The following is a 115343-nucleotide window of genomic DNA, read 5'->3' on the forward strand; positions in this document are numbered from 1 at the left end:
TTCTGATTCTGCTGTTTTTTTGTGCTGAATTTGACCGGAATGACAGGAAAAACGGTTTTCTCTATGAAAATTAATATTTCCCTACAAAAAGACGTTTGGAGCTTTATTAAAACAAGGTAATAATGTGCAGTTAAATTCCCCTGTTAGCTGTTGATTGATTTTTATGTCGCATATTTCTGTATTACTTCACGAAACTGTTGATGCACTGCTGGCAGAGCGCAATACAGGAATTTATGTCGATGGCACATTTGGCAGGGGTGGTCATACCCGACTTTTGCTTTCAAAACTGGATGAAAATTCCCGTGTTTATGCCTTTGATAAAGATCCGCAGGCACTGGAAGTGGCGTATCAGCTGGAAAAAGAAGATCCACGGTTTAAAATAATTCATGCCAGTTTTGCAGATTTAAAAGCAGAAATTAATGGACTTGGTCTGGATAAGGTGGACGGCATTATGGCTGACCTGGGGGTGTCTTCACCCCAGCTGGATCAGGCAGAGCGTGGCTTCAGCTTTATGAAAGATGGTCCTCTGGATATGCGGATGGACAATTCACAGGGACAGACAGCAGCAGAGTGGCTGGTCGATGTGGATGAAGAACATCTGGCAAATGTCATATTTCAGTACGGGGAAGAGCGCTACAGTCGACGTATTGCCAGAGCCATCAAACAGGCAGGATATATTGAAACCACAGCGCAGCTGGCGGAAATTGTCAAAGTGGCGCACCCAAAGTGGGAAAAAAATAAACATGCTGCAACCCGTACATTTCAGGCGATCCGTATTGAAATCAATAAGGAACTGGATGATGTGCATTCATTTTTACCCCAGGCAACAGATTTGTTAAAATCTGGTGGCAGACTGGCAGTGATCAGCTTCCATTCGCTTGAAGACCGAATTATTAAACAGTTTATACAGAAAGAATCCACGCTTGCGGAAGATAATGGCTGGGGTTTACCTCAGAAAGTTGAAGACACCCGCAGACTGAAAAAAATTGACCGAATCCGTGCCAGTGAAGCGGAAGTTAAGGAAAATCCACGTTCCCGCAGTGCATGGTTGCGAGTGGCGGAGCGTCTGACTGCAAAAGGCGAATAATGAAAACAGAAGCAGTTGAAAACAAAACAGAAAATTTGCGGTTAAAAAAAATAATCGTTTATTTTATTTTACTTGCTCTGGTTTTTTCCAGTGCAATGATGGTGGTTTTTCAGGTGTTTGAATATCGGCATGATTATCGACAGCTCAGTGGTTTTATGCGTGACCGCGATGATCTGAATGCGGAGTGGGGACGTTTGCTGATTGAGCAGCAGACTTTTGGTGCAACAGCGCAGATTGGTACACGGGCAGTGACTCAGCTGCGGATGTATTCGCCACCTGCTGCGCAGACGGTAGTGATTTCTTTACCTGCAACAACACAAGATAAAAAATAAGGCTGGCTGTAGATGGTAGATCCACGTAAAAAGCAAACACGTAAAAAGCAGCCCATTACTGAAAAAGCATCATTCAATGTAGATATGTGGCGCTTTTATCTGATGTGGGGAACGGTCCTGCTGTGCTTTGTTGCACTGGTCGGGCGGGCTTTCTATGTTCAGGTGGTGAACAAGGATTTTCTGCAGAATAAAGCCAATGCCAATATTTTACGCACCGAAAAAGTAAAAGCCATGCGTGGGGTGATTTATGACCGCCATGGTGTTCCTCTTGCCATCAGTACACCTGTCATGAAAGTGGTGATGGATCCGCGGGATTATTTTGACAATAAAAAGCTGTTTGAAGAAACCACAGCAGAACTGAAAAAAGACCCGAACAACCGTAAGTTGAAACGTCAGTTACCTGATAAAAACCTGAATCTGGATCAGCTGGCAGATGCTGTCGGTATGGACAGGGAGGAGCTGAAGAAAAAGCTTTATGAGCGTCCACGTTCGCGTTATCTGGTGCTGAAAAAAGAAGTACCGCCACAGCAGGCCGAACTGATTGCTAAACGTGAATTTCAGGGTGTTTATACTGAAAAAAATTATAAGCGTTATTATCCTCAACCTCAGCCAAACGCACAGATTATCGGTCTGACCAACAGCGAAGGCTCAGGAATTGAAGGGCTGGAAATGCAGCTGAACGGTCGTCTTGCAGGTGAGGACGGTGAGCAGCAGGTGATCCGTGATAAGCGCGGAAACCGTGTCCGTGATCCAGAGGTGATCAAGGAAATGGAGCCTGGGGAAAATATTACCCTGAGTATTGATTCACGTCTGCAGTATATTATGTACCGTGAACTGACAGCGGCAGGTGTTGCGAATAATGCCCGTTCAGCAACAGCCATTACTGTTGATGTAAAAACCGGTGAAATTCTGGCAATGACCAGCTGGCCTTCTTATAACCCAAATGATAAAGAAGGCTTAAAAAATAAAGATGCCATGCGTAACCGTGGTGCGGTGGATTCATTTGAACCCGGTTCCACCATGAAGCCACTGACCATAGCAATGGCACTGGAAAGTGGGAAATATACCGCAAATACTGTGGTGAACACGTCTCCAGGTTCCATGCGTGTAGGGAATCATACCATCCGTGATACGCATAATTATGGTGCTCTGACACTGGGCGGCATTATTCAGAAATCCTCCAACGTCGGTGTTGCAAAAATTGCACTGTCTCTGCCTTATGCAACATTGCCGACATTTTATCAGCGTGTAGGTTTTGGTCAGCGTTCTGCGGTGAAATTCCCTGGTGAAAGTGGTGGTTTGATTCTTCCAAAAAATAAGTGGAATGTTTCAGAGGTTGCCACCATGGCTTATGGATATGGCTTAAATGCAACCGTACTTCAGATGGCGGATGCTTATGCCATGCTTGCCAATCATGGTGTGAAAGTACCTTTAAGCCTGTATAAACTGGAAGATAAGCCAAAAGGTGAACAGATTGTTGCCCCTGAAATTGCAGACCAGGTTCTGTTGATGATGGAAACGGCGACATTACCTGGTGGAACAGCCACCCGGGCAACCATTCCAGGTTATCGGGTCGGTGGTAAAACAGGTACAGCACATAAACTGCGTGCAGACCGTAAAGGTTATTCGCAGAATGAATACCGGGCATTGTTTGCAGGTGTCGCACCGGTCAGTGACCCGCGTCTTGCCATGATTGTGGTCGTGGAAAATCCGAAAGGAACCTATTATGGTGGTACCGTTTCAGCACCGGTTTTTGCACGTGTGATGCAGGAATCATTGCGTCTGATGAACGTACCGTTGGATAAGCCCCTCGACAGCCCTAAAACTCAGTAAACAGGTGATGAATGTCAATTACATTTCAGGATATTTACTCTACAGATCAGCATGCTGAGTGGATGGAAAAACCATTTCAGGGGTTTAATCTGGACAGCCGTTCTGTTCAGCCTGGGCAGATTTTTATTGCGCTGACCAGTTATTCCCAGCCTGAAAAAACATTACAGTTTGCACAGGCAGCATTGGATAAAGGTGCGCTGGCAGTGGTCAGTGAAAATAAACTGGGACTGGATCATGAATTTATCTGCTCAGATGTCCGCCATCTGATGGGGCAATGGCAAAAACAATATTTACAGGCTACAGATCCAGTCAAAGCTGCACGAATACTGGCTGTAACAGGAACCAATGGTAAAACCACGATTTCCCGTCTGGTTGCAGAACTGCTGATGTTGCAGGGTCGCAAATGTGCAGTGATGGGAACCACAGGGAACGGGATTCTACCGAACCTTGAGGCTTCTTCGCACACGACACTTGATGCATTGCATTTACAGAATTTACTGCATGATTTTGCTCAGAATGGTGCCGAATTTGTTTCACTTGAAGCAAGTTCACATGGTCTTGAACAGGGGCGTCTGAATGGTTGTGATATTGAAATTGCAGCTTACAGTAACCTTAGCCGTGATCATCTGGATTATCACGGGACACTTGAGGCGTATGCCGAAGCCAAGTCCCGACTGTTCAGCTTTTCATCCCTGAAAACGGCTGTCATCAATATAGATGATGAGCATGCAATGGTCATGCTGGATGCAGCCAGCAGTAATCAGGCACATCCTGAAATACTGACCTATTCCACTTCAAAAAGTGCCGATTATCAGGTTTTTGGTATTCAGTACAGCCTGGAGGGTGCCACTTTTCATCTGAAAACAGCCAAAGGTGAATTTACGGTAAACAGCCCGCTGCTGGGACATTTCAATATTGAAAATCTGGTTGCCAGTCTGATTGTGGCAGAGCAGGCAGGGTTTGATCTGGCGCAGCTGATTGCAGTGGTACCTAAGCTGAAAGGAGCACCTGGTCGTATGCAGGTGATCCGTGATGCAAGCCGTTTATTTGTTGTGGACTATGCACATACTCCGGATGCATTGACCCAGGTGCTTAAAACCCTGAAACGCCATGTTGAAAATCAGCTGTGGGCTGTATTTGGCTGTGGTGGTGACCGTGACCGTGGTAAGCGTCCACTGATGACCAAAGCGGCACTTGAGCAGGCAAATCCGGTCATGATTACTTCAGATAATCCACGGACAGAAGATCCTGCACAGATTTTTGCTGACATGAAACGTGATATAGATTTCAGTCAGCACGATGTACATGAAATCCATGACCGCCGTGAAGCAATTAAATATGCCGTTAAACATGCGCAATCGGGTGATATTGTGGTGATTGCCGGTAAAGGTCATGAAAATTATCAGGAAATTGATGGTGTACGCCATTGGTTTGATGATGTGGTTGAAGTGCAGTCAGCGATAGATGCACAACACCATAAACCCGATTCAGCGTATCCAGCGCAACAGGAAAAATAGATGCACACTTCCACCACCAGTACTGTGCCTCTGGAACCGTGGACAGCAGATGAACTTGCTGAAGCGACTCAGGGTTACTGGTACTCAGATCAGGCACCGCAGGGTGAAATTAAACGTATTCTGAGTGACTCACGTCATGCAGAGCAGGGCGATGCCTTTCTTGCATTAAAAGGTGAACGCTTTGATGCACATGATTTTATTGCACAGGTTGCAGAAAAAGGCTGTCAGATTGCGATTGTCAGCCATCCTGTAGATGTGGATATCTGTCAGCTTGTCGTGAGTGACACCCGTCTTGCACTGGGGCATCTTGGGGCATACCGACGTGCACGTCATGCACAGCTGAAAGTGATTGCACTGACCGGCAGCAGTGGGAAAACCACGACCAAGGAAATGCTGGGCAGTATCCTGTCCCGTCTTGCTCCGACCCTGATCACCCGGGGAAATCTGAACAATGACCTCGGTGTCCCGATGATGCTGCTGGAGCTGCGTGCTGAACATCAGTATGCAGTGATGGAACTGGGTGCAAGCCATCAGGGTGAGATTGACTATACTTCAAATCTGGTTCAGCCTCATGTTGCCGGTATTCTGAATATTGGTACAGCGCATATGGGCGAGTTCGGTGGGCGTGATGGTATCTGCCGTGCTAAATCCGAAATTTACAGTCACATCAGTCCATCAGGAACATCGATTATTCCTGCGAAGGATGATTTTACGGATCAGATCCGTACTGCTGTACAGACTGAAAAAAGTCTGAGTTTTGGTGAGGGCGGTGATGTTTTTGCTACAGATATTGTACTGCATGCGCAGTCATCTTCATTCATGATCAACACAGCCCAGGGTTCCCGGTCAGTGAATCTACCGTTTGCAGGTCTGCACAATGTACACAATGCAGAAGCTGCGACAGCATTTGCGCTGGCAATCGGTATTGGTCTGGATGACATTGTGACTGGACTGGAAACAGCTCAGGGTGCCAAAGGTCGCCTGAATTTTATCCACAAAGCGAATTATCTGTTCATTGATGACACGTATAATGCCAATCCGACCTCTATGCGTGCAGCTGCAGAAGTTTTAGCGCAGCAGGATGGTATTAAAGTACTGGTGATGGGCGATATTGGTGAACTGGGTGACAGTGCTGCACAACAGCATTATTTACTGGGTCGTGATCTTGTGTCAGTTCAGGGGATTAATTTTGTGGTTGCTGTCGGTGAATTTGCACCTGCAGCACAGGAAGGTGCCCGCAGTACTCAGTACGGGAAAAAAATGCAGGCATTTCTGAATCAGGCACAGGCTTTGCCGTTATTAACAAGTCTGGTGGAAACCCACCAGCCGCAGTCTATGAGTTTCCTGTTTAAAGGTTCTCGTTATACCCATATGGAAACATTGATGACCGAATTGATGGAGAAACTCTAAATGTTGTATTGGTTATTTCAGCATCTGGCTGGCTATGAAAATGCCTTTCAGGTGGTTCGGTATCTATCATTGCGCGCCTTGCTGAGTGTCTTGACAGCCCTGGCAATTGGCTGGGCTTTAGGTCCTGTGATGATCCGTAAATTACAGGCTCTGAAATACGGTCAGGCAGTCAGTTCTTTTGCACCTGAAAACCATGCCAAAAAAATGGGTACGCCAACTATGGGCGGTATTCTGATCCTGTTATCCATCGGGATCAGTACGCTGCTGTGGGCAGATCTGAGCAACCCTTACGTCTGGATTGTGCTGGGTGTGATGGTTATTTTTGGTGCTGTGGGATGGGCAGATGACTGGATTAAAGTCCGTTATAAAGATAATGCGGGTCTGCCAGCCAGGAAGAAATTTTTCTGGACTTCAGTGGGTTCACTGGGTGCGGGTATTGCGCTGTATGTCATTGCTACACAGCAGGACAATCCGGTACATACTGCCAATATGCTGGATCTGCTGATTCCGTTTTTCAAAAACCTCAGTATTCCATTGTCTTCCATTCCACTGGGTATCGGTTTCATTATTTTCACTTATCTGGTGATTAATGGGGGCTCCAATGCAGTCAACCTGACGGATGGTCTGGATGGTCTGGCAATCATGCCGATCGTACTGGTTGCCGCAGGTCTGGGGGTATTTGCCTACCTTGCGGGTGATATCCGTTTTGCCAGTTATCTGCATATTCCTTATGTGAAATACACCTCTGAACTGGTGATTATCTGTGCGGCCATGATTGGTGCCGGTCTGGCATTCTTATGGTACAACGCACATCCGGCTCAGGTATTCATGGGGGATGTCGGTGCGCTGTCACTGGGTGCGATGCTGGGTACAATTGCTGTTATGGTTCGTCAGGAAATTGTTTTTGCCATCATGGGCGGTGTGTTCGTGGTTGAGGCGATTTCGGTATTCCTGCAGATCGGTTCATTGCGTATGCGTAATAAGCGTGTGTTCCTGATGGCGCCATTGCATCATCATTATGAGAAAAAAGGCTGGCGTGAAACTCAGGTTGTGATCCGTTTCTGGATTATTACAATTATGCTGGTAGTTTTGGGTCTGATGACTTTAAAATTACGCTAAGAAAGCATGATACGAAAAGTCGGCAGCTGCCGGCTTTTTTTATGGCTGATGAGATAACCGCAATGGTCTGGAGAAAGTGATGAATTTGTTGATGTGTCCTGTGTGTCGTGAAGCACTGAGCTTGACGGAAAAAACGTGGCGCTGCTCCAGTAATCACAGCTATGACGTGGCAAAACAGGGTTATGTTAATCTGCATGTGGTACAGCATAAGCACAGTAAAAATCCAGGAGATACTCCAGAGTCCGTTCAGGCACGCCGCACATTCCTTTCAGGTGGTTTTTATGCACCCTTACAACAGGTGGTAGTTGAGAAAATCAAAAATCTGCGTATTGAAAATCTGCTTGATATAGGCTGTGGTGAAGGCTATTACACCAGTGCCATGCAGGCAGAAGTGCTGCAGTGTGTAGGGGTGGATATTGCGAAAAATGCAGTGCAGGTTGCAGCAAGGATGAATAAGGACATCACCTGGGTGGTGGGGACGGGTGCAACCTTACCGGTAATGGATCACAGTATTGATTTATGCACCAGTTTATTCAGCCCGATTCCCAAAGAGGAAATCTGCCGTGTATTAAAGCCCGAAGCTTATCTGATGGTGGTCACACCCGCTCCAAAGCATCTGTATGCCATGCGTGAAGCATTGTTTGATGAGGTGAATGCACATGACCCTCACAAATTTGCAGAACAGCTACAGGATGCGTTTGAGTTGATTGATCAGTCTGTGATTGAGTCGGAATTTACACTGGATCAGGCGCAGCTGAAAAATCTGATAGCCATGACACCTTATGCATACAAAGCAAAACTGGAAAAACGCCAGGCACTGGAGCAGCAACAGAGCACCAGCCTGAAAGCCAGTTTTCAGATGTATGTTTTTAAGAAAAAATAAAACAGATTGAAATCTGAAATGCATAAAAAAACCCTCTGATTAAGAGGGTTTTTTTTATGCTCAGTAGAACTGAGAGCTGAGTTTATTCAACTTCATTAATCAGGTTTTCCAGCGCATCTGGACGATGTTCCTGAGGTTTTCTGGCTGGTGCAGGCTGCATTGCCGGTGGTGCTTTTTCATCTGGAATCAGCGTTTCTTCACCTGGTAAGTCATCGAAATCACGCTCCGGTACACGGGTCGGTGCAACAGGAGCCGGTCGGTATAATGGTCTTGCCAGAGGCGGTGAAGAGCGGTCTTCTTCTCTTTGCGCAATTTCAGTCGGATTAGTTGCTGTTGTGCGGTTAACCGGTGCTTTTGCATTTTTGTCCAGGTGAACCCATGCCGCCGGTGTTCCTTTTAGCGCATTGCCCATAAAGTTGGTCCAGATCGGTAGAGCAGCGACACCACCGTATTCACGACGACCAAGCGTAGTCGGTTTGTCAAAACCTACCCATGCAATTGTCACCAGTTTGCCATTGAAGCCTGCAAACCAGGCATCTTTTGCATCATTGGTGGTTCCTGTTTTACCGCCAATATCACCACGACCAATTTTTAAAGCCGCACGTCCAGTACCATGCTGAATCACATCCCGTAAAATGTTCGCCATGTCATATGCAGAGCTGGATTTTAAAATACGCTGTGCCTGACGGTACTGACCACGTTCTTCGGAAGCATTTTCGGCTTCAATTTTATCTTTGTTCAGATTGGTGACTTCAATAACTTCATCATCAGGCGTGATTGCATCATCGGCACCGGACGCTGCATTTTCGTCACTGGCAATATCATCCTCAGGAGCATCAGGCTCATTAATACAGGGAATGCATGCATATTCAGGATTGACCTGATAAATGACTTTGCCATAAGCATCTTCAATCCGGTCAATAAAGTGTGGCTGAATACGGTAACCGCCATTTGCAAATGTTGCATAACCGGTTGCCATCTGAACAGGCAATACCTGTGGCGTTCCGAGTGCGATGGTGTAGTTGCGTGGAATCTGATCTTCCTGAAGCCCGAAATCCATAAACAGCTGGCGGGTACGTTCAATACCGACACTTTGCAGCAGACGGACAGAAACCGTATTTCGGGACAGATAAAGCGCCCGACGTAATGGAATCATCCCGAGATAACGACCATCGGAGTTTCTTGGTGACCATTTCCCAATGGTAATGGGATTGTCATTGACCATGGTATAAGGCGTCATGCCGCGTTCAAGTGCGAGGGCATAGACAAAGGGTTTAATGGTGGAGCCGGGTTGCCGCCAACCCTGTAATGCGCGGTTGAAGCGGGACTGATAAAAGTTGTATCCACCAACAATAGCCTCAATGGCACCGTTGTTTGGGTTTAATGCAATCAGCTGACCCTGCACTTTAGGTGCCTGAACCAAAGCCCAGGAGGTTTTGTTTTCATTTGGCCGAAGACGGATAATATCTTTAACTTTTACGATCTGTGATGCACGGCTGGGCGCACCACCGACACTGTTGGCATTGCGGTAAGGTCTCGCCCATGACATACCAGACCAGGGAACAGTCACAGTACTGCCATCCTGCATCAGTGCTTCAAACGAACTGGTGTTGACTTTGGTGACTTGTGCCGGATAGGTGTTTGCAAAAGCAACAAACTCTTTCAGTGGTTTATCATGAGCTTCTGCACCGCGCCAGCCATGACGACGATCATAGTCTTCAAGACCTTTCCGTACAGCTTCCTCTGCATAAGCCTGACGCTGGCTGTTAATGGTTGAATAAACCTTGTAGCCTGAATCGACTGCCTGCTCACCAAATTTTTCCACGAGTTCAGCACGGATCATTTCCCCAACATAGGGAAATTTATTGCTGATTCCCCGCTCTGGCATATCCAGGCTGATCGGTTCAGCAATCGACTTCTGGTACTGTCCCTGATTCAGGTAGCCCAGTTGCAGCATACGTCCCAGAATCCAGTTGCGGCGTTCAAGAGCCCGCTCAGGATTGGCGACAGGGTTGTATTTTGAAGGTGCTTTGGGTAAGCCTGCAATCATTGCCATCTGGGCAACTGTCAGCTCATCCAGGCTTTTGTTGTAGTAAATTTTGGCAGCCGCAGCAATTCCGTATGCATTCTTCCCCAGAAAGATTTTATTGACATACAGCGTCAGAATTTCTTCTTTACTCAGATTCTGTTCAATTTTACGTGCCAGGAAAATCTCAGTCAGTTTGCGCTTCAGGGTTCTTTCAGGGGAGAGATAATAGTTTTTTGCCACCTGCATGGTGATGGTCGAGCCACCGGTCTGTACACCAGAACCTGTAACACTTTCCGAAACTGCACGTCCCAGACCTTTAAAACTGATTCCGCTGTGTTCAAAAAATGATGAATCTTCAGCTGCAAGAAAGGCATGAATAAAAGAACTGGGAATCTGTTTGTATTCAACAGGTACTGAAAGCTTGCCACCATACTCGGCAATCAGCTCATTATCAGCGCTGTAAACCTGTAAGGGCTTCAGTAATGGCGCCTTTTTCAGAGTGTTCATTTCTGGCAGGGATGGCGCAATATAGAGATACATGCCATAGAAACCCATAGGAACTGCGACCAGAATTATAATTATGATCAAAAAAAATGGATGAACACGACCTGAACAAGATAGCTTTTTCATAACAAGTAAGTTTTAATAGGAGCTAATGGCAAACTAATTGGTGGTCAGTATAGCCTTTACACATACGGATTGTTAGATGAGTAATTGTATCCGTATAAAATTATAGATCACAGCCGATTAGTGGGTTAATTTTTTTGGGGATAAAAAAATAATAGGAATAGTATTGTGCTCAGGTTATATCGTAAGCCAAATAAGGGGTTAATGGGAGTAGATATCAGTTCTACTTCTGTTAAGTTACTGGAACTATCTGTAAAGAATGGTAGGTATTGGGTAGAGAGCTATGCACTTGTCCCATTACCGGAAGGCAGTGTTGTTGAAAAAAATATCCTTAACCCAGAAGCGGTTGGGGATGCGCTTGAACGTGCATTGAATCTGGCAAACTCGCAGTCCACATCTGCTGCAATGGCTATTCCAACCTCAATGGTGATTACCAAAACGATTGAGATGGATGCTGATATGACAGAAGATGAACGTGAAGTTCAGATTCGGATGGACGCAGAACAATACATTCCTTTCCCACTTGATGAAGTCAGTCTGGATTTTGAAGTTTTACCTGATCGTCTGGCAAATCCTTCACGTGTCAATGTTTTACTGGTCGCAACACCGATTGAAAATATTGAAGCACGTTCAGAAGCGCTGGAACTGGGTGGATTAACTCCAAAAATTGCAGATGTTGAAAGTTTTGCAATGGAGAATGCTTTTCAGGTGTTCTCTGAAACCTTGCCTATGGGGGCAAATACAGTCGGTATCCTGGATATCGGTCATACCATGACCACTTTGTCTGTATTGCAGAATAACAAAATCATATATACCCGTGAGCAGGTGTTTGGGGGCAAACAGCTGACTCAGGAAATTCAGAACCGTTACGGTCTGTCTTTTGAGGAAGCGGGGCGTGCTAAAAAGAGCCGGACTTTACCGGATGACTACGATGCTGAAGTGCTGGAGCCTTATCTTGAGGCTGTGGTTCAGCAGGCGGCACGTTCATTACAGTTTTTCTTTTCATCTTCTCAGTTTAATGAAATTGACCATATTCTGCTTGCAGGGGGTAATGCCAATATTCCGGGCCTTGCCAAACTGCTTCAGCAGAAACTGGGCTACCGTGTCACGATTGCCAATCCATTCCTTCAGATGGGCTTCTCACCGCAGATTGATATTAAAAAAATTGAGAATGATGCTTCCTCACTCATGGTGGCATGTGGTCTGGCATTGAGGAGTTTTGATTAATGGCAAGAATTAACCTGCTCCCTTGGCGTGATGCGTTAAGGGAAAAACGAAAAAAAGAATTTATAGCAATCTGTATTGGGGCTGCTTTAATTGGGGTGCTTGCTGTTGTACTGGCATGGTTCTTCTATGATCAGAAACTTCAGGATCAGGAACAGGCGAATCAGCTGGTGATCAGTACCAATCAGAATCTTGATGTTCAGCTCAAATCACTTGAGGGACTCCAGGATCAGCGTAATGCGATTGTGGAACGGATGAAGCTGATTCAGGGGCTGCAAGGGCAGAGACCGGTTACAGTGCGTCTTGTGGATGAGCTTGTACGTGTTACACCTGCATCTATGTACATTACAAAGTTTGATCGGCTGGGAGATAAATTCACAATTGAAGGTAAGGCGGAAAGCCCAAATACAGTGGCTGAATTCCTGAGAAATCTGGAAGCATCTCCGTGGTACCGCAACGCATTTATGAATTCATTCCTGGCAAAAGATGAAGATAAGAATAAAACCCAGACTTCAGTTGTGCCTCGTGTTGAAGAAAGCTATGGAACTTTTGTGGTTACAGCGGATCTCGACGAAATTGCAGCACCGGTAACATCAGAAAAAACTGCTGATACAGCAGCGGTATCTGCGGCTACAACAACGACTGGTTCAACAGCGGGGGCAGCACAATGAGTCGCGATGAATTTGATGAGTTAAATCAGGATGCTGCTGTTGCTCCGAAAAAGAAAATGACGCTGGATAAGTTTGTTCAGCAGTTCAATACGCTTGATCCGAATAATTATGGCAGCTGGCCTTTATCTGTAAAAATCACCTGCTGGATTTTTATCGCACTGATTATTTGTGCAATAGGCTATTTTGTGGTGATCAAACCGAAACTTGATGCAATCTCCAGTGCCAATGCACAGGAACAGAATCTGCTGAATGAGTTCCGTGAAAAAGACTCCAAACTGCGTAATTTACAGCAGTATCAGTTGCAGTTGCAGCAGATGGAAGCAAGTTTTAACCAACAGCTTGAACAGCTGCCAAAGGAAACTGAAATTCCTGGACTGGTTGAAGATATTAACGTGACGGGTGTGAATTCAGGACTGAAGTTTAAAAATATCCGTCTTGAAGGTGAAGTGAAGCAGGAATTCTTTATTGAACAGCCGATATCCATTGAAGCAACGGGTGATTATCATGCCTTTGGTTCATTTGTCAGTGGTATTGCTGCACTTCCACGTATTGTGACTTTACATGATTTTACAATTACAGCATCTGAGAACAAAGAGAAGAAATCTGATGTTCCTCAGGTCAGTTATACGGCAAAAGCAAAAACTTACCGTTATATCGGTAATACAGATAATCAGGCGGCTGGTACTGCTCCAGCGGATGCAGCGGCTGCTGGAGGAGCGAAATAATGAAAACAAAAATTTCTCTCGCTTTAGTTGCAGGTCTGTTGCTGGCAGGATGTGATTCGCGTATTGATGCAGTGAATCAGCAGATGGCGGATATCCGTAATCAGCCACCGATTCCAATCGAAGCTGCACCTGTGTTTGAACCTGCGCCAACATTTAACTATTCGGCACATCAGCTGAAAAGTCCATTTATGCCAAGTTCACTGGCTGCTGAGCTGAAAATCATGGCGGGGAAACGGGTTTATCCAAACCTGAACAGACAGCCTCAGCCACTTGAAAGCTATGCACTTGAAGCACTGAATATGAAAGGCAGTATGCGCAGTCAGACGGGTGACGTGCTTGCTCTGATTCAGACGCCTGATGGTGAGGTTGAGCGTGTGCAGCGTGGCAGTTATATGGGGATGAATCATGGTCGTGTGGTGAATATCACGCCTACGCAGATTGACCTTTTGGAAATTATTCCGGATGGGCGTGAGGGCTATGTGGAACGGCCGAGAAGCCTGGTGTTAATAGGACCAGCGCCTTAATTTAAAGGAATAAAAATGAATAACAGTTTTAAAGATTTTATTTTTGGGGATGGCAATACAATGAACAATTTGTTCCGTCAGTTTTCAATGGGTGCAGTGGCAATGGCTGTTATGCAGGCTGCCAGCGCTCAGGTCAGTATTACGAATATCGTACCTATGCAGATACCGGGGCAGGGAACAGAAGTTCGCGTGATGTTCAATGGATTGCCTCCGCAGCCTCAGGCTTATCAGCTTGAGAATCCATCCAGATTAATCCTGGATTTTGATAAAGCTCAGCAGAATCTGAAACAGAACTCAGTTGCTGTAGCAACCAGTGAAGCAAGCTCTGTCGATGTGACTTCAGATGCACAGCGTTCCAGGCTGACGGTTAACCTTGCAGATGCTGGTGCTTTCACCACACGTGTTGAAGGTAATACGTTCATCCTGAAAATTAACTCTGCGGGTGTGGCAGGAACAGCTCAGCCTGTTGCTCAGAAATCTGCACAGGGGATTTCCAATATTGGATTTAACAGAGGCTCTGATGGTGAAGGCCTGGTGGTGATTGATCTGCAGGGAAGCAATACACCTGTCGATGTTCAGCAGCAGGGCAGTAAGATCGTGGTCAGAACACTGGGAAATAAAGTCCCATCACATCTGACGCGCCGTCTGAATGTTAATGATTTTGCGACTCCTGTTTCAACCATTGACGCGCAGAATGATGGCAGTAATGGTGTGATTACGATTCAGTCATCTGGCAGCTACGAATACATGGCTTACCAGGCTGAAAATAAACTGACAATCAGTCTAAAGCGACCAGTGGATAAAAACCCACTGAAACCACGTGCTGCTAATACTTATACAGGTAAGAAGATTTCCCTGGACTTCCAGGATATCGAAGTTCGTCGTGTACTCCAGTTACTGGCAGATTTTACCGGTATTAATATGGTTGCAGCAGATACGGTTCAGGGAAATATTACTTTGCGTCTGAAGGATGTTCCCTGGGATCAGGCACTTGATATTATTCTGAAAACCAAAAATCTTGATAAACGCCGTAATGGTAATGTGATCTGGATTGCTCCGGTTTCAGAGCTGATCAAGGCTGAAGAAGAAGAAGCCAAAGCAATGGCGCAGAGTGTGAAACTGGCGCCACTGCAGACTGAATATATTCAGCTGAACTATGCGAAAGCAACAGATATCGAAAAACTGATTACACAGGGTAAAAACTCTTCAAACAATAGAGGTTCAGGGTCAGGAACGGATGCTGACAGTGTAGGTAGTTTACTGAGTCCACGTGGAACGATTTCGGTTGATCCAAGAACCAACACGATTATTGTCAATGACACCGCTCAGAAGATTGATCAAATCCGAAAAATGATCGATCTGCTTGATGTTTCTGTAAAACAGGTGATGGTTGAAGCACGTATCGTCCGTGCAACAACTGACTTTACCAAAGAAATGGGTGTGAAGTGGGGCATTCTGTCTCAAGGGATTACGAATAATAATAACCTGTTGGTTGGTGGTAGTGATACGACCCTATGGAACCTTCGTGAACCTGAAGAAGATGATGTAACCGGTGGTTATAAGTACACAATTGAACGTCCACAGAACCTGAACGTTGACCTGGGGGTGACGACTTCTGGAGCAAGTAAAATTGCTTTTGGTCTGATCAGTCTGTCTGATTTCATGCTAGATCTTGAATTGTCTGCATTACAGGCAGATGGCTATGGTGAAGTAATTTCAACACCGAAAGTTTTAACTGCGGATAAGCAGGCTGCCAAAGTGATGTCCGGTACGCAGATTCCTTATCAGTCAGCTGAAGGTGGTGGTGTAAATGCTGTGTCCAAGACAGAGTTTGTTGATGCAACACTGAGTCTGGATGTGACGCCGAGTATCACACCTGATGGTAAGATTCAGATGATGCTGGATATCACAAATGACTCAGTGGGCACTGCAACTCCAACGGGTCAGTTCACCATCAATAAAAACCAGATCAACACGAATGTGCTGGTGGATAATGGTGAGACGGTTGTACTGGGTGGGATATTTGAACAGGTCTCAACCAATACTCAGATCAAGGTACCTTTCCTGGGCGATCTGCCATATATTGGTCGACTGTTCCGTAAAGACTCCAAGTCTGACAAAAAGAGCGAGTTGCTGATTTTTGTTACACCACGAATAGTTAATGACAGTGTTTCGAGAAATCATTAATATATTTTAAATTTAGCAGAATAATAGGTGACTCCTTGCCAGGCAATGAGTTTGAAACCCTGCCAAATATATATTTGGTAGGGCCAATGGGTGCGGGGAAGACGACAGTAGGGCGACATCTTGCAGAGTTGCTTGGTCGGGAGTTTCTGGACAGTGATCATGAAATTGAGCGCAGGACAGGAGCATCCATTCCCTGGATTTTTGAAAAAGAAGGTGAACCGGGTTTCCGCAGTCGTGAAACCTCAGTCATTGATGAACTGACAACACGTAAACAGCTGGTACTTGCGACTGGCGGTGGTGTTGTCACTCAGTCTCCCAATCGGGAGTTTCTTAAACAGCGCGGTATTGTTGTTTATCTGTATACTCCTGTCGAAATTCAGCTTCAGCGTACTTATCGCGATAAAAACCGTCCCTTACTTCAGGTGGAAAATCCAGAGAAAAAACTCAGAGAGTTGCTCAGGATCAGAGATCCGTTGTATCGTGAAGTTGCACATCATATTATTGAAACCAACCAGGGGGCAGCCCGGGATCTTGCACAAAAGATTCTTCAGGTCGTTGTTTCAAAAAATACATAATCATAGGCAGACGGGCTTAATTTCCATGCAAACTTTATATGTTGAACTCGGCGATCGCCGTTATCCTATTTTTATTGGCAGTAAACTGAACGCTCAGGAGCTGCTTGAACCCTATATTCATGGTCATCAGGTCATGGTGGTGACCAATACAACTGTTGCTCCGCTGTATCTGGATCATTATGTTGCCGCGCTTGAAGCATCAGGAAAAACAGTTCATACCTGTATTCTGTCTGATGGTGAGAAATATAAGGATATTCAGCATCTGAATCTTATTTTTGATGCTTTACTTGAGGCAGGGTTTAACCGGGATTGTACGGTTCTGGCTTTGGGTGGTGGTGTGATTGGAGATATGGCGGGTTTTGCATCTGCAAGTTTTCAGCGCGGAGTCTATTTTGTGCAGGTTCCAACTACACTCCTGTCGCAGGTGGATTCAAGTGTGGGTGGGAAAACGGGTATTAATCATCCTTTAGGCAAAAACATGATTGGTGCTTTTCAGCAGCCACAGGTTGTACTTGCCGATATGTCTCAGTTAAGTACCTTGCCTCCAAGAGAGTTGTCTGCGGGTCTGGCTGAAGTAATTAAATATGCATTGCTGGGTGATGTAGAGTTTCTTGACTGGCTTGAACAGCATATGGGCGCGCTTGTTGCAGGCGATGAAACAGTGCTTGCAACTGCAGTTTATAAGTCCTGTGCGCATAAAGCACGGATTGTGGCAAGTGATGAAAAAGAACAGGGTGACCGTGCTCTGCTGAATCTGGGTCATACTTTTGGACATGCAATTGAATCATACCTTGGGTATGGTGAGTGGTTGCATGGTGAGGCTGTCGCGACGGGAATGGTTATGGCTGCTGATTTATCTTTCCGTATGGGGTGGATTTCAGAATCTGATCTGGAGCGTACAAAAAAAATCATTTTACGTGCCAATTTGCCGATCGTTTGTCCTAAAATTCCACTGGAAGAGTTTCTGGCTTATATGGCACATGATAAAAAAGTGCTGAATGGGCAGTTGAGACTTGTATTAATGAAAAAGCTGGGACAGGCTGTAATTACCCGTGACTTTGATGTTGAGTTGATGAAACAGGTAATTGTGGCGAATCAGCACTGATAGGTAACACATGACAGCAATCCGTACACAATGGCAAAAAATACAGGGCTACATCTGGTTGCTGCTGGGCGTTCTGTGTCTGTTTTTTGCGCTTATTTTCTGGGCTGTGACGGATAAGCAGGAACTGGCTGAAGTAGGTAACGTACCTGAGTCTGAGCTGGAGTTACAGATTCAGCCTGAAAAAGTTGCAGCAACGACCCATCTTGGTGCATTAATGGATGAGGTGAGACCACTGGAGCTAACCAACCGGGTTGTTGCCTCAGGTGATCATAATTTTGAATTTCGTGGTACCCGTTTTATAGATGAAAATAAAAAAGCTTCAACGGTTGAGCTGTTCAGAGTGACTGAAGAAGATATCATCAAAAGCTTTTTAAAAAAATTACCTCAGCGTAAAGACTACTATTACATACGTTTGAGTGGTGAAAACCAGGCAGAGCAATATGTGCTGCTGTATGGTCTGTTTAAAAACAGTGATGAGGCAAAAACGGCATTTGCTCGGCAGAATCTGGTTTTACCGCCATCCATTAAGCCTGTTGTGAGAACAATAGGACAGTATGCTGGACTTGTAAATGATCTGGGTGCTGATGAGATGGGATTGAACAGTAAGCTTTATGAAGTTCGTTTACGTCCTGCAGCACTGCCATTAATTGATGAAAGTTTACTTGCATTACCTAAGCCACAGCCTGCAGCACCTGCAACGCCAGGTGCATTGAGCACAACAACGACAACGGTTACCAGGCGTGATGCAGATGGTAATGTGGTGGATGTGCAGAAAAGTCACAGTAATACTGAAAGTAAGCCTGTCACACCTCAGTCTCCAGTTTCTGCACCAGAATAGGTTCAGCGGATTCAATCGGACTAAAATAGAGCAAAACAATATTTAAACAGATTTTTTTGCCCAAATGTGGTGCAATTATTTTAATGAAAAAGCCTGCTTTTTGTTGTACTGAAGTCGAATTACACAGTAATCAGAAGATTTAACAAACATAAATATAATTTGGCATATTTATTGCTTTATTGGTGCATGAGTTGAGTCAATATCCCTGTTTTGGCGCGAAATGATTCAATGAGTGTGTGGGATTTTTCAGGTCAGCTGCTTTAAAAGAGTGCGGATTTACTGCAGACATTTTGCAGATATTTCATGCATCGGGAATAAAATCGGATTATCTTAATCATAAGAGAGTGATTTGTCCTGTACTGAACAGAGCTTCGCTGAATTGAACGACACAAGTAATAAAATTGTTAATTTGCCCAATGGGCCTATGTAAAAAGAAGGGTACGCTATGCACATGCCATCGCCTAATACTGTAGCTCCCGCTCAAGGTTTATACCAACCGGATGAGTTTAAAGATAACTGTGGTTTCGGTTTGATCGCCCATATGCAGGGTGATGCAAGCCATGACCTGGTCAAGACCGCAATTCATAGCTTAAGTTGCATGACGCACCGTGGTGGTATTGCTGCTGATGGTAAGACGGGCGATGGCTGTGGTCTGTTACTGGCTATGCCGAAAAACTTCTTTCGTGAAGAAGCTAAAAAAATCAGTGACATTACACTGAGTGAAATTTTTGCAGTCGGGACCATTTTCCTGAACCTGGATCCAGCACTTGCTGCACATGCTAAACAGATTTTAAGTAAAGAAATTGAGGAAGAAGGTTGCCGTGTTATTGGCTGGCGTGTGGTTCCAACCAATAATGATGCACTGGGTTCAATTGCAATGCAGTCTTTGCCTGCATTTGAACAGATCTTTGTCAACTGCCCAATGGGTGTGACAGAGGTTGAGTTCAACCGTAAATTATTTATGGCACGTCGTCGTGCAGAGCAGCAACTGACTGCTGACCCTTATTTTTATGTTACAACGCTATGTTCGACTGTCATCACCTATAAAGGTCTGATGATGCCTGAATACATCACCGATTTTTATACAGATCTTGCCGATGAGCGTCTGGCATCTCATATTGTGGTGTTCCATCAGCGTTTCTCAACCAATACATTGCCACGCTGGCCACTGGCGCAGCCATTCCGTTACCTGGCACATAATGGTGAAATCAACACCATTACAGCAAACCGTAACTGGGCTGTGGCACGTACGCCTAAATTTGAAAACCCATTACTGCCTGGTCTGACTGAGCTGAATCCTATTGTAAACCGTACAGGTTCGGATTCTTCAAGCATGGACAACATGCTTGAAATCCTGGTAGGCGGTGGTATGGATCTGTTCCGTGCACTGCGTATGCTTGTACCACCTGCATGGCAGAACGTTGAAACTCTGGATGCTGATTTACGTGCATTCTATGAGTTCAACTCCAAACATATGGAAGCATGGGATGGTCCTGCTGGACTCGTGATTCAGGATGGTCGTCATGCGATCTGTATGCTGGATCGTAACGGTTTACGTCCTGCACGCTGGGTAATTACCAAAAATGGTTACATCACACTCGCATCAGAAATTGGTGTATGGGGTTATGAGCCTGAAGATGTGATTTCAAAAGGACGTGTTGGTCCGGGTCAGATTCTGGTGGTGGATACCTTTACAGGCAAAATGCTCGATACGAAAGATGTCAGTAATCACCTGAAAAAAATGCGTCCTTACCGCGAATGGTTACGTGAAAACTCCGTTCGTGTACAGGGCAGCCCAGAACTCGAAGAATATTTATGTGATCAGGGCTTAAAAGGTGATGACCTGAAAGCGGCACAGAAAATGTTCATGGTGACGTTTGAAGAGCGTGATCAGTTGCTTCGTCCAATTGCCGAAAGTGGTCAGGAAGCGGTTGGTTCAATGGGTGATGATACGCCAATGGCCGTTCTGTCACGTCAGGTTCGCCATGTGACGGATTATTTCCGTCAACAGTTTGCTCAGGTGACGAATCCACCAATTGATCCATTACGTGAATCCATCGTGATGTCACTGGAAACCTGCCTGGGTCGTGAGCAGAATGTCTTTGAACAGGGACCTGAACATGCAGACCGTCTGATTGTGTCCAGTCCTGTACTGTCAAATTCGAAAATGCATCAGATCCGCACCAGTGGTCGTAAAGGCTATGAAATTGCAGATATTGATCTGAACTATCCTGAAACAGAAGGTCTTGAAGCAGCAATTACCCGTATCTGTGAAGATGCAGCTCAGGCGATCCGTGACGGTAAAACATTGCTTGTAATTTCTGACCGTAAAATCCGTCAGGGTTATTTACCTGCCAACGCAGCGATGGTCACAGGTGCAATTCACCATTATCTGATCAGTGTTGGGCTGCGCACAGATGCAAACATCATTGTCGAAACGGCACTTGCACGTGATCCGCATCAGTTTGCGGTGATCTTAGGCTTTGGTGCGACAGCGATTTATCCATACCTTGCTTATGATGTGATCAATGATCTGATTGCTAAAGGTGAGCTGTTAGGCGACCCAATTCATGCACAGGCCAATTTCCGTAAAGGGATTGATAAAGGCTTGCTGAAAGTTCTTTCGAAAATGGGTATTTCCACGGTTGCTTCATACCGTGGCGGTCAGCTATTTGAAGCTGTGGGTTTGTCCGATGAAGTGGTTGCAAAATGCTTTACAGGTGTGCCAAGCCGTATTAAAGGTGCGACTTTTGAAGACCTTGAAAATGATCAGAAAAAACTGGCAGAAACGGCGTGGAAATCCCGTAAGCCAATTGATCAGGGTGGCTTGCTGAAGTTTGTATTCGATAAGGAATACCATGCATTTAACCCGGATGTGATCAATGCGCTGCACAAATCGGTACGTTCAGGCAATTATGCAGACTTTAAAGAATATGCAGAGCTTGTAAATACCCGTCCGATTGCAACGATCCGTGATTTATTGAAACTGAAAACTGAAAATCCAATTCCTTTGGAAGCAGTAGAATCAGTTGAAGAAATTCTGCCGCGTTTTGACTCTGCGGGTATGTCGTTGGGTGCATTGTCACCTGAAGCGCATGAAGCGATTGCGATTGCGATGAACACCATTGGTGGTCGTTCAAACTCAGGTGAGGGCGGTGAAGACCCTGCACGTTATGGCACGATCCGTAACTCAAAAATCAAACAGATTGCATCGGGTCGTTTCGGTGTAACTCCAGCCTACTTAACCTCTGCGGAAGTGTTGCAGATTAAAGTGGCGCAGGGTGCGAAACCAGGTGAAGGTGGTCAGTTACCGGGTGGTAAAGTGAATGGCTTAATTGCACGTTTACGTTATTCAGTACCGGGTGTAACGCTGATTTCTCCGCCACCGCATCATGACATTTATTCAATCGAAGATTTATCACAATTGATCTTTGACTTAAAACAGGTCAATCCTCAAGCGATGGTCTCTGTGAAACTGGTCTCTGAGCCTGGTGTAGGTACGATTGCTGCAGGTGTTGCGAAAGCGTATGCCGACTTCATTACTATTTCTGGTTATGACGGTGGTACAGCGGCTTCGCCATTATCATCAATTCACCATGCCGGTTCTCCATGGGAATTAGGTCTTTCTGAAGCGCATCAGGCACTTCGTGTAAATGATCTTCGTGGTAAAGTTCGCGTACAAACCGATGGTGGTTTAAAAACAGGTTTAGATGTTGTTAAAGCTGCGATTCTGGGTGCTGAAAGCTTTGGTTTTGGTTCAACACCAATGATTGCTTTAGGTTGTAAATACCTGCGTATCTGCCACCTGAATAACTGTGCAACCGGTGTTGCAACTCAGCAGGATCATTTACGTCAGGAGCACTATATCGGTGAACCTGAAATGCTGATCAACTTCTTCCACTTCATTGCAGAAGAGACCCGCGAGTGGCTTGCTGCTTTAGGTGTTGCATCTTTAAAAGACCTGATTGGCCGTACAGATTTACTGGAAATGTTACCGGGTGAAACTGACAAACATGCGCATCTGGATCTGAGTGCATTACTTGAGTCGCATCCATCAGCAGAAGGCAAAGCGCAGTACTGTCAGGTTCAGGGCAATGCGCCATTTGACAAAGGCTTGCTTGCAGAAAAAATGATTGCTGAAATGTTGCCAGCGATTGAAGCAGGAACAGGCGGTGAATATCACTTTACTGTGGGTAACTGTGACCGTTCAATCGGTGCCCGTATCTCAGGTGAAATTGCAAAACGTTATGGCAACCTGAGCATGGAAGCACATCCTGTTAAGCTGAATCTGACAGGTACTGCAGGTCAGTCTCTGGGTGTGTGGAATGCTGGTGGTCTGCATATCAGACTTGAAGGTGATGCCAACGACTATGTCGGTAAAGGCATGGCAGGTGGTCGTGTGTCGATCTTCCCTCCAAAAGGTTCACCATTCCAGACTCAGGAAACAGCAATTATTGGTAATACCTGTCTCTATGGTGCAACTGGCGGTAAATTATTTGCAGCTGGTACAGCAGGCGAGCGTTTTGCAGTACGTAACTCAGGTGCATTTGCTGTCATCGAGGGTGCAGGTGACCATTGCTGTGAATATATGACTGGCGGTATTGTGACGGTACTGGGTAAAGTAGGGCATAACTTCGGTGCAGGTATGACTGGTGGTTTTGCTTATGTGCTTGATCTGGATAATGACTTTGTAGATCATTACAACCATGAACTGATCGAGTTGAACCGTATTTCAACTGAATCCATGGAAGAACATAAAGAGTTCCTTGGTCGTATCCTGGATGAACACATCAAGGAAACTGGCAGTGCCTGGGCGTATAAGATCCGTAATGAGTTTGATTTCTATGGCCGTAAATTCTGGCTGGTGAAACCAAAAGCGGCAAACTTACAGACGCTTCTGAAAACCACTCAAGCTGACCCACAATAATTCCACGACTGCAGATAGATAGGCAGGCACAGCTGAAAAGAGACAGACTGTGCCTACCCACGGAGTAGAGACATGGCAGAGCGCCTAAACAATGACTTTCAATTTCTGGACGTAGCCCGTCAGGATCCAGAAAAAAAAGATCTCAATGTCCGCAAAGCAGAGTTTGTGGAAATTTATAAACCTTTTACAGCAGAAGTTGCGGCAAATCAGACGCATCGCTGTTTAGGCTGTGGTAACCCATATTGTGAATGGAAATGTCCAGTACATAACTACATTCCTAACTGGCTGAAACTGATTGCGGAAGGTCGTATTTTTCAGGCAGCAGAACTGTGTCATCAGACCAACACCCTGCCGGAAGTCTGTGGACGTGTCTGTCCACAGGACCGTCTGTGTGAAGGTGCATGTACTTTAAATGATGGTTTTGGTGCAGTAACCATTGGTAATGCCGAAAAATATATCAATGACACGGCTTTTGCACTGGGCTGGCGTCCGGATATGTCTTCTGTAAAGTGGACAGATAAAAAAGTTGCGATCATTGGGGCTGGACCTGCCGGTCTGGGCTGTGCAGATATTCTGGTGCGTAGTGGTGTTAAACCGGTTGTCTTTGATAAACGCCCTGAAATTGGCGGCTTACTGACTTTTGGTATTCCAGAATTTAAAATGGAAAAAGACGTGATGAAACGCCGCCGTGAAATTTTCACAGGTATGGGCGTGGAGTTCCGTTTAAATACGGAAATCGGTACAGATATCACGATTGATCAGTTGCTTGCAGATTACGATGCAGTCTTTATGGGTATGGGAACATACACGTATATGAAAGGCGGTTTTGCAGGTGAAGACCTGGATGGTGTGGTTGATGCACTGGATTTCCTGATTGCCAATGTCAACCGTACACAAGGCTGGGAAAAAGATCCTTCAGAATACATCAGTGTTGAAGGCAAAAAAGTGATTGTGCTGGGTGGTGGTGATACCGCAATGGACTGTAACCGTACATCCATCCGTCAGGGTGCTGAGTCAGTCACCTGTGCTTACCGCCGTGATGAAGAAAACATGCCGGGATCACGCCGTGAAGTAAAAAATGCGCGTGAAGAAGGTGTTGAATTCCAGTTTAACCGTCAACCGATTGAAATCGTTGGTGAGAACGGTAAAGTGACCGGTGTTAAATTTGTGACGACTCAGTTAGGTCAGCCTGACAGCCGTGGCCGTCGCAGTCCTGAACCCGTTCCTGGTTCAGAGGAAATACTGGCGGCAGATACCGTATTGCTGGCATTCGGTTTCCGTACCAGTCCTGCTGACTGGTTCACTTCTGCAAACATCAGTCTGGATGGCTCAGGTCGAGTGCTTGCAGCGGAAAAGCAAGAATATAAATTTCAGACATCCAACCCGAAAATTTTTGCGGGTGGCGATATGGTGCGTGGCTCTGACCTGGTTGTAACAGCAATCTGGGAAGGTCGTCAGGCAGCAGAAGGTATTCTGGATTACCTTGATGTGTAAGATGGAACGATCACATTAAAAAATACAGAGACCCATTAACAACGCCTGCATTTATGCAGGCGTTGTTTTCTGTCGGAATCCTGCAGGTTTTAGTGACATTTCATTACAGTGAAGTTTTGTGCTGAACTTTTTATATCATTTTGATAAATAAATATTTTAATAAGTTTTTGCTGTTTGTTTTCCTGATGGGTGAATGGCTTTTTTGACAGAATGAGCACTTTGGTCATTTCGTGACGGATCATGCAATATACAAATGTGCATTATCTGCCAGTATAAATCATTATTTCCCGATCTTGTCTGGATTCTGAAATGACAACTACTCAAGCGACAACAGAAAAATCATATTTAAAGCGTCCGAAAGCGATTGGCATTACTGTACGTAAACCACAGTTCAATCCTAAAGCCATCCGTCGTCATTTTTTTGCAAATTCTCCGGTCATGTCTCACCTGTTGACGGCATTGTCCTCCACATTTCCCATTGGTGAGCAGTTCTTTGTCCATAGTGTGCGGAACGTCCGTGAAAAGGTCACTGATGAAAAACTTCAGGCTGAAATAGCTGCATTTATTGGTCAGGAAGCCATGCATTCCAAAGCACATGCAGAATTTAATGATGCATGGCGTCGTGATGACTATAACCTGGACAGTTTCCAGGCATGGCTTGGTCGCCGTGATGCATTTATTAAAAATGCTCACCCAAAACTGCAGCTGGCCGTTACCTGTGCTTTTGAGCATTTCACGGCTTTACTGGGCGGTTATATTTTACGTCATCCTGAAGTGCTCAGTACCCTGGATGATGATGCAATCAAGCTTTGGGTCTGGCATGCTATTGAAGAAATTGAACACCGTGCCGTTGCCTTTGATGTGTACCAGGCTGTTTATAAGGATGACAAAGTCCGTAGGAATGTCATGAAAAGTGTGACCACGGGTTTTGCAAGCCTGACTTTCTATTCGGCTTCCCGTCTGTTTATGCAGGACTGGCGTAAAAGTGTGCCTAAAGTGACGCAGAATGCTTTTGGTGTATATATGATTGCAAAAATGCTGATTTCACTGATCCCTGAATATCTGTCTTATTTCAAAGCAGATTTTCATCCGTCAGAAATTGATTACACAGATCTTGTGAATCACTGGAAAGCCAGACTTGCAGATGAATATGACATGGATGGATTTAAACCTGAACTGAAAGCCGTACTGTACAGCTGACAGGTTTTCTGATTCCTTTTATTCCTGTCTGGAAAAGATGGAGCAGTTCCTTTGATGATAATGAAACCGGGATATTCCCGGTTTTTTTATTGTTTATACGGAGTTAAACAAAATAAACACAACAGGGTATAAAATTCACTACAATGGAAATATTTATACAAATACAAAGAAATACCTGAGGATAAAAGCGATGAATTATATCAAAAAAGGCATGCTTGCTATGGCTCTGGCTTCAACTCTGACTGTATCAGGCTGTGGCTATAACACTTTACAGGTTAAGGATGAAGCGGTAACAGCTGCCTGGTCTGAGGTGGAAAACCAGTATCAGCGCCGTGCTGATCTTGTGCCAAATCTGGTCAATGTTGTGAAAGGTTATGCAAAACATGAAGAGCAGGTGCTGACTGAAGTGACTCAGGCACGCTCCAATGTTGCGGGCTTAAAAGTCGATAAAGAAGTCCTGGAAAACCCAGAGCTGTTTAAAAAATATCAGGAAGCACAGGCACAGATGACAGGTGCGCTGTCACGTTTAATCGCAGTGTCAGAAAATTATCCGGACCTGAAAGCCAATGAACAGTTCCGTGATCTGCAGGTTCAGCTTGAAGGTACAGAAAACCGCATTTCAGTTGCACGTAACCGATATATCACAACGGTTCAGGATTTTAATGCCTATTCACGTCAGTTCCCACAGGTCATGACTGCCAAGGTGATTGGTATGAAGACTAAACCAAATTTCAGTGCAGAACAGGGTACTCAGAATGCACCGAAAGTTTCATTTGAATAACTCATTGAATTGAGGTGTGCTGATGCCTGAGTCTTTCTGGAAGCAATCATCATTCAACCGGGTATTTCAGCTGATTCTGTTCAGCCTGGTGCTCTGTTGCAGTACGGTCAGCTGGAGTGAGGTTGCAACAGCAACAGATGAAAGTGCTGATACGGTGGTGGCTGCTAAAATATTGAAGCAGCAACAGGCAAACAGTCAGAAAGCACCCGTAGATGCAACAGCTGTAGAAGTACAGCAGCCACAGATTCAGAACGACATGGCAGATGGTGAGTCCATACGCAGCCTGCCGACACTGAATGAACCTGTGGTGGATCAGACAGGAATATTAAGTCCGGCTGAAAAACAGCAGATCAGTCAGCGCATATTACAGCTGCATCAGCAGGGCAAGGCACAGATCGGTGTCATTATTGTCCCAACCACGGGGCAGGAAGATATCTTTGACTTTGCCATGCGCAGTGCAGAAAAATGGAAGTTGGGTTCTGCAAAACAGGACAATGGTTTATTGATGGCAATAGCCATCAATGACCGGCGGATTCAGATTCTGACCGGTTATGGGCTTGAAGGTGTACTGCCGGATATTATCACCAGCCGGATTATCAGAAATCAGATCACACCTTATTTTAAACAGGCTCAGTATGCGCAGGGGATAGATGCAGGACTGGCAGAAATTGAAAAAATTCTGAATATGGATACTGAAACGGCTCAGAAAGCTGCGCAGGAACTCAAAGAGCGTCAGGAGCAGGCACTGCATGAACAGCAAGCCAAAGATCGGACTTTCAGTACAGCATTGTTCATTCTGGTTGCAGGTGTTTTTGCGTCCTATCTGGTAGGTAACCGCCTCAGTGCATCGACTGCTGCGGTTGCAGGTGTAGTTGCAGGACTGGTCAATGGTGCAGGACTGGTCACCAGTCTGTTACTAGGCGTGGGAATTTTCTTTTTATTGATTACTGCACTGGCTCAAACCATCTTTCAGCTGTTTTTGTCTTCTTCAGGTCGCGGTGGAAGTGGTGGTGGAGGATTTGGCGGTGGAGGAGGCTACAGTGGTGGCGGTGGTGGTTTTGGCGGAGGAGGTGCATCAGGCTCATGGTAACTAAAACAGAAACGACAGAAATCGTCACAGAACCAAAACTGCATGAAGTGTCACAGCCCAGTTTTAAGCGCTGGCTGAAACATTTCCTTTTTATGCCTGCAACAAAACGTTATTTTTCCAAAGCAGATCAGCAGGCTATCGCACAGGCGGTAAAGCAGGCAGAGCAGGGGCATATTGGTGAAATTCAGGTTGTGATAGAAGGACATATTCCCGCCAGTCAGGCCTACCATCAGAATACTTTACATCGGGCGAGACAGCTGTTTGCAGAATTGGGTGTTTGGGATACAGAACTGAACAGTGGTGTTCTGATTTATCTGAACCTCTGTGAGAAAAAAGTGGAGATTGTCATTGACCGTGGTATTAAAAATGCAACAGAACAGACTGTCTGGAATGAAATCTGCTTGGAGATCGCAAAAGAATTAAGCAGTGGGCAATATCGTCTGGCAATGGTGAATGGGGTCATAAAAACTGGGGAAATACTGGATTTATTTTACGCAAATAAATATACAGACAGTAAAAATGAACTGGGAAACAGCCCAATTTTGTTAGGTTGAAGAATATATTAACTAATAAAATATGTCAGTTAATTACATAAGATAATAATCGATAGCTTTGTTGGTCACAGATTTAAAAATTAAGATTTTCTATATTTACTCACATTTAAGTTACGACTTGATATGTGGTCGACTTAATTCAGTAAATCTATTGAGGGTGTGCTAAACGCATATGAATTTCCTTTACCTGACTGAAAAAGTTCCTTGCTGTTAATTTTTCTCATAATAATTTGATGCAATACATCCTGGTTTTATTAAACTTTGGTGATGATAATCAGGTCATTTTTTCCAGATGACTCTACTTAAGCACTTGATTATTTTTTTAATAGTTTATTCTTTTTAAAGACTCTGCTTGCTTGTTTTTTCAATGCTGGAAATTATTTTATGGAGGAATCACCACGTATGCCTGTTGATCAGAAATTACTTATCGGCAGTATTGGGTATAAAGCTCCATTTGGATAAACAGAACTAATCTGTTCATCTGACGGAATTTGAGCAAGTCAGTTTCAAGGAATCAAAGGGTCACTGGTATTGAAATGTCTATGGATAGTTGGAGACAAAATATTCTGAGAGAATACGTCTATGATAAAATCTGAATATCTCCTTGAAATAAAAGGATGAGCTGTTCCTTTACTTCATGAATCTGAGAAAATACTCATCAACCTGGTGGTATTCAAAGCAATTTCACCTAAATCAGGTTGTATACTTGAAACACTTTATGACAGGTATCAGAAGTATCTCGATCAACAGTACACTGTCAGAGTACAGGTGTTCGTCTGATGTTAATATATTGCAATACAAGGTGTATAGCATGGAAAGAACAAAGGCTGCATAGTACGGTTGACTATGTTTCAGCTTGTCAGTATTAAGCAATATCCTATAATAGGATCAATGTTTTAGATTCGGTTACATCATTTAAATAAACTCTCTCTGATAGAATCGGTACCGTTCAAAATGAGATGGGTAGAGGATCAGCTGAAGTTTTTGGGGTGGGTATTCATAAAACTATTGAATAGTATTTAAAATAAGACTGCTGGACTGGCAGACACAATTTGATGGTCTGGAAAGATGACATGGAACGGTACTTCAGTGGTGATCAACTTAATAAAATAATTCAGTGCTTTTGCATTGATATTGCTGCTTTTTAAAACAGTAATTTTACCAGATCTATTTAAGGGGGAAGTCAGTCTGTGCAGTTGAAGTGGATGAAGGTCATTGGGGGTAAAACGAAAACATGGCTGTCATAGTGAACTTAAAAGAGGTAGAGGCATACTTAAATAATCTGTCTTTAGTATGTTTGAGTGAAAGGGTAGGGGCTATACTGAAATTGTATCTGACTGTAAAAAGCAGATGTTACAAGCTCTGATGTTGGGGAAGATGTCATTGTAAGGTGTGATAATGGTTTGGCTGATGTGGGCTATTCAAAGCATCTTCAGGTAAATTAGGGTGCGAAAGATTTAAGAATGGTGAATGTCATATTAATAACATAGAATCTTCTGGAACTTTATTAAAAGAAGCTCGGCAAAATTTAATGGGGTAATTTACTGCTTTGATTTATACATCAAAGAATCTGTATGGTCTTGGAAAATATAATCTGATGAGCTTGCCAAAGAATTATGGAAACTTATCTATAAAGTTAATTTTTCCTGGTTTAGAGATTTTATAATCTGGATCAGTGTTCGTTGAGTGAAAAATGGCAGTTACCAGGATGAAAGATCAGGTAGAAATTTATAAGATTAAACACAAAAGAGGAAGTTACTTTTCAACAAAGGTTAACGTTAATCAATATATTCAGTGAATTGCAAATCAACTCAGTAAAAATAGTTATGTTCAGTATTTAGTGGAATTAGTAGGAAATAAAAATGGGTCTAATACAATGGGTTGATTTAAAGGTACTTGGTGATGACCGTGGCTCACTCATTGCTTTAGAAGCTAAAAAAACAGTCCCCTTTGATATTAAGCGTGTATATTACATTTTTGATACACAACAAGGTGTAGGACGTGGTTTCCATGCCCATCACAACCTGAAGCAGATTGCAGTTTGTGTTATTGGTAAGTGTCGCATGATTCTGGATGATGGTAAAACCCGTGAAGAAGCCTGGCTGGACTCTCCGACGAAAGGCTTACTTATTGGAGATTTAGTCTGGCGGGAAATGCACGACTTCAGTGACAACTGTGTACTATTGGTATTAGCCAGCGAATATTACGATGAAACTGACTATATTCGTGATTATAATGAGTTTTTACAGGTATCCGGATGATTGTTATTGCTGGTAAAAATGATATAGCTGTTCATGGACTTATTTTAGCAATTGAGTTCTATGGTGCTGAGAATGTTGCTGTAATAATAAATAAAAATGACACCGGAATTGATGGTTGGCAGAGATCATTGTTGAAAGCTGCAGTGGAAGCGAAGGTTAAAGTCTTATCACTTGATGAGGTTTACTCAAAACAAATAAAGCTTTTCCTTTCGCTTGAATTTGACCAGATAATTAAACCTGAAAAATTAAAAATTGAAAATATTTTTAATATACATTTTTCAAAATTACCGAAGTATAAAGGAATGTATACTTCGGTATGGCCAATATTATATGGTGATAATGAGACGGCTGTCACCTTGCATAAAATAGATAGTGGCATTGATACTGGTGATATAATAGCTCAGGAAGTTTTTACACTAAGCGAAAAAGATAGAAGTCAGGATTGCTACAGGAAATATATTAAAAACTCAAAAAAATTATTGGATGATAATTTTGAAAAAATAGTCAATTCTACTTTTGAGAGCAGAGAGCAACCTTCTGATGAATCAACTTATTTTTCTTCAAAAACAATAAATTTCCATGAATTAAACATAGAGTTTAATAAAACAGCTTGGCAAGTAAAGCGTCAAGTATATGCTTTTAGTTTTAGACCATACCAACTTCTATGTTTGGATAATAAGAAAATTTCAGAGGTTGTTATTACGAAAGATAAGTCAAAGTTAAAACCAGGCACTATAATTGACAAGAGTGAAAATTATACTTTGATTTCAACTATAGATTACGATATTGAACTGCATTTTGATGACCTTAATGGTTTTTTAAAAAAAATACCAACCATATCTCTAGTGGATTTTAAAAAAAATTTGACTCAGATACTGGGAATAAATGATAGGAATGAAAAAGGTTGGTCACCAATAATAGTAGCGGCGTATCATGGCAGAAAAGATATAATTGATTTCTTAATAGAAAATGGCGCTGACATAAATGATAGAAGTTATCGAGGTACAACTGTTTTAATGTATGCTAAGGATTACTCAATAGTTAATGATGATTCTACTATTTTTCGCTATCTTATGAGTTTAGGTGCCGATGCAAATTTAAAAGATTGGTCAGGAAAAAAGATTTTAGATTATATAACTAACAAACAAGCTAAGTTTTTAGGGCTTCTATGAACAACGTCCCTTTCCTCGACCTTAAGGGTATTAATGCTCAGTACCGTGATGAGTTGATCGCTGCTTGTACTAAGGTGGTTGATTCTGGTTGGTATATTATGGGTAATGAACTTGCGCAATTTGAACAGGAGTTCGCTAACTACTGTGGTACCAGATACTCAGTTGGTGTGGCTAACGGCTTGGATGCACTGATTCTAACACTACGCGCATGGAAAGAACTGGGTAAATTAAAAGACGGCGACGAAGTGATAGTACCTTCCAATACCTACATTGCCAGTATTTTAGCCATTAGTGCCAATAACTTAGTACCTGTATTGGTTGAGCCAGACTTAGCCAGTTATAATCTGTGCCCCGTAAAAGCAGCCGCAGCGATAACCCTGAAAACGCGTGCAATTTTACCTGTGCATTTATATGGTCAGTTGGCCGATATGCCTGCTATTATGGATATCGCTCAGCGTTACAATTTATTAGTGCTAGAAGATTCTGCCCAGGCACATGGTGCCAGCATTGACGGCAAAAAAGCTGGTAATTGGGGTGACGCATCAGGCTTTAGCTTCTACCCTGGTAAAAACCTTGGGGCATTAGGTGATGCAGGTGCTGTCACCACCAACGATGACGAACTCGCTGAAACTTTACGTGCCCTACGCAATTATGGCTCACTTGAAAAATACAAAAATTTATTTCAGGGCATGAATAGCCGTTTAGATGAAATCCAGGCTGCTATGCTTAGCGTCAAGCTCAAACATCTCGATACTGAAATAGCCCACCGCCGTAAAGTTGCTGCCACATACCTCGCAGGTATTAATAATACCGCTATTATCTTACCCACCCCCCACGATGAGGCACATGTTTGGCATGTGTTTGTAATCCGTTGCGAACAGCGCGAAGCATTGCAAAAACATTTGCTTGATTCTGGCATACAAACCTTAATCCACTACCCAATTCCACCACATCAGCAGCAGGCATATAGAGAATGGAATATGGACAGCTATCCACTTGCTGAGCTGATTCACCAGCAAGTGATAAGCTTGCCGATTGGGCCGACGATAACAGATGAACAGGTTATTGCAGTGATTAAAGCCTGCAACAGCTACAAGGGCTAAATAGTGACACTGATCAAGACCAGTCTGTTAAACGCAATTGCTGTAGTGATTAAAATGCTCACTATGCTCGGCCTGAATAAGATACTCGCGATTTATGTCGGACCAGCAGGCTATGTTGCTATTGGTAATTTTCAAAATGCCGTACAAATGATTAGTACTTTTGCTGGTGGAGCAATCAATACTGGTGTAGTGAAGTACACCGCAGAATATTACAATGAAGAGGAAAAGCAACGGCAAGTGTGGCGTACTGCAGGGATGACTGCTGTGTTAGGCTCGCTCGTTATTGGTATTGGAGTATCAGTTTTTAGTAAACAGATAGCGTCGTGGTTTTTACAAGATGAAAGCTACAGCATGGTATTTGTCTGGTTTTCCATTACATTGGTTTTTTATATATTTAACATACTGTTGTTGGCTATATTAAATGGCAAAAAAGAAATTCATCATTACATCATTGCCAATATTGTAGGCAGTTTGTTTTCTTCAGTGGTAACTGGTTTCCTGGCTATTCAATTTGGCTTGATTGGAGCGCTAACGGCATTAGCTATTTTTCCTTCATTCGCTTTTGTTGTCACTTTATATTTTTGCTACAAAACAGAATGGTTTAAATTTAGCTACCTCTTTGGTGGGTTGAATAAAGAAGTAGTGTTAAACCTAAGTAAATATACAGCAATGGCACTCACCAGTGCTGCATGTATACCAGTCAGCCATATCTTAATTAGAAATCATCTGGGTGAAATATTGGGATGGGAAGCTGCAGGTTACTGGGAAGCCATGTGGCGGTTAAGTAGTGCATATTTGATGGTGGTCACTACGACATTAAGTCTGTATTACTTACCAAGGCTTTCTGAACTAAAAGAGTCAGCCGAAATAAAAAAGGAAATACTTCAAGGTTACAAAATAATATTGCCTATAGCGGCTGCTTGCGGTTTGGTACTTTACCTACTGCGAGATTTTATTATTGGGATTTTGTTTACACCAGACTTTATTCCGATGCGTGAATTATTTGCCTGGCAAATGTTTGGAGACACATTAAAAATTGGTAGTTGGATACTCGCTTATTTAATGCTTGGAAAAGCAATGATGAAGTTGTTTATAATATCCGAAATTATTTTTGCTGCTGGGTTTTATGGTTGGACGTATTTATTAACAGGCATTTACGGCCTCGAAGGAGTTGCTATTGCACACGCAGTTAATTATGCGGTTTATTGGATGATAATGGGTGCTTTTGTTGGTAGAGCTATTTTACGGCATTAACGAATCTATTGTGATAAAAATGTTTAGCTGTTTGGTATTGTTCAAGTATTCAAGAAAAATACGGTACCAGTCTGATTTTTCGATGATTTTGACATGAGGATGTTTGTTAAAATTACCGAAAAGTATGTTTCTTTATCAAATATATTTTTGGAGTGCTATAGTGAAATTTTTAGAAGAAACAAATCCTTTAGTTAGTATAGTTATTCCTTGTTATAACCACGCTTTGTTTGTAAAAGAAACCATTCAAAGCGTGATTGATCAGGATTATGAGAATATAGAACTAATTATTATTGATGATGGGTCAAAAGATAACTCTGTTGATGTCATTAAAGAAATGATCCCCATCTGTGAGGAGCGCTTTGTAAGGTTTGAATTTAGACATAGGCCAAATACGGGATTGGCAGTAACGCTAAATGAATGTTTAAAGTGGGCAAATGGTAAATTTTTTTCACCTGTAGCTTCAGATGATATTTTATTGAGTCATAAAATAAGTACTCTTTTAAGTGCCTGGAATAATGATAAAAGTTTAGGTGTGATTTTTGGTGATGCTGAGTTTGTCGGGAGAAATTCTGAAAAAATAGAGCTCGATATTTACTCACCTTTTCCATCTTTCAATATAAAGACAAACAGTTTCTTATTATACTATACGGCTTTTAATTTTGATTATAAAGATAAAGAAAAATTTGGAAATTATGAGAGTATTCTTTCTGGTAACTATCTTCCTGCCATGTCTTGTATTATCCTGAAATCATTATTAGTTGATGAAGGTGGATGGAATCCTGAGTGTGTAATTGAAGATTGGCAGATGTGGTTGGAGCTCTCAAAAAAGACACAATTTTTTTTAGTCGATTGTATAGTTTCAAAATATAGGCTACATGGCAATAACTCTGCAGATTATATGAGAGAAAAACTCATTTTAAATACATATTCGCTGCTGAAGAAGCAGGAAAAGTATGCACTTTCTAATAATTTTAAACAGCTTTATTATAAAAATATTGCTGGATGTATTAATGGATTGAGATCAGTATCTTTTAGTCTGTTCGTGAAGGAATTAATTTTTAATCTTAAAAGTCTGACCTTTTTTAAATATTATTTTTTAATGACTGTTGCTAAATTTTTAGAAAATTTATTGAATAAAAAGTAAATATTTTTAGAGAAAAATAGAAATATTAATTACAGGTGATTCTGAATTTATATGTTCTGTTTTATGGTGATTGTTTGTTTAAATAGTTGAATTAAAATTCTTCAGAATCCTATCCAACCAGTTTTAGGCACAACCTGGGTGTTAGGTCTACCTAATTCAGCAAATTTATTTACACGTGCTTGAACCACATTTAAATTGTTTTGAAAGTTCCTGGCACTGAGCTTATCGTAGAGTAATTTGATGCAGTACATTTTTGTTTTACCAAACTTTTTAGGTGATAACTCGGCTATATTTTTATATATTTCAGCTTGAATACTTTATTGTATTGATTAGTATATTATGTTTAATTAAACTTATTCAGCTATCTTTCCATATTAAAACATTCTTTTTGGACGGAAAAATCACATAGGTATTTTTATCCATGATCAGTTGATAATACCGCTGTATATCATATATTCCATTTCTATACACTGAATCTGTACACTCATTTTGGGATCAGGCTAATTAATTTACATGAAACAAGTAAATCACTGACATTATTTTTCGTCAGCTGAACCAAATATATTTGTAAAATTTGAGCATTGATAGCAATATGTAATTTACGTCATAAATAACCATATTTTGACTAATGTTTTTTATGTTTCCGTTCGCCATTGCTTAAAATTTTTAGTTAAAGAGCTAACAGGTTTTGAACAAAACCCGTAACTATAACAAAGAGAGTTGAAATAGAAATTTCATGATGAGACAGGATTGATTTACTGTATTGGAGTGGATTTCATCCTTTTGCTTTTTAGTAGCTATGCTATTGAGAAAAAGGATTAAACTGGATAAAGAGATTTTCTTGATTCACAAAGTTTGGTCGTAAGAAGGTTAAGTATTTGTACGGTAGCTTTTTAGGTACAGGCTTATTTATTTGAGCATTATATTGTATAATAATTAATTTTCAGCCTGTTGATTTAATTAAAGAGGGGTGTTGCATTTATTAACGGATGGATAAATTTTTAAAAATTAAACAGATAATGAGCCATTAAGTTTTAAGGTGAACAATCTTGTTTTATAGAAAGTTTTAATCAAATTTTTAGTGAGTATTAATTGACTATAGCTTAGCTATGCCAAACTTTGTTCAGGCTAATCAATTTACTTTTACATAAATTGATTATCCGCGCTTTATATTATTAAATTGAACCTTAATGTATAAGCTGAAAGGATACGACTCATACAGGATCAAGAATGGAATATGGTTGTAGATACACATAAAATCTTGAGATCTTTAGGGAATAGCTAAATCTATAGTAATATTTTGAAAATAAATAATTTTTATGCCTGAAGATTTTGCCCAAGGTATTGTATAATCCAATATACAATACCTGTTTTATATACAAAGAAATAAGCGTTATATGCTTGAATGTTAAAGGAAATTATATTGAATAACCTGTAATAAAGTTGGATATGATTATTAAACATGAAGGTGCTTAAGCAAGTAATTTTCTTGATCAATAATTTTTGATAGTATTATGAAATTGTACGTTACTTAAGTCTATCAGCTTTAAATTTGGAAACGCCTAACTTAAATAGACTGTGTTTTATGTTAGATATGATCAGCATGCTTTTTAAATATCATCTAATTTTCTAAGTGTTTTTATGAATAAAATTCTGGCAATTATTGTAACTTATAATCCTTCAATAGATAAATTAAAAGTTCTAGTGAGTGAACTCATCTCACAAAATACTGATGTTGTTATTGTAGATAATAAATCAGAAAACAGTGTTGAATTAGAAAGTCTAATGCCAACATACATCTCATTATTGGATCAAAATTATGGTATTGCATATGCGCAAAATATTGGTATAAAGCAAGCATTTAATTGTAATTATGAATATGTTGTATTTTTTGATCAAGATTCAAGTATTCCACGGGATATGATTTATAAGATGTTTGAGTTGTATCAAAAAATATCTAAAAATTATAAAATTGGATGTTTAGGACCGGCTTATATAGATATTAAGACTGGAATAACTGCTCCAGCAATTCAATTAAGTTTTTTAAAGACGAAAAAAATATTTTTAAATAAAAATAAAGAATTTACAAAGTCAGATTATATTATTTCATCGGGCACGCTTGTTACTACTGAAAATATAAAAGAAATAGGAGTTATGGATGAAAAACTTTTTATAGATTTTGTTGATATAGAATGGGGTATGAGAGCCAAAAAAAAAGGATATACTTGTTTTATCGCTAATGAAATTGTGATGAAGCATTGTATTGGCGAACACTCTATAAAAATTCCTATATTAAATAAATACTTTAATGTTCATTCATTGTTTAGGCGCTATTTTATATTAAGAAATGGTATATATTTAATACTTTATTCAGATCTCCCAATTAATTGGAAGATACTGCAAATTATAAGAACCTTTCAATATTTTTTAATATTCTCTATTTTTATCACTCCTAGAATTAGTAATATAAAGATTTTTTATATTGCAACAAAGGATGCAATATTTAAAAAAATGTATAAAGGCAGTATCTAATATGAATATTATTGCATCTATTGTAATTTACAGACATAGCTATGCCGATTTAAAGCCAACACTGGATAGTCTTTTTCTATCACCATTTATTAGTAAGATTATTTTAGTTGATAATGCTTTAAGTGATTGGGCGGAAAACTTCAAACATGAAAAAATTATCTATTTAAAAACAAATGGGAACTATGGTTTTGGATATGGACATAATTATGCAATTAAAAAATATTCAAAAAATAGTGACTATTTTCTAATTTGTAATCCAGATATATGGTTTGAGCAAAAAGAATTTGAAAATTTTATAAATTTTGTGAAAGATAGAGATGAAAGTTTATTTATTCCTAAGGTCATTTACCCAGATGGTGAAAACCAATATGGAGCAAGACTATTACCATCCCCTGTTAATTTATTTGCGAGACGTTTTACTTCAAAATTTGCAGATAAATTAGATCAAGAATATTTATTGAAAAACTTTGATTTGAATAAAGAAATTTTCGCACCATCCATTTCCGGTTGTTTTATGTTGTTCAGATCATCTACTTTAATAAAATTGGGAGGTTTTGATGAGCGTTTCTTTTTATATATGGAAGATATAGATCTTTCTAGAAGATGTGCTGAAAAATATGGTGCTGTTTACTATCCATTGGCACAAATTATTCATAAACATAATCAAGAATCATATAGAAGCTCTTCCTTACTTAAAATACATTTGAAAAGTGCATTTCTTTACTTTAATAAATGGGGATGGTTTTATGACTCAGATCGTAAAAAACTAAATAATCGTTGTTTAAATCAATATTCACATAAGTCAACTTAAGTGCAATTTTATATAAATACTTGTATTTTTGTAGTATTTATGTATGATAAATTTATTGGTATCTGCATTCAATAAAATGATTTACAATTATTTCTCTGTTGTTAAAAATATATTGACTCACCCAAAGTTCCTTTTTTTATTGGGGGCTTTAATTGTTCTTTTATTGCCCGCATTTGAACATTGGGGTTTATATTTTTATGATGTTAATGACCCTGCTCGCATAAATACAGTTATTGCAAATGGAGTAGCTTATTTTTTTATATACTTGATTCTTAATCAATTTCAGAGATTCGCAGGAACCAGTATATTGAGTTTTATAATTCCAAGTGTATCTATTGTTTATTTTTTAATTTTATCCTTTTTTATTTTATCGCGTTTTAATTATGCACGACATGTAATATTAACTGGATTTTCTATTAATATTTTTTACTTTATTATTCAATATTTTTTAATTCAGAAAAACCATCCAACAACTTATGCTTTGGTGCCTTTTGGAAAGATTTCAGAAATTACAAAAAGTTATAATATTAAAAAAATTAATTTTATTCAACTGGACTCCCCCTCTATAGAAAATCTAAAAGTTAAAGGAATAGTTGCAGACTTACACTATAGAAAATTAGAACCAAAATGGACTCAATTTCTAGCAGAATGCACATTGAAAATGATACCTGTATTTCATGTTCAATATATTCAGGAGTCATTGACGGGGTATGTTCAAATAGAACATTTATCAGAAAATCAATTTGGGAGTTTATTACCTTCACCTTTTTATATGATTATTAAGCGCCTGATTGATCTTTGTATTGTTTTAATTACATTACCCGTGACTGTTCTGTTAATGGGAGTTATTTCCATTTTTATAAAAATGGAAAGTAATGGAAATATCTTATTTAAACAGGAACGTAAAGGACAGGGAAATAGCACTTTTACTATTTACAAATTTAGAAGTATGTATGCGCAACCCTCTACGGGTAATAAAGAAATTACTAAAGTTGGAAAAATAATACGAAAATTTAGATTAGATGAGCTACCGCAGATTTTTAATATTATAAAAGGTGATATGAGCTTAATAGGTCCTCGCCCTCTTGAACCCAATGATTTCGTTGAGAAATTTAAAGACGAGATTCCTTTTTATATTTACAGGCATATTGTTAAACCTGGGATGACAGGTTGGGCACAAGTTATGCAAGGACATACAAGTCATGAAAATGATACAATCATAAAGATTCAATATGATTTTTATTATATTAAAAACTTTTCTTTCTGGTTGGATATCTTAATTTTGTTCAAAACGATTAGAGTTGTTTTAACAGGTTTTGGTGCTAAATAAAGCCTTCAGAATGAAATTCTGAAGGCTTTATTATTATTTAGATTTATTCCATATCATGAAATTATTGTAAATATTTTCAAATTTTTCTGCATTTTTCTCAGCATTATCTTTTAAGTTTTTTTCTATTATTGAACATTTTTTCCTGTAATCTATAATACAGCTCTTTTTGTAGAGTTCTAAAGATTTATTATCTTCATCATTTAAAGCATAGTAAACAGCTTGTTTTTCTAAAAAAACCATAGCTGGTATTTTAGTTATTACCCTGTTTCCCAGTGATATTTTTTGAGATAATAAATGATTATCTAAGGTTAAGGAATAATAAAGTAATTGTTCTTTATATTCTTTATAACCAAAAACATCCTCTAGTTTATTTACTTGCTGGGTTGTCAATTGATCCGAAAAAGTTAGCTCTGTATAGCGATTATATTCTAAATATGTTTTATAGTAATATACTGATGTTAAGCTAATGATTATACAGATGCTGCCAAGAAATGAATTGTAATATGCTTTTATTTTCAACGAACTTGGATCTATCATACTTAGAGCAATAGCAAAAATAAGGCTAAATCGTAAATACCATAATGGAAATTCACTCATTGAATACACAAGTGTTATGACTACAAGTACAACAGGAAAGGCCTGAATAGCATTCATTTTAAAATTTAAATTTTTATAAAGAATCCAGCTTAAAGGAATTAATACAAGTAATCCTAATAAACCTAATTCCGCAGCAATTTGTGTAATAAAAACATGTGAATGATGGGCCAGTATAAACCAGTCATCCTGTAAAGCATAATCAAAAGCTCCTTTTAGGGAGTTTCCCCACCCATAACCTGAAATTGGATGACTTGAAAATAAATTATAAGCTAAGTTTTGCTCAAAAATTCGCTCATTGTTCGAAGCTTGACCTGCGGCACCCATTGCTCGAACAATAGCATTCTCACTTGTTCCAGCGACAAATTGATTAAATAGGTAAAGTCCTGCACCATACCCAATTGACAAGATTATAGAATTAACACCCCATTGTATTGCTCTTAATTTCTTTGGCATATTAAGAATTAAAGCATATAAAAAAGGAATACCCAACATTATCAATAAACCACCTCGACTTGCAGTGAGTGCTATACCAATGGCAAAACAAAATAAAATAATAAAATTTATTTTTTTATACCAGGGTAAAATTTCATTTAAATATAATGAAGCTACCATTGCTAAACAGAGTACAAAAGCAGTTTGATTTGGCTGAACTATATTTCCTAACGGGGTATTGCTCCCTAAATAAGCAACAAAAGGTAGGTTTATAGAAAACAATTGTAACAATAGAGTTAATACAGTACATAATCCACCAGTTAATAAAATGAACGCAATACTGTTACATAGGAACTCTCGCCCTTGTTTTTCATTTACAAGAATTTGTTTTATTATGATTGTAGTTAATGCCAAAATTAAACAATAAATAACAGGAAAAATAAGAGCATCAGGATATGTTATTGAGTTTAGGAATGGTTGAATTAAAATCAATGAGGCAAGAAACATCCAAGTCAAACTACTTATTGATAATTCAATTGCTTTATTTTTGTAAATAAAAAACCCAAGTCCTAAAGTAAAAGTTAGAATTATACTCATTTGTAAACCAATGGCTAAATCTAAAAAACTTGGTTTTAAGTGAAAAATACTAAAAATCCCAATAAAATAAGAAAGACCAATTCCTAAAATAACCCCATATTTTTTAAACATAAATTCCTCAACTCTCAAAATTAATAAAAATACTGCTTTATTATTCCCATGGGCGTAAATTTACGATATTTACAATACTTCCTTCTTTTTTATTCAAAAGTATGACCATATCTAGTTTATTTGCTTTAAGGGGTAAATATGCTGTTGCTTCAGGATATTGCTTTAATATTTTTTCTACCAGTTTTACATCATTAAACTTTTTTAAATTATCCAGATCCTTAGACTGTTGTTGTATTTCCTGTTTTACATGACTTAAAGTAACATATCGTTCAGGACGTTGAGCTAAAGAAACGCCTCCTAATGCATCCATAAATAAATCATCTTCTCTTTGCTTCATATTTTGACTGGGTATAGCTGCAACATATTGTGGTCCAGTCCATGAAATATTTTGAAATTTTTCATTAATATGTTCTGTATTTTCAATAAATTGATCATTCACTCTAATCAATTCAAATTTATTTTGATTAAATACAATCCATGCCGGACGACCTTGTGTAATACTATGAAGTCCATAAACCAGTGCAGAAATTTGAATAATAATAATAATGCTTAAATCCATTTTAAAAGCATTTATATCCTTTTTATAAATTAATAATGTCATTAAAGGACCGACTATTAAGTCGATTAAAATTAACATGATAAAAAGATGGGTAACTCCTGCTGCTTGAGCAAGAGGTGAGGGGTACCATATAAAGAAGATAATACCTGTAACAATAAGTGCAATTATAATGGAGATCAACAAATGACATAAAAAAAATTTAAGGCGTTGATTCATTAAAAACATCCCGTATACTCAAATAAGGTTTTCATTTTAATACAATAAAAAGCTTTGTTGTATAAAGCTATCCCATAAAGCCATCTTTTTGGATATCCTTTCAGAAGGAATTTCTCCTGGATTGTTGGAGATAAAATATTCTGAAAGAATGTATCTATGACAAAATTAGAATAATTACCTGGAATCATGAGTGAGTAGTTTATTTGCATCAGAAATCTGAACCACTCTGCCAATCCAGGTGGAAACCATAGTAATTTCGCCTAAATTAGGTTGTACACCTGAAACACTTCGTAGTTGGTGTTAGAAATATCTCAATCAACAGAACTCTATCAAAGTACAGCAGCTTACTGATTATAACGTATTCAATATATTTGATGTAAAAACAAAGTAACTGTAAGGTGCAAATAAGATACTGGTAAAGCAACAGTTTTTTCACCTGGATGAGGCTTAACATCCCACATCAGTCATGATGTTTTATTGATGATTCCAGGATTCATTATGCTATTGACGCAATCTGTAAAATATTCCGTATAGTGTCATCCCCCCCATTATCCTTAATTGGATCTTTAGCAGAGCTGAGGATAATACTACTATTCCTTTAAATAATAGAGTTTAAAAATATAAATCGAATAATCTTGATATGTTTTGATCCTATGACTCAATGGCACGTATAACGTCAGGACAAGCTTGAACGAAACAAGGCTTGTTTTGATAAGTCGATTCAGTATTGTCTGATGATTAATCCTTTTTCATCTTTCTTTGCTTATATTTAGAGGCTTTGTTCATGGTGTCATTATAGATTGAATGGCACTGAATTATTCGACCCTATGTTGAAGACTGAAGTATATTGATATTACACATATTTATAAAATAACGGTAAAAAAACAAATATTTATAATGTAGTCGTGCCTGGCATTTTTAGGTAAAGAGAAGTTGAAACGTAAAAAATCAACCTGAATATCTTACAAATGTCGTCAACTTCATATTGGTATAGATACAGACGACTAATTTGTGTGAGTATTGTTCTGCTCTCGCTAAACAATATCAGTCAGTCCAGGGATTTAGGAGGTTTGCTTACTCAAATCCTGTCCGATGATTAGATTAATTCTGTTTATTCAAATGGAGCTTATGATACCAAATACAGCAAATAAGTAATTTTGATCGATAGGTATATGTGATGATTCCGCTTGTAAAGAATGTCAAGCCTTAAAATATAGACAAGTGGGCGCTTTAGAAAGAAATGAACTGTTAAATATGGTCAAGCGTTTAGATAGAGCTATTTGTAAAAAATGGTCTGATTATTATCGCCTGAATTGGGTAAAACCAGGATGTATTGTATCAAATTATTAGAAGAAAAATTAAAAGCAAAAAGGTTTTCAGTCAGGTAGATGAGACTCATACAGGTGTAGCAGTCTTCAATAGATTTACAGAATTTGACTGATCACATACCTAGGTTATAACTTAAAATTAAGTAGATAGAGAATCTTAATTCTAAATTGTTGTACAGCAAAGCTTTGTTAAATTACTGTCAATTTTTGACATATAGTGAAATTATTGTTATGAATTTGGCGGTTTGTTAAGCCTTTAAATACATAAGTTGTTAATTTATATATGTTATTTAAAGATGGAATAGTTTTTGCTTTAGATAAATCATATTTAAGTTTAAGTCAAAAAAATTATGAAATATACTCAATCCGGTTTTACGCTCATTGAATTGATGATAGTTATTGCCATTATCGGGATACTTGCTGCTGTGGCTATTCCTGCATATCAGGATTATATTGCAAAAAGTCGAGCTTCTGTTGCTCTACATGAAATTTCTGCTGGAAAATCGTCCTATGAACTTTATGTCAATCATCAATATTCAACGATTCTCACACCTGCTGATATTAATTTAAGCAGCAGCACACCTACCTGTACTATCAGCGCAACAAATCCGGATAATACAGGCGTTGCTTTAAAAGCAATCCGTTGTCATTTAAAGAATACCACGGGTTTTTCTGCAAATGCTGAAATCTATATTAACCGATCTGCAGATGGAATATATAGTTGTGGTACCACAGGTTTTCCAGAAAAATATAAACCAAATGGCTGTTCTTAAAAGCATAAATATTCACTTTTAAAGTGCCGCTTTCGTCAGGGCATGTCCTTATCTGAGTCATTGGTTTAAAATCCTCCTTTAAGCTGTTTTTATTTCAACTTTTTCCAATGACACATGCTCTTCTCACTAGGTGATATCTAAGAGAAAATTCAAAATACTATGTAATTAACAGTTGTTATTGCTCAAAAAAGCAGAAATATCATAAAGTCATTTTGGGAACTGCTACAGGCATAACATCCCTCATTAACTTCACCCCTGGTGAGCTGCTTGGAATAGCTTGAATTGCGAAGCAGGTAGAGGTTTATGGGTTGTTTTTTGATTACGTGATATTTCAGATCAGAAAAAGGTATTTATTGATGGAAGCTGTATACGCGTGCATCGGCATGCAAGTTGAGCTTGAAATGTTCTTGAAAGGGTAAATTGACAGTCATGTGATGGATGAGCAAAAAATCATCCTGTAATTGATGTGAATGAGTTACTAATTGATTTTTAAATCTCCCAAAGGGGAAGTCTATGACCGTCAGGTTGTAAAATAACTGATTGACACTGTAAATGAGGCAACTTATTTGATTACTGATAAGAAGGATGATACTGAGCACATCAGAATATGGGGTGGGAATAAAATATGATCCCGATTATTATGATGAGATCAGACAGTAGGAGATTGAATAAGGAGTCTGACAAATATCTGTATAAATTAAGATATTAAGTTGCAAATACCTTTGCAGGATTGAAATATGTTCAAGCGATTGTAGCTCGATTTGATTAACTTACACGCAATAATCAGTTTATGATCTACGTAGCCTGTATGTTTATTTGGTGTAAAGCTTAAATGAGAGCATGTCTTGAGTACGATGGAATGTATCGAAATAAAAAAGTGGAGAACGAATCTCCACTTTTTAAACACTTAACTTAATATTAAGAACAAGAACCTGGTTTAAATTTAGCGTCTAAGCCATTACCAGTTGCACAAGTCCACGCACCTTCACCACTACGATTTAAAGTAATGGTTTTTCCATTAATCTTAGTTGCATTACCATTTTGTAATTCACAAACAATTGTACCTACACCTGTAGTTGAAGCAAAAGTTGTACTAACTTCACAATAACGAGTTACAGAAGGCACACCAATATAACCTGCAGCAGAAGCATCGGTAGAAGGATCTTTACCTTCATTTACTGCAACTTCGAATTGAGTTTTAGCAGGGTTAATTTCCGCCAGACCAGAAGTCGCTTGTGATTTAGCAATATAGTCCTGGTAAGCAGGAATCGCAATAGCTGCCAAAATACCAATAATTGCTACCACAATCATGAGCTCAATTAAGGTAAAACCTTTTTGCATAGTGTTCATAACATTCTCCACAAATGTTTTGTTAATTTAATTATAAGCTTTGTAAGCTAATTTATATTTTGCATAAAGTATGCCAGCTACATAATATCCATTTATTCATTGCTAAATCAATAGATTGAGTTGTTATAAAGTCTAATATAGAAAAAAATTAATACCTAAATATGTAACTAGTTGACAAAAAATGTCAGTTTTAATGAAAATTATTGTTGTGATTATGTTTTTGATGTGTTCAGTGACATTAAATAAAAAATTAATGTGGCTTAGTTGAACGTATTTAGCATAAATGGAATGATTGTTTTTTATACAAATAAAAGGTGCCAGTTACAAAAAAATGATCACATCGCATTCAGTATATAAATTGCAACGACATTCAGCGCAAATTTTTCTATCATAGCTGCAATATTTTTGCATTTTCCCCAATATGAAATTCCTTTTATTGCTCCTCGCCAGTGTCTGTATATCACTGGCATGGCTGCTCCCTGTGCACTACCGGCCATGGGTGACTTATACCGGAGAGCTATATGCTTTCCTGGCGGTGTTTGCTTTGGCTGCCATTTATCTTAAAGACAGGATCAGTATTCCTGGAATCACTACTCCTTTGCTGCTGATTTCAGTGATACCACTGATTCAGTGGGGAGTGGGGCAGATCTTCTTTTTTGATAAGGCTTTGCTCAGCTTCCTGTTTGTCTTTGCTTTCTGGTTCTGTATTGTTCTGGGTTATAACCTGACTCTGAGTAAAACAGACAGGGAGCAGATATTTGCAGGATTGTGTAGCGTATTTATTTTCTGTGGAACACTGACGGGGCTGATTGCAATCAGCCAATGGCTGACAATTGATGCTTATATCCCAGGTATGGTTGACATGAAAAATGCAGCCCGCCCTTATGCAAATTTTGCTCAGCCAAACAACATGGCCAGTTTTCTGATTATGTCGCTGCTGGCGGGGCTGTATCTGTATGAAAAGAAAAAGCTGAAAAACTGGATGATTGTAGTCTGCACACTGATTATGCTGTTTGCTGTGGCTTTAAGTCAGTCCAGGACTTCATGGGTTGCCTGTATCTGTGTGCTTATTTACGCTGCATGGCAGCAGTACAAAGGCTATATTACTTTAAAGTGGTATTACAGCCTGAGCTGGCTGGCGCTGTTTATTGTATTTACTCTAAGTATTCCTGTACTGACTCAGGCAGTTGTACAGTTCTCTGATGTAAATATTGCACAGACCAAAGGTGTGGTGGCACGTGCTACGGCAGATATGTCCCGGTTGGCAATATGGGATCAGATGCTGCATGCCATTCAGAATAAACCCTGGTCTGGCTACGGATGGCATCAGACCAGTGTAGCCTACATGCAGATCAGTGACTCATTTCCAGGGCCGGTGTGGATACGCAGTGCACATAATATTGTGATTGATCTGCTGCTGTGGAATGGTCTGCTGCTGGGTGTACCAATACTGCTGTATTTTATCTGGTGGGGTGTTCAGCTCAGTAGACAGGTCAATTCAGTGGAATCCGTGATTGGCTTGCTGATGATCGGTGCACTGATGGTGCATGGTCTGCTTGAATTTCCGCTGATGTATGCTTACTTCCTGCTGCCGATGGGTTTTATTCTCGGTATTGTGCAGTCGCAGAATACTCAGTGCAGCCAGTTTTCTCTGTCTCCACGGTTTATGCAGATAACATTTGTTATCGGGTTGATTTTACTTGCCTTGATTTACAGAGATTATAAAACACTGGTACCGAAGCTGAATCAGTCCATCCGTTATGATGGGCAGCCTGCAAAACAGACCAACCAGGACGAGATTTATATACTCCAGGAATTTGACCGGCGCATTGACTGGATCAGGATGAACCCATATACCCAGGTTTCCCGTGAACAGCTGGATGAACTGAAAGGGATGGTGGAAAACTATCCAACGAAATATGACGTCATTAAATATGCAAAACTGCTGGCTTATAATGGTTATCCAGAAGAAGCAAAGCATCAGTTATGGTTATTAAAGCAGATGAAAAAAGTAGATGTAAAATATGAACAGTTGCTGCCGGCATCTTCTGTGAAACAGGCAGATTGATTTTTTGTAAATCTCAAACTGAGTCATAATAAAAAAGCCAGTTTCAGCTGGCTTTTTTATTGAAAGAATTACAACTGGCTTTGAATATAGTTCTCAGTGCCAACACTTTGAACCAGGTCGAGTTGGGTGGTCAGCCAGTCCCAGTATTCTTCTTCTTTTTCCAGAATTTCCTGAGCCAGGTCACGTGTCACGTAATCCATCTGCTCTTCAGCAAGTGCAACAGCTTTCTGGATTGCTTCAATGTTTTCTTTAACTTTGCGGACATCGCAGTTCAGTACTTCAACGGTATGCTGTCCGATATAAAGTTTGCCCAGATGCTGCAGGTTTGGCAGTCCTTCCAGGAACAGAATCCGTTCAATAATTTTATCAGCATGTTTCATCTGGCGGATGGATTCTTTGTATTCTGCTGAACCCAGCTGTTCAATTCCCCAGTCATTAAACATACGTGAATGCAGGAAATACTGATTAATTGCAGTTAAATTATGGTACAGCACCTGGTTTAACTGATTGATTACGTCACGGTTGCCTTTCATTGCATAGCTCCATCAACAATCTATGCCTTAAGGGAGTTAAGGCAATCCATCTGTTTATCTTAATGCGTACAGGGTTGATTGGCGAGTAATTTATGGAACAGCAAATGAAAATCGCAATCAAAAACAGTTGAATAGTCCAAAGATATTCAGAGCGTTGAAGTCTGCTGCAATAAAAACCCGCTCAGAGTCATAAGCGGGGGAGGAGAAATGGTCTTTCGACCATTGAGTTTATAATTATGATTATTCGGGTGTTGCAAAAAATCAGGCAGCAATTGAAATACGGGCAGCAATTTCTGACAGTTCATCGCTGATAATACTGCGTGCTTCAGGGGCACAACGACCACAGCATGTTCCCAGGTCAAGCAGATCGCGGATTTCACGGTAGCTTTCAGCACCGTTTGCAACTGCGTCTTTAATGTCCTGATCTGTAATACCACGGCACAAACAAACGTACATGCGATACAACCAAAGTATGAATGGGATAAGTGATATTATTGATAATTATTATCATTTGTCAACAGGATTCATTTAAAAGATCACTTGTGCTGATTGGTATTTTGAATAAAAAAATACCACCTGATCGGTGGTATTGTATGATCTGGATTTATGTTATTGATTAATAATAACAATGCCATCCATTTCAACCAGTGCGCCTTTAGGTAGGCTTGCAACGCCCAGTGCTGCACGTGCAGGATAGGGCTGTGCAAAATATTCGCCCATAATCTGATTGACCAGCTGAAAATGAGACAGATCGGTCAGGAAAATATTCAGTTTTGCAATATCAGCCAGAGAACCACCTGCTGCTTCACATACGGCTTTTAAATTATCAAAAACACGTCGGATCTGCGCTTCAATCCCCTCTACCAGTTCCATGCTGTATGGGTCAAGTCCAATCTGACCTGAAAGGTACAGAGTGTTGCTAACCAGAATGGCTTGTGAATATGTACCAATAGCTGCTGGTGCATTTTCAGTATGGATTACCTGACGGGACATCGCTTTCTCCTTTTTTCGTCTGCATACATCATAGTCGAAGCTATGGGCATGCAGAAGTACTATCGTTTTAAGTGATCAACTCGCTTTTGAGGTCTCTGAAATATTCAGTGGCAGGGCAAGGCGGGTAATTCTTGGGAAGCCGTAATGCATTCGCAGGTCACGGATAATACGGGCAATCTGTTTACGGTTGTTGACCACCACGTTGACATAGGTTTTGCCTTCATGGTTGCGGACCATTTCCACACCGGTTTTTGCTTTACGGCACTGGTAGATCAGGTCAGAAATCTGTTCGTCATTCATTTCCATATCAATGCTGAGGTATGCCGTGAAGCTGACATCATCCACATCTTCGGATGTCCATTGCAGAGGCATGATGTTTTCAGGGTGCAGATGCTGTTCGTGCAGCAGATTGTGACAGCGTGCGCGGTGTACAATCAGACCTCTGCGTGACAGATGTCCCTGAATCGGGTCACCCAGTACAGGGTTACAGCAGTGTGCATATTTGACATCCACACCTTCAGTACCCTGAATCAGTCGATCAGAGACATGTTCTTCCTGGGTCTGATCCTGAGAATACAGGTGATTGGCAACCAGCTGAGGGAGTAAATCACCGACAGCAATCTGTTCAAACAGCTGATCACGTGATTCGACATGGCGCCATTGCAGCAGATCGGTCCAGTCATCATCACTCAGGTCTTTAATGGAGCGGTTGAACAGCTTAAGTGCGCGGCTCAGTGCCTGCTGTCCAATCAGACGCTGTTCTTCAATGTCCTGATCACGCAGAATATTCTGAAGAGCACGACGGGCTTTCTGCGTGTTGACGAAACTCAGCCAGTCTGGATTTGGTGTTGCCAGAACGTCGGTAATGATTTCCACCACCTGACCACTCAGCAGTGGGGTGGACAATGGTTTGGTTTCACCATTGATTTTGGCACCTACAGCATGGTTACCTAAGAATAGGCTTGCAGAATATGCAAAATCGACGGCTGTTGCTCCCTGTGGGAGTTCGTGCAGATGCCCGTGAGGGGTATACACCCAGATTTTTTCCTGATGCAGATAGTCCAGCAGATCACTGAATGTGGTTTTGGCACACTGGTCATCAATCAGGATATTCAGATTCTGCATGGATGCCTGAATGGCAGAGCGACAGGCCTGCGGTGCATTTTCACCAAGTACGACGCCAAAACGGGCAGCCTTACGCATCAGTTCGGTCTGTATGGTCAGTGAAAGTGTGGTTTTTTCACCTTTCAGGCGCATCATGAGGGACTGGTTGCCACCAGGCAGTGGTTTACGGATGTGGTCTTCATAATGCAGAACCTGAAAATGCTCAGCGAGTATTTCAGCGAGGCGGTCACAGTCAGCAATGCTCTGTAAAATAATTTCAAAGGCGTGACTGTGCGTCAGTTCCTGTAAATCAATGTCATTTTTGACGAAGTGTCTTAAAAGCTCAATATTGTTGTTTTTCTTTTTGATACGACCCGCAATCTGGTTCTGCTGAAGCAGGGCAGTGAGGTTGTTTTCCCATTTGGTCTGGTATTCACAGCGTTTGGGTTTGGTCTGAAGCAGGGCTTCCTGAACATTGTTGAACATATCCAGGTCCAGATTCTGGTAGCACAGATGCTCCAGGTTATCTGCCATTTCATTCATACCGACCAGTCGTGCCATAGGCACAAAAACATCAAAGGTTTCCTGTGCAATCCGGGCACGCTTGTCAGGACGTAATGCCCCCAGGGTGGTCATATTATGATAGCGGTCAGCCAGTTTAATAATAATGACACGTGGATCCTGTAAGGTCGCCTGTAAAATTTTTCTGAACGATGCAGCTTTGTTATATTCTTTATCACTTGAATGGCTGAGTTTGGTTACGCCATCCACCAGTTCTGCGACTGTTTTACCAAATTTTTCAGTGATGTCATCTTTGCTGAAATCTGTGTCTTCAATGACATCATGAAGCAGTGCTGCCATTAGGGTTTCAGGATCAAGCCGCATATGAGCAAGAATACTGCTGACCGCAATTGGATGTAAAATATAGGGTTCGCCACTTTTACGGGTAATGCCGTCATGGGCTAGATCAGCATAATCGCAGGCCGCAAGAACGCGCTCGATATCGCTTTGATCCATGTAAGCGTCGATAATGATTTTGAGCTGTTGCTTGGCTTGGCTGACCTCTGAGCCTGGCATAAAACACCTTTTACACAATTACTGTTAACAGAAGATGGTTGGCTGCCTTTCCTCAGAAAAGCAGATTGCCCGACCTGTCAGACTGTTCATTTCAGAAAATGAAAGCTGTCAGACCAGCAATAAATATGAATATCTACTGTTATAACGGTTATTGAGAAAATATTAAAGTTCAGAACATAAAAAAGCCTGGTAAAAACCAGGCTTTTTTTCAGGTTACTTTCTTACTGGAAAGAAAAACCATCAAGATTCAGATTATTTGCTGATAAAGCAAGATCAAGACTTGAAGTCTGATAGTCCTGTTCACGCTGTTTCAGGATATCTTTGGAAACATGACCTGCTGCAATTTCACGTAATGCTACAACTGTAGGTTTGTCATTGTCCCACTCAACAGTTGGCTCAATACCCTGACGTGCAAGCTGACGCGCACGTTTGCTTGCAACCAGTACAAGCTCAAAGCGGTTGTCTACATGGTCTAAACAATCTTCAACGGTTACGCGTGCCATAAAGTTCTCGTTCGAATGGTAATTTTTAAAACAGACTGCGCAGTATAAAATGCTTTGTCTTCAGACTCAAGTTTTAATCACTTTTGAGCAACGGGTGTAATCAGCTTTCTGATCAGGTCTTCATGACGTTCAGCCTGCTGCGGCATGGTCAGTCGGTTGGCAGTAATCAGTGACTCAAGATCATGCAGTGCTTTGTTGAAGTCATCATTAATAATGACATAGTCAAAATTGGTATACTGCTGCATGTCTTCAACGGCACAGCTTAAACGGTGTTCAATCACTTCAACAGTGTCTGTACCACGGTTGGACAGACGCTGGCGCAGGTCAAACTGGCTTGGTGGAAGAATAAAAATCTGGATGGATTCAGGAAAAAGTTTGCGGACCTGCTGTGCGCCCTGCCAGTCAATTTCAAGCAGTACATCATGACCTTTTGCAAGCTGTTCTTTTACGGTTGCCTGTGCAGTACCGTAATAGTTTCCAAAAACTTCCGCATGTTCAATAAAACCACCCTGTTCAACCAGGGCGAGAAAATCTTCTTTTTTACTGAAATGGTAGTGGACACCGTCCAGTTCACCAGGACGTTGACCTCGGGTAGTGTGGGAAACTGAAACGTGCAGATTGTTGACACGTTCAAGCAGCGCTTTTACGAGGGATGTTTTGCCTGTTCCTGATGCAGCAGAAACGACAAACAAGAGACCCGACATGATATTTTTCCTGATATGATAAAATATCTTCTCTATTTTAGAGCAGACAGGATTCAAACAAAATAGCAAACGTCATTTTGTTTGAAAAAATTCTGGTTTTATCCTTGAATTTAAGTGAACACTGAGGATCCTATGGAAATTGTATTGGCCAATCCACGTGGTTTTTGTGCAGGTGTAGACCGTGCAATTGCGATCGTCAACCGAGCGCTTGAATGTTTTCATCCGCCTATTTATGTCCGGCATGAAGTGGTTCACAACAAATTTGTTGTGGATGATCTGCGTCAGCGCGGTGCTGTTTTTGTGGATGAGCTGGATGAAGTACCGGATGACAATATTGTGATTTTCAGTGCACACGGTGTTTCAAAAGCGGTGCAGCAGGAAGCTGAACACCGTGGTCTGAAAGTGTTTGATGCAACCTGTCCACTGGTGACCAAGGTGCATATAGAAGTGACCAAATATGCCCGAGAGGGAACGGAAGCCATTCTGATCGGTCATGAAGGGCACCCTGAGGTAGAGGGTACGATGGGGCAGTATGACAAAAAAAAGGGTGGTCATATTTACCTGGTGGAAGATGAAGAAGACGTTGCATCCCTTGCGGTCATCAATCCTGAAAAAGTTGCATTTGTGACTCAGACGACACTGTCCATTGATGATACGGCTAAAGTGATTGATGCTTTAAGATTACGCTTCCCTAAAATTCAGGGTCCCCGCAAAGACGACATCTGCTACGCAACCCAGAACCGTCAGGATGCAGTCCGTGATCTGGCTGAGCAGTGTGATGTTGTACTGGTGGTGGGTTCGCCAAATTCATCCAACTCGAACCGTTTACGTGAACTGGCAGAACGCATGGGGAAACATGCTTACCTGGTGGATAATGCAGATCAGCTGGAACAGTCCTGGTTTAATCAGGATTCTAAAATCGGAGTGACGGCAGGGGCATCTGCACCTGAAATTCTGATTAAACAGGTGATTCAGCGTTTGCAGGACTGGGGTGCAACTGCGCCACAGGAACTGAATGGTCGTGAAGAAAATATTACTTTCAGCTTACCCAAAGAACTGCGGATTCCTGTTGTCACACAGGCATAAAACTGAGCAGTCGCACTAAAAAGCATATTGCATCACATTTGTGGTTGATTTAGCGGATGATTCCTCCTGGATTTCATCCGTTTTTTTATACCGATCATCTGTGATTGTGTTTAAATTACATCCAAAAGTATTAATCTTTAATAAACAATATGATGAACTGCTGCACAGAATGTGATTGTGCGAGTGGATTCAGTCACTGGTATGGGGTTGTAACTGTTTAAGGGGGCAGTACAGAGCTGATTATTCAGACAGTGAAGCAAATAAAAATGGCAGTCAGTGATGGCTGAATAAAAATTACAGAAACATAAAAGATCAGATCAGCAGGTGCTGAGCGGGTCAGAACATCAAATCAGAAAAATGAAAGAAATAATAATATTAACAGGGCTGTTCTGGTGCGGAACAGAAGGTGGCAGTGTATGAAGCAATCAGTCAATCAACAGGGTGCGGGCATGATGGAAGTGCTTGTGGCATTGCTGCTGCTTTCCATAGGTGTGCTCGGTTTTATTGCACTTCAGTATCGTGCTGTCGATGCCGGTGGCGAAGCTCTGGTCAGGACTCAGGCAATGGGTCTCGCTAAAGAACTTGGTGAGCGGATTCGGGCAAATCAGTTTGCATTAGCGTCCTATGCATCGGGGTTAAATGCTTCTGCTGCAACAGTGACTAAATGCCTGGGAACCCAGAAATGCAGCACCACAGATATGGCAGCTTATGATGTCAGTGATATTCAGTCAAAAGCAGAGCAGCTTGGGCTTCAGATCAAAATGCCAAAATGTGACACTGCTGCGGGCAAGGATCGCTACTGCATTTATGTGGCATGGGGAAAAACCAAACCGATAGAAAGTACTTCAGATGGGCAGGCATGCACCAAGGGTGGAATTTATCTGCCAACGGCGAAATGCGTCATTATGGAGACCTACCAATGAAAACAATAAAAATAAGAGCGGAACAGAAGGGTTTGACCCTTGTTGAAATGATGATTGCACTTGCGATTGGTCTGGTGATTACAGCAGTTGCAATTCAGCTGTTTCTGACCAGTCAGAGCAGTCTTGCTGTTCAGAAAGCTATGGGGGATATGCAGGATTCTGGGAATTTTGGACTGGAATATATTGCCAGGGATATCCGAAAAGCCAATCTGGGTGCGCTCTCTGCTGTCGCAGATGGAAATATGGCGCAGGGTGGTGTCATTTTATCTCAGAACAATGTGACGAAATATCTGGCGACAGCAGCAGGTGGAACACTGGGTGAAGGTTTTGATGTCGGGTATATGACACGTGGCAATGAAACAGCACTGACCACAGCAGCCAACAGCTGGACAGGTATTTCCAATATGGGGGGGAATGTCAGCAGTGATCAGCTGACCATTCAGTTTAAGGCTATTCAGACGCTGTATTCAGATGAAGAGTTCAATGCCATGAAAAACCGTGACACAGGCTTATCTGATGCTGAAAAGGCAACGGTTGTCGGTTACGACTGTTCCGGTGAAAAGATCACCTTACAGAATATTGCAGACCGGACTTATATCATTCAGCGTTATTTTCTGCGCAGAGACAATGATGGCAGTGACACAGAGCCAAATGATCCGCTTTCTCTGGCATGTGCGGCAGGACGTTACAGCCTGCAGTCTATAGAAGCAGCAAGAACAGCGGAAAGCAGCTCGGCTGATAAAAAGACATTTTCACCGGTCATCGTGACAGGAAAACTGCTGGGGCAGGGTGAAATTGTGCTGCGTCGGGTGGATCATTTTCATGTTCTGCTGGGGGTTTCTGAGGGGGGGTATGCAGCTCCTGAAAATATGCGTTATCTGACTGTTAAAGGCTATAACGATCTCATGGCAAATGCCACTGCAGTTAAACCTCAGATCAGAAGTGTACGCTTAGGTTTTGTGGTACGTGCTCAGAACAGTTCAGGCAAAAATATTGATCTGAAAGATATTGAAAAATTTACAGTGCTGGATCAGGAAGATCTCAAGCTGAAAACAGCAGATACCAACTATTTAAGGAAAGTCACGACGCAGACCGTAGCAATGCGTAATGCACTGGGGGAGGCTGAATAATGAAGCATCAAAATCATTTTCAACATCAGCGTGGGGCGGCACTTGTGGTTGTGCTGTTCATCCTGTCACTGATACTGGTGATTGGCGTACTGGCGATCCGGCAAAGTATCACATCATTGCAGCTTTCGATGAATAGCCAGGTCGATGATCTTTTGCGACAGGGTTCTGATGCAGTCATGCTTTCTCTGGAAAAACCAGACCGTCTTGGGGAGTTTTCCACTTCAGCAGGATTGCTGGGATTTATTCGCCGCCCTGAAAATCAGGGTAAAGAACTGGTGTTCTGCTTCAGGGAAGGTAAAAAAGTATTTTTTGATATCAATACTGCCAGCATGATTTATAAGGATGGCAGCACCATTAAAAACAGCAGTCTGGGGATGAGTGGATACTGTGATCCGACTTCAACTACAGACAATCATTTTACCAGTAACCGTCGGGCAGTACTGACACAGGTCGCCATCCGCCGTGCATCAGCAACAGATACACCATTTGAAAACTTTGGTACTGGAACAGATGCGGTTTCTGCAAAAACAGACAGCAATGACCGTTTTACCGTATATGTCACTTCTGTACTACCTGGACTGGGTGCAGCATCCATGCAGCAGATCCGGGGTTGCCTGACAGGCAATATGAGCACAGTGACAAATCCGACAGAAAATACAGTGTCGAAATGCCTTGAAGCACTGGAAGTGCCTTACAGCACACAGGTTGCTGAATATAACTATGTGACGGGGTTCAGCTCCTGACATTCCAGGCAGGGCACACAAATACAGACATTAAAACAAAAACTGGGTGATGACATGAAAACAAATAAAATGAAAGTGCTGTACAGGGCGATGCTGGGGTCGGCTTTTATGCTGGGTGCAAGTGGTGCGCAGGCAGCTGATATTGAGATCTATAAAGCGGGTGCTCAGGACGGATCTGTTGCGGTCATGTTGATGCTGGATCAGACGCAGAAAATGAAAGCTGTGCTGGGAAAGCTGAATGACGGTTTTTCAGATTATCATAACTGTAGTCAAAGCCTGTCAGGCAGTACCGATACGCTTTCCATCGGTGGGGTGTCTTTTGCCACAACCTTCTGTCGTTACAATAAGGCGGATACCTGGTTTCTGAATATTGGCAGCAATATGAATAACCTGTTCTTTCCAGGGCGCTATAAGAGTTATCTCGACTATATAAAAGAAACATGTGAGCACCGTACTGGATGGACTGAATATAAATGCTATGACCGTCTGACTAAATCTAAAGTTGCCTTGATCAGTTTACTGATGGGTAATGCTGACAAAGGTATTGCAGCACTGTCGGATGATAAGGTGATAGGGCTGTCATCGTTTTCAACTTATGTGCCAGACGGAAACCCTTATGCTGGTAAGGTCAGAGTGGTGGCAAGACGGCTGGATGCCAAAGTCAGTGATGGAGCTGGTGGTCAGATTACACAGCGTTTATTACTGGCAAGAACCATTGCAGGTGTTTCAGAGGAAACCAACGGTAGCTGGAGCTGGGACTTACTGCAAAAAGATAAAAACTCACCGATTGCTACAGCTTATGCTGAAACAGCAGCCTCATTGATGGGGACAACAACCAAGGGTACAGGTCTGGATGTTTTTGGTCGGAAGGTGACTTTTGCAATTGCTGACTATTTTGCAACGTGCAGCTCTACTGATCAGGCAGGATTGTGTAAGTCAACATGGAAACACACAAAATCCAGCTGGACATCAGTCCTGGACTGGTTCTTTGGTGTTAATGCCAAAGGTGGTAAGGATGAATTGAGCAAATGGATTAAAGAAGAGTATGGCTCACCGAAGTTTTTTACCCGTAACGATTATCCTGCAGATACTGAAACGACTGGAGACAGTGATAAGGGGAGATTTCTTGAGACGATTTATTACTATAAAGACAACTCAAATAAAGATCTCAGTATTTATGACGGGTTAATTTTTAAGAGTTATTTCCCATATAGTGGATTTTCCTACGCAGATCCAAATGCTGTGTCGGGCAATAACTATGTGCGTCCAGGCTTAATCCAGTCGCAGATGAGTAAAGTGGGTACATCAGCGGACAGTCGGCAGTGTCATGGTCAGGGTATATATGTGCTTACTGCGGGTACTCCAGAGCTGACCAATTCAAATGGTAATTCCTACTCCACAGAATTTGCTGTGGAGAGAGTGATGCAGAGGAGTCTTGCAAACCCGAACCAGACTTTTGCTGATTTCAACTGTGCAGCTAATGCAAAACTGACTGATTATGCAGGTATCCTTGATGTTGGGACTTTACGTCGTAATGCATTGTGGTCATGTATATCCAATTATTCAGACCGATTGAATGGAGCAAGTAATCCAACGGGGCTGACAATTAAAACAGCTGTAGCCGGTGTAGGGCGTGATTTTTCCTATATACCGAACACAACTGCAAATGACCTGACAAATACTACACAGTTAAATGCATATCTGGGCAAAGTAAACAGTGCAGACTTTTCTAAACGCTTCCTTGAAATACCCGATGAGCAAATGAAGCATGATGTAAAAAATGCGGCAAAATGGGGTGCGTATGGAGGTGGGGGATATTATTCAGTTTTATCAGTAAATGACATTGTTGACAGTGTAAATAATTTCATCAATGTTATTGCAAAAGATATTCCGGCAGCATCTGCGAGCAGTGTCACCATTCCGGTTGATGCTCTGAACAGCTATGAGCTGCAAAATTCTGCATACAGTTCTCAGTTCCAGCCTACTGTCAGCAAAGCATATCCGACCTGGTTCGGAAACGTGAAAAAATACAAAATTGTTGATGGCTTAATCAAAGATAAACTGAATGCGCAGATCTATGAAAAAACAGGATTGATCAAAGACAGTGCTACTGACCTATGGGCATCTGCAAGTACAGATACGACACTGACTTTACATCCTGTTTTTCAGGGTGGTGCTTTGAATAAATTGCTTTTAAAAGAAAATGATAAAGGTGACACGGTTCGTGCATTATTTACTAACCGTAAGTGTGAAGCAGCTACAGATGGTGCAACCTGCACAACAAATAAATCATTAAAATCAATTGATAAAAAATATTTCTCTGATGATGCCACAAAGGCGGATCCACTACGTGGTTATCTGATGCTGTTGCTTGGCTATGATGTCAGCAATCCTGAAATACCGTCGGATATCGATTTAACAACGCTGAAAAACAGACCTGAGTTGCGCCAGCTGGGCGCAGTAATGCATTCAGACCCGGTTTTACTGACTCAGAAAGGTAAAATTCAGGTGGGGACAACCAGTATCAGTACTGATGATCGGGAAGACTTCCTGTTATTTGGTAGCAATCAGGGCTTGCTGCATGTGGTCAATGCTTCTACGGGTGAGGAAAAACTGGCATTTGTACCTAATGAAATGCTCGAATCAGATCAGAAAAAAGTATTCCTGAAAAAAGAGCTGACCACAGGCGGAACGCAGAACTACCTGTATGGTGTGGATGGTCCGTGGACTGCTTATACCGAGTATGTACCGACTGGAGCTGAAGGTTATCTGACAGTAGGCAAAGGTAAGTTCAGTTATGCTTCGCAGGCAGCAGATGGTACTGCCAGTGTAAATTATGCCTATGGTAAACAGTGGGTTTATGGTGGTCTGCGCATGGGTGGTCGAAGCTACTATGCACTGGATCTTGGAGATATCAGCAAGCCTGAACTGAAATTTCAGATTGACCCGGTTAACCAGAAGATTATTAACAGTTCAGGTTCAAATACTGTTTCTGCCTTGCAGTATATGGGGCAAAGCTGGTCCAAGCCTGTGGTGACCCGTGTGAAATGGGAAGGTTCATCGCGTCTGGTGATGCTGGTGGGCGGTGGTTATGATGCAAGTGGTACAGTCAACTGCACCGACACACTGAATACCAACAAAGGCTATGAATGTAACGAATATGATCAGACCAACGGTACGGGTGCCGGAGTTTATATGTTTGATGCAAATAACGGCGAACTGCTGTGGTGGGTAAGTTCAAATGCCAGCACAGTGAATACAGGTGCTAAAGAACAGGCGCTGAACGTTACAGATATGAAATACAGCGTGGTTTCTTCGATTAAACCGGTAGACCGTAACGGCGATGGTCTGACTGATCATCTGTACTTTGGTGATCTGGGCGGGCAGTTGTGGCGTATCGATCTGAACAACAACAAAGTTGCAGGCAGCTCCACTGCATTTGCAACCCGTGCAGTGAAAATGCTGAATCTGCATGAAAGTGCCGGTAAAAGCCCACGTTTTTACAATGTACCTGTATTCAGTCTGTTTAAGGATTCAGCATCAGGTATGCTGGCAGCTGTCAGTATTGCCTCAGGTAACCGAAGCCGTCCGCTTCAGCAGGAAGGTTCATCTGCCAGCTGGTCAGAAGACGGTGCCTATACTGTATTTGATAAGGACGTGATTAAATCAGGGCTGTATTCACTGGATAATGCAAGTCTGGTTACTAAAAACCTGACTAAAACAGGGTTGGTGGAGCTGACAGATGCCATGCGTACAAAGGCTTCGGGTGTAACTAAAGTCACAGCAACAGATGCCGGCTGGTACTATCCATTTTCCTCTTCAGAAAAACGCAGTCAGAAAGTGCTGACTGATTTAGTGGCTGTAAACAAACAGTTACTGGTCAGTGTATATGACTCATCAAAAGATGGAACTGTTCAGGGTTGTAATGCGGGTATTAAAGGTGAAACGGTTATTCAGCGATTCTGTATGCCATACGGTAACTGTGAGACAGAACTGGCGAAAAACAAAATGTATGCTGGTGTTGGAATCGTGGGTATTACCCTGGGTTCTAAAGGGTCAGGCGATACAAATACCCGAACTGTTCTGAACAATGCCTGTCAGGGTGATAATTGTACAGGTGCGGACAGCAGCAGTAAATTGAAGTCTGATAACACATTGACCCGTAAACTGCGCCCAGCCCGCTGGTATGAGCAGTAAGGAGCAGATTATGCAGACAGTTCATCCTGTACGGGGTTTTACACTGATTGAGCTGATGGTGGTGGTGGTGATTGTTGCGATTCTCGCAGCAATCGCTGTTCCCAGTTATCAGGCGTATATACGTAAAGCACATATGTCCGCAGCGCAACAGGAAATGCAGAAACTTGCCGAACAGCTCGAGCGGCACCGTGCTAAAAATTATACTTACAAAGGCTTTGATCCCAGTTTTCTGTACGCAGATGCAGCCAATCCTTCACAGAATTATTATGTATCTTCAACGGGTAAGCTTGAGTTGCCTTTAGGCGCGACAGGCAGTGCAGTCAAATATGTCATTGAAATACTGGATGCAGATGAAAAAAAACCGCTGACTGCAGCAGATGTCAAAAATAGTCAGGGTGAAGTGACCAGTACCATTGCAGGTTACAGGTGGCTGATTCGGGCAGAAAGTAAAGATGCTCAGAATTATTCACTGTTGCTGACCAGTCAGGGAACCCGCTGTAAAAACAGAACCTATAACAATATTGGCTATGACTCCTGTGGCAGTATTGCCAATGGTAGGGAGGAATGGTAAATGCATCAGAAAATCAAAGGATTTACCTTAATTGAAATGATGGTGGTGATTGCAATTATTGGTATTCTTGCCGCGATTGCATATCCGACATACAACAACTACAAAGTCCGAACCAACCGAACGGATTTACAGAATGAATTAAGCCTGATTGCACAGAAATTACAGGCTTATCACCTTGTTCATAACAGTTATAAAAATGCAGATCTTTCAGTGGCAGGTTATACCGCACCGGCAAAATATCCGAAGCAGGATATGGCGCATTATTCATTGGCGCTGACAGTGGATTCAGATTTTAAAGGGTGGAAACTGGAGGCAACACCGGTATCGTCTATTCAGAATGGAGATGGAAAAGTCTGCCTGAATGATCAGGGCTATAAATCCTGGCAAAAAGGGCAGGTCAGCTGTTCACTCAGCAGTACATCTGGATGGGATAACTGAGTTGATGCAATTCTGAGAAACTGGATGGTTTAAATCATAACAATGGAAAAGGGATGGCATAAGCTGTCCTTTTTTTGTGCACCTTTTATGCGTATACAGGTTTTTAATAAGATTGGGAGGGAAAATGATGTGCTGTCTGTCTGATTAAATTTACCGCTTATCTAAAGCTGGATGAGAACTTTTTAATTGCTGATATTTTTTATGGGTTTGTGTGAAGTGGTTCTTGGAAATTCAAATATGTGCATGATTTTATAAAAAATATTCATGTTACTATTTTGTAAATAAGTGGCTAAAAAATAGTTCGGGTGATTGAGTTGGACAGAGCATCATTTGTCATAAAAGAAAGAGGTCAGGTGGGATTTACCATTATTGAGTTGATGGTTTCTATTACAGTGATGGCTGTTATAGCAGTCATGGCGGCTCCATCTTTCACAAATATCGTTCGAACAAATCAGCTGAAAGTGACAGCCCGTGATTTTACAGAGCATATGATCAATCTAAGGTCCGAAGCTGTACTGAAGCAGAAAGAACAGACACTGACCCTGAGTGGTACAGGTGCATGGGTTCCAGGTGACAAAGTGGAGTGGGCTCCGAGCCAGCCGACGGCTACTGCACTGACATATAACATGATGGGGCAGATGAAGTCTGACAACAATCTATGCTTTGTTTTCAGACATAAAAAAGATGCAGGGTTAAAAGCAGTCATTATTGCCCGAAAAAGTGGAATGGTGATCTATGACAGGACAGCTGGGGCTTGTCCCGCTGATCTAGGCAGTGAGTAGGGGAACAGAATGCGATCTTATCAACAGGGTGTAGGACTGATAGAAGTGCTGGTTGCTCTTGTTCTGCTGGGTATAGCTGTTCTTGGCTTTACAGCTTTACAGCTTAGGGCGCTTGCCGCCAGTCATGAAGCGGGTCGTAATATTCAGGCAATGAATATTGCAAGGGATCTATCCGAAAGAATCAGGGTCAACAGAGATGGCTTAGCGGATTATAAAAAGCTTGTAGCCCCGTCAGTTCCTAAAAATTGTGCAAGTGGAACTGGCTCACAGTTTTGTACAGCGAAGGAAATGGCTGAGTATGACTATGCCAGGGTTGCTGAAAAAGCGACGAACCTGGGGATGGAGATAGGTATTCTGGACTGCCAGGGGACTGCCAGTCTTGAGCGGAAATGTATTTATGTAGCATGGGAAGGTACAACACCCTCCAACGGTGCAGACCCTGCAGATGGTTCTGTAAATATGAACTGCACAAATGGCGCAGCCTATGTGCCAGAAGCAAAATGTATTTTTGTGGAGGTATATAACTATGATAAGCCATAAGCAGACAGGTTTTACATTATTGGAACTGATGGTTTCCCTGGCTTTGGGTCTGATCATTGTTGCTGCCGGTGTTGCAGTGTTTATTACTGGACAGCGCTCTTTAGGGCTGCAGGGCGGAATGAGTGAGCTTCAGCAAAATGCAAACTTTGGTCTTTCCATGGTTACACATGATTTAAGACATACCAATCTGAACACACCTTCAACGCAGAAAGTAAACAATAAGCATGTAGGTTCGGGCATTATTTTCAGCGTCGCAAACTTACCTTCATCGCTGTCAGGCGTTGATGTAGGATTATTGACTAAGCAGGATAAAGACTCGGCTGCCACAACAACTGGAACAGCGGGGAAAAATGATCAGCTAACGATTCAGTTTATTCCAGAATATCGCAAAGTAACTACAAGACATTGCCCTTCGACTAATGAAAATTGTGCGGATACAGAAAAGACTGATGTTGTGACTTATAAGGCTAAAGGTCAGGACTGTGAAGGGACACCTTTTGATTTTTCAGAGGTGCGAACTATTGTTCAGCGTTATTACCTGAAAGAAGATCCTGTTCAGACGCCGGGGCAGCCAAAAGCTTATTCTTTGTACTGTGATGCCGGTAGCTATAAAGAAAATGATACAGAAATTACGGGTCTGAAAAAAAATCCAGATGGAACCCTGACAGCAGGTCAGCAACTGATGCAGAGAATTGATGCATTTAAAATCCGTCTGGGGGTTAAAGCACCGGATAAAAAACTCAGATACATGAGCGTTGGCGAATATCTGGCGGAGATGCCTGATACGGTCACAGCGGAAAGCAGTTTTTATAATGTGATGTCCATTGAAATCGGTGTTATTGCCCGCTCAACAACAGCACTCAATAGTGAAAAACTGATTGATAACTCAAAAACATTTGATGTTGCAGGTTATCCACTGACTCTGAATGCTGAACAAAAAAATGGCTCTAAATTCCTGAGAGAAGTATTCAGTCAGGTTGTGGCATTTAGAAATACACTGGGAGCATCGTGATGAAAAAACAACAGGGTGCAACTCTAATTGTCGTTCTGGTTATTTTGACACTGGTGACACTGGTGGGAACGCTGGCGGTTAAATCAGGTATTCTGGACCTGAAAATATCGACAAACAGCCAGGTTCGTTCACTTTTACTTGAAAACAGTAACTCTGCTTTGTTTAACGTGGAAGACCCGAATCAGATTGCAAGACAGCTGGCAATGGATGGTATGTTCAGTTACTTCAACTCAGCAGGTAATGCAGATGATGAACTGGTCTTTTGTTACCGCCCATCTGCCATGGCAACGTTCTATTCCACGAGCAAAACCAGTGTGATTGATAAGGACGGTAAAACCTTAAAAATGGGGATCACAGGCTTTTGTAAAGCAGATGAATTTTCCGCTGGACGTTCAGCTGTACAGGCTCAGATCTATCTGAAAAAAAATGAAGAACCGGATGCCTTGCCTTTCAGTACTGTGCCATCTGGCACCAGTCTGGGTCAGAGCGAAGTTCCTCTTGTTGCAAACAATATTGGTGTCACAGTGATCTCAATTTTACCAGGCTATGTCGGAGCAACAGACTCTCAGATTGAAGCCTGCTTTAAAAAGACAGCAATTAAAAAGACAGAAACGACTGAAACTGTTGAAGAGTGTTTTGAGGGTCTGGGCATCCCATACAACTTACAGCATGCAGACTATGTGGTGGGTAGCTCACCAAAACTTAAGACTTGATGGATACCCACCTGTAAGAGGGCGAAGAAATGAAAAAATTTAATCAGAAGTTACTTTCAGTTGCGGTATCCATGTTAATGACCGCAAGCATTTGTCATGTAGCCACCACTCAGGCGAGTGATATCGATATTTATAAACTGCCTGATCAGACAAAGTTATCTATTTTTATGATGCTGGATTTATCAGGGAGTATGGATAGGAGTAATCCAAATTCTGGGCGAGTAGGTTCATGTGATACACCAAGTAATGTAAAAGATAGTGATATTATAGATTTTTTGGGTGTTTATGATGCTGATAAGGGATACACAAGAAATTATTGTCAGGTAGGGGGGGGTAATACAAAAACTTATTATTACTTTAAAAGTGGAACACAATGGTATAGTTGTGGTAGTTCCGGTACAACCTTAGACCCAAATACAAGCAGATGTTCTATAAAAATTTCAGCCCCTAGTGATGAAATATTATCTGCTTTTAGGAAAGAAAGTAGTAATACTAAATATTATGCTTATACTGGTGGTACAAAATATTATGATCGTATGAGTCGCTTAAAGGATGCTTTATATAACTTAGCAACATCAGATGATATTCCACCAAATACCCAAATTGGTATAGGGACATTTGCTCCCAATGACGGAAAAAGGGGGTATATTGTAGTTAAATCAGACACTTGGGGTGGGGTTGGGTCTGCGCAACGTGAAAAAGTACTGGATTTAATTAAAAGTAATACCTTTAAAGGATTAAATAATACACCAACAGCAACATCTTATGCTGAATCTGCGGCATATTTATTAGGAACAACAACAGGTGGCGGGACGTATAGCGGTATAGGTTTAACTGGTGCTGCATCTGGAATTACTACAGGTGCTAGCTCAAATATGAAGTATATAAGTCCATTAGATAGAGTCACTGAGCCGAAATGCTCAGGTAAAGGTATTTATTTCTTAACAGATGGTGAGCCAAACGGGGTGGGTGGTAGTGCAAAAACTCCAATGAAATTAGCTTTAAATTTGAGTAATGATATAAATACAAGTGGGGGGTTGGTAAATACTAATGCAAAATATTCTGGCTCAGCAGACTGGGAATACATTGGTGCTTTTGCAAAATATTTAAATAATGGGAATAATTTACAGCAATTTTTTAATAGCGTAAAAAATAATGATCAACATGTAATAAAAACAGCTGTGGTCGGGTTCGGTTCAGTATTTGATGTGGCTGATCCAAATGGTACGATTCGTAAAAATCTGGCAGACCCTAAAACAGGTAAAGTACGCACATATTATAATTGCAGTCTTATCTCGGGTGCAGATGCTAAAAATGCATGTTATTGGGGGAATAAGACTAAATTCTCGAATGGTACATTAGTCCCGGGGATAGGAAACACAGCTGCCAATCCAAACAGTTATGGTGAAGGTGGGTTCTATTCTGCTTCATCAACGGATGAAGTGATTACCAGTTTTAAAAATTTTGTTGAAGACATGGAGCCTAACTTTGAACCGGTTGCTACAGGTTCACCATCTCTGCCTGTAGATGCTTTAAACCCAATTCAGATCCAGCCTTATGGCTATTATGCTCAGTTTACACCTAAGCCGCATAAAGATTTGCAACTGTGGTTAGGGAACTTAAATAAATACCATATCAAAGATGGTCAGTTATATGACAATACAAAACTGATTGCGTTGATTCGAAATGCAGGGGCTGATGTTGGGGAAATAAATCCAGATGCACATGGTATATGGGGTGCAAATGACACTGGTGGTGTTTTAGGTAGATTGCCTCTGGGTGATCAGTCGAATGAAAAAGGTAATCAATACTCAAAACGTAAAGTATTTACTAACCGTGAAATCACTGCGGGTGTCGCATCTGAAACATCAACGCTTAAAAAGGTTGATCTGGAGAGTTTATTTTCAGCTGATGCAACTAAAGCTGTATTTTCAAGTGATCCTAAGAAAAATTACTGGCTTAACGTATTAGGCTATGGGGTGGGGGAAAATCAGACTGGTATTACACAGGCATCTTTGGCTGGCATTCCTGAAATTCGGCAGATGGGTGCAGTGATGCATTCTAAACCACTGCTGTTGACTCAGGAAGGTAAAGTGGTTGTAAATAAAGGTACAAACGGTGCTAAGCCAGTTGTTACTAGTACTGATCGGAAAGATTATCTGCTCTATGGTACGAACCAGGGCATGCTGCATGTAGTTAATGTAGGGAAAGATACTGATGATGACCGTGGTAAAGAAGTCTTTACTTTCGTGCCTCATGAAATGATGGAAAATCAGTACAAGGGTTTTCTCTCAGAGGGAAATACAAACGGAGGGCGTCATCAGCTCTACTATGGTATTGATGGTGCCTGGACTTCCTACACTCAATATGTATCCAAAACAGACGGAACGCTGACAGTTAAAGATTCAGGTCGTAAGGATAATGATAAAGAACTCAATCTGAAAGGTTTACAGTGGGTTTATGGTGGTTTGCGTATGGGCGGGCGAAGTTACTATGCACTGGATCTGAGTGATATTGACAGTCCGAGTATGAAGTTTCATGTGAACCCAGCAAATGCCGCTGCAAGTACACCATTAAGTTATATGGGGGAAAGCTGGTCCAAACCAACTGTGACCTGGGTAAACTGGGGTGGAACCCGCAAATTGGTCATGTTGGTTGGCGGGGGATATGACAGTACTGGTGATGTGCAGTGTGGAGATGAGACTAAGAATAACCCGGCGCTGGCAAATTATGATGCACAGAATAAATATAACAATAAAGGCTACGAGTGTCCTAAATATAATCAGACCAATAACAAAGGTGCTGGTGTCTATATGTTTGATGCGGGCAATGGTGACCTGCTGTGGTGGGCGAGTGCAAATGCAGGCACATCGACAGGCGCAGCAACAGATTCAGGAACTATAAAAACACATAATGACAACCTGAAGTTCAGTGTGGTCAGCCAGATTAATGCGGTTGACCGTGATTCGGACGGTTTAGCAGATCATCTGTATTTTGGTGACCTGGGTGGGCAGGCATTCCGTATAGACCTGGATAATAAAGCTGCGACCAAAGGGGCTTTTGCAAAACGCGTTGTACGTTTGTATAACGGCCATGTTGCAAATGGTGCAAGTCCACGCTTCTATGAAATGCCTAGTTTCTCTGTACATAAGGGTGTAGATGGTATGTTTGGTGCGCTTGCCCTGAGTTCTGGTAACAGAAGTTCACCTTTGGCAGGAACACATACCATTGATGGTTCGGTTGTGACAACTGCTACAGCAAATGACGGTGTCTATGTCATTTATGATAATGATGTGGCACGTTCTGATCTATATTCGACAACTACGCTGAGAACATCACCAGCTGGACTTGGTGTGTCTTTGGAACTGGTAGATTTTGATGATCTGAAAGCAGGTATTGCACAGACTACTACGACTAATAAGGTGACTTCTTATACGGGTGGCTGGAAATATCAGTACGATAATGTTGCTGGTAAATATAAAGGAATGAATGAAATATACGCCCTGGACAGTATGCTTTACGTCAACGTTTATCATAAGAATGGTACGGGTATTATGGGTGACTGTGGTTCAGGTGTGGTTGGGGATACTGAGCTTTACCAGTTCTGTTTGCCTACAGGTAAGTGTCCATTTACATATCCAGATGGTGCAACAGGTCCAAATAAAGTCATACTGGGTGGTGGTATTTTAGGAACAGGATTAGGTGCAGGCTATAGTAATAAAACAGATGAAACAGGTTTGATTGTTCCTAAACCAGGCAGTCTGGATTGTACAGCAGATGCAAATAAAAACCTGCCTCAATGTCAGCTGTTTGATACAGGTGCAAGATTGCAGCATCTACGCTGGTATGAGTCTCGATAGGTTGAAGCAATGAAAAAAAATCACGGCTTTACGCTGATCGAACTCATGATTGTACTGATCATTGTTGCAATCTTTATGGCAATTGCCATTCCCAGCTATCAGCAGTTTATGCGGAAGCGGGATCTGGCAATTGCTCAACAGGAATCACTGCGCATAGCGGCTGAACTTGAGCGTTTTAAATCTAAAAACTTCAGTTATAAGGGCTTTGATCCTACTTTCAGTTATCCTGGTTTCAATAAGGAAACAGGGGAGTTGTATCTCCCCGTTGGTGCGACATCATCAAATGCCAGGTTTTTGTTGACAGTTGTTGATTCTGCGACGAAAAACCCACTGAATATTATTTTAAGTGCGGGGAAAGAAACAGATGCCTCAAAAGCCGTGAGAGGACTGGGGTGGGTAATGAAAGTTGAACGGATCAAAACAGGTACAGGTGGTGGTGCTTTGCCTAAGGAGCCGAAAAACTACGATTTATTGATTAAAAGTGATGGATTGCGCTGTATGACACGAACAGCAGATATGGTCAAAAACTTCAATGACTGCGGTACACAGGATGTGGAGAAATGGTAATGCGGCTGTACAGGGGTTTTACTCTGATTGAGTTAATGATCGTGGTTGCGATTATTGCCATTCTTGCGGCAATTGCATATCCATCTTATCAGGAATATGTGCGGAAAACTAAACGTGCAGAAATGCAAAGCGAGATGATGAGCATAGCAACGAACCTGCAAAGTTACAGGGCGATCAATCATAATTACACCGGAGCGAAACTGAGTAACTCGGGTCTGTCACAGAGCTTTCCAGCAACAGGTACAGCAAATTATACATTGAACCTGTCTGTAGCGGCACAGACCTGGACGCTTACAGCACAGCCACAAAATGGTCAGGCAGGCAATGGACATCTTGTTCTGAATAACCTGGGACATAAGTGCTGGACCAAAGGCAGTGATGACAACAGTGGTTCAGCATGCGCGCCAACAGCACTGACCAGCTGGGATGGTCGCTGATTAAATTCAGAACTGTGGATAAGCAAAAAATAACCTTTCTTTCGGAAGAAAGATAACGTAAAATATTGCCCTCTATGAAAGGGGTTTGAAATGTATCGATGGTCGGTACAGGGATAATCCGTAAAAACTATAAGGTTGTATCATGGTAGTTATTCGTCTTGCACGCGGTGGTGCTAAAAAACGTCCGTTCTATCAAATCATTGTGACTGACAGCCGCAATGCACGTGACGGTCGTTTCATTGAACGTATCGGTTTCTTCAACCCAACAGCTCAAGGTAAAGCAGAAAAACTTCGTCTTGATGCTGACCGTTTTGCACACTGGGTTGCTCTGGGCGCTCAGCCGTCTGAACGTGTTGCTTCTTTAGCTGCTGAAGCTAAAAAAGCTGCAGCTGCTGCATAATTATTTTTTAATTGTCAGCAGGTAGCCCATGACACCAACACAGAATGTGCCCGAAGATCGGATTCAGATTGGACAGCTACGTTCAGCATATGGATTAAATGGGTGGCTCTGGGTCTATTCCAATACAGAACCCATGAGCAACATATTTGACTACCTGCCTTGGTACATTGAGACCAAAGCAGGTTGGCAAACAACAGATGTAAAACGCTGGAAACCACATGGCAAAGGCCTGGTTGTTGCGCTGAAAGGGGTCATTGACCGCACTGCAGCTGACAGTCTGGTTGGTGCAAATATCTGGATTTCAAAGTCGCAACTGCCTCAACCGGGCGTGGACGAGTATTACTGGTCAGATCTGAAAGGCTTAACAGTGTTAGGGCTGAACGATGATGAACAGGAAATCAATCTCGGTAAAATTCACGAACTGTTTGAAACAGGAGCTAACGACGTTATGGTGGTACACGCAACACCTGACAGTGTCGATAGCGAAGAGCGGATGATTCCATGGCATAAAGATGTGGTGCAGCGGGTTGATCTTGAAGCTGGTCGTATTTACGTTAATTGGGGCGTAGATTATTAATTCTTAAATTTATTTTAAAGAATTAACGCAGCAGGAAAACAGAGGAGTCTGCGATGTTTTTTGCAGTCATAACGCTTTTTCCTGAAATGTTTGAAGCGATTACAGCCTACGGTATTAGCGGGCGTGCTGCGAAACGGGACATTATACAGGTTCATTGTATCAATCCCCGCGAATTTGCAGAGGGCAACTACAAAAGAGTGGATGAACGTCCATTTGGTGGTGGTCCTGGTATGGTGATGATGGCTGAGCCTTTGAGCAAAGCAATCAGCCATGCTAAAGAGCTTGCAAAGCAGGCAGGTGCGGTTCATGTTCCTGTGGTGTATATGTCACCGCAGGGAAAAACCTTAAATGAACCTGCGGTACAGCAGTTTGTCGAATATGATGGTCTGATTGTACTGTGTGGTCGTTATGAAGGTGTCGATGAACGTTTGATCCAGCAATATGTTGATCAGGAATGGTCTATTGGAGATTACGTTCTGTCGGGTGGTGAGCTCCCTGCGATGGTTCTGCTGGACAGTATTATTCGACGTTTGCCGAATACGATGTCCGATGAACAGTCAGCTGTGCAGGACTCATTTGTGGATGGTCTTCTGGACTGCCCACAATATACCAGGCCAGATCATTTTGAAGGTTTGGATGTGCCTGAGGTGTTAAAGTCTGGGCATCATGCAAATATTGAAAAATGGCGGTTTTTGCAGCGTTATCAACGCACACTTGAACGTCGACCTGAACTGGTTGAAAAAGTGGAGTTGACGAAGCAGCAAAAAAAATGGCTTCGGGATTCAGATACTCAGAATTAATCTGAGTATTTTTAATAGGCTCTTTATGCATTGAAGTGGTCAGGCATAAAGGGAAAGCTAATCGGGTCTATGCGCTTTAGCCTCTATACCCAGCGATGATCAGACCTCTTCTGACTCGCACATACTGGAGATACCCCATGAGTGGTAAGCATCCTTTAGTTCAAGCTGTAGAAAATGCACAGTTAAAATCTGATATCCCTGCTTTTGCACCAGGTGATACAGTAATCGTTCAGGTAAAAGTAAAAGAAGGTGACCGTGAGCGTCTTCAGGCTTTTGAAGGTGTTGTAATCGCGAAGAAAAATCGTGGTTTAAACTCTGCTTTTACTGTACGTAAAATTTCCAGCGGTGTTGGTGTTGAGCGTGTATTCCAGACTCACTCTCCAATCGTTGCTGGTATCGAAGTGAAACGTCGTGGTGACGTTCGTCGTGCTAAACTTTACTACCTGCGTGAATTGTCAGGTAAAGCTGCACGTATTCGTGAGAAATTACCAGCTCGTAAAACTAAAGCATAATTTTAGTTTTATTCGAGTAAAAAAATGCGCCCTGGGCGCATTTTTTTTTGCCGATATATTTAGTGTATTGCTCATTTGTTATTTTTTGTAATCAATTAAAGTGTGAAATTATTCCGATTTACTTAGACTTAATAAATATTATAAAAATACAATAAGCTTTAATTTGTAAGAATTTCTATTCAAATTTATACATTAAAAACAATAAAGTGCCTTATAATATACAGGTGTCCTGTTTTTATTTGTTATATATAATAAAAATATATAAAATGAATGAGATTAAAAAACTATCAAAAAAACATTAAAGTTCATGTAAATTGATTTTTTATTTGTTAGTTATTTTTATTATTTGCATTGATTGAATGCATTTTGGGGTGTTTTGGGGTGTTAGTTAAGCAAAATCAGGGCTTCACGCTGATTGAACTCATGGTCACAGTTGCAGTGCTTGCCATCATTGTCATGGCGGCAGCCCCTTCTTTTGGTGACATGATGGAACGGCAGCAGCTAAACAGCAGTACACAGAACCTGGTCGGCATACTGAGTCAGGCCAGAGCGCAGGCAACACTGGTCAGAAGTGATGTTCAGGTCGAAATTCTGTCTTCTCAGAATGAATTAAATAAAAAATATCAGTCCGTTCAGGCAGACGCTGCTCAGAAAAAAGCACTGGAAGAAAAAAGGCTGTTTCTTTGGGGGCCGGAAGCAAAGGCGGTGCTGAAGAAGGATATTTCTCCCATTACTTTTGAAATGAACGGTACGGTTAAAGGTGCAACTGTCGATACAGCCATCATGATCTGTAATAAAGCGCAGGGTAAAAAGTCCATGACCGTCAGCATTTCCAGAATGGGGCTTATTCAGCCTGTGACCAATGGGGAGTGTTCATGAAGATGCTGAATAATCAAAAAGGTGTGGGACTGGTTGAAGTGCTGGTGTCTTTACTGATTCTGGCATTAGGCATTATGGGGTTTGCAGCACTGCAATACAGAGCGATGGAAGCGACCTCAGAAAGCAGTGCGCGGGTGGAAGCAATCAATCTTGCGCGGGATTTTGCAGAAAGACTTCGGGTGAACCGAGGGGCAATTGAAACCTATAAAACTGAACTGAAAAAAGCAACAGATCAGCAGGCATCATCAAAAATCTGTAGCAAAGAAATGTGCAGTGCAGCGGATATGGCTGATTTTGATGTGGCACAACTGACTCAGAAAGCGGCTGTACGGGGTATGTCTGTCAATCTGGAAAACTGCCAGGGAAACTCAGATGAGCGCAGCTGTATTTATATTGCATGGGGTGATACAGCGCCCACCAATGGTGATGCCAATGGTGAGGGGAACTGCACCACCAGTACGGCTTATGACCCATCATCAACCTGCCTGATTATGGAGGTGTACTGATATGAAGTCACAGCAAGGTTTTACGCTGATTGAACTGATGATTGCACTTGCACTCGGACTCGTGGTGACAGCAGCTGCCATGTTACTTTTTCTGACAGCTCAGAAAAGTTATTCCTTACAGAAAGGGATGGGAAATCTCCAGGATAATGCAAATTTTGGTTTAAATCTGATTACTAAAGACATTCGGTTATCCAATCTGAATACCTTTTCATCTGCCATGAATGACGAAACTTCTCATGGCGGAATTGTGCTGACATCCTCTGTCAATGCCACTAAAACTGTAGTGACTGCACCTGAAGTCGCAGAGCCGTTAAGCAATCTCTATAAGACGATTAAAGGGGTGACTGCAGAAACAAAATTATTATCCAGTTCAGCTTTACATGCTTCCAATGTCAGTTGTGTGGCTGCAACGGACAGCAATGTTCAGGCAGCCAATACCTGTAAAGCCGGTACAGCACTGCAAAGTGATCAGCTCACGGTGCAGTATAAGCCTCAGTATGTCAAAGATGGCGAAAACTGGTTTGGTGGTTATGACTGTGAAGGGGTGAAAATAGAATTCCCTGTGAAGTCTGGAACAACAGTTAATCCTTTGCGGATGATTGTACAGCGCTATTTCCTGGTGGTGGATGATTCCGTGGATCAGAATGAATCCAATGAACCCCTGGCTTTAGCCTGTGAGGCAGGCTGGTACAGTGAGACGGGTTCACCGGAAAAAATTTCCAGGTTTGACAGCAAAACCTATGGACAGTTTGCCGATAAAGATCCGCAGATTATTATGAAACGTGTGGATCATTTCAGAGTTCTGCTGGAAGTTCAGGCTGAAAACCAGCTCCGCTATATTTCTGTTGCAGATTATATGGCAACACAGGCAGGAACCCGACCACGGATTCTGGCGGTTCAGATTGGGGCTTTAATGCGCTCAGCACAGACGGTCGGAAGCGATGCTGTTTATAAGGCAGATCAGCAGTTTACTGTGCTGGATCAGACTGTAGTGGTGAAGAAGTCTGAAAAAAATCAGCAGGTAAAATATGTCAGACAGGTGGTGACACAGACTGTGGCATTGCGTAATACGTTCGGGGAAAGGGGAGCACAATGAGAAATTATCAATCGGGTGCGACCCTGATTATTGTGCTGGTATTACTGGTGGCGATTACCATTGTAGGTACCCTGGCCATACGTCAAAGCCAGGTCGGACTGAATATTGCCACCAACAGTCAGGCACAGCAACTGATGCTGCAGAACTCCGATGCTGCATTTTTCAATGTGGAACAGGAAGACAATATTATTCAGAGCCTGTCCAGCAGTGGCATGTTTGGTTATATAGACGGGGCAGCAAATAAAGACAAGGAACTGGTGTTCTGCTATCGCGGTGTTTTACCTAAAGATAATTCAACGCTGAAAACGCCATTTTTTGATATCTCCCGTGCCAGCATTATGGCGTGGAATGCTCCAGATAAATCTCCCAAAAACAACAGTCTTGGTACAGATGGGTATTGCAGTACCAGTACTGTCAGCGAAAATTTTTTCACCAGTGGGCGCAAGGCTGTCATGACCCAGGTTGCGGTGAAATTCAGTACTGAAGCACAGAATGATCCTTTTTACGGTCAGATTCTGGGGACGGATGACAACACTGTAAAACTGCAGCGCAGTAAGCCGGTCAAGGTATTTGCAGTATCCATTATGCCGGGTCTGACCACGGTTGAAAGCAGCAAAATAGATGCATGCTTCAGTTCTCATATGAATGATCCAACCATTCCTGATGGAGTCAGTCCTGAGGGTGACAGTGAGGACAGTGTTACGCGCTGTCTTGAAAAATTGAGTGTGCCGTTTCAGTCCAGTGTTACTGAGTATGTGATTGCACAGGACTTTGTTTAAGGGGGCGGAAGAATGAAAAAGATATCTGAGAAAATGAAAAATAACTGGCGCAAGCAGGTTCTGGCAGTGAATATTGCTGCTCTGAGTACAGTCGTGTTAAGCAGCAGTGTGACACAGGCAAGTGATATTGAGATCTATCAGGAAGCCAAATCGGGTCAGGTTACCCTGATGTTTATGCTGGATATTTCGGGGTCAATGGATAACTCTGATAAAGGCGCCACAGGCAGCCGGATGGATCGGTTGCAGATTGCAATGCTTGATTTGCTTCAGGGGAACACTGCAAAAGGCATTGATAAACTGAGTGATGATAAAGTCATTGGAATTTCAACCTTAGGAGCCAGGTATAATAATAAAAACCAGGCAGCGGGTGCTGTGCTGATTCCTGCAAGGCGCCTGAGTTGTAAATCTGGTGATATTGATTGTTTGAATATGCCTGCAAAGAAAACTCAACGACAGTTATTGATTGATCAGGTAAAAGCATTAGAGGCAAAAACGAATACGCCAACCTCCCGTTCCTATGCTGAAACAGTTGCATATATGATGGGGGAAAGTACTTCTGGTACGGGCAGTGGATTTTCTTATTCAAAAGATGAAACAAAACTTTCAGATAAGTCAAAATATCAGAAACCATATTCTCTGACTCAGACAGATGAAGTTGCTAAGTGCAGTGGTCAGGGGGTTTATATCCTGACCGATGGTAACCCTGTTTCTGATGATAATCCACAAAGATTAATGAAGCAGGCTCTGGGTAACAAAGGAGACAGCTTCTCCTGCAATAATTCAACCTGGGACTGTAGCCATGAACTTGCACGGACTTTATTGAATACGGGCAATAATCCAATCTCATTAAAACTTAAAACAGCAATGGTTGGTTTTGGTAACTCTTTTAATTCGGTGCCTACATTTGATCCAACGCTTTCTAAAGATGAAAACCTGAAGGCTGTAAATGAATCATCGGCAGACTCTAACCAGAAAAATGCAGCAAAGCTTGGAATTATTGGTGAAGGTGGCTGGTATTCAGGTAACAGCTCTGAGGATATTGTCGAGAGCGTCAATGATTTCATTAACAGCCTGTCAAAAGAGATTCCTTCAGTCACTACGGGTTCACCAACGATTCCAAAAGATGCACTGAATCCTGCTGTACTTCAGGATGATGCATATTATCAGCAGTTTAAGCCAACACCAGATAAAAGCTATCAGCTCTGGGTCGGTAATATGAAAAAGTACCTGGTGGATGCCAACGGTATTCTCAAAGGCAAGGATGGCAATAAGATTATTGATGATGATGGAAAAATTATTGATAACTTTGACTATTGGGCATATGCCGAAGACCCTGATAAAAAGAATCTGGACGGTGATACTCCAGGCAGTACTGCGTTTGCTTTGCAGGGTGGAGCGTGGTCACAGTTACTGCTTCGTACTGAAACACCGGCAAATATAAACTCCAGACTGCAACGGAAATTATTGACGGATCGTACAGCGGAAGGAACAAAAGGAACATCTCTCAGGTCTGTTTTACCGACCGACCTGACAACCAATCCGAATGATCCGTACCGTGGTTATCTGATGGCTTTGCTGGGGTATGCAGTGAACAGTGCCAACCCGAATGCCACCGATCTGACTAAGGCTGCGGAACAGCGTCAGATCGGTGCGGTCATGCATTCTCAGCCAATTCTGCTGACCAATAAAGGGAAGCTGAAATTCAATACCACAACTAAAATAATGGAGTCTGAAAACAGACAGGATTATGTCCTGTTTGGTACGACACAAGGTTTACTGCATGTTGTGGATGCCAAAACAGGTAAAGAAAAATTTGCATTTGTGCCCAATGAAATGGTGGAAAAACAGCGTGATGCCTTCCTGAAACCAGAAACAACCAATGGTGGTCTGAATAAACTGTTCTATGGTGTGGATGGTCCGTGGACGGCTTATACCGAATATGTGATTGATGGCAGTGGTAATCTGACTGTTGGGAAAGGGAAAGGTGAGTCTGGAAAAGAACCACAGGGTGTACAGATGGCCTATGGTGGTCTGCGTATGGGTGGTCGCAGTTATTATGCGCTTGACCTGCGGGATATGGATAAACCAGAGCTGAAGTTCCACATTAACCCAGATGCAGCAGGTTCTGGTACACCATTAAGTTATATGGGACAAAGCTGGTCTAAGCCAACGATTGCATTTGTGAACTGGGGTGGAAAACGTACCCGGGTAATGTTTGTTGGCGGTGGTTATGACATGGGCTATGAAGATGCTGATTATAACCAGGACAATAAAAAAGGTGCTGGTGTGTATATGTTCAGTGCCGATGACAGTAAAGACAAAAATGGTAATACGACCAAGGCAGGTCAACTGCTGTGGTGGGGCAGTGCTAATGCTTCGGACAGCAGTGCAACTACAGACAGTGGAACGATTGGCAGTAACCACACAGAAATGAAATACAGTGTGGTCAGCGAAATCCGTAGTGTGGATCGTGATGGTGATGATCTGACGGATCATATTTATTTTGGGGATCTGGGTGGACAGATCTTCAGGGTCGATTTTGATAACAGCCAGAGCGTTCTGGGCAGTATCGTGAAAAAACCAGTGCGTATTTTCAATGGGCATCTGGATGGTGGCAAGAGTCCACGTTTTTACGACATGCCTGCATTTTCTCTGTACAGTCATAATGGTTCTATTTTCGCAGCTGTTTCTCAGGGAAGCGGGAACCGCAGTAAGCCGTTATTTGCAAATGACAATTACAGCTTTGACGCGATCTATAATATTTATGATAAAGATGTTGCCCGTAAGGATCTGTACACAGCCAGTTCATGGAACACCAAAGACATCCGACCTGACAATGTCAATGGTCTGCGCCTGATCAGTGATGCAGCGCGTCAGGATAACAGTACCCTGGTTGCTCCAGCAGGCAGTAATGGCTGGTATTACGAGTTTAAGGACTGTGTGAAAGGTTTTGGTAAGTGTGAGAGTTACACCAAACAGTCTGAAAAAGTGTTCGGTACGCCGGTTGCACTGAATAAAAAACTGTTTGTTTCCACTTTTGATGCCAGCAAGGATGGTCTGTCTGGCGACTGTGGTGCAGGTGTGAAAGGTGCAAGTCTGATGACGACCTTCTGTTTGCCTTATGGTCAGTGTGCAGCAGATGACCCGACGGGCAGGGGGCATTCGATGATTGGACCGGGTATTCACACCATTACTGTGGGGAATGACAAAAATAACGGCAATGGCTCGGGTGGAGGTTCAGGCGGCGGATCGGGTGGTGGCAACTCTCAGGAAGATCAGACCAGTGCATCCAACTACTGTATCAGCACCGGTGGGCGTATGACCATTACCATCAGTGGGGGAACCAGTACGGGTGAGCAGACACGGATGTGCCTGATTCCACAACGCTGGTATGAAAAACTCAGATAAGGGAGCCGGTGATGCAGAATCATATGAAATTTTTGCAGAAGGGTTTTACCCTGATTGAACTCATGGTGGTGGTTGCCATTCTTGCTATATTTGCTGCAATTGCTGTTCCCAGTTATCAGACTTATGTCAAACGGGCACATATGTCGCAGGCACAGCAGGAAGTTCAGCGGCTGGCGGCAGAACTTGAGCGGTGGAAATCCCGTAATTTTAATTATCAGGGTTTTGATCTGGCAGTCGGTACCGTGCCGCACTATACGTTTGACGTCAGAGATGGTGCAGATTTTTCCATTAAGCTTAATGAAAAAGACGGTAATGGTCTGTATAAGGCATCAGGACAAAGCTGGATTATTCGGGCAACGGTTGCATCTGATCAGTCGGGTATGGACAGCTATGTACTCTCAAATACAGGACTGCGCTGTAAAAAGCAGGGCAGCTCCATTGCTTCAGACTGTAAGGGAGCTGAGACATGGTAAGCCGAATAAGAGGATTTACACTGCTTGAGCTGATGATTGTTGTGGCAATTATTGGAATACTGGCTGCCATAGCCTATCCGTCTTACAGAGAATATGTACGACAGACACATCGTGCAGAAATGCAAACCGGTTTACAGCAGATGGCTGCTCAGATTCAGAAATATAAAATTTCAAATTTTAAAGTGAAAGGTGCTTCTGCATCAGACCTTGGAGTCACTGAAAATTATCCAGCGAATGGTGATGTACTGTATACCGTCGAGCTGGGATGGCTCAACAGTGCAGGAACATTGGAAAAAACAGCGACACTGGGCTCAGAGAAGTGGGTGCTGACAGCCACACCGGTTACGACTGCCGGACAGTATATGGATGGACATCTGGTACTGAACTTCCGCGGTGAACGCTGCTGGGAAAAAGCTTCAGATAAGGGTGGCGGTCAGGCATGTACACCAACGGCTTCTTCCAGCTGGAACAGTCGTTGATCTGCAATAAAAAAATGCGCCACAAGAGGGCGCATTTTTTGTGTCAGGACTTAAAGTCCCTGTAGTTTCAGACGGTTGGCTTGCTGACGGTAAACAGAAACCGGATCTGGCGCAAAAATATTACGTAAGCCCAGTACCTGATTGACCTCATCCAGGTGGTTCCAGTAATAATCATCACGGATGGTTTTTCCGAACCTCGCACTGCATCGTGGAACCAGACCGTCATTATCACCTTTGTTATTGATAATAAGACTGGTTGCCAGCATGGCAGAATCAGGATCGAGTAAATTGGTCACAGGGGTGTTACCCGTAAAGGAATAAAAATAAATTCCTTTTTCTTTATATGCCCCTTCTCCACAGGCTGTGGTCGGCACACCCATTGGAAATTTAGCATTGAATTTTGCAGACCCAGCAGCAGTCAGACTGTTGGCACCCGCCAGTGAGTCATGCGGATAGCTTTTTGGATCAAGTCCCTGAGCCCAGACGATTGCCTGAGAAAGGAAATTGACGATGGTAACCAGCGGCTTTTCCAGTATGGGTGCGGCATCACGGATATTTAAAATAAAATCAGCAACGGGCGAGCCTTTATTCGGTGAACCAATTGCGGTCAGTGAAGCAACCTTATCCGGCATGATTCCGGCAACATAACGGATGGTTGGTCCGCCGTGTGAATGCCCCAGCAGATTCACTTTAGGAGCACCCGTCAGTGCCAGTACTTCCTCTACCTGCTGAGCCAGCTGCTCACCACGGATTTCTGAAGAATTGAAAGGAGAGACACGTGTCGCCCATACATTGGCACCGTTACGTGTAAGGTCGGGAAGAATCTGGTACCAGTAATCCAGTCCCAGTGCATCATTGCCCAAACGGATAAATCCAGACATCCCGTGGCTGAAAACAAGGGGATATTTGGTTTGAGCATAATTTGAAGTGACACGGGAAGCCTCAATTTTCTGAGGTGATGTGACGGCATGTGTGCTGGTGACAGCAGCTGCACTGAGTGTGGCTGCCATTAATAATCCATATTTCATTTGTATATAATCCTCATTGTTCTTTTCGTTTTTATCTGACAATCGGACATGTCAAAAAAAATTATAGGAATTTATTTGTATGTTTTGTGAACTATTCGACAAATGGTTAAAGGAAATGTAAACAATAATGAAACAGGTGTTTTTAAAATAAAACTCCCCGCACGGTGGCGGGGGATTTTCAGTATCAGAGTCCCTGAAGTTTCAGGCGGTTTGCATGCTGTCTGAATAAAGCAACAGGATCTGGAGCGAACAGCCCCTTAAGCCCAAACATCATATTGGCAAGATCGGTGTGGTTTAAGTTGTAATTATCACGGATGACCTGACCGATATGCGAACTGCAGCGGGCAACCATACCGTCATTGTCTTTGTTTCCATAAGATAAAGGTCCCAGCTGCATTAAAATGGTGTCTATATCCAGCAGGTTGGTGGTCTGAGCCGTACCACCCCAGGAGTAATAGTAGATGCCTTGATCCACTTTTGAACCACTGCTGTTACAGTTTGCTGCCAGGGCTGTGGTCGGAAAGCGTTTATTGAAATTTGCAGATTCAGTTTCAGTCAGAGACTTCATTGAGCCATCAAAATCAAAAGGCATGTCTTTTTGCCCCTGCGCCCATGAAATCAAGGGTGCAACAATATAATCCCCAAGAATATTAAAGAATGTACGGGAACCTGTGTTGCTCTGAATATCATCGGCAACTTTTGAGCCACGGAATGTCCCCCCGACACCGGTTACAGATGCAACATACTGAGGTTTGACCGCAGCAACATAACGAACTGTTGGACCGCCGTGTGAATGCCCGACCAGATTGACTTTATTTTTCCCCGTAATGGCAATCACATCTTCGACCTGGGCAATGAGCTGTTCACCACGGAATTCAGTGGTATGGGCAGGAGACAGCTGAGCTGCAAATACGGTCGCGCCATTGCGAGCCATGTCGGGCAGTATCTGATACCAGTAATCAATATTGAAACTCTCGTTGCCAATACGTGACCAGCCTAACCAGCCGTGGGTCATGATGATGGGATATTTGGTACGGGAATAATCAGATTTAGCTGTTTCCTTGATCTGCAATACAGCCGGAGCTGCCTGTACAGTTGAGCTGAGTCCGATACTTGCTGCGGTCATCAGAGATAACAGGACAGCATTTTTCCTTAGACTGGAATTCATGATAAATGATCCTTTTTTATACATTGTTGTTATTACATTCAGCGTTCAGCTGAACTGAGCGATAGCGATGAAAAAGCAGGCAGTTTCCATTTCACTGTTTCGTCGCATTCATTTTGTTTTTGTTTTGTTGCTCAAGCATTTTTCCACTAAAAAAGATTGATGTCATATCATTTCAGGACAATAGAAAACAAAAAAAGTAATCAGAACAGCGAACTGCATCTGAATAAAAAATATACAAATGTCCTTTAGTGACACAGTTGGAATAATCATGAAAAAACCACCACAGCCTGGACCAGGTGGTTTCAATCAGATGAAAATGGTGAGTGAGTTAATCCGCAAAGGGTAATTTTTGCCCCTGATCATGGACGCTTTCAAAAGTTTCAGCACGCAGCTGATCCTGTTTTGAGCTGAAGCGTTGTGTACGTAACTGGTCAATCGCTTGCTGTTTGGCGGAGTCACTCATACCACTGTTCAGAATACTGTCTCTTTCACTGAGATAACTGTTGATATTATTTTTCCATTGACCCCGCTGAACATCCAGTGTTTCCAGTCGGGCAGTGGCTTCAGCTCCGACCAGGCTGGTCCGCATCTGATGCAGTTCTTCGGCAGAACCTCCACGGGCTTTAATATCGGCAGTCAGTTTGCGCAGATCTTCCAGCTTATTCAGCTGTTCCAGGTTTTCTTTCCAGTCTTCAGGTAAATCATCAAAAAGTGCTTTCAGTTTTTTTGCTTTTTCCGATTCGGACAGTTTTTTATCTGCCAGAACTTTCATGCGCTCAATGGTGTAGTCATTATAAATATCTTCAGTGCCAAACAGACCTTCAATTTCATAAGCTGAGAAGAACCGCTTTCTCAGATTTTTCATATCATTGAAAATTGCAGCATAGTATCCAGGTTCTTCCTGGCTGCCGCCTGGGGATTTGAGCGTACCCAGCTGCTGTCTGTATTGCAGATAACGGTTCCACAAATCAATGATCTGCCCCAGAGCAGGTTCTTTGTAGCTTTTTTCTATATATGCTTTGAAACTCTTCTGGATCTGATCCATATTTTTTTCACCCATCTGGGTAATGAAATATTCAAAACAGTCCCGCGTTTGCTCATTTACAATCAGCCTGTTGCCTGCATCGAGCTGCATCTGGCAGTTCACCTCAGTGTCCTGCTGGCTTTTACTGCTGAAAGGATCGGTCTGTGCAGAAGATGCAGCCTGTTCTTCAGTCTGCTGAAGCAGATTCTGTTCGGAAGGGTGACTGTTCTGCTCTGTCCCTGTTGATGATGATGGTGCCAGCCAGTAGATCAGAGTGCCCGTTGCAACGACAGCAATGATCAGTAATATCCATAATTTATTTTTTTGCATTCCTGCATACCTGTGGGATGTTTTTATTGTTTGAATTCAGCGCTTTTAAATATGCCATAAATTATCAGAGCTGTTAGCGAAAAGTTGTAAATACAGCAGGCACATTGTTACCATTGCACAGTCCGATTCTGTCAGCTTTTTATATGAAACAATCTTCATCCCGTATCCAGCGCCGCCATCTCAGTGGTGTTTTTTTACTGAACAAACCTTTAGGTATCAGCTCCAATGCAGCACTGCAACGGGTTCGCTGGTTGTTCAGAGCACAGAAAGCAGGACATACCGGTGCGCTTGATCCACTGGCTTCTGGTCTTTTACCTGTCTGCCTGGGAGAAGCAACCAAGTTTTCTCATTATCTGCTGGAATCCACCAAACGCTATCAGACCACAGTTTATCTGGGGCACAGCACCACCACAGGTGATGTTGAAGGTGAAAAATTTCAGGAAAAAGCAGTTGAAGAACTGACTGAAGAAAAAATTCAGGCGGTACTGAATGCATTTACTGGTGATATTTCACAGGTTCCACCGATGTATTCGGCACTGAAAAAAGATGGTCGCCCGTTATATGAACTTGCGCGAAAGGGAATTGAAATTGAGCGTGAAGCCCGACCGATCACAATTGAATCCATTCAGCTGCTCGGCTTTACAGAAAACAGTATCAGCCTGGATGTGACCTGTTCAAAAGGAACCTATATTCGTGTACTTGGTGAAGATATTGCACAGGCTTTGGGTACGTTTGGTCATCTGACATATCTGCACCGCATTCAGACCGGACATTTTGAGTTGATTCCTGAATACACCATTGAATATCTGGAAAGCTTGAATGAAGCAGAGCGTGATGCGCTGCTGTTGCCTGTTTATGCGCCGGTGGATCATTTTCTGAAAATTCAGGTTCCTGAAGGGCGTGCAGAGTTTTTCTGCCGTGGTATGGAAAGCAATATTGATCATGCAGCACAGGAACAGGTGCTGGTGTTTGACGGTGAAAAGTGTCTCGGACTTGCTGAAATTACTGACAAAAAACGGCTGGTACCAAAACGGGTTTTGAACCTATAATTTTTATTTTTGAATGAATGATAAAAAGAGGTGAGGCAGTATGGACATGGAGATTATTCTCAGCCTGATCTTTTTTGCATTCTGTGCAGGCACTATTGATGCTGCTGTGGGTGGTGGTGGATTAATTCAGATTCCGGCACTGATGGGTGCATATCCTCAGCTTGCACCAGCCACCCTGTTTGGAACCAATAAACTGGCAGCAGTGGTCGGTACAGCAACTTCAGCCTGGTCTTTTTCCAGAAAAGTGCGGTTTGAATGGAAGCTGCTGATCGTGGTGGGTGTCTGTGCCATGATCAGTGCATTTCTGGGTGCAGCCAGTGTTGCCATGATTCCCAAAAGCGTACTTCAGCCTTTTGTCCTGATCATGCTGATTGTCATGGCTGTTTATACATTAATGAAAAAACAGTTTGGTCAGATTCATACCCCTCAGAACATCACGCCTAAAATTTTACTGCTGGCCGGAGCAGGAAGCCTTGCGATCGGTTTCTATGACGGGCTGTTTGGACCAGGAACGGGCAGCTTCTTTATCTTTTATTTTATCCGCTACTTAAGGATGGATTTCCTGCACGCTGCCGCGCTGGCCAAAATTGGAAATGTCATGACCAACCTGGCAGCACTGAGCTTTTTTATTCCTTCGGGGCATGTGCTGCTGACCGTGGGATGTATTATGGCGGTTGCCAATATGCTCGGCTCTGTGGTCGGTGTAAAACTGGCACTGAAATACGGCAGTGGTTTTATCCGTATTCTGTTTCTGATACTGGTGTCTGTGCTGATAGTCCGGCTCAGCTATCAGATGTTTTTCTCAGCCTGAGATGAGATATTCTCTAAAATGAAAAAAAGATGGTTTTAACCATCTTTTTTATTTATCTGAAATAACAGAAATCTGTTTACTGGGCGGATTCAGGTTTAGCTCTGAACGTTACTCCAATAGATGCTGCCATAATGCAGATCAGCGCAATACACTGATAAAAAGTGATGTGCTCTTTGAGCAGGATCATTCCTGTGACGGCACCAATAGCAGGGGAAAGACTGGATAAAGTTCCATAACTGAGCTTACTCAGCTGTTTCAGTGCCATCAGATCCAGTGCATAAGGGATGGCAGTTGCCAGCAGTGCAATCATCAGTGCCTGTTTCCAGTACTGCGTCTGTAAAAGTGCCTCTGGGTTATGTACAGCACTGACTGGAAGCATCACCATCGCAGACAGCACAATCGCAATGGTCAGGGCATGCATACCGATATTCTGGCGAACCACTTTCTGCCCAAAATAAATATAGAATGCCCAGCAGACACCGGCACCAATTGCAAAAGCAGCACCGAGCCATGAAAAATTATGTGCGGTTGCATCCTGCCACGGGATCATCAGCGCAATGCCCATGACGGCAAGAAATACCCATATATAGTCGCTTTTCTGTTTTATGGATAAAAAAGCAAGGGTTAATGGCCCTAAGAACTCCAGTCCAACGGCAATTCCCTGAGGTAATTTTCCTAAGGAGGCATAAAACAGAACATTCATCAGGCAGACAGAGCCACTGTAAAACAGAAGATCTTTCCATTTTAAATAGGGCAGACGCTTAATGATTTTCCAGGATTGGAACATCAGGAAAATCAGAATGGATGCAAAACAGAGCCTTAAGGTCACTACTGTAAGTGGGTCGAGTACTTCAAACAGTTGTTTGGCAAATGATGCACTGATCTGGTATGCAATCATGGACATAACCATGTAAAACACAGCAGTAATTTGAGTATTTGGCATGATGCACACTGACAGCCGCAGGCGGTGTATTTTCTGAAATGAGTCAGTGAATTATAACAGTGAATCTGGAAATAATAGATGTTATGAAAAAATGGAAAATGCCATTTCATTTACAGATAATATATTAATCACGGTAAAAATAATTCTAATTTGTTATTGAAATTCAAAAACATAATAATAAGCGTGCGTTTTTGCGCACATTAAAACTGGGGACAATAATAATGATTGATTTATCAATTAAATTTAAGCAGATCAGTTTGGTCTGTATGCTTGGGGCATCACTGGCGGGCTGCGGAGGTTCAGACAGTGACAGTAATTCACAGAATAACTCTGCTACAGAAGAAGCGACTGTTTCCAAAGCTGTTTCAGCACTGGTACAGACAGCTACAGGTACTGCGCTTGAAGGTGCTGAAATCAGTATTGCTGGGCAGATATTAAAAACTGATGCAAACGGTAAGATTATTTCGACAGTCAGGATTCCTCAATCGGCAAAATCAGTCATCGTCACATTTAAAAAAGCAGGCTTTATTACTCAGTCTGTTGAGCTGAAAGTTGAAGATCTGGCTCAGTTAACGGCAAATTTATTACCGGTTAAACAGACACTGACTGTGGCTAAAATTGAAGATGAGCAGGTGATTCAGGCTGCGTTTATGAATGCACAGATCAGTATTCCTGCAAACGCTTTTGTGATTGAAGGTACAACTCAGGCAGCGACAGGTCAGGTGACTGTTGAATTTACCCCGTGGGACATTACCGGCAGTGATCTGAATGCTATGCCAGCCAATGGTGTTGCAGTAGATGCTCAGGGTAATCCGGCATTACTGATCAGTGCAGGGATGATCACCGCAACATTTACAAACAGCGCTGGTCAGAAATTACAGTTAAAGCAGGGTGTAAGTGCTGATATTCAGATGGATTTACCTCTGACCAGTATTAATAATCAGGCGATGACGGTGGGTACATCCATTCCGATGTGGTACTTCGACCCGAAAACAGGAAAATGGAAGGAAGAAGGAACACCAGGTACAGTAATCAGCTCAGCAACCTCGCCAACGGGGCTTGCTGTACATGCAACCGTAACGCACTTTTCCACGTGGAACTGGGACTTCAAATTTGAAAACCCTGGTGAGGTCAATGTGAAATGTAAGTCAGCAGCGACTTATGTCCCGTGTCATATTACCGCGAAAGTTGAGCTGAAAGACGGTTCAGGTTTAACCAAAACCAGTTCAATTCCTGCCGAGGGCGTGGATATTGTCAATATGCCAACGGAAGGCACTATTTACTGGACTGCAAAGGATACAACTGGAACATTAATCGGATCGGTAACATCTCAGTTACCTGGCGATAAAAATGTGGTGATTGATCTGGGCACACCTGCAACCAGTAATAAAGTTTCCTGTACGCTTAAAAACGGTACGCCTGTCGCTTGCAGTGGTAAATTTACTACGACGGTAAATGGCGATGAGAAAAATGCCGAATTTACAGCATCGGAAGAAGGTGTGAATGTTCTGACAGGTCTTAAATCTTCTGATAATACATTGGTCTGGCTTGCATATTCAGCGATTACCCTTGAGGGTGATCAGTGGGTTCGTTACAGGGGAAGTAAGGTTTCGGGAGCTAAAGCTGATGTGAAAATCGTTCTGGATGATAAAGAAGTTGTTGCTGCGGATAAAGGTCTCAGTTTTTATATACAGTGTATTTATGAAACAGCTCATCCAGACTTGGTTGGCAAACCATGTAATGTGAATGTAAGTGTTGGAACAAATGATTTTGGGCAGGAAACGGAGCTTAGATTTACAGTTCCATTTAATGAGAAAAAATTAGTCAGACTTCCAAATCAGTTTGCAGGTTTTGAATGGTTGGAGGAAGGAAAAATTACCAATTTCAGAGTTACTGGTTCAATGTTGCAAGGTACATTCTGTGGGTATGCAAATGGTACGGAAGGATTTAAGCGGGATGATCCGCAGCAATTTGTAGTCTATCTGTTTAATAATGGGATTCCATCTGATAATCCAGAATACTTCTGCCAGATGCCGACTTAAAACCGTTTCAGATGAATTAAAACCACTCTAAGGAGTGGTTTTTTTATGACTGTTTCTGGCTTTCTGCGTTGTTACAGTACAGCCAATGGATGCACTGATAATCGTTGCAAGTGCAAGCCATTGAGTCCAGAGCAGTTGTTCGCCTAAAAAGATAAATCCTGAAAAGGCGGCAATCGCAGGTTCTAAACTCATCAATGTCCCGAAACTTAAAGCTGAGAGATTTCTGAGTGCAATCATTTCTAAAGAGAAAGGTAAGGCACTGGCTAAGATAGCTAAAGCAATAAAATAAATCAGATTTGAGGGTTCAAAAACGCTTATTGGCATCCCTGTAAACAAAGCAATCGGCATCAGACATAACATGCCAATAAACATGCCTAAACATACGGTATGGTTACCCGAAACACCTGAAGGTCGTTGTCCTGCAATAATATACAGTGCCCAGCATGCACCTGCACCCAGTGCAAAAGCAATCCCGATCGGGTCTAAACTTTGTGAGGCTTGCTTGAAAGGAAACAGTAAAACCAGTCCTAAGATTGCCAGTCCAACCCAAACGAAATCAAAGCGTTGTCGTGCATGAAATAAAGCGACACTGAGTGGACCGATAAATTCAAAGGCAACTGCAATTCCTAAAGGAATCCGTGAAATGGATAAATAGAACAGGGCGTTCATCCCTGCCAGAGCGATGCCGTAGGTGGCGATTGCCTTCCATTTCACCTGTTTAAAATCAGCCTGCCAGATTTTAAAAATGACAGCCAGGATCAATGATCCGAGCAGTAAACGCATTGCGGAAATGGTCAGTACAGGGAACTGATCAAACAGGATTTTGGCGAGCGCACCACTGCTTTGCATACTGATCATCGCGATGAACAGTAAAATTAAAGCTTGTAAATGTGGTGTGGCTTTTAAATTTGGCATGGGTCTAAGATAAACTAAATTGAGTTCGAATACCTGAACAATAAGAAGAATATTAGAGCTCTTACATCAGCTATTTTGAATCCTAATAAAGTCACAATGGAAGTCCCCTCTCATCATAGGAGAGGGTTAGGGAGATGTTTTATCTAAAGAATTCCCTCATCCTAACCTTCTCCCTGAGCCATATATGGCGCAAGAGAAGGAACTTTCAATGTTAATTTTATATTGATTACTTAATGACTTAAGCAATAGGTCTATTTCAGTGAATCATGATTTAAACATAAAAAAACCACAGGCAAATACCTGTGGTTTTTTAACATCAAACAGTTTTAGAACAATACGCGAACGCGGATTGTGCCTTCAACTTCATGAAGTGTATCCAGTGCTTCCTGAGATGCAGTTGCATCAACGTCCATCACCAGGTAACCCACATCACCTTTAGTCATTAAAGACTGACCAGAGATGTTGATGCCGTGTTCAGCAAACAGGTTATTGATCTTAGAAAGAACGCCTGGCACGTTTTTATGAATGTGCAGTAAACGGTGTTTACCTTCAGTCAGTGGAAGTGCAATTTCAGGGAAGTTTACAGCAGATAAAGTCATGCCTTTATCCGAGTAAGCAACAAATTTTTCAGCCACTTCCAGACCGATGTTCGCTTGCGCTTCCATAGTCGAACCACCCACGTGAGGTGTTAAGATCACGTTGTCTAAGCCACGAAGTGGAGAAACAAATTCTTCACCATTAGCTTTAGGTTCTTTCGGGAATACGTCAACTGCTGCACCAGCAATATGACCTGATTTAATCGCATCAGCTAAATCTTCGATCACAACACATGTACCACGTGCAGCGTTCAAGAAGATAGAACCTTCTTTCATTTTCGCAAATTGTTCTTTTGCGAAGAAGTTTTTAGTAGAAGGAACATCAGGAACATGTAGGCTTACAACGTCTGCATTTGCAAGTAATTCATCAAGTGAACCGACCTGGCGTGCATTACCCATTGGAAGTTTAGTCACTGCATCATAATAAATCACGTGCATACCCAGGCTTTCAGCTAAAACTGAAAGTTGAGAACCGATTGAGCCGTAACCTACGATACCTAAAGTTTTACCACGGGTTTCAAATGAGCCCACTGCAGATTTGTTCCAGCCACCACGGTGAGTGGAAGCCGACTTAGCAGGTACGCCACGAAGTAAAAGAATAGTTTCAGCAAGTACAAGTTCTGCAACCGAACGAGTATTTGAATAAGGTGCGTTAAATACAGGAATACCACGAATCATGGCTGCATTTAAATTCACTTGGTTGGTTCCGATACAGAAACAACCCACTGCGATCAGTTTATTCGCAGCTTCAAAGATTTCTTCAGTTAATTGTGTACGGGATCGAATACCAATGAAGTGTGCATCTTTAACCGCTTCTTTCAGCGCTTCACCCTCAAGCGCAGTTTTACGGGAATCGATATTGGTATATCCAGCTGCATTTAACGTGTCGATTGCATTCTGGTGAACGCCTTCCAACAACAAGAAACGAATTTTATCTTTTGGTAGTGAAAGATGTTGGCTCATTACGGCTCCGCTACAAAGGCCAAATTTAGTCGCAGTATGATACCATAGACACTGGTCTATAGATATTTCCATTGTGACTGTACTTATGGATATTTTTTCATCTTTTTGCTGAATTTAACTGCTGAACCGCATGCTTTGGCATTGAACAGGCATGAAAGTCTGAAAAATTAAGGGTGCTATACACAGACTGTGGATAATGTATATCGGGTCTGTACTTTATACTGTGCTTAGATACAGGTAAAATGCAGCCATACAGAACAGAAAAAAGATTTTTTCTGTGGAAATATCTGATTTTACATCGCTTTTAAAGTGATGTAAAAATACAGAACTCCGTTCATGCAACACTTAAATTATTTCTTACCAGGTCTGAAAAACGATGAATGCTCCAGTCGCTTTAACCCCAGAGTTATTGACCCAATTGACAGCTATTGTAGGTGAAAACCGTATTAAAACTGATGCGGACAGCCTGGAAAACTGGGGACGGGATCATACAAAACATTTTGATCCGAACCCATCAGTCATCGTTTTTCCTTCCAGTACTGCACAGGTTCAGGAAGTCGTAAAGCTGGCAAATCAGTTTAACGTTGCAATCACACCGTCTGGTGGTCGTACAGGTTTATCTGCGGGTGCTGTTGCTGCCAATGGCGAAATCGTGATCAGCATGGACAAAATGAACCAGATTCTGGAGTTTTTCCCAGCTGACCGTATGGTTCGTGTGCAGGCAGGTGTCGTGACTGAACAGCTTCAGAACTATGCAGAAGAACAGGGTATGTATTATCCGGTGGATTTTGCATCTTCAGGTTCATCGCAGATTGGCGGTAATATCGGTACCAATGCTGGCGGTATTAAAGTCATCAAATATGGCATGACCCGTAACTGGGTGCTTGGTCTGACTGTTGTGACCGGTAAAGGCGATGTACTGCGTCTGAACAAAGGCATGATTAAAAATGCAACTGGCTATGCCATGCAGCACCTGTTTATTGGTGGCGAAGGCACACTGGGTCTGGTGACTGAAGCAGAAATTAAACTTGAACGTCAGCCACATGATTTACAGGTGCTGGTACTGGGTGTTCAGGATTTTGATTCGATTATGCCTGTACTGCATGCATTCCAGAAAAAAATTGATCTGACTGCATTTGAATTCTTTGGCGAACTGGCTATGCAGAAAGTACTTGACCGTGGTCATGTACAGCGCCCATTTGAAACTCAGTGTCCATTCTACGTTCTTCTCGAATTTGAAGCACCGTATGAACCGATCATGGATGCTGCGATGGAAATCTTCGAGCACTGCATGGAACAGGGCTGGGTACTTGATGGTGTCATGAGTCAGAGCCTTGAACAGGTTCAGAGCTTATGGCGTTTACGTGAAGACATTTCTGAAACGATTGCACCATTTACACCATATAAAAATGATATTTCAGTATTAATTACGCATGTTCCTGCATTTATTAAAGAAATTGATGCAATCGTGGAACAGAACTATCCAGACTTTGAAATCTGCTGGTTCGGTCATATTGGTGACGGTAATTTACACTTAAATATTTTAAAACCTGAAAATCTGTCTAAAGATGAATTCTTTGATAAATGTAAGGTTGTAAATAAATACGTATTTGAGATCGTGAAAAAATATGACGGTTCAATTTCTGCTGAACACGGTGTGGGTATGACGAAAAAACCATACCTGGGTTATACCCGTTCTGCTGAAGAAATCGAATACATGAAAGCGCTGAAAAAAGTGTTTGATCCAAACGGTATTATGAACCCAGGTAAACTGTTTGATCTGTAACAGGACTTTTTACGCTACACAGTTCCAGTAGTGTAATCTGTAAAGGCATAGCATCATTGATCTATGCCTTTTTTATTGGGGGAAACCTGTATGTTATTTAAATTTTCAGTTTTAGCAGTCTGCGCAGTTCTGCTGCTGAGTGGTTGTGCAACGACGCAGAAACTTATGTCCAGTGTCGGGTCTTCAGATACACCACTTGAACAGGTGCTGAAAGCGGAACCTGAGCTGAAACAGGCGACACACAGTATTGAAATCCGTCAGGTGTTTAACCGGGTGGAAGCACCAACTGCTGCACAGGTGACTGTGGTTCAGGCAGGTTTGCTGGATGACTCTGTACGTGCAAGCCGTTCTGTTTACAGTTTTAAGCAGGTCAATGGAGACTGGAAACTGTCAGATACGCAGAAGTCGTATCAGTGCTACCGTGGTAAAAACACCAAGTCTTTCCAGACAGCAAAATGTCCTTGATGATTGTTTGATTTGTTGTTGAAATAAAAAGATAAATCCCTATAAATAGCGTATCGGTTGATGCGCTTTTTTATTTGGGAATAACAATAAATGAATATTTTAATTGTCGGCAATGGTTTTGATCTTTCGCATTATTTGCCGATAAGTAGAACACTGGATGAAAAACAAGTGGCTTCAATTTAAAGAAGATCCAAAAATTTTTCCAGAAAATGCTATAACTTTAGAAGATTTACCTAAAATGTGAAAATAATGAACATCCAACAAGAAATCCAGAACTTATTCCAAAACAGAGATGAACATCCACTGTTTTATATCGAAAGTGGCAGTCGTTTATGGGGTATGGCAAGTCCAGATAGTGATTATGATGTACGCGGTTTTCACCTACCATCAAAAGCCCAATATTACGATTACCGAAAACATCGTGATCTGATAGAAATCATGGATGGTGATTTTGACTTTGTATCATTCGATCTCAATAAAATGTTTGGCTTACTCGCCAAAAGCAACCCAACCGTTTTGGAATGGGTACGTGCGCATATTGTCTATTTCAACCAATTTCCAGAATGGGAAAAATTTCGAGATGGACTACTTGAAGGTATAGATTATAAAGCTTTGTATTACCACTATTTATCACTTGCTAAAGGTGGGATGAATGTGATGCAAACAGCAGATAACTTTACCTATAAAAAAGTGTTCTATTCGATTCGTGGTTTGATGTCAGCAGAATTGGCAACCCAACAAATCATGCCTGAATTATTGATTACTGAACTATTCGCGCAAATAGATTCGAGTGATCCATTACGTCATTGGGCAGAAGACTATTTAGAAATTAAAAAACAACAGAAAGAAAAGGCTCAGGTTCCTGAGTTAGAACAGGCTCAGATTTTAAAATTGCTGAATGATAAAATTGAAGCATTGAATTTAAGAACGATTGAGCCAACCAATGATGTGGAAAAATTACAGCAATATTTAACAGAATATAGCTTTAGTTTAAAACAGCATTTTTATGGTTAATATTTGAAATAGCTTTAGATTTGATTGCGAGGATGAGTTGAAGAATATTCGCAGTCATTTTCTGTAGCTTTTAATCGTAGATCATCATCAATGATGGAACACTGAAACGCATTTAGATGATTGAGCGATACATACTGATGGATTATGCTTCAATGAGTCTAAATTCATCAGTATAACAACATGAAAACCCTTGCCTTTATCCATCGTAACGATACCCGTTTTGCCATTGGCGATTTTTATCCTGTGCTTTCAGTCTTTTCACACTATGAACTGGGCAATACCGTTTCACCATTCCTCTTACTCGATCACTTAGGTCCCGGCATCTTAAAACCGACCAATTTACGAAAGGGTGTAAGCGAACATCCACACCGAGGATTTGAAACTGTTACCCTGATATTTTCGGGCGAACTCGAACACCGCGACTCAACAGGCGGAGGTGGAATTGTCTCCGCAGGCGATGTGCAATGGATGACCGCCGCTTCAGGCGTAGAACACAAAGAAATCTTTAGCGAAGCATTCTCCAGGCAAGGTGGATACTTTGAAATGGTGCAGCTTTGGGTCAATTTACCTGCCAAAGACAAAATGAATCCACCACGTTATCAAAGTCTGCGTAAAGCCAATATTCCAGTAGTTGAACTACCAGACTCAGCAGGAACATTACGTGTTATCGCAGGAACGTATGTCGATGGAAATAACGAAGCACATCAAGGTCCTGCAAAAGTACATTCACCGCTTCATGTGCTGGATATTGAAATCAGGGCAGGGCAAACCGTGACTCTACCCGCAGGTGCTGGTGAAACCACACTTGTATATTTACGTTCAGGCAAAGCACAGTTTCAGCCAGAGGATGAAATCTTTGAGGAACAGTCGCTGGCTGTTATGTCGAATCTGGAACAGAATTTTGAAATTACCGCATTACAGCACTGCAAATTATTGCTCTTAACAGGTAAACCACTGCAGGAACCCATCAATGGTCATGGTCCATTTGTGATGAATACCTATGATGAAATACTCGAAGCATTTGATGATATTAAAAAGGGTACATTCATCAAATCCAGAGTTTTAGAAGATGAATAAAGAAAAAAGCATGCTATCAGGTCGATTGCATGCTTTTTAAAGTGCTTTAAGAAAAGTTAAACAGTAGGATTTTCTTTATTTTTCAGACCGATAATGCCTTTGATAAACATGACGATACCAGTACCGACACACAGACCCGTCAGGAATTTACCGAAAAAGCCTAAACCGAGTTCCTGGTTGTTGGCTGAACTGATCGCTTTGGCAGTTTCTTCAGCTGAAGTGGCACCATCTGCCTGAGCATTCATCATGGCAACAAAGCCAGTATCGGTTTTACAGCTGCCAATAATGGAACTGGAATTTTCACCATATTTTTGTTGAACTAATGTTTCACAGCGTGCCTGCTCTTCTGCACTGATCGCTGGCTTGGAACTGTTCAAATACAGACCTCCACCAATGAGGAATAAAACAATACCAATAATGATCATGGCTACAGGATTCTTATTTTTCATTTAAATTATTCATATTTGTTTATAGAAAATTTAGAATATCTTAAGAATAAAAAATGTTCAACTTTGACATGAAATGAACGTGTGTTAGACTGTTACAACTGAATCCTGTGTACATATTTGTCGATTCGGTAAAATCTCACATATCAAAATCTTCTATAGACACCTTGTGAATACGGTGTTTTGACTTGCTTTATCTAAGCAGATTTAACAATTTCAATTTATTATTTCGGTGTCTGTCATTGCGCTGACGTGTATGTATTTAAAAATACAGCACACAGTTTTCTGTTCTCTTTTTATTGAACAGGAAAGGATATTTATATCTGCTGTTTTATTTCAGCGCATTTTATAAGAACAGCAGATCAGTAAAGCAATTTTGTACAGCTTGAATGATATGCCCGCATGACAGCACAATTCAGATATGTAGACTAAAATGAAAAACAGTATAGAGATTGAACAGACCACAAGACTCAGTCGGGCAACTTTCATGTTTCCACTGGCACTGGTGCTGTTCGAATTTTCAGTTTATATCGGTAATGACCTGGTACAACCTGCCATGCTTGCCATTACCAGAGAGTTTGGCGTGAGCAGCAGCTGGGCACCATCCTCCATGTCCTTTTATTTACTGGGTGGTGCTTGTGTTGCGGCATTACTGGGGCCACTGTCGGATCGGATTGGGCGGAAAAAAGTATTACTGGCAGGGGTGGCATTTTTTGTTGTGACCTGTCTGCTGATTTTACTGACTCACAATATTGAGAGTTTTCTTGCTTTAAGATTTTTGCAGGGCTTTGGTCTGTCTGTGATTGCAGCGGTAGGTTATGCTGCAATCCAGGAAACTTTTGAAGAGCGTGATGCCATTAAAGTGATGGCACTCATGGCAAATATTTCTTTGCTTGCTCCACTGATTGGACCTGTGGCAGGTGCATTTTTAATTGATCATGTGTCATGGCACTGGGGATTTATTGGCATTGCCTTTTTAGCATTTCTCAGCTGGTTTGGTCTGAAAGCCAAAATGCCAGTGCAACAGCAGAGTATTCCGAAACAGCCTCTCAGTTATATCTGGGATGACTATAAAAAAGTTCTGAAAAATAAAACTTTTTTAGCCATGACACTTGGACTGCCTATGGTGGCGATGCCTTTGATGCTGTGGATTGCCTTGTCACCGGTCATGCTGGTGGAAGAACTGGGACTCAGCAGTATGCAGTATGGTCTGGCGCAGTTTCCGGTACTGGGTGGTCTGATTATTGGCAATATTGTGCTGATTCGTGTGATTGACCGTCTGGCTTTGGGAAAAACTGTCCTGGTGGGTTTACCGCTGATGTTGCTGGGAACTGCAATTGTACTGGCAGGAGTCATCTGGCAGGAGTATTTCCTGTTCTGTGTGATTGCAGGTATGACTCTGGTCAGTTTTGGCGAGGGGATCAGTTTCTCCGTGCTTTACCGTTTTGCTTTAATGTCATCTGAGGTTTCAAAAGGTACTGTGGCAGCAACGGTTTCAGTCATTTTAATGCTGATGTTTTTTGCTGTGATTGAACTGGTACGTATCATGTATGAGCATTTCCACTTATGGGCTTATGCGGTTTCATGTGTCGCCTTGATTGCTTTGTGGTTCACAGCGCCAAGAGCTGTTCTGAAAAATATTATGCAGCAGCGTAAAGCTAGTGGTGAGTTCTAGGAACAGGCTTATTTTACACCCTCTCCTTGGGGAGAGGGCTGGGGTGAGGGAATAAATTATTGTTCAAACTTCTTTAATTTATGATCAAAGACGAAAGGTCCAAAAGGTAAAATCGAGGCAATCAGTCCGAGTAAAAACATTTTAAGTGACCATTTCTGTTTTTCGCAGACCACAAACAGCACAATCAGAAATAAAATAAACAGTACACCATGACCCATTCCAACATATTTGACCAGAACGGGATTGTCCCAGATGTATTTCATTGGCATGGCAATAAACAGGAGGAGAAGAAAAGAAAGACCTTCAAGGAAACCGACGATACGTAAAGATTTGATATTCATGGTCACTTAATCAAATGAGAATGAATCTCGAGTTTAGCCTATCCTGTGATCAATTTATACAAAAATTAAATAAATTAAAAACTTAGATAAATGAGTGGTTTGTATCTTATAAAATTTCCATGTCGAGCAGATTTTTTCTCAGTTTGATCAGTTCAGGCAGAGTTTCCAGAATCAGGCTGATCTGTTTTAAGGTTAAGCGCAGATCTGGAGACAGATCAGGCTGCGTACTCCGCTGCTGAATTTCCTTTAACTGATTTTCTATCAGGGTTTCATCCAGTGCATGCTGCTGTAATAACACATCCGAGAGTGTGTTTTTACACCAGAGCAGTAAGTCCAGAATCTGAGGATCAGTGACCTGTTCACGATGGCTGCCCAGCGCGGAAATATAGCTCAGCTGGCTGTGACTGTAGACCAGGTAACGGAAAGAGTAATGAATTAAATCTTTATTGGGACTGGGTTCAGTACTTAAACTGGAAATCATGCTGGAGAGTTCAATCTGCGCATTATGTGCAAAACGACGGGCTTTGCGGTACTGCATACTGTTATCCCGACCATGCTGATACTGCTGCACAATGGCATCGAAATAATCTAAAGTTGCCTGAGTACTTTTTAAAATATTGTTGGAAATATTACGGAAATTCCAGTCGGGCCAGATAAAGCTGACAGCAAACCAGGCGATTCCACATCCGATTAATGTGTCAATAATACGGGGTAGTATGACGGCATAGCCTGCACCTTTTAAATTGAAAATCAGCAGAACCATCAGGGTTGCCATGAGTGTTGCCATGGCGTATTTTTTTGAGCGCAAATAGAAGAAATACACGCCAAACACAATAGTCAGTACAAGCTGCCCCTCTACACCAGGGACAAAATACAGCACAGGAATCCCCAGCAGTACGCCCAGGACAGTACCGAAAGTTCTCAGTTTGAGGCGACTTTTGGTAGCAAAATAACTGGTCTGACAGACAAATAAACTGGTCAGTAAAATCCAGTAGCCATTTTTAGCGAAGGGCAGCAGGGAAATGGCATAGCCTACAGTAAATACAAATGCAATTCTGACGGAATGACGGAATAAAGCCGAGGCAGGGGTCAGATGCTGGCTGATTTTGAGCCATAAATCCTGCACACCGTGAATATCATCATCCAGTAAATTCAGATCATGCTGATGTCGGCTGTAGCTCTGCTGGTACTGTTCCTGTTCAATGCTCAGATTTTTAAACTGAACCTGCACGTTGTGTAAATTGTTCAGCACCAGTAATAAATTATGAACTTCCAGATTCTGTGGGTTTTCTGCAATCCATGCGTTCATGGATGCTTCCAGGTTATGCAGGACCTGTTCATGCTCCTGACTGAACTGAAAATGCTGTTGCTGTACGACACACACCGCCAGCTGCTGGCAGTTTTGAGCCAGTAAACGGACATTTTTCTGCACACGATAAATCAAATCAGTACGGCTGAAGTTTTCATGAATTTTTTCATAATGCAGATAGTTGGACGTCGCCTGTTCATGGATGTCCTGAGCCAGGAAATACAGATTCAGCCAGTAAATAGTGTGTTTATTGGCACGGGATGCTTTTAACCGGGTCAGCAGGGATGCTTTGGTCAGATTCAGTTGCTGGACTACAGCTGAATTTTTAAGGGAAAGATCGTACAGCAGCGTTTCAATATTATCAGTGTTGTCAGGGTCAAACAGGGTGGCTTTACGGTTCAGTACGTCAGCCAGTGCCAGAAAACTCTGTGCTAAATTGTCCTGAACAGCCTGAGTGGGTTTCAGCAAATAAAAAATAATGGAGCTCAGTCCATACCATAATGCGCCCAGTACGAAGTAGCTGGGTTGCAGATACCACTCGCTGTATTCACCCAGTCCAAACATGGTATAGATGGACAGTAACACTGTGCCGAATGAGATCGTGGCGTAGCGTTGTCCCAGTGCGCCCATGAGCATGAGTACTGCACTGGACAGGGCTAAATACAGAATAAATAAAAATTTGTAGGGATGTAAAAAATCAAGAATACTGCTGACTGCAAAGAACAGCACACAGACGTACAGCAGATTACGCAAGCGGATACTGAGCCGGTCATCAAAATCAGTCAGCGCCGTGGCAATCGCGCCCAGTGTCACAGGTACAATTAACGCTTCAAAACCTGTGAAATATAAGCCCAGTGTTGTCCCTGACAGAACAATAAAAATCTGTAAGCAATACATCAGCAGAAAACTGTTCTGAAAGCTTTTAAAGATGCTATGGGCGGTATTCACAAGGTCGCAGACTGGTATGAAATAAAGTTTATTTTAACATTTCGGGTCTGGACTGAAATTAATTTTAGTATTTTTTTGAAATCCATGATTTTCAATCAGATGCTGATCGTCATCTGTGGCTGTAAAAAATGCAGATTTTCATCTGCATTTTTCAGAATTGAAACGGGATGGAATGTGTATAAGTCTGAACTTATCCACAATACTGTCAGTTATTGAATGACACCGCAGGCAATACGCGCTCCGCCACCACCCAGTGGTGCAGGTGTATCAGAATAATTGTCTCCACCGGCATGCACCATGACAGCCAGACCTTCAATATCTGCAACTTTCAGTCTTGGTGCCAGTAATCGGGTATTGGCATGTCCTGAAGCATCTACATTCAGTACGGGAAGATCACCTTTATGTCCTGCAAGCGGGTTGCCATGATTTGCTCTTTGTTCAGGGTTGAAATGTCCACCAGCAGCAAGCGCAGCAGTCATTTTTCCATCTTTTTCAGCAGCTTCACATGAGCCTTTTTCATGGATATGGAAGCCATGTGGTCCTGGCGGTAACTCAGAGAGCTTTGTCGTAATGGCGAGTCCAGCCAGGCTGTCTTTAAACTCAACGGTTCCGATTTTTTGCCCGACACCCTGAGCACTGACTTCATGAATATCTACGGTTTTTGAAGCAGCAGACTGACTGCCAGAGGTACTGCCGGTTGATGCACAACCCGCAGCGAAAATGGAGCTGAGCAGTACAGCTCCAACTGCATTCTGAATGGACATCGCTTATATCCTGTTTTATGAAGAATATTTTCATTCAAACAAAGGTATGCGATCAGTACAAGCTCTATCTGGCAGAGCTGTGTATGACTTTTTTAACCTGATCAGGATCAACTGTTCTGATCAGTCTCGTCGGTAATGTCATAAACCAGTGTGGCTTTAGGCATTAACAGTGCTTCCTGCTCATTGGTTTCATGCAGCCATTCACGCCAGATGGCGAGCAGAACTGCCAGAATGACCGGACCAATAAACAGTCCCACCAGACCAAAACTTGCAAGTCCTCCCAGCACACCGAACATGATCAGCAGGAACGGAATTTTGGTTGCGCCTGAAATGACCAAAGGACGGATAACATTGTCTGCGGTACTGACAATACAGACACCCCAGATCATCACGCCAATGGCTTCGATGGTCTGTCCCTGTGAAAACAGCCACAGTGACACGGCGGTATAGGCAACTGGAGGACCGAAAGGAATCAGTGCAAAAAGGAAGGTGACAATGGTCAGCACCATCGGGTTAGGTACACCGGCAACAAAATAGCTGATTCCGGCCAGGAAAGCCTGAGCCACCGCGGTCAGTCCCACACCATAGACCACAGCACGTGTAGTGTCTGAAATGGTGGAAAGATAGTGATGTACGCGTGGACCAACTACCATTTCAAGTGCTTTACTGACCTGATTTAAAATGGTCTGTCCATCACGGTAAAAGAAAAACAGGGACATGACTGCAAAACACAGTTTGACAATGTTTTTAGTGACTTCGTTAAACAGGACTTTTCCGTAATTCAGGTGGCTCTGAATCCACAGCGACACAGACTGAATGATACTGTTTGGATCGTGGTTGATTTCACGTAAGGTACGACTGACTTCCTTACCAATAATCGGTAAATTGCGGATAAAGTCAGGAACAGAAAGATGACCTGAAAAAACCTGTTTCTGCAGTTCATAATACAGATTGCGACCTTCATGCTGGAGCATGAAAATAGCCATGGTCAGGGGAATACCGATCACCAGCACGATCAGGCTGATCATCAGGGTTGCACTCAGCGTCGCTTTATTTTTACATAAACGCTGAATGGAGCGGTACAGCGGCCAGGTCATGTACGCAATAATTGCTGCCCATAAAACAGGGACAATGAAATACTTGAGCACATGAAAGCCCAGGAACAGAAGGAAAAAAAGCAATCCGAACAGGAGGAGTTTCTGTAAAGTCGACGCGTACTGTTGCACCACGGTATTCACTGTCTAATTTTTTAAATCTCAGCCATCTTAACTGAAAATAAGGCGTCCGAGAATGAGCACCCAGTAAGTATTGTAAAGATTATGTTCCTGATTTCTGATAAAGAATGCTTCAGAACCATTCACCAGGATCATCCACGATGGCATTCAGCACCGGTTGCCACTGGCTCTGGATGCTTAAAAAATTCTTCTGTGTTTTGTCAAAAATGCTCAGACCCTGCATGGCCAGCTGACCGTAGGCAGAGCGTTCAGAAATCCAGGCAACAGGCTGCTGTTCAATTTTACTGAAAAAATCCTGAATATCTTTTGAACTTGAGCTGTTGGGTTTAACACGGTTTGCCAGTAACAGAATCTGCACCTTTCCTTTGCGGATACGTTTGATATCCTGTAAATGTTTCAGGAAACGGCGGGTACTGTCTATATCGAAAAAAGAGGGCTGTAACGGTGTGATAATGGCATGTGCTTCGCTGACCAGCTGCTCTGCATGCTCGCCTGAGAGTGCGCCTGGCGCATCAATAATCAGATAATCAATATTTTTAGGCACTTCACCGATGGATTTTTCATGACGCCAGTCCAGACTCTGTATCTGAGCCACTTCTTCAGGGCGTTGCTTCAACCATTGCAGAGAAGATTTCTGATTGTCTGCATCTGCAAGTGCAACCTTATATCCCTTTTGTGCTAAAGCAGATGCTAAACTGATCGCTGTAATGGTTTTGCCACAACCGCCTTTCTGATTGGCAATTAATATAGTTCTCATGACACCGTAAGGTTTTATTATATACCACCCTAGCATATCACTCTTTTGTGACACGGTTATGACACATGACAAAAGTCTTAAATTTTAATCACAGTTTTCAGGAACTGACCACAGGGAGTTTCTGATGTCGGTGTGGATGGCAATGCTGATCGGTGCAGCTATAGGAATTGTACTGACCACCATTATTCTGAGCAATACCCGCAATGGTCGTATCCGTGCTGAATATGAACAGTATATTGCCGAGCTTGAACTGGAGCACCAGCAGGCAATGGCTCAGGCTCAGAAGCGCAGTGTAAATACCAGTCGTGCGGTTTTAAAAGGAAAAATGGCAGAGCAGTTTGCACCTGTACTGCCTGAATTTCAGTATTTACCCAGCGATGCACGCTTTCTGGGTGACCCGGTCGACTATGTCGTGTTCGATGGTTATACAGATTTCAGAGATGGCGATGGTTCAGCGGAAGACATCGAAGTGGTTCTGATTGATATTAAAAGTGGTGGAGCGAGACTGACCCGGGGGCAGCAGGCAATTGCTGAGGCAATACGTGAGGGACGGGTGCGTTTTGAAACCATACGTATTGATTTTAATGACTGAATAATGTCATGATTTTTATCATTTTATAGAAATATTCTGAAAATATGAAACAGCTGGCTGTCTGTATTCTGTGTGTGATTGCGCCTTTGTGGATCTGGTCAAAGTATTTCAGAACCATTCCTGATATGAAAACACCTGCTTTACAGCAGAGTGTGGTGATTGAAAAAAGAGACGATTTTTCGGGTGACTACATTGTGGCTGCGAAAAAAATATATGGTGCCCGACAAAGTTCACGACATCTCAGATCCACCGGTACCAGTAATCATCATGAATTCAGTGATATCAGCACTGTGGATCTGTTGCTGTTAAAAGCACCTTATGCGCAGTCGACCTATCTGAAAGGACTGGACTACAGCCAGAAAAATCGCTGTATTTATGCAGATATGAGTTATCTGAGCAGTGTCAGTCCTGAGCTGAAAGAACACACCTTTAATATCAATGTGATCGCAGATAATGCCTTTGTTGCTAAAACACTGCGGAAGCTGAAAAAAGGGCAGATTATCCGTCTGGCAGGCTATACGGTCGGTGTTGAGTCTGTGAAGAACCGTCATGGTTATTATCAGCCCTTGCACAGAAACCCTCAGTGTCAGAAGGTGTTGATAGAGTCCCTGGTCATACTGGGTTAACAGCAGATTTGGTGGCTCGGGCAAGGAACATCAGTTGACCTGGGGCAGGGATGCCTTTGGCAGCAATGTACTGCTTTTCCGTAAAGATAAATCCATGTTCAAGCATCTGCTGTTCAATATTGCGGTTCAGATGACAGCCATCCGCCAGGCGTTTCTGTACTGGTGTCAGCAGATGCTGTAACTGACGGATTTTGCGGTTTTCATTGTGCAGGACATGCTCAACCAGATGCACAGTACCTGAAGGTTTTAAAACGCGGAACATCTCTTTTAACGCCTGATCCAGGTCAGCAATACTGCACATGGTCCACGTACTGACAATATGATCCAGGCTGTTGTCCGCAAAAGGCAACTTTTCTGCACCTGCCTGGATATGACGCACCTGAAAAGGATTATGGTGTACACGATCCAGCGCGAGTTGATAAATTTCAGTGCTTGGCTCCAGCGCATAAATTAAATCGACATTCTGGTAAAACGGTAAATTCAGCCCAGTACCAAAACCAATCTCAAGTGCTTCACCCTGCACAGGAAGTAGCAGCTCACGGCGCAGATCCATCAGTGCTGGAGTCTGCATCACCTGATTAAGCAGATGAGGAAAAATATGCTGCTGATAAAATTTATAAAGCATGTGTTTCTCTTATTGATGGTTTTATGATGGACAGAAATAAACAGAGAATGACGACAAAAATATGACGGAATTCATTCATATTGTTACTGTAAATTAAAAATTGCTTAAGACAGATGTTTTATCATGCCTGTTCAGTTTGGGGAATGTACAGGTGAAACAGATGAAATTTAAACTCATCATCAGCAGTGTGCTGGCCATGCTCGCAATACAGAGTCATGCTGCAGCCGATAATATTGCTAAAGGGTTAGCGCCTGTCATGAAGGATCAGTCTATTTCGGTACTGCAGCCATTTAAAGGTGATTTTCGTATTTTAGGCTCAAAAGTCTATACTGAAGATGAACAGGCAAAGTTCTCACCGATTGATTATGCAGTGAGCTGGGGACTGTTTGCTGAACCTGAAATTGCCCGTCACATCAGCGTAAATCAGTATGACCGTTATCTGAACTGGAAAATGGACCGTCTCCCTGTTCCTGCCAGTCAGGCAATACAGATGGTGTCCAATATGCATATTATTCCTGCCAGTCCTGCAGTTGCAGCTCAGATTAAAAACGTAAAACGTGGCGATCTGGTCCGGCTGAAAGGCGAACTGGTGGAGATCAAGGACAAAGATCTGGTGTGGACGTCTTCGCTGACACCTGATGACACCGGTGATGGTGCATGTGAATTATTTCGTGTAAATTCAATTCAATGGATTGAAAAAGTAAAAGGCTAGAAGCCTGTTGTAAATGAGTCCGATTGAATGAAAAAGTTACTGGTTCTGATGACAGGTGCAATCCTGCTTGCAGGGTGTGGGAGTATGAGCCCAACTGTGGATGGACAGACGCATGTCTATACACTGAAAAAGAAATGCCCATCCTTAATGGAAATGGATGTCGGTCAGGTGATCGAACTGACCCTGGCTGAAAACCCATCTACAGGATATGGCTGGAAAGTAAATTCTGAGCATCAGCTGTTTGAGATTCAGGAAACTTATCAGCAGGGGAAAAGTAATCAGAAAAACGTGGTGGGCAGTGGAGGCGAACGGGTATTCCGTTTTACTGCGGAAAAGCCAGGTGAAGAACTGATTGATGTAAAACATGTCCGGGCATGGGAAGGAAAACCTGTGGATGAATGGACATGTAGGGTGCGTATCTCCTGAAAACTATAGCTTAAAGCTATAGTCAGGAAAATCAGTTCTTTATTTTACAGTCAGAGCAGGGCTTTCAAACTTAATACCATCCCAGCCATTCTGGATAAACTGACGGATGTTCTGATGGTCTGTGGCTTCAGGGCTTGCCAGCACAGATGCATAATGTTCTGCAAACAGACTTAAGGTCTGCTCAGGGTTCAGGCTGTTCAGTTTTGCAAAAGCAAAGACTTTGGCACTGCCCTGATTTTCAGTGGCAGCATTATGCTGAGCACCATTTTGAAAAGCAGTAGGAGTATGGGTGTAACGGGCTTCTATATAGCTGATCACATCTGCAAATTTTGCTTCGCCTGTCTGTAACTGCGCAAGTAAATCCTGAGCCATAATTTCCTCAATCTGGTATCTGTTTTAAGCAGAAAGACTATCGTAATTTTTATTGTCATTCATCATAAATTTTAAGCACAGTCAGATTTCAGCTATAGTGCTGTGGATAAAATGACAGTTATACACAAAGCCGGAGGTTGAATGAACTGGTTACTTGTTGCAGCAGGTGGGGCGATTGGTGCAAGTCTGCGTTATGGGGCAGGACTGTGGCTGGTCAGACCGCAGAGTTTATTCCCTTGGACAACCTGGTCGGTCAATCTGCTGGGCTGTTTTCTGGCAGGTGTATTTTTTGCTTTCAGTCAGCGTTTTCCTGTACTTCAGAATGAAACACGGCTGTTTATTATGGTAGGAATATTGGGTGGCTTTACCACATTTTCAAGTTTTGGACTGGAAACTTTTCAACTGATCCGCCAGGGGCAGTTTTCCGTTGCCATACTTTATGCATTTACCAGTCTGGTTGTGGGACTGGTGTGCCTGATTGTCGGTTTTTATATATTTCAGATTTTGCTGGCGAACAGATAAAAAAAGAAGCCAGGGTAAGAGGAGAATACGCTGACTTCAAAATGTCTCTGGAGGAGATCATGAAGTTCATTGTAGGTTTACATTCTTAACGGAAGCTGAAGGGTTTGTAGTGCCAGAGTAATTTTTATAATAAATTCAATTATATTTTTCACACAAGAGATGTATTTCTTACAAACAGACTAAGCAGCTCGAATGTTCTCTGCAGAACCGATGAATAAATCTGTATGCAGGAAAATGATCAGATCAGAATATCTGTCTGCTGTGATTGAGCATTTAGCTCAAAACAGAGCAGCATACAGTGATGCCATGATGCTGTCCTGTTCAGTTTTAAACTCAGTGCTGCACAGGCACCAGTTCTTCAAAAACATCATTCAGGTTGTCATGCACTTTCAGATGAATCAGATTCCAGTACTGACCTGAAATTGTTCGGTTCACCATCAGGGTATCTGGTGAGGGCTTAAAGACATCCCAGTATTTGAGTGATTTTTTCACCAGTTTCATGCCGTCGTGATGTGCCGAGTTTTCTGCAAAATCATAATGAGTCGTCAATGGACGCAATAAGACTTCCAGCCAGGCGTTGTACAGTTCTTCTGGAAATTTGCCTTTTTCAGCAAGTGCATCCAGCTCAGTCAGCTGGTTTTCAATGGTGCTGATATCCAGCTGTCTGCCTGCATTTACCAGTGTTTTAAAATGCCCGATAATGTCACTGGATAAAGTTTTTACCCCACCAAAATCATAAATGATTACGCTGCCATCTTCACGGAAAGCGAAGTTACCTGGGTGCGGGTCGCAGTGAAAACGTTTAAGGAAAAACATCTGCTGACCCAGTGCCTGAATCAGACGACGACCGATCTCATTACGGACTGTTAAATCCCAGCTGCTCGCTGTCTCAATACTTTCACCTTTTTCCAGGCTTAAGGTCAGTACACGCCGTGAAGAATGTTCTTTGTAGACTTTGGGAATAATGATTTTGCTGTCCAGTGCCTTGTGAAAGGTGCGGAATACTTCCAGGTTCTGCGCTTCAATTTCATAATTCAGTTCTTCATGCAGGCTTTCCTGGATTTCATGAAACAGGCGATCCTGAAGTTTTTTATCAACTTTAATCACGCCCATTAAACGCAAAGCCAGTCGAACCTGTTTTAAATCACTTTCACAGGCTTCATCCACACCTGGATACTGAACTTTGACCACGACAGGCGTGCCATTATGCAGGGTGGCTTTATGCACCTGTCCAATAGATGCTGCTGCAAAAGGCTGTTCATCAAAATGCGCAAAGGATTTATTCAGAGGCTGTCCCAGTTCTTTTTCCACCTGTTGCTTAATTTCAGCAAAGGGCATCGCGGGTGCCTGACGCTGTAGTTTAGCAATCGCTTTTGCCACTTCAGGCGGGAAAATATCTTTATACTGAGATGCAATCTGACCGACTTTCATGACTGCGCCTTTCATTTCCCCCAGTGTGTCGGCAATCTGTACACCAATGTCCTGAAACAGTTTACTGCGGGCTTCATTTTTCTGATCTTCATCGGCATTAAAGTTGCGGATGGAGTTTGAAACTGTTTTGGTCGCAATGCTTGCTGTCATACTGGCAAGCTTCATAAAACGTTTACCTGGTGTACTTGCACTTTTAGACATGTGTGGATCCCCGTGCCTTGTTGGAATACTGGCTGTTTTTGATCATAGGCGACAATGCTTCAACTGCCTACTTTAAATTGTTAAAAGATTGTTTCTTAATGACTCTTATCTGCAGATCATGTGGCGAAAAATTATCTGGTCAGACAGTCGGGCAGGAACGGACAATATAAATTCCGTTAAAATAAACAGAGATGAAGCAGTTTAAATGATGGGTTATACGTGAAAATTTATCGTTATTTAACAGGAAAAGATGATGTCAGTTTCTGTGCCAGGGTGACCAAAGCCCTGAATGAAGGCTATGAGTTATATGGTGCTCCCACCATGACGTTTAATGGTACAGATGTCATTGTCGGGCAGGTGATTCTTAAAAATGATGCAACAGATGCGGAAGTGCCTCAGGGACTGAAAGATGCTCTGGTGAAATTACAGAAATAAAAACAGCGCATGTGTCATGTCTTTATCTGGCGGACATGACACATACTTTACCGATTTCAGCCAGGCAGGCTGACCCGTTTATTCATCATGATCAAGCGGATAATTAATAAGACACAGGCTATACTCAGACCAACAATCAGTCCTGTCCAGACACCTGATGCCCCCATTTCCGTATGACGTGCCAGGTAAATCCCAACAGGGAATGCAATTACCCAGTAAGCAAGCATGGTGATCCACATTGGACCTTTGGTGTCCTGCATACCACGCAGACAGCCAGCGGCACTGACCTGCCAGGCATCCATGAGCTGATAGCCGATGGCGAACAGCACCAGATACACTGCAATCTCTGTCACAGCATAGTCAGTTGTGTAAATCGCTACAATCTGATGGCGCAACAGCCACATCAGCAACATGGTGATAAAAGCAAAAACAGTTGCGGTCAGGAGTCCGACCTGCTGGACTTTTCGCATTGCTTCCCAGTTCTTTTCACCATAATACGTCCCGACCCGAATGGTCAGTGCCAACGCAAGTGACATTGGAATCATAAACAACTGTGAAGTTACAGAAATGGCAATCTGATGAGCAGCAATGGTGACTTCACCCAAAGTACTCAGCACAATCGCACCGGTACTGAAAATACTGACTTCAAAGAAGATGGCGAGACCGATCGGAAGACCCAGTTTAAGAATCCGTTTGATCAGAACCGGATTGATTTTCTCAAAATGAGTCAGGGGCTGTGTACGCTGATAGCGTTTCGCCCTGAATACATACACAGCTAAAACAATAAACATCAACCACTGTAAAATTGCGGTTGCAAAACCACAGCCAGCACTGCCTAAATGAGGAACTGGACCGATGCCATACATAAAAATAAAATTCAGAGGAATCAGCACGACCAGGGCAACCAGACTGAGCAGCGTCACAGGACGTGGATAACCCAGGGCTTCTGAATAATTCCGCAGAGCCGCATACATAGTGACAGCCGGCATACCAAAACCGATTGCATGTAAAAACAGACTGGCTTTAGGCAACAGGGAGTCGGGTACACCAAACAGTGGAAGCAGTAACGGCATTGCCTGTAAAATCAGCATGGCAATAATCCCCAGCACCAGAGCAACCCAAAGTGACTGGCGTACAATGGACGGGATTTTTTCAGGTGTACGCGCACCATTGGCTTCTGCAACCAGTGGTGTTGTCGCGATCATGATTCCGCTGAACAGCAGCATGATGGGAATCCACAGTCCAACACCCACTGCAATCGCAGCAAGGTCTTCAGCAGACATATGACCTGCCATAATCGTATCAATCAGTCCAAAACCTGCATAGGCGAACTGAGTGACCAGTATGGGCAGCATGAGATGAAACAGTTGCTTTAATTCAAAGCGGGACGTTGTGGCAGTCGTATTTGACACAAGAAGTACTCGTTTTAAATGTGCTTAGAATAAAGAAGGATCAGCGTTGCAGAGTGAGAAGCACACCTATGAAAATCACCACGCTGCCTAAAAGGCGTTGCCAGTTGATGGGTGTTTTTTCGACCCCGAGCCATCCGAAATGATCGAGCAGCATCGACATCATGATCTGTCCAAAAATAATCAGACCTGACAGGGTCAGAAAACCCAGTCTGGGTGCGGTGTAAATGCTGATACTGATGGCATAGACACCCAGGCATCCTCCGAACCACAGATACAAAGGGATCTGATTTAATTCCTGTAAGGAAGGTTTTGCCGCAGACTGAAAAAACACAAAAAAGGCGAGCACTATTGTACCAACTAAAAATGACAAAAGGGCAGCCTGTAACGGCGAGTGTAAATATTCTCTGAGCTGAGAATTGATCGCCGTCTGAAAGGTCATGGCAATGCCGATGCCCATTGCCAAAGGAAGCAGCAGGAGAAACTGGCTCGAAAGTTTCATCATCTTATAATCGTGTATTTTTTATCTGGTTGAATTTCAGTCTAATGGAAATTTATGCTATGAGCGAATTTATACAGGTTGATTTCTGAAAATGGTCTAGCGTTATGTGGCTCGATGAGTGAAAATTATTCCACCTGATACACCTGCAATAACAGCACCAGGGAAATTCCACGAAATTAAAAACATAAAAGTGAAAATCATAAAACCGACCAGGATGGAATAAATACTGACCTCTTTTTTGAAAGGAATGTTCATTGCAGTCTGATAATAATAGGAACTTAAATGTGCAAAAATAGCTACACATGCAAAATACAAAAAAGTTTCAAAAAAAGAACTGTTCATTATTTCCTGTAAAGATGGCATATTTTTTCCATTTATATTTTCTATCTTTTCAAGAAAGAGCAATTCAGGAAATAAACTTTTAAAGAAAAACGACGATAGGCTGTACCTTGTCCTGCATGAATGTTTACGCTCGCCTCAGTTAAACCAGAACTTTTCAGTCATTCAGCTCAGTATATCGGTTACGGATAAAAACAGGGTCAATTTCCATGAATTCTGTTTTCTTTTTCCTGGACTGACATACTGAACGAAAACGAAGTCAAAAAATCATTTGTACTCTGCTTTATGGGTATTTGGGCGAACAGGTCAGACTCATGTTAAAATTATGCATTCTCCATACCGTTCTGAGCTTCTTCCTTGGCAGATTTAAATCCTCAAAATATTCCCCTTTCTCTGTATATTCACATGCCCTGGTGTGTGCGCAAATGTCCGTACTGTGACTTCAATTCTCATGCGGTGCCTGACGGTGCTCTGTCACAGGAACTGGAGCAGGAATATTTACAGGCGCTGGTTGAAGATTTTAAAACCCAGACGGATTTCGCGCAGGGACGTAAAATTCATAGTGTGTTTATTGGAGGGGGAACTCCCTCGCTGATTTCAGCTCAGGGTTATGTATGGTTGTTTGCTCAGTTAAAAGCACTGATTCCTTTTGAGCAGGGATGTGAAATTACACTGGAAGCCAACCCGGGAACGGTGGAACATGATCCTTTTGCGGATTATCTGGAAGCCGGGATTAACCGTCTGTCCATAGGGGTGCAGAGCTTCAATACTGATCATCTGCAAAAACTGGGGCGGATTCATTCCAGTGATAATGCGGTGACTGCGATTCAGCATGCCAGAGCCGCAGGCTTTGAACGGGTCAATGTCGATCTGATGCACGGTTTGCCTGAGCAGACACTGGAACAGGCATTGCTTGATCTGAAACTGGCGGTGGAAAGTGGTGCAACGCATATTTCCTGGTATCAGTTGACCATTGAACCCAATACAGTCTTTTTTCGGACTCAGCCGGTTTTACCTGTCGATGAAGTCCTTGAGGACATCCAGGAGCAGGGTGAACAGTATCTAAAAGCCCACGGTTTTATCAATTATGAAGTGTCTGCATGGCGTAAAGAGAAACCTTCGGCACACAATCTGAATTACTGGCAGTTCGGGGATTATCTAGCAATTGGGGCAGGAGCACATGGCAAAGTGACACAGCCTGATGGTGTGTACCGTTATCAGAAAACCCGTTTACCTAAGGATTATTTAGCCAGAGTACCCGCAGAAAATCTGCAGTATAAGCGTATCGAACATGATGATATGCCTTTTGAATTTATGATGAATGCTTTGCGGTTAAATGAAGGCGTTCCTGCTGAGTTTTATCCCGAAAGAACAGGCACAGCACTGGCGACTGTTAAACCTTTACTGGACTCTCTGAAACAGCGTCATTTAATGGTGGATGATGAAAACCGGCTGGCGTGTACTGAACAGGGGCACATATTTTTAAATTCCGTGCTGGAAGAGTTTTTATGATTTTCACGGTTTGCAGCGGAAATAACTGAGCCATGATTTATCTGGCACTGGCTTTCATCGGAATCATTTCAGGCATGATCAGTGGTGTTGTGGGGACGGGTTCATCCATTATTTTATTGCCCATACTGGCTTATATTTTTGGTGCAAAACTGGCCGTGCCGATCATGGCAATAGCTTCAATTATGGGAAATATTTCCCGTGTCATACTGTGGCGACATGAGCTGAATGTTAAAGCTTTTTTATTGTTTGTCAGTACAGGTATCCCTGCTGCTGTTTTAGGAGCAAATACCCTGTGGGCGATTCCGCCTGCGCTTTCCAGTCTCTGTATCGGACTGTTTTTTATTGCGCTGATTCCACTGCGCCGCCTGGCAAAACATCATGGTTTTCAGTTAAACCGTTTTCATCTGGTGATTGCAGGTGCATTACTGGGTTTTCTGACGGGTGTGGTTTTTTCTACAGGACCTTTACTGTTGCCGGTATTCAGTGGTTTTGGTCTGACCAAAGGTGCTTTACTGGCAACAGAAGCAGCGTCTTCCTTTGCGTTATATGCCTCTAAAAGTATTGCTTTTGGCGCACTGGGGATTCTGAAACAGGATGTGCTTTTGGCAGGGGTAATGGTTGGACTGTCATTGATGGCAGGCAACTATCTGGGCAAATTAATGGTGCTGAAAATATCGGAACGCATGTTCAACTTATGCCTGGATGGCATGTTGCTGCTGGCCGGAGTTTCGATGCTGTGGGGCGTGTTTTGAGTAGTATTAAAAACAGATAAATAAGTGTGTGCAGCATTTTTATCATGAAAACAACAAATCAATAACAAAGGCTCTAAGTAGCTGTTCGGTCGTCTGTTTTAAAATATTGTCTATATATTATTCAATAAATTGAAGTTGCAGTGGCACTGTCCATTTTAGACGAACTGAGTGAGTTTTTGTGCATGCGTGATTCCCGATATCCCTTTGTGAAAATGCTGTGGGTTCTGAGCCTGTCAGGATTGGCTTTAACAGCACCTTTGGCATATGCAGATTCAGAGGATCGAACGGAACTGAGACCCGGTCATCCTGTTTATGATCTGTGGGATCAGTTTTATAAAACGGAAAAAAATAATCCTGCACAGGCTGAACAGATTTTAATTCAACTGACAGAAAAAACGCCCCAGGATGTGCGTGTCTGGAAAAGTCTGACTTATTTACAGATTAATCAGAAAAGACCGGAAGATGCATTAAAAAGCATTACCCAGGCACGTGAACTGAGTCCTCAGGATGAAGAACTGACCCTGCAGCAGGCATATTTACTCAATGGTCTGGGACGAAATGCAGAAGCAGTCAGCGTATTTAAAACTTTGCAGAATTCACAGAACCCTCAGACCAAAGCCACAGCTGATCAGGCGGTTCTGAATCTACAGGGGGATCAGAGCAGCACAGGCAGTGCTTATTTTGCAGATATCTATTTTTCGCCCTCTTATGAAGACCGTTTTTCGATGGGTGTTTCACCACTGAAAGCACGTGCAGGACGTTACTTTGGCGAAAGCCAGCAAGGTCAGGTCTATGGTTTTGCAAGCTTAAACCGGGATACAAAATCGAAGGGTAATACCAATCCTGCGACTTTGCACAGCAATGCTTTAATTTTTGATGACAATGCTGCCATTGTGGGTGTGGGTGTGAGTTATCAACCCTGGTTGAATGTTCCAGTCCGCACCTATGCGGAAGTTGGTGTCAGCTATGATCTGATTGACCGTGACCGTTCCAGAACTCGTGAAAGTGTGGTTGCGGGCGTTACAGGCTATGAAGAATGGCAACATCAAAAACTGACCGAAAATACATCTTCACCGAACTGGTATACAGATGCTTATGGCAACATCGCGACTTATTCCCGTGAAGATTATTCAGTTCTTTCCGATTTAAGAGTGCGCTCAGGGCTTTATTTTGCCGACCATGGACTGAAGTTCTATGGCAAGGTACATGCGATTAATGACACGGCTCAACGCTATTACAATAATTTAATTGAAGTGGGTCCTAGCATCTCATGGAAGCCATTTAAGCAATTTCCAGCCACACTCAGCGTGGAAAAAATGTATGGCAAATATATCTCAGGCACACCCTCAGAAATCAAAAACACCTATGACAATACCCGCGTGGAACTCACTTTCTATCATGGATTTTAAATATGACTGCACAAAAATTTAAATTAAGTGTTGTTTTTGGAACTCGTCCTGAACTGATTAAAGTTGCTCCTATTATCCTGCAGGCACAGCAGGATGAGCGTTTTGATGTTGAGGTGATATTTACAGGTCAGCATGATGAACTGGTTCGTGATGCCATCGATTTTTTTGAAATCAAAATTGACCATCGCTTAAAGATGATGAATGCAGGTCAAAGTCTGAATCAGTTGCTGATCCAGGGTTTACAGCAGCTGGAAACCGTTTTTACGGATGGACAGAAACGGGATGCTGTGATTGTGCAGGGTGATACAACCACCGTACTGGCAGCAGGACTGAGCTCATTTGCTCTCAAACAGGCTGTTGCTCATGTAGAGGCAGGGCTGCGTTCTTATGATATGGATCATCCATTTCCTGAAGAAGGCAACCGTCAGCTGGTGTCACGTGTGGCACGCTGGCATTTTGCACCGACCGCGCAGTCTGGGCAGAATTTAAAAAATGAAATGATCAATCCTGAGCATATCTGTGTCACTGGTAATACCGTTGTGGATGCTGTTCGACTGGCGAAACAGCGTATGGATGATGGACGTAGTCAGAAGCTGATGC

The 115343-nt window shown here is 42.2% G+C and carries 101 protein-coding genes (1 of these 101 only partly in view); 74 read left to right on the top strand and 27 right to left on the bottom strand.

Going from position 1 to position 115343, the window contains the following annotated elements:
- The first annotated feature begins 163 nt into the window (after nt 1-163).
- The 7 genes from rsmH (at nt 164) to CDG61_RS01810 (ending at nt 8181) form a co-directional block, all read left to right on the top strand.
- Nucleotides 164-1087, top strand: coding sequence for a 16S rRNA (cytosine(1402)-N(4))-methyltransferase RsmH (rsmH, locus tag CDG61_RS01780; RefSeq protein ID WP_087512116.1), 924 nt, complete (start codon nt 164-166; stop codon nt 1085-1087).
- Nucleotides 1087-1419, top strand: a complete 333-nt coding sequence (ftsL, locus tag CDG61_RS01785; RefSeq protein WP_087512117.1) for a cell division protein FtsL — start codon at nt 1087-1089, stop codon at nt 1417-1419. The genes rsmH and ftsL overlap by 1 nt, the downstream gene beginning before the upstream one ends.
- Nucleotides 1420-1431: 12 nt before the next feature.
- A complete protein-coding gene (gene ftsI, locus CDG61_RS01790) occupies nt 1432-3252 on the top strand; it encodes a penicillin-binding protein PBP3 (RefSeq protein WP_087512118.1) in 1821 nt (606 codons plus the stop codon).
- A gap of 11 nt (nt 3253-3263) precedes the next feature.
- Nucleotides 3264-4769 (top strand): UDP-N-acetylmuramoyl-L-alanyl-D-glutamate--2,6-diaminopimelate ligase, encoded by a 1506-nt coding sequence (locus CDG61_RS01795; RefSeq protein ID WP_087549832.1) that lies wholly within the window; start codon nt 3264-3266, stop codon nt 4767-4769.
- A complete protein-coding gene (locus CDG61_RS01800) occupies nt 4770-6179 on the top strand; it encodes a UDP-N-acetylmuramoyl-tripeptide--D-alanyl-D-alanine ligase (RefSeq protein ID WP_087549833.1) in 1410 nt (469 codons plus the stop codon).
- The gene (gene mraY, locus CDG61_RS01805; RefSeq protein WP_087512121.1) at nt 6180-7298 is read left to right on the top strand and encodes a phospho-N-acetylmuramoyl-pentapeptide-transferase; all 1119 of its coding nucleotides are present in this window, start codon (nt 6180-6182) and stop codon (nt 7296-7298) included. It begins immediately after the preceding gene.
- Nucleotides 7299-7377: 79 nt separating this feature from the next.
- The gene (locus CDG61_RS01810; protein ID WP_087549834.1) at nt 7378-8181 is read left to right on the top strand and encodes a putative RNA methyltransferase; all 804 of its coding nucleotides are present in this window, start codon (nt 7378-7380) and stop codon (nt 8179-8181) included.
- An 82-nt stretch (nt 8182-8263) separates the two neighbouring features.
- On the opposite strand, the gene ponA is transcribed toward CDG61_RS01810, so the two are convergent.
- The gene (gene ponA, locus CDG61_RS01815) at nt 8264-10840 is read right to left on the bottom strand and encodes a penicillin-binding protein PBP1a (protein ID WP_087549835.1); all 2577 of its coding nucleotides are present in this window, start codon (nt 10838-10840) and stop codon (nt 8264-8266) included.
- Between the two features lie 165 nt (nt 10841-11005).
- Here ponA and CDG61_RS01820 point away from each other — a divergent pair, with 165 nt between their 5' ends.
- The 22 genes from CDG61_RS01820 (at nt 11006) to CDG61_RS17600 (ending at nt 40339) form a co-directional block, all read left to right on the top strand.
- Nucleotides 11006-12064, top strand: a complete 1059-nt coding sequence (locus CDG61_RS01820) for a pilus assembly protein PilM (protein WP_087512124.1) — start codon at nt 11006-11008, stop codon at nt 12062-12064.
- Complete coding sequence (locus CDG61_RS01825; protein WP_087549836.1) at nt 12064-12732, top strand: PilN domain-containing protein; 669 nt, start codon at nt 12064-12066, stop codon at nt 12730-12732. The genes CDG61_RS01820 and CDG61_RS01825 overlap by 1 nt, the downstream gene beginning before the upstream one ends.
- Complete coding sequence (locus CDG61_RS01830) at nt 12729-13457, top strand: type 4a pilus biogenesis protein PilO (protein WP_087549837.1); 729 nt, start codon at nt 12729-12731, stop codon at nt 13455-13457. Before CDG61_RS01825 ends, CDG61_RS01830 begins: the two co-directional genes overlap by 4 nt.
- Nucleotides 13457-13981, top strand: a complete 525-nt coding sequence (locus CDG61_RS01835; RefSeq protein WP_087549838.1) for a pilus assembly protein PilP — start codon at nt 13457-13459, stop codon at nt 13979-13981. Before CDG61_RS01830 ends, CDG61_RS01835 begins: the two co-directional genes overlap by 1 nt.
- Before the next feature lie 60 nt (nt 13982-14041).
- Nucleotides 14042-16168, top strand: coding sequence for a type IV pilus secretin PilQ family protein (gene pilQ / locus CDG61_RS01840; protein WP_171405620.1), 2127 nt, complete (start codon nt 14042-14044; stop codon nt 16166-16168).
- 35 nt (nt 16169-16203) lie between these two features.
- A complete protein-coding gene (gene aroK, locus CDG61_RS01845) occupies nt 16204-16743 on the top strand; it encodes a shikimate kinase AroK (RefSeq protein ID WP_087549840.1) in 540 nt (179 codons plus the stop codon).
- Between the two features lie 25 nt (nt 16744-16768).
- On the top strand, nt 16769-17848 hold the full coding sequence (gene aroB / locus CDG61_RS01850) for a 3-dehydroquinate synthase (protein ID WP_087549841.1): 1080 nt from the start codon (nt 16769-16771) through the stop codon (nt 17846-17848).
- 10 nt (nt 17849-17858) lie between these two features.
- Nucleotides 17859-18686: a hypothetical protein gene (locus tag CDG61_RS01855; RefSeq protein WP_087549842.1), complete on the top strand. Its 828-nt coding sequence runs from the start codon at nt 17859-17861 to the stop codon at nt 18684-18686.
- Between the two features lie 451 nt (nt 18687-19137).
- The gene (gltB, locus tag CDG61_RS01860; RefSeq protein WP_171405621.1) at nt 19138-23613 is read left to right on the top strand and encodes a glutamate synthase large subunit; all 4476 of its coding nucleotides are present in this window, start codon (nt 19138-19140) and stop codon (nt 23611-23613) included.
- Nucleotides 23614-23685: 72 nt separating this feature from the next.
- Nucleotides 23686-25107, top strand: coding sequence for an FAD-dependent oxidoreductase (locus CDG61_RS01865; RefSeq protein WP_087549844.1), 1422 nt, complete (start codon nt 23686-23688; stop codon nt 25105-25107).
- 309 nt (nt 25108-25416) lie between these two features.
- Nucleotides 25417-26307: a metal-dependent hydrolase gene (locus tag CDG61_RS01870; RefSeq protein ID WP_087549845.1), complete on the top strand. Its 891-nt coding sequence runs from the start codon at nt 25417-25419 to the stop codon at nt 26305-26307.
- A 190-nt stretch (nt 26308-26497) separates the two neighbouring features.
- Nucleotides 26498-27088: a LemA family protein gene (locus CDG61_RS01875; RefSeq protein ID WP_087549846.1), complete on the top strand. Its 591-nt coding sequence runs from the start codon at nt 26498-26500 to the stop codon at nt 27086-27088.
- 22 nt (nt 27089-27110) lie between these two features.
- Nucleotides 27111-28178, top strand: coding sequence for a TPM domain-containing protein (locus tag CDG61_RS01880; protein ID WP_087549847.1), 1068 nt, complete (start codon nt 27111-27113; stop codon nt 28176-28178).
- Entirely contained in the window at nt 28172-28732 is a 561-nt protein-coding gene (locus tag CDG61_RS01885) for a TPM domain-containing protein (protein WP_087549848.1), read from the top strand. Before CDG61_RS01880 ends, CDG61_RS01885 begins: the two co-directional genes overlap by 7 nt.
- A gap of 1862 nt (nt 28733-30594) precedes the next feature.
- Entirely contained in the window at nt 30595-30993 is a 399-nt protein-coding gene (locus tag CDG61_RS01890; protein ID WP_087549849.1) for a sugar 3,4-ketoisomerase, read from the top strand.
- Nucleotides 30990-32165 carry a formyltransferase family protein gene (locus CDG61_RS01895; protein WP_087549850.1) on the top strand — a complete coding sequence of 392 codons (1176 nt, stop codon included), beginning with the start codon at nt 30990-30992 and terminating at the stop codon, nt 32163-32165. Before CDG61_RS01890 ends, CDG61_RS01895 begins: the two co-directional genes overlap by 4 nt.
- Nucleotides 32162-33268, top strand: coding sequence for a DegT/DnrJ/EryC1/StrS family aminotransferase (locus tag CDG61_RS01900; protein ID WP_087549851.1), 1107 nt, complete (start codon nt 32162-32164; stop codon nt 33266-33268). Before CDG61_RS01895 ends, CDG61_RS01900 begins: the two co-directional genes overlap by 4 nt.
- Before the next feature lie 3 nt (nt 33269-33271).
- Entirely contained in the window at nt 33272-34522 is a 1251-nt protein-coding gene (locus tag CDG61_RS01905; protein ID WP_087549852.1) for an O-antigen translocase, read from the top strand.
- Nucleotides 34523-34682: 160 nt separating this feature from the next.
- A complete protein-coding gene (locus tag CDG61_RS01910; RefSeq protein ID WP_171405564.1) occupies nt 34683-35666 on the top strand; it encodes a glycosyltransferase in 984 nt (327 codons plus the stop codon).
- Nucleotides 35667-37307: 1641 nt separating this feature from the next.
- Nucleotides 37308-38198: a glycosyltransferase family 2 protein gene (locus CDG61_RS01915; protein ID WP_087549854.1), complete on the top strand. Its 891-nt coding sequence runs from the start codon at nt 37308-37310 to the stop codon at nt 38196-38198.
- 1 nt (nt 38199) lies between these two features.
- Nucleotides 38200-39009, top strand: coding sequence for a glycosyltransferase (locus CDG61_RS01920; RefSeq protein WP_087549855.1), 810 nt, complete (start codon nt 38200-38202; stop codon nt 39007-39009).
- Between the two features lie 43 nt (nt 39010-39052).
- The gene (locus tag CDG61_RS17600; RefSeq protein ID WP_087549856.1) at nt 39053-40339 is read left to right on the top strand and encodes a sugar transferase; all 1287 of its coding nucleotides are present in this window, start codon (nt 39053-39055) and stop codon (nt 40337-40339) included.
- Between the two features lie 33 nt (nt 40340-40372).
- Here the strand turns inward: CDG61_RS17600 and CDG61_RS01930 are convergent, their stop codons facing one another.
- Complete coding sequence (locus CDG61_RS01930) at nt 40373-42076, bottom strand: PglL family O-oligosaccharyltransferase (protein WP_087549857.1); 1704 nt, start codon at nt 42074-42076, stop codon at nt 40373-40375.
- A 40-nt stretch (nt 42077-42116) separates the two neighbouring features.
- A complete protein-coding gene (gene tfpZ / locus CDG61_RS01935) occupies nt 42117-42851 on the bottom strand; it encodes a TfpX/TfpZ family type IV pilin accessory protein (RefSeq protein WP_087549858.1) in 735 nt (244 codons plus the stop codon).
- 1678 nt (nt 42852-44529) lie between these two features.
- On the opposite strand from tfpZ, the gene CDG61_RS01945 reads away from it, so the two are divergent.
- Nucleotides 44530-44952, top strand: a complete 423-nt coding sequence (locus CDG61_RS01945; protein ID WP_087549860.1) for a pilin — start codon at nt 44530-44532, stop codon at nt 44950-44952.
- A gap of 918 nt (nt 44953-45870) precedes the next feature.
- Here the strand turns inward: CDG61_RS01945 and CDG61_RS01950 are convergent.
- On the bottom strand, nt 45871-46293 hold the full coding sequence (locus CDG61_RS01950) for a pilin (protein ID WP_416240703.1): 423 nt from the start codon (nt 46291-46293) through the stop codon (nt 45871-45873).
- 430 nt (nt 46294-46723) lie between these two features.
- Between CDG61_RS01950 and CDG61_RS01955 the strand changes: the two genes are divergently transcribed.
- Complete coding sequence (locus CDG61_RS01955) at nt 46724-48370, top strand: PglL family O-oligosaccharyltransferase (protein ID WP_087549862.1); 1647 nt, start codon at nt 46724-46726, stop codon at nt 48368-48370.
- Nucleotides 48371-48438: 68 nt separating this feature from the next.
- Here CDG61_RS01955 and bfr read toward each other — a convergent pair whose 3' ends face one another.
- The 6 genes from bfr to gmk form a co-directional block, all read right to left on the bottom strand.
- Nucleotides 48439-48903, bottom strand: a complete 465-nt coding sequence (gene bfr, locus CDG61_RS01960) for a heteropolymeric bacterioferritin subunit Bfr (RefSeq protein WP_087549863.1) — start codon at nt 48901-48903, stop codon at nt 48439-48441.
- Between the two features lie 261 nt (nt 48904-49164).
- Nucleotides 49165-49359 (bottom strand): bacterioferritin-associated ferredoxin, encoded by a 195-nt coding sequence (locus CDG61_RS01965; protein WP_087512158.1) that lies wholly within the window; start codon nt 49357-49359, stop codon nt 49165-49167.
- 153 nt (nt 49360-49512) lie between these two features.
- Nucleotides 49513-49896: a RidA family protein gene (locus tag CDG61_RS01970; RefSeq protein ID WP_087549864.1), complete on the bottom strand. Its 384-nt coding sequence runs from the start codon at nt 49894-49896 to the stop codon at nt 49513-49515.
- A 75-nt stretch (nt 49897-49971) separates the two neighbouring features.
- The gene (locus tag CDG61_RS01975; protein ID WP_087549865.1) at nt 49972-52077 is read right to left on the bottom strand and encodes a RelA/SpoT family protein; all 2106 of its coding nucleotides are present in this window, start codon (nt 52075-52077) and stop codon (nt 49972-49974) included.
- Between the two features lie 221 nt (nt 52078-52298).
- Nucleotides 52299-52580, bottom strand: coding sequence for a DNA-directed RNA polymerase subunit omega (rpoZ, locus tag CDG61_RS01980; RefSeq protein ID WP_067762989.1), 282 nt, complete (start codon nt 52578-52580; stop codon nt 52299-52301).
- 77 nt (nt 52581-52657) lie between these two features.
- A complete protein-coding gene (gene gmk / locus CDG61_RS01985) occupies nt 52658-53284 on the bottom strand; it encodes a guanylate kinase (protein ID WP_087549866.1) in 627 nt (208 codons plus the stop codon).
- 132 nt (nt 53285-53416) lie between these two features.
- Here gmk and ispH point away from each other — a divergent pair, with 132 nt between their 5' ends.
- The 25 genes from ispH (at nt 53417) to CDG61_RS02110 (ending at nt 80192) form a co-directional block, all read left to right on the top strand.
- A complete protein-coding gene (gene ispH, locus CDG61_RS01990; protein ID WP_087549867.1) occupies nt 53417-54370 on the top strand; it encodes a 4-hydroxy-3-methylbut-2-enyl diphosphate reductase in 954 nt (317 codons plus the stop codon).
- Nucleotides 54371-54786: 416 nt separating this feature from the next.
- The gene (gene pilV / locus CDG61_RS01995) at nt 54787-55293 is read left to right on the top strand and encodes a type IV pilus modification protein PilV (RefSeq protein WP_087550013.1); all 507 of its coding nucleotides are present in this window, start codon (nt 54787-54789) and stop codon (nt 55291-55293) included.
- Entirely contained in the window at nt 55290-56423 is a 1134-nt protein-coding gene (locus CDG61_RS02000; RefSeq protein ID WP_171405565.1) for a PilW family protein, read from the top strand. Before pilV (CDG61_RS01995) ends, CDG61_RS02000 begins: the two co-directional genes overlap by 4 nt.
- Nucleotides 56423-57166 (top strand): pilus assembly PilX family protein, encoded by a 744-nt coding sequence (locus CDG61_RS02005; protein ID WP_087512165.1) that lies wholly within the window; start codon nt 56423-56425, stop codon nt 57164-57166. Before CDG61_RS02000 ends, CDG61_RS02005 begins: the two co-directional genes overlap by 1 nt.
- Before the next feature lie 54 nt (nt 57167-57220).
- On the top strand, nt 57221-61363 hold the full coding sequence (locus CDG61_RS02010; RefSeq protein ID WP_087549869.1) for a pilus assembly protein: 4143 nt from the start codon (nt 57221-57223) through the stop codon (nt 61361-61363).
- Nucleotides 61364-61373: 10 nt separating this feature from the next.
- Nucleotides 61374-61934, top strand: a complete 561-nt coding sequence (locus CDG61_RS02015) for a type IV pilin protein (RefSeq protein ID WP_087550014.1) — start codon at nt 61374-61376, stop codon at nt 61932-61934.
- Nucleotides 61935-62372: a type IV pilin protein gene (locus tag CDG61_RS02020; protein WP_087549870.1), complete on the top strand. Its 438-nt coding sequence runs from the start codon at nt 61935-61937 to the stop codon at nt 62370-62372. It abuts the gene before it with no gap.
- Nucleotides 62373-62686: 314 nt separating this feature from the next.
- Nucleotides 62687-63154 (top strand): pilus assembly FimT family protein, encoded by a 468-nt coding sequence (locus CDG61_RS02025; RefSeq protein ID WP_228199601.1) that lies wholly within the window; start codon nt 62687-62689, stop codon nt 63152-63154.
- A gap of 9 nt (nt 63155-63163) precedes the next feature.
- Nucleotides 63164-63694: a type IV pilus modification protein PilV gene (gene pilV, locus CDG61_RS02030; protein ID WP_087549872.1), complete on the top strand. Its 531-nt coding sequence runs from the start codon at nt 63164-63166 to the stop codon at nt 63692-63694.
- Nucleotides 63684-64706, top strand: a complete 1023-nt coding sequence (locus tag CDG61_RS02035; RefSeq protein ID WP_416240704.1) for a PilW family protein — start codon at nt 63684-63686, stop codon at nt 64704-64706. Before pilV (CDG61_RS02030) ends, CDG61_RS02035 begins: the two co-directional genes overlap by 11 nt.
- Nucleotides 64706-65419 carry a pilus assembly PilX family protein gene (locus CDG61_RS02040; RefSeq protein ID WP_087549874.1) on the top strand — a complete coding sequence of 238 codons (714 nt, stop codon included), beginning with the start codon at nt 64706-64708 and terminating at the stop codon, nt 65417-65419. Before CDG61_RS02035 ends, CDG61_RS02040 begins: the two co-directional genes overlap by 1 nt.
- A 536-nt stretch (nt 65420-65955) precedes the next feature.
- Nucleotides 65956-69279, top strand: coding sequence for a pilus assembly protein (locus tag CDG61_RS02045; protein ID WP_322887956.1), 3324 nt, complete (start codon nt 65956-65958; stop codon nt 69277-69279).
- Between the two features lie 9 nt (nt 69280-69288).
- Nucleotides 69289-69846 carry a type IV pilin protein gene (locus tag CDG61_RS02050; RefSeq protein WP_087549876.1) on the top strand — a complete coding sequence of 186 codons (558 nt, stop codon included), beginning with the start codon at nt 69289-69291 and terminating at the stop codon, nt 69844-69846.
- Nucleotides 69840-70283, top strand: coding sequence for a type IV pilin protein (locus CDG61_RS02055; RefSeq protein WP_171405566.1), 444 nt, complete (start codon nt 69840-69842; stop codon nt 70281-70283). The genes CDG61_RS02050 and CDG61_RS02055 overlap by 7 nt, the downstream gene beginning before the upstream one ends.
- A gap of 142 nt (nt 70284-70425) precedes the next feature.
- Nucleotides 70426-70683, top strand: a complete 258-nt coding sequence (gene rpsP / locus CDG61_RS02060) for a 30S ribosomal protein S16 (RefSeq protein ID WP_087512172.1) — start codon at nt 70426-70428, stop codon at nt 70681-70683.
- Nucleotides 70684-70711: 28 nt separating this feature from the next.
- On the top strand, nt 70712-71260 hold the full coding sequence (gene rimM / locus CDG61_RS02065; protein ID WP_087549877.1) for a ribosome maturation factor RimM: 549 nt from the start codon (nt 70712-70714) through the stop codon (nt 71258-71260).
- Between the two features lie 53 nt (nt 71261-71313).
- Entirely contained in the window at nt 71314-72060 is a 747-nt protein-coding gene (gene trmD, locus CDG61_RS02070) for a tRNA (guanosine(37)-N1)-methyltransferase TrmD (RefSeq protein ID WP_087512174.1), read from the top strand.
- A gap of 137 nt (nt 72061-72197) precedes the next feature.
- On the top strand, nt 72198-72572 hold the full coding sequence (gene rplS / locus CDG61_RS02075; protein ID WP_087512175.1) for a 50S ribosomal protein L19: 375 nt from the start codon (nt 72198-72200) through the stop codon (nt 72570-72572).
- Between the two features lie 381 nt (nt 72573-72953).
- Complete coding sequence (locus tag CDG61_RS02080; RefSeq protein ID WP_228199602.1) at nt 72954-73451, top strand: pilus assembly FimT family protein; 498 nt, start codon at nt 72954-72956, stop codon at nt 73449-73451.
- Nucleotides 73448-73957, top strand: a complete 510-nt coding sequence (gene pilV / locus CDG61_RS02085; protein ID WP_171405567.1) for a type IV pilus modification protein PilV — start codon at nt 73448-73450, stop codon at nt 73955-73957. The genes CDG61_RS02080 and pilV (CDG61_RS02085) overlap by 4 nt, the downstream gene beginning before the upstream one ends.
- Nucleotide 73958: 1 nt before the next feature.
- Entirely contained in the window at nt 73959-75053 is a 1095-nt protein-coding gene (locus tag CDG61_RS02090) for a PilW family protein (protein WP_087549879.1), read from the top strand.
- Nucleotides 75050-75832, top strand: coding sequence for a pilus assembly PilX family protein (locus tag CDG61_RS02095; RefSeq protein WP_087549880.1), 783 nt, complete (start codon nt 75050-75052; stop codon nt 75830-75832). The genes CDG61_RS02090 and CDG61_RS02095 overlap by 4 nt, the downstream gene beginning before the upstream one ends.
- Before the next feature lie 12 nt (nt 75833-75844).
- Entirely contained in the window at nt 75845-79240 is a 3396-nt protein-coding gene (locus tag CDG61_RS02100; RefSeq protein WP_087549881.1) for a hypothetical protein, read from the top strand.
- Nucleotides 79241-79251: 11 nt separating this feature from the next.
- Nucleotides 79252-79713, top strand: coding sequence for a prepilin-type N-terminal cleavage/methylation domain-containing protein (locus CDG61_RS02105; RefSeq protein WP_322887957.1), 462 nt, complete (start codon nt 79252-79254; stop codon nt 79711-79713).
- Nucleotides 79707-80192 carry a type IV pilin protein gene (locus CDG61_RS02110; RefSeq protein WP_087549882.1) on the top strand — a complete coding sequence of 162 codons (486 nt, stop codon included), beginning with the start codon at nt 79707-79709 and terminating at the stop codon, nt 80190-80192. Before CDG61_RS02105 ends, CDG61_RS02110 begins: the two co-directional genes overlap by 7 nt.
- Before the next feature lie 50 nt (nt 80193-80242).
- Here the strand turns inward: CDG61_RS02110 and CDG61_RS02115 are convergent, their stop codons facing one another.
- The 3 genes from CDG61_RS02115 to CDG61_RS02125 all read right to left on the bottom strand — a co-directional run bounded on the left by CDG61_RS02115 (nt 80243) and on the right by CDG61_RS02125 (nt 83742).
- Nucleotides 80243-81220, bottom strand: coding sequence for a lipase family alpha/beta hydrolase (locus CDG61_RS02115; RefSeq protein WP_087549883.1), 978 nt, complete (start codon nt 81218-81220; stop codon nt 80243-80245).
- A gap of 184 nt (nt 81221-81404) precedes the next feature.
- Nucleotides 81405-82388: an esterase/lipase family protein gene (locus tag CDG61_RS02120; protein WP_087512181.1), complete on the bottom strand. Its 984-nt coding sequence runs from the start codon at nt 82386-82388 to the stop codon at nt 81405-81407.
- A gap of 328 nt (nt 82389-82716) precedes the next feature.
- Entirely contained in the window at nt 82717-83742 is a 1026-nt protein-coding gene (locus tag CDG61_RS02125; protein WP_087549884.1) for a lipase secretion chaperone, read from the bottom strand.
- A gap of 143 nt (nt 83743-83885) precedes the next feature.
- On the opposite strand from CDG61_RS02125, the gene truB reads away from it, so the two are divergent.
- Nucleotides 83886-84791 carry a tRNA pseudouridine(55) synthase TruB gene (gene truB, locus CDG61_RS02130; RefSeq protein ID WP_087550018.1) on the top strand — a complete coding sequence of 302 codons (906 nt, stop codon included), beginning with the start codon at nt 83886-83888 and terminating at the stop codon, nt 84789-84791.
- A 40-nt stretch (nt 84792-84831) separates the two neighbouring features.
- Nucleotides 84832-85602, top strand: coding sequence for a sulfite exporter TauE/SafE family protein (locus CDG61_RS02135; protein ID WP_087549885.1), 771 nt, complete (start codon nt 84832-84834; stop codon nt 85600-85602).
- Between the two features lie 76 nt (nt 85603-85678).
- Here CDG61_RS02135 and CDG61_RS02140 read toward each other — a convergent pair whose 3' ends face one another.
- Nucleotides 85679-86545, bottom strand: coding sequence for an EamA family transporter (locus tag CDG61_RS02140; RefSeq protein ID WP_087549886.1), 867 nt, complete (start codon nt 86543-86545; stop codon nt 85679-85681).
- A 221-nt stretch (nt 86546-86766) separates the two neighbouring features.
- Here CDG61_RS02140 and CDG61_RS02145 point away from each other — a divergent pair, with 221 nt between their 5' ends.
- A complete protein-coding gene (locus CDG61_RS02145; RefSeq protein WP_087549887.1) occupies nt 86767-88587 on the top strand; it encodes a hypothetical protein in 1821 nt (606 codons plus the stop codon).
- 27 nt (nt 88588-88614) lie between these two features.
- Here the strand turns inward: CDG61_RS02145 and CDG61_RS02150 are convergent, their stop codons facing one another.
- Nucleotides 88615-89502 carry an EamA family transporter gene (locus tag CDG61_RS02150; RefSeq protein ID WP_087549888.1) on the bottom strand — a complete coding sequence of 296 codons (888 nt, stop codon included), beginning with the start codon at nt 89500-89502 and terminating at the stop codon, nt 88615-88617.
- A 326-nt stretch (nt 89503-89828) separates the two neighbouring features.
- The gene (gene serA / locus CDG61_RS02155) at nt 89829-91061 is read right to left on the bottom strand and encodes a phosphoglycerate dehydrogenase (protein WP_087549889.1); all 1233 of its coding nucleotides are present in this window, start codon (nt 91059-91061) and stop codon (nt 89829-89831) included.
- 376 nt (nt 91062-91437) lie between these two features.
- Between serA and CDG61_RS02160 the strand changes: the two genes are divergently transcribed.
- The 4 genes from CDG61_RS02160 to CDG61_RS02175 all read left to right on the top strand — a co-directional run bounded on the left by CDG61_RS02160 (nt 91438) and on the right by CDG61_RS02175 (nt 95403).
- A complete protein-coding gene (locus CDG61_RS02160; RefSeq protein WP_087512189.1) occupies nt 91438-92847 on the top strand; it encodes an FAD-binding oxidoreductase in 1410 nt (469 codons plus the stop codon).
- A 90-nt stretch (nt 92848-92937) separates the two neighbouring features.
- Nucleotides 92938-93312, top strand: a complete 375-nt coding sequence (locus tag CDG61_RS02165; RefSeq protein WP_087550019.1) for a hypothetical protein — start codon at nt 92938-92940, stop codon at nt 93310-93312.
- A gap of 249 nt (nt 93313-93561) precedes the next feature.
- Complete coding sequence (locus CDG61_RS02170) at nt 93562-94326, top strand: DNA polymerase beta superfamily protein (protein ID WP_087549890.1); 765 nt, start codon at nt 93562-93564, stop codon at nt 94324-94326.
- 180 nt (nt 94327-94506) lie between these two features.
- A complete protein-coding gene (locus CDG61_RS02175) occupies nt 94507-95403 on the top strand; it encodes a pirin family protein (RefSeq protein WP_087549891.1) in 897 nt (298 codons plus the stop codon).
- A gap of 56 nt (nt 95404-95459) precedes the next feature.
- Here the strand turns inward: CDG61_RS02175 and CDG61_RS02180 are convergent, their stop codons facing one another.
- Nucleotides 95460-95852, bottom strand: a complete 393-nt coding sequence (locus CDG61_RS02180) for a hypothetical protein (RefSeq protein WP_087549892.1) — start codon at nt 95850-95852, stop codon at nt 95460-95462.
- Nucleotides 95853-96282: 430 nt separating this feature from the next.
- Between CDG61_RS02180 and CDG61_RS02185 the strand changes: the two genes are divergently transcribed.
- Nucleotides 96283-97524, top strand: coding sequence for an MFS transporter (locus CDG61_RS02185; RefSeq protein ID WP_087549893.1), 1242 nt, complete (start codon nt 96283-96285; stop codon nt 97522-97524).
- A 56-nt stretch (nt 97525-97580) separates the two neighbouring features.
- Here the strand turns inward: CDG61_RS02185 and CDG61_RS02190 are convergent, their stop codons facing one another.
- From CDG61_RS02190 to CDG61_RS02215, 5 genes are all read right to left on the bottom strand, one after another.
- Entirely contained in the window at nt 97581-97865 is a 285-nt protein-coding gene (locus CDG61_RS02190; RefSeq protein ID WP_087512879.1) for a DUF3817 domain-containing protein, read from the bottom strand.
- A 106-nt stretch (nt 97866-97971) separates the two neighbouring features.
- Nucleotides 97972-100122 (bottom strand): YccS family putative transporter, encoded by a 2151-nt coding sequence (yccS, locus tag CDG61_RS02195; RefSeq protein ID WP_416240696.1) that lies wholly within the window; start codon nt 100120-100122, stop codon nt 97972-97974.
- 209 nt (nt 100123-100331) lie between these two features.
- Nucleotides 100332-100886, bottom strand: coding sequence for a superoxide dismutase family protein (sodC, locus tag CDG61_RS02205; RefSeq protein ID WP_087549896.1), 555 nt, complete (start codon nt 100884-100886; stop codon nt 100332-100334).
- 107 nt (nt 100887-100993) lie between these two features.
- Nucleotides 100994-102112, bottom strand: a complete 1119-nt coding sequence (locus CDG61_RS02210) for an AI-2E family transporter (protein ID WP_171405568.1) — start codon at nt 102110-102112, stop codon at nt 100994-100996.
- Between the two features lie 121 nt (nt 102113-102233).
- Nucleotides 102234-102878, bottom strand: a complete 645-nt coding sequence (locus CDG61_RS02215) for a ParA family protein (RefSeq protein ID WP_087512875.1) — start codon at nt 102876-102878, stop codon at nt 102234-102236.
- Between the two features lie 124 nt (nt 102879-103002).
- Here CDG61_RS02215 and CDG61_RS02220 point away from each other — a divergent pair, with 124 nt between their 5' ends.
- Complete coding sequence (locus CDG61_RS02220; RefSeq protein ID WP_087512874.1) at nt 103003-103470, top strand: Holliday junction resolvase-like protein; 468 nt, start codon at nt 103003-103005, stop codon at nt 103468-103470.
- Between the two features lie 44 nt (nt 103471-103514).
- Nucleotides 103515-104096 (top strand): hypothetical protein, encoded by a 582-nt coding sequence (locus tag CDG61_RS02225; protein WP_087549898.1) that lies wholly within the window; start codon nt 103515-103517, stop codon nt 104094-104096.
- Here the strand turns inward: CDG61_RS02225 and CDG61_RS02230 are convergent.
- The gene (locus tag CDG61_RS02230; protein ID WP_087549899.1) at nt 104083-104721 is read right to left on the bottom strand and encodes a class I SAM-dependent methyltransferase; all 639 of its coding nucleotides are present in this window, start codon (nt 104719-104721) and stop codon (nt 104083-104085) included. The two genes, CDG61_RS02225 and CDG61_RS02230, sit on opposite strands and share 14 nt — an antisense overlap.
- 196 nt (nt 104722-104917) lie before the next feature.
- Here CDG61_RS02230 and CDG61_RS02235 point away from each other — a divergent pair, with 196 nt between their 5' ends.
- Both CDG61_RS02235 and CDG61_RS02240 read left to right on the top strand, forming a co-directional pair.
- Complete coding sequence (locus tag CDG61_RS02235) at nt 104918-105433, top strand: hypothetical protein (protein ID WP_416240705.1); 516 nt, start codon at nt 104918-104920, stop codon at nt 105431-105433.
- A gap of 27 nt (nt 105434-105460) precedes the next feature.
- Entirely contained in the window at nt 105461-105859 is a 399-nt protein-coding gene (locus CDG61_RS02240; protein WP_228199603.1) for a protease inhibitor I42 family protein, read from the top strand.
- A 39-nt stretch (nt 105860-105898) separates the two neighbouring features.
- Here CDG61_RS02240 and CDG61_RS02245 read toward each other — a convergent pair whose 3' ends face one another.
- Nucleotides 105899-106231 (bottom strand): HopJ type III effector protein, encoded by a 333-nt coding sequence (locus CDG61_RS02245; RefSeq protein WP_087549901.1) that lies wholly within the window; start codon nt 106229-106231, stop codon nt 105899-105901.
- Nucleotides 106232-106372: 141 nt separating this feature from the next.
- On the opposite strand from CDG61_RS02245, the gene crcB reads away from it, so the two are divergent.
- Nucleotides 106373-106753 carry a fluoride efflux transporter CrcB gene (gene crcB / locus CDG61_RS02250; protein ID WP_087549902.1) on the top strand — a complete coding sequence of 127 codons (381 nt, stop codon included), beginning with the start codon at nt 106373-106375 and terminating at the stop codon, nt 106751-106753.
- A gap of 333 nt (nt 106754-107086) precedes the next feature.
- Here crcB and CDG61_RS02255 read toward each other — a convergent pair whose 3' ends face one another.
- The gene (locus tag CDG61_RS02255) at nt 107087-108385 is read right to left on the bottom strand and encodes an ABC1 kinase family protein (protein ID WP_087549903.1); all 1299 of its coding nucleotides are present in this window, start codon (nt 108383-108385) and stop codon (nt 107087-107089) included.
- Between the two features lie 219 nt (nt 108386-108604).
- On the opposite strand from CDG61_RS02255, the gene CDG61_RS02260 reads away from it, so the two are divergent.
- Entirely contained in the window at nt 108605-108820 is a 216-nt protein-coding gene (locus tag CDG61_RS02260; RefSeq protein WP_087549904.1) for a DUF1737 domain-containing protein, read from the top strand.
- A 56-nt stretch (nt 108821-108876) separates the two neighbouring features.
- Here CDG61_RS02260 and CDG61_RS02265 read toward each other — a convergent pair whose 3' ends face one another.
- Both CDG61_RS02265 and CDG61_RS02270 read right to left on the bottom strand, forming a co-directional pair.
- Nucleotides 108877-110175, bottom strand: a complete 1299-nt coding sequence (locus tag CDG61_RS02265) for an MATE family efflux transporter (protein WP_087549905.1) — start codon at nt 110173-110175, stop codon at nt 108877-108879.
- Between the two features lie 97 nt (nt 110176-110272).
- A complete protein-coding gene (locus CDG61_RS02270; RefSeq protein ID WP_087512865.1) occupies nt 110273-110734 on the bottom strand; it encodes a DMT family transporter in 462 nt (153 codons plus the stop codon).
- 693 nt (nt 110735-111427) lie between these two features.
- Here CDG61_RS02270 and hemW point away from each other — a divergent pair.
- The 4 genes from hemW to wecB form a co-directional block, all read left to right on the top strand.
- On the top strand, nt 111428-112582 hold the full coding sequence (gene hemW / locus CDG61_RS02280; protein ID WP_087549907.1) for a radical SAM family heme chaperone HemW: 1155 nt from the start codon (nt 111428-111430) through the stop codon (nt 112580-112582).
- A gap of 32 nt (nt 112583-112614) precedes the next feature.
- Nucleotides 112615-113334: a sulfite exporter TauE/SafE family protein gene (locus CDG61_RS02285; protein WP_087549908.1), complete on the top strand. Its 720-nt coding sequence runs from the start codon at nt 112615-112617 to the stop codon at nt 113332-113334.
- A gap of 182 nt (nt 113335-113516) precedes the next feature.
- On the top strand, nt 113517-114743 hold the full coding sequence (locus tag CDG61_RS02290) for a tetratricopeptide repeat protein (RefSeq protein ID WP_205671796.1): 1227 nt from the start codon (nt 113517-113519) through the stop codon (nt 114741-114743).
- Nucleotides 114744-114745: 2 nt separating this feature from the next.
- On the top strand, nt 114746-115343 hold the 5' portion of the coding sequence (gene wecB / locus CDG61_RS02295; protein WP_087549909.1) for a non-hydrolyzing UDP-N-acetylglucosamine 2-epimerase. The gene runs 548 nt beyond the window's last position; only the first 598 of its 1146 coding nucleotides appear in the window; its start codon is at nt 114746-114748; its stop codon lies off the right edge, out of view.

It is taken from the genome of Acinetobacter sp. WCHAc010052 (assembly GCF_002165295.2).
Lineage (GTDB): Bacteria > Pseudomonadota > Gammaproteobacteria > Pseudomonadales > Moraxellaceae > Acinetobacter > Acinetobacter chinensis.

What these genes read in the sequence shown, in the direction of transcription:
- rsmH (WP_087512116.1), top strand. Translation starts at nt 164, where the DNA reads ATGTCGCATATTTCTGTATTACTTCACGAAACTGTTGATGCACTGCTG.
- ftsL (WP_087512117.1), top strand. Translation starts at nt 1,087, where the DNA reads ATGAAAACAGAAGCAGTTGAAAACAAAACAGAAAATTTGCGGTTAAAA.
- ftsI (WP_087512118.1), top strand. Translation starts at nt 1,432, where the DNA reads ATGGTAGATCCACGTAAAAAGCAAACACGTAAAAAGCAGCCCATTACT.
- CDG61_RS01795 (WP_087549832.1), top strand. Translation starts at nt 3,264, where the DNA reads ATGTCAATTACATTTCAGGATATTTACTCTACAGATCAGCATGCTGAG.
- CDG61_RS01800 (WP_087549833.1), top strand. Translation starts at nt 4,770, where the DNA reads ATGCACACTTCCACCACCAGTACTGTGCCTCTGGAACCGTGGACAGCA.
- mraY (WP_087512121.1), top strand. Translation starts at nt 6,180, where the DNA reads ATGTTGTATTGGTTATTTCAGCATCTGGCTGGCTATGAAAATGCCTTT.
- CDG61_RS01810 (WP_087549834.1), top strand. Translation starts at nt 7,378, where the DNA reads ATGAATTTGTTGATGTGTCCTGTGTGTCGTGAAGCACTGAGCTTGACG.
- ponA (WP_087549835.1), bottom strand. Translation starts at nt 10,840, where the DNA reads ATGAAAAAGCTATCTTGTTCAGGTCGTGTTCATCCATTTTTTTTGATC.
- CDG61_RS01825 (WP_087549836.1), top strand. Translation starts at nt 12,064, where the DNA reads ATGGCAAGAATTAACCTGCTCCCTTGGCGTGATGCGTTAAGGGAAAAA.
- CDG61_RS01830 (WP_087549837.1), top strand. Translation starts at nt 12,729, where the DNA reads ATGAGTCGCGATGAATTTGATGAGTTAAATCAGGATGCTGCTGTTGCT.
- CDG61_RS01835 (WP_087549838.1), top strand. Translation starts at nt 13,457, where the DNA reads ATGAAAACAAAAATTTCTCTCGCTTTAGTTGCAGGTCTGTTGCTGGCA.
- pilQ (WP_171405620.1), top strand. Translation starts at nt 14,042, where the DNA reads ATGAACAATTTGTTCCGTCAGTTTTCAATGGGTGCAGTGGCAATGGCT.
- aroB (WP_087549841.1), top strand. Translation starts at nt 16,769, where the DNA reads ATGCAAACTTTATATGTTGAACTCGGCGATCGCCGTTATCCTATTTTT.
- CDG61_RS01855 (WP_087549842.1), top strand. Translation starts at nt 17,859, where the DNA reads ATGACAGCAATCCGTACACAATGGCAAAAAATACAGGGCTACATCTGG.
- gltB (WP_171405621.1), top strand. Translation starts at nt 19,138, where the DNA reads ATGCCATCGCCTAATACTGTAGCTCCCGCTCAAGGTTTATACCAACCG.
- CDG61_RS01865 (WP_087549844.1), top strand. Translation starts at nt 23,686, where the DNA reads ATGGCAGAGCGCCTAAACAATGACTTTCAATTTCTGGACGTAGCCCGT.
- CDG61_RS01870 (WP_087549845.1), top strand. Translation starts at nt 25,417, where the DNA reads ATGACAACTACTCAAGCGACAACAGAAAAATCATATTTAAAGCGTCCG.
- CDG61_RS01875 (WP_087549846.1), top strand. Translation starts at nt 26,498, where the DNA reads ATGAATTATATCAAAAAAGGCATGCTTGCTATGGCTCTGGCTTCAACT.
- CDG61_RS01880 (WP_087549847.1), top strand. Translation starts at nt 27,111, where the DNA reads ATGCCTGAGTCTTTCTGGAAGCAATCATCATTCAACCGGGTATTTCAG.
- CDG61_RS01885 (WP_087549848.1), top strand. Translation starts at nt 28,172, where the DNA reads ATGGTAACTAAAACAGAAACGACAGAAATCGTCACAGAACCAAAACTG.
- CDG61_RS01890 (WP_087549849.1), top strand. Translation starts at nt 30,595, where the DNA reads ATGGGTCTAATACAATGGGTTGATTTAAAGGTACTTGGTGATGACCGT.
- CDG61_RS01895 (WP_087549850.1), top strand. Translation starts at nt 30,990, where the DNA reads ATGATTGTTATTGCTGGTAAAAATGATATAGCTGTTCATGGACTTATT.
- CDG61_RS01900 (WP_087549851.1), top strand. Translation starts at nt 32,162, where the DNA reads ATGAACAACGTCCCTTTCCTCGACCTTAAGGGTATTAATGCTCAGTAC.
- CDG61_RS01915 (WP_087549854.1), top strand. Translation starts at nt 37,308, where the DNA reads ATGAATAAAATTCTGGCAATTATTGTAACTTATAATCCTTCAATAGAT.
- CDG61_RS01920 (WP_087549855.1), top strand. Translation starts at nt 38,200, where the DNA reads ATGAATATTATTGCATCTATTGTAATTTACAGACATAGCTATGCCGAT.
- CDG61_RS17600 (WP_087549856.1), top strand. Translation starts at nt 39,053, where the DNA reads ATGATAAATTTATTGGTATCTGCATTCAATAAAATGATTTACAATTAT.
- CDG61_RS01930 (WP_087549857.1), bottom strand. Translation starts at nt 42,076, where the DNA reads ATGTTTAAAAAATATGGGGTTATTTTAGGAATTGGTCTTTCTTATTTT.
- tfpZ (WP_087549858.1), bottom strand. Translation starts at nt 42,851, where the DNA reads ATGAATCAACGCCTTAAATTTTTTTTATGTCATTTGTTGATCTCCATT.
- CDG61_RS01945 (WP_087549860.1), top strand. Translation starts at nt 44,530, where the DNA reads ATGAAATATACTCAATCCGGTTTTACGCTCATTGAATTGATGATAGTT.
- CDG61_RS01950 (WP_416240703.1), bottom strand. Translation starts at nt 46,293, where the DNA reads ATGCAAAAAGGTTTTACCTTAATTGAGCTCATGATTGTGGTAGCAATT.
- CDG61_RS01955 (WP_087549862.1), top strand. Translation starts at nt 46,724, where the DNA reads ATGAAATTCCTTTTATTGCTCCTCGCCAGTGTCTGTATATCACTGGCA.
- bfr (WP_087549863.1), bottom strand. Translation starts at nt 48,903, where the DNA reads ATGAAAGGCAACCGTGACGTAATCAATCAGTTAAACCAGGTGCTGTAC.
- CDG61_RS01965 (WP_087512158.1), bottom strand. Translation starts at nt 49,359, where the DNA reads ATGTACGTTTGTTTGTGCCGTGGTATTACAGATCAGGACATTAAAGAC.
- CDG61_RS01970 (WP_087549864.1), bottom strand. Translation starts at nt 49,896, where the DNA reads ATGTCCCGTCAGGTAATCCATACTGAAAATGCACCAGCAGCTATTGGT.
- CDG61_RS01975 (WP_087549865.1), bottom strand. Translation starts at nt 52,077, where the DNA reads ATGCCAGGCTCAGAGGTCAGCCAAGCCAAGCAACAGCTCAAAATCATT.
- rpoZ (WP_067762989.1), bottom strand. Translation starts at nt 52,580, where the DNA reads ATGGCACGCGTAACCGTTGAAGATTGTTTAGACCATGTAGACAACCGC.
- gmk (WP_087549866.1), bottom strand. Translation starts at nt 53,284, where the DNA reads ATGTCGGGTCTCTTGTTTGTCGTTTCTGCTGCATCAGGAACAGGCAAA.
- ispH (WP_087549867.1), top strand. Translation starts at nt 53,417, where the DNA reads ATGGAAATTGTATTGGCCAATCCACGTGGTTTTTGTGCAGGTGTAGAC.
- pilV (WP_087550013.1), top strand. Translation starts at nt 54,787, where the DNA reads ATGAAGCAATCAGTCAATCAACAGGGTGCGGGCATGATGGAAGTGCTT.
- CDG61_RS02000 (WP_171405565.1), top strand. Translation starts at nt 55,290, where the DNA reads ATGAAAACAATAAAAATAAGAGCGGAACAGAAGGGTTTGACCCTTGTT.
- CDG61_RS02005 (WP_087512165.1), top strand. Translation starts at nt 56,423, where the DNA reads ATGAAGCATCAAAATCATTTTCAACATCAGCGTGGGGCGGCACTTGTG.
- CDG61_RS02010 (WP_087549869.1), top strand. Translation starts at nt 57,221, where the DNA reads ATGAAAACAAATAAAATGAAAGTGCTGTACAGGGCGATGCTGGGGTCG.
- CDG61_RS02015 (WP_087550014.1), top strand. Translation starts at nt 61,374, where the DNA reads ATGCAGACAGTTCATCCTGTACGGGGTTTTACACTGATTGAGCTGATG.
- CDG61_RS02020 (WP_087549870.1), top strand. Translation starts at nt 61,935, where the DNA reads ATGCATCAGAAAATCAAAGGATTTACCTTAATTGAAATGATGGTGGTG.
- pilV (WP_087549872.1), top strand. Translation starts at nt 63,164, where the DNA reads ATGCGATCTTATCAACAGGGTGTAGGACTGATAGAAGTGCTGGTTGCT.
- CDG61_RS02040 (WP_087549874.1), top strand. Translation starts at nt 64,706, where the DNA reads ATGAAAAAACAACAGGGTGCAACTCTAATTGTCGTTCTGGTTATTTTG.
- CDG61_RS02045 (WP_322887956.1), top strand. Translation starts at nt 65,956, where the DNA reads ATGAGTCGCTTAAAGGATGCTTTATATAACTTAGCAACATCAGATGAT.
- CDG61_RS02050 (WP_087549876.1), top strand. Translation starts at nt 69,289, where the DNA reads ATGAAAAAAAATCACGGCTTTACGCTGATCGAACTCATGATTGTACTG.
- CDG61_RS02055 (WP_171405566.1), top strand. Translation starts at nt 69,840, where the DNA reads ATGGTAATGCGGCTGTACAGGGGTTTTACTCTGATTGAGTTAATGATC.
- rpsP (WP_087512172.1), top strand. Translation starts at nt 70,426, where the DNA reads ATGGTAGTTATTCGTCTTGCACGCGGTGGTGCTAAAAAACGTCCGTTC.
- rimM (WP_087549877.1), top strand. Translation starts at nt 70,712, where the DNA reads ATGACACCAACACAGAATGTGCCCGAAGATCGGATTCAGATTGGACAG.
- trmD (WP_087512174.1), top strand. Translation starts at nt 71,314, where the DNA reads ATGTTTTTTGCAGTCATAACGCTTTTTCCTGAAATGTTTGAAGCGATT.
- rplS (WP_087512175.1), top strand. Translation starts at nt 72,198, where the DNA reads ATGAGTGGTAAGCATCCTTTAGTTCAAGCTGTAGAAAATGCACAGTTA.
- pilV (WP_171405567.1), top strand. Translation starts at nt 73,448, where the DNA reads ATGAAGATGCTGAATAATCAAAAAGGTGTGGGACTGGTTGAAGTGCTG.
- CDG61_RS02090 (WP_087549879.1), top strand. Translation starts at nt 73,959, where the DNA reads ATGAAGTCACAGCAAGGTTTTACGCTGATTGAACTGATGATTGCACTT.
- CDG61_RS02095 (WP_087549880.1), top strand. Translation starts at nt 75,050, where the DNA reads ATGAGAAATTATCAATCGGGTGCGACCCTGATTATTGTGCTGGTATTA.
- CDG61_RS02100 (WP_087549881.1), top strand. Translation starts at nt 75,845, where the DNA reads ATGAAAAAGATATCTGAGAAAATGAAAAATAACTGGCGCAAGCAGGTT.
- CDG61_RS02105 (WP_322887957.1), top strand. Translation starts at nt 79,252, where the DNA reads ATGCAGAATCATATGAAATTTTTGCAGAAGGGTTTTACCCTGATTGAA.
- CDG61_RS02110 (WP_087549882.1), top strand. Translation starts at nt 79,707, where the DNA reads ATGGTAAGCCGAATAAGAGGATTTACACTGCTTGAGCTGATGATTGTT.
- CDG61_RS02115 (WP_087549883.1), bottom strand. Translation starts at nt 81,220, where the DNA reads ATGAAATATGGATTATTAATGGCAGCCACACTCAGTGCAGCTGCTGTC.
- CDG61_RS02120 (WP_087512181.1), bottom strand. Translation starts at nt 82,388, where the DNA reads ATGAATTCCAGTCTAAGGAAAAATGCTGTCCTGTTATCTCTGATGACC.
- CDG61_RS02125 (WP_087549884.1), bottom strand. Translation starts at nt 83,742, where the DNA reads ATGCAAAAAAATAAATTATGGATATTACTGATCATTGCTGTCGTTGCA.
- truB (WP_087550018.1), top strand. Translation starts at nt 83,886, where the DNA reads ATGAAACAATCTTCATCCCGTATCCAGCGCCGCCATCTCAGTGGTGTT.
- CDG61_RS02135 (WP_087549885.1), top strand. Translation starts at nt 84,832, where the DNA reads ATGGACATGGAGATTATTCTCAGCCTGATCTTTTTTGCATTCTGTGCA.
- CDG61_RS02140 (WP_087549886.1), bottom strand. Translation starts at nt 86,545, where the DNA reads ATGCCAAATACTCAAATTACTGCTGTGTTTTACATGGTTATGTCCATG.
- CDG61_RS02145 (WP_087549887.1), top strand. Translation starts at nt 86,767, where the DNA reads ATGATTGATTTATCAATTAAATTTAAGCAGATCAGTTTGGTCTGTATG.
- CDG61_RS02150 (WP_087549888.1), bottom strand. Translation starts at nt 89,502, where the DNA reads ATGCCAAATTTAAAAGCCACACCACATTTACAAGCTTTAATTTTACTG.
- serA (WP_087549889.1), bottom strand. Translation starts at nt 91,061, where the DNA reads ATGAGCCAACATCTTTCACTACCAAAAGATAAAATTCGTTTCTTGTTG.
- CDG61_RS02160 (WP_087512189.1), top strand. Translation starts at nt 91,438, where the DNA reads ATGAATGCTCCAGTCGCTTTAACCCCAGAGTTATTGACCCAATTGACA.
- CDG61_RS02165 (WP_087550019.1), top strand. Translation starts at nt 92,938, where the DNA reads ATGTTATTTAAATTTTCAGTTTTAGCAGTCTGCGCAGTTCTGCTGCTG.
- CDG61_RS02170 (WP_087549890.1), top strand. Translation starts at nt 93,562, where the DNA reads ATGAACATCCAACAAGAAATCCAGAACTTATTCCAAAACAGAGATGAA.
- CDG61_RS02175 (WP_087549891.1), top strand. Translation starts at nt 94,507, where the DNA reads ATGAAAACCCTTGCCTTTATCCATCGTAACGATACCCGTTTTGCCATT.
- CDG61_RS02180 (WP_087549892.1), bottom strand. Translation starts at nt 95,852, where the DNA reads ATGAAAAATAAGAATCCTGTAGCCATGATCATTATTGGTATTGTTTTA.
- CDG61_RS02185 (WP_087549893.1), top strand. Translation starts at nt 96,283, where the DNA reads ATGAAAAACAGTATAGAGATTGAACAGACCACAAGACTCAGTCGGGCA.
- CDG61_RS02190 (WP_087512879.1), bottom strand. Translation starts at nt 97,865, where the DNA reads ATGAATATCAAATCTTTACGTATCGTCGGTTTCCTTGAAGGTCTTTCT.
- sodC (WP_087549896.1), bottom strand. Translation starts at nt 100,886, where the DNA reads ATGTCCATTCAGAATGCAGTTGGAGCTGTACTGCTCAGCTCCATTTTC.
- CDG61_RS02215 (WP_087512875.1), bottom strand. Translation starts at nt 102,878, where the DNA reads ATGAGAACTATATTAATTGCCAATCAGAAAGGCGGTTGTGGCAAAACC.
- CDG61_RS02220 (WP_087512874.1), top strand. Translation starts at nt 103,003, where the DNA reads ATGTCGGTGTGGATGGCAATGCTGATCGGTGCAGCTATAGGAATTGTA.
- CDG61_RS02225 (WP_087549898.1), top strand. Translation starts at nt 103,515, where the DNA reads ATGAAACAGCTGGCTGTCTGTATTCTGTGTGTGATTGCGCCTTTGTGG.
- CDG61_RS02230 (WP_087549899.1), bottom strand. Translation starts at nt 104,721, where the DNA reads ATGCTTTATAAATTTTATCAGCAGCATATTTTTCCTCATCTGCTTAAT.
- CDG61_RS02235 (WP_416240705.1), top strand. Translation starts at nt 104,918, where the DNA reads ATGCTCGCAATACAGAGTCATGCTGCAGCCGATAATATTGCTAAAGGG.
- CDG61_RS02240 (WP_228199603.1), top strand. Translation starts at nt 105,461, where the DNA reads ATGAAAAAGTTACTGGTTCTGATGACAGGTGCAATCCTGCTTGCAGGG.
- CDG61_RS02245 (WP_087549901.1), bottom strand. Translation starts at nt 106,231, where the DNA reads ATGGCTCAGGATTTACTTGCGCAGTTACAGACAGGCGAAGCAAAATTT.
- crcB (WP_087549902.1), top strand. Translation starts at nt 106,373, where the DNA reads ATGAACTGGTTACTTGTTGCAGCAGGTGGGGCGATTGGTGCAAGTCTG.
- CDG61_RS02255 (WP_087549903.1), bottom strand. Translation starts at nt 108,385, where the DNA reads ATGTCTAAAAGTGCAAGTACACCAGGTAAACGTTTTATGAAGCTTGCC.
- CDG61_RS02265 (WP_087549905.1), bottom strand. Translation starts at nt 110,175, where the DNA reads ATGCTGCCCATACTGGTCACTCAGTTCGCCTATGCAGGTTTTGGACTG.
- CDG61_RS02270 (WP_087512865.1), bottom strand. Translation starts at nt 110,734, where the DNA reads ATGATGAAACTTTCGAGCCAGTTTCTCCTGCTGCTTCCTTTGGCAATG.
- CDG61_RS02285 (WP_087549908.1), top strand. Translation starts at nt 112,615, where the DNA reads ATGATTTATCTGGCACTGGCTTTCATCGGAATCATTTCAGGCATGATC.
- CDG61_RS02290 (WP_205671796.1), top strand. Translation starts at nt 113,517, where the DNA reads ATGCGTGATTCCCGATATCCCTTTGTGAAAATGCTGTGGGTTCTGAGC.